This window comes from Streptomyces similanensis, assembly GCF_039543625.1.
In the GTDB taxonomy this organism is placed as follows: Bacteria; Actinomycetota; Actinomycetes; order Streptomycetales; family Streptomycetaceae; genus Streptomyces; species Streptomyces similanensis.
Map to the genome: position 1 here is coordinate 1 of NZ_BAABKC010000053.1, position 114,241 is coordinate 114,241.

93 protein-coding genes, 1 tRNA gene and 8 pseudogenes (1 of these 102 cut by a window edge) are annotated in these 114,241 nt (G+C 72.1%); 61 read left to right on the top strand and 41 right to left on the bottom strand.

All coding sequences use genetic code 11. The features are described from left to right. Positions 1 to 62 precede the first annotated feature (62 nt). The gene (ssgD, locus tag ABEB07_RS18655) at positions 63 to 479 is read right to left on the bottom strand and encodes a spore wall synthesis regulator SsgD (protein WP_176151239.1); all 417 of its coding nucleotides are present in this window, start codon (positions 477 to 479) and stop codon (positions 63 to 65) included. 306 nt (positions 480 to 785) lie between these two features. On the opposite strand from ssgD, the gene ABEB07_RS18660 reads away from it, so the two are divergent. Together ABEB07_RS18660 and ABEB07_RS18665 are read left to right on the top strand one after the other, a co-directional pair. Continuing rightward, a complete protein-coding gene (locus ABEB07_RS18660; RefSeq protein ID WP_176151240.1) occupies positions 786 to 1,109 on the top strand; it encodes a plasmid stabilization protein in 324 nt (107 codons plus the stop codon). A gap of 157 nt (positions 1,110 to 1,266) precedes the next feature. Continuing rightward, the gene (locus ABEB07_RS18665; RefSeq protein ID WP_345669373.1) at positions 1,267 to 2,004 is read left to right on the top strand and encodes an endonuclease V; all 738 of its coding nucleotides are present in this window, start codon (positions 1,267 to 1,269) and stop codon (positions 2,002 to 2,004) included. On the opposite strand, the gene ABEB07_RS18670 is transcribed toward ABEB07_RS18665, so the two are convergent. Further along, positions 2,001 to 3,179: a saccharopine dehydrogenase family protein gene (locus tag ABEB07_RS18670; RefSeq protein WP_345669374.1), complete on the bottom strand. Its 1,179-nt coding sequence runs from the start codon at positions 3,177 to 3,179 to the stop codon at positions 2,001 to 2,003. The genes ABEB07_RS18665 and ABEB07_RS18670 overlap by 4 nt on opposite strands. A gap of 276 nt (positions 3,180 to 3,455) precedes the next feature. Between ABEB07_RS18670 and ABEB07_RS18675 the strand changes: the two genes are divergently transcribed. The 3 genes from ABEB07_RS18675 to ABEB07_RS18685 all read left to right on the top strand — a co-directional run bounded on the left by ABEB07_RS18675 (position 3,456) and on the right by ABEB07_RS18685 (position 8,116). Then, positions 3,456 to 4,586, top strand: a complete 1,131-nt coding sequence (locus ABEB07_RS18675) for a CaiB/BaiF CoA transferase family protein (protein ID WP_345669375.1) — start codon at positions 3,456 to 3,458, stop codon at positions 4,584 to 4,586. 69 nt (positions 4,587 to 4,655) lie between these two features. Then, positions 4,656 to 5,870, top strand: a complete 1,215-nt coding sequence (locus tag ABEB07_RS18680) for an acetyl-CoA C-acetyltransferase (protein ID WP_345669376.1) — start codon at positions 4,656 to 4,658, stop codon at positions 5,868 to 5,870. A 56-nt stretch (positions 5,871 to 5,926) separates the two neighbouring features. Continuing rightward, positions 5,927 to 8,116, top strand: coding sequence for a 3-hydroxyacyl-CoA dehydrogenase NAD-binding domain-containing protein (locus ABEB07_RS18685; RefSeq protein WP_345669377.1), 2,190 nt, complete (start codon positions 5,927 to 5,929; stop codon positions 8,114 to 8,116). A 10-nt stretch (positions 8,117 to 8,126) separates the two neighbouring features. Here the strand turns inward: ABEB07_RS18685 and ABEB07_RS18690 are convergent, their stop codons facing one another. Next, positions 8,127 to 8,879 (bottom strand): MerR family transcriptional regulator, encoded by a 753-nt coding sequence (locus ABEB07_RS18690; protein WP_176151246.1) that lies wholly within the window; start codon positions 8,877 to 8,879, stop codon positions 8,127 to 8,129. A gap of 235 nt (positions 8,880 to 9,114) precedes the next feature. Here ABEB07_RS18690 and ABEB07_RS18695 point away from each other — a divergent pair, with 235 nt between their 5' ends. Beyond that, a complete protein-coding gene (locus tag ABEB07_RS18695; RefSeq protein ID WP_345669380.1) occupies positions 9,115 to 10,569 on the top strand; it encodes an amino acid permease in 1,455 nt (484 codons plus the stop codon). Between the two features lie 88 nt (positions 10,570 to 10,657). Here the strand turns inward: ABEB07_RS18695 and ABEB07_RS18700 are convergent, their stop codons facing one another. The 4 genes from ABEB07_RS18700 to ABEB07_RS18715 form a co-directional block, all read right to left on the bottom strand. Beyond that, positions 10,658 to 11,068: a DUF6415 family natural product biosynthesis protein gene (locus ABEB07_RS18700; protein WP_345669381.1), complete on the bottom strand. Its 411-nt coding sequence runs from the start codon at positions 11,066 to 11,068 to the stop codon at positions 10,658 to 10,660. Next, positions 11,065 to 11,262, bottom strand: a complete 198-nt coding sequence (locus tag ABEB07_RS18705; protein WP_345669383.1) for a hypothetical protein — start codon at positions 11,260 to 11,262, stop codon at positions 11,065 to 11,067. Before ABEB07_RS18705 ends, ABEB07_RS18700 begins: the two co-directional genes overlap by 4 nt. A gap of 119 nt (positions 11,263 to 11,381) precedes the next feature. Beyond that, the gene (locus ABEB07_RS18710) at positions 11,382 to 12,593 is read right to left on the bottom strand and encodes a helix-turn-helix domain-containing protein (protein ID WP_345669384.1); all 1,212 of its coding nucleotides are present in this window, start codon (positions 12,591 to 12,593) and stop codon (positions 11,382 to 11,384) included. Between the two features lie 133 nt (positions 12,594 to 12,726). After that, positions 12,727 to 13,368, bottom strand: coding sequence for an HAD family hydrolase (locus ABEB07_RS18715; RefSeq protein ID WP_345669385.1), 642 nt, complete (start codon positions 13,366 to 13,368; stop codon positions 12,727 to 12,729). Between the two features lie 168 nt (positions 13,369 to 13,536). Between ABEB07_RS18715 and ABEB07_RS18720 the strand changes: the two are divergent. Then, positions 13,537 to 14,710, top strand: a pseudogene (locus ABEB07_RS18720) (IS701 family transposase); the annotation flags it as partial. A gap of 115 nt (positions 14,711 to 14,825) precedes the next feature. Then, positions 14,826 to 15,002: a hypothetical protein gene (locus tag ABEB07_RS18725; RefSeq protein WP_345669467.1), complete on the top strand. Its 177-nt coding sequence runs from the start codon at positions 14,826 to 14,828 to the stop codon at positions 15,000 to 15,002. Positions 15,003 to 15,248: 246 nt separating this feature from the next. Here ABEB07_RS18725 and ABEB07_RS18730 read toward each other — a convergent pair whose 3' ends face one another. From ABEB07_RS18730 to ABEB07_RS18750, 5 genes and pseudogenes are all read right to left on the bottom strand, one after another. Continuing rightward, entirely contained in the window at positions 15,249 to 15,854 is a 606-nt protein-coding gene (locus tag ABEB07_RS18730) for a transposase (protein ID WP_345669386.1), read from the bottom strand. Positions 15,855 to 15,933: 79 nt separating this feature from the next. After that, positions 15,934 to 16,173, bottom strand: a pseudogene (locus ABEB07_RS18735) (transposase); the annotation flags it as partial. A 398-nt stretch (positions 16,174 to 16,571) separates the two neighbouring features. Then, positions 16,572 to 17,612: a hypothetical protein gene (locus ABEB07_RS18740; protein ID WP_345669387.1), complete on the bottom strand. Its 1,041-nt coding sequence runs from the start codon at positions 17,610 to 17,612 to the stop codon at positions 16,572 to 16,574. A gap of 31 nt (positions 17,613 to 17,643) precedes the next feature. Then, the gene (locus ABEB07_RS18745; protein ID WP_345669388.1) at positions 17,644 to 19,569 is read right to left on the bottom strand and encodes a DNA/RNA non-specific endonuclease; all 1,926 of its coding nucleotides are present in this window, start codon (positions 19,567 to 19,569) and stop codon (positions 17,644 to 17,646) included. 252 nt (positions 19,570 to 19,821) lie between these two features. Beyond that, positions 19,822 to 23,187, bottom strand: coding sequence for an ALF repeat-containing protein (locus ABEB07_RS18750; protein ID WP_345669389.1), 3,366 nt, complete (start codon positions 23,185 to 23,187; stop codon positions 19,822 to 19,824). A gap of 819 nt (positions 23,188 to 24,006) precedes the next feature. Here ABEB07_RS18750 and ABEB07_RS18755 point away from each other — a divergent pair. Continuing rightward, complete coding sequence (locus ABEB07_RS18755) at positions 24,007 to 24,558, top strand: hypothetical protein (protein ID WP_345669390.1); 552 nt, start codon at positions 24,007 to 24,009, stop codon at positions 24,556 to 24,558. A 93-nt stretch (positions 24,559 to 24,651) separates the two neighbouring features. Here the strand turns inward: ABEB07_RS18755 and ABEB07_RS18760 are convergent. The 3 genes and pseudogenes from ABEB07_RS18760 to ABEB07_RS18770 all read right to left on the bottom strand — a co-directional run. Next, positions 24,652 to 25,200: pseudogene (locus tag ABEB07_RS18760) on the bottom strand (transposase); the annotation flags it as partial. A 113-nt stretch (positions 25,201 to 25,313) separates the two neighbouring features. Continuing rightward, a complete protein-coding gene (gene ltrA, locus ABEB07_RS18765; RefSeq protein WP_345669391.1) occupies positions 25,314 to 26,783 on the bottom strand; it encodes a group II intron reverse transcriptase/maturase in 1,470 nt (489 codons plus the stop codon). A 596-nt stretch (positions 26,784 to 27,379) separates the two neighbouring features. Beyond that, a pseudogene (locus ABEB07_RS18770) lies at positions 27,380 to 27,828 on the bottom strand (helix-turn-helix domain-containing protein); the annotation flags it as partial. A gap of 256 nt (positions 27,829 to 28,084) precedes the next feature. Between ABEB07_RS18770 and ABEB07_RS18775 the strand changes: the two are divergent. Both ABEB07_RS18775 and ABEB07_RS18780 read left to right on the top strand, forming a co-directional pair. Further along, positions 28,085 to 28,676, top strand: a pseudogene (locus ABEB07_RS18775) (transposase family protein). A gap of 46 nt (positions 28,677 to 28,722) precedes the next feature. Then, entirely contained in the window at positions 28,723 to 29,214 is a 492-nt protein-coding gene (locus tag ABEB07_RS18780) for a hypothetical protein (RefSeq protein ID WP_345669394.1), read from the top strand. A 64-nt stretch (positions 29,215 to 29,278) separates the two neighbouring features. Here the strand turns inward: ABEB07_RS18780 and ABEB07_RS18785 are convergent, their stop codons facing one another. Next, positions 29,279 to 30,775, bottom strand: coding sequence for a M1 family metallopeptidase (locus ABEB07_RS18785; protein ID WP_345669395.1), 1,497 nt, complete (start codon positions 30,773 to 30,775; stop codon positions 29,279 to 29,281). A gap of 205 nt (positions 30,776 to 30,980) precedes the next feature. Here ABEB07_RS18785 and ABEB07_RS18790 point away from each other — a divergent pair, with 205 nt between their 5' ends. Further along, positions 30,981 to 32,987 (top strand): Xaa-Pro dipeptidyl-peptidase, encoded by a 2,007-nt coding sequence (locus ABEB07_RS18790; RefSeq protein WP_345669396.1) that lies wholly within the window; start codon positions 30,981 to 30,983, stop codon positions 32,985 to 32,987. Positions 32,988 to 33,076: 89 nt separating this feature from the next. On the opposite strand, the gene ABEB07_RS18795 is transcribed toward ABEB07_RS18790, so the two are convergent. Continuing rightward, positions 33,077 to 34,033 carry an FAD-dependent oxidoreductase gene (locus ABEB07_RS18795; RefSeq protein ID WP_176151253.1) on the bottom strand — a complete coding sequence of 319 codons (957 nt, stop codon included), beginning with the start codon at positions 34,031 to 34,033 and terminating at the stop codon, positions 33,077 to 33,079. A 163-nt stretch (positions 34,034 to 34,196) separates the two neighbouring features. Here ABEB07_RS18795 and ABEB07_RS18800 point away from each other — a divergent pair, with 163 nt between their 5' ends. Further along, positions 34,197 to 34,943: a dienelactone hydrolase family protein gene (locus tag ABEB07_RS18800; RefSeq protein WP_345669397.1), complete on the top strand. Its 747-nt coding sequence runs from the start codon at positions 34,197 to 34,199 to the stop codon at positions 34,941 to 34,943. 117 nt (positions 34,944 to 35,060) lie between these two features. Then, complete coding sequence (gene abc-f, locus ABEB07_RS18805) at positions 35,061 to 36,707, top strand: ribosomal protection-like ABC-F family protein (RefSeq protein WP_176151255.1); 1,647 nt, start codon at positions 35,061 to 35,063, stop codon at positions 36,705 to 36,707. 598 nt (positions 36,708 to 37,305) lie between these two features. On the opposite strand, the gene ABEB07_RS18815 is transcribed toward abc-f, so the two are convergent. Beyond that, entirely contained in the window at positions 37,306 to 39,711 is a 2,406-nt protein-coding gene (locus ABEB07_RS18815; RefSeq protein WP_345669399.1) for a Tex family protein, read from the bottom strand. A 227-nt stretch (positions 39,712 to 39,938) separates the two neighbouring features. On the opposite strand from ABEB07_RS18815, the gene ABEB07_RS18820 reads away from it, so the two are divergent. Together ABEB07_RS18820 and ABEB07_RS18825 are read left to right on the top strand one after the other, a co-directional pair. After that, the gene (locus ABEB07_RS18820; RefSeq protein WP_345669400.1) at positions 39,939 to 40,898 is read left to right on the top strand and encodes a GlxA family transcriptional regulator; all 960 of its coding nucleotides are present in this window, start codon (positions 39,939 to 39,941) and stop codon (positions 40,896 to 40,898) included. 10 nt (positions 40,899 to 40,908) lie between these two features. Continuing rightward, positions 40,909 to 41,544, top strand: a complete 636-nt coding sequence (locus tag ABEB07_RS18825) for a DJ-1/PfpI family protein (protein ID WP_345669401.1) — start codon at positions 40,909 to 40,911, stop codon at positions 41,542 to 41,544. On the opposite strand, the gene ABEB07_RS18830 is transcribed toward ABEB07_RS18825, so the two are convergent. Beyond that, positions 41,531 to 42,310, bottom strand: coding sequence for an enoyl-CoA hydratase/isomerase family protein (locus tag ABEB07_RS18830; RefSeq protein WP_345669402.1), 780 nt, complete (start codon positions 42,308 to 42,310; stop codon positions 41,531 to 41,533). The genes ABEB07_RS18825 and ABEB07_RS18830 overlap by 14 nt on opposite strands. A gap of 242 nt (positions 42,311 to 42,552) precedes the next feature. On the opposite strand from ABEB07_RS18830, the gene ABEB07_RS18835 reads away from it, so the two are divergent. After that, positions 42,553 to 43,062 (top strand): ATP-binding protein, encoded by a 510-nt coding sequence (locus tag ABEB07_RS18835; RefSeq protein ID WP_176152205.1) that lies wholly within the window; start codon positions 42,553 to 42,555, stop codon positions 43,060 to 43,062. Positions 43,063 to 43,072: 10 nt separating this feature from the next. On the opposite strand, the gene idi is transcribed toward ABEB07_RS18835, so the two are convergent. After that, complete coding sequence (gene idi, locus ABEB07_RS18840) at positions 43,073 to 43,663, bottom strand: isopentenyl-diphosphate Delta-isomerase (RefSeq protein ID WP_345669403.1); 591 nt, start codon at positions 43,661 to 43,663, stop codon at positions 43,073 to 43,075. A gap of 294 nt (positions 43,664 to 43,957) precedes the next feature. Further along, positions 43,958 to 44,896, bottom strand: coding sequence for a cation diffusion facilitator family transporter (locus ABEB07_RS18845; protein ID WP_164583875.1), 939 nt, complete (start codon positions 44,894 to 44,896; stop codon positions 43,958 to 43,960). 508 nt (positions 44,897 to 45,404) lie between these two features. Here ABEB07_RS18845 and ABEB07_RS18850 point away from each other — a divergent pair. From ABEB07_RS18850 to ABEB07_RS18940, 19 genes are all read left to right on the top strand, one after another. Then, complete coding sequence (locus ABEB07_RS18850) at positions 45,405 to 47,210, top strand: DUF5941 domain-containing protein (RefSeq protein WP_345669405.1); 1,806 nt, start codon at positions 45,405 to 45,407, stop codon at positions 47,208 to 47,210. Then, on the top strand, positions 47,207 to 47,959 hold the full coding sequence (locus ABEB07_RS18855) for a phosphocholine cytidylyltransferase family protein (RefSeq protein WP_345669407.1): 753 nt from the start codon (positions 47,207 to 47,209) through the stop codon (positions 47,957 to 47,959). Before ABEB07_RS18850 ends, ABEB07_RS18855 begins: the two co-directional genes overlap by 4 nt. Further along, positions 47,947 to 49,011: an iron-containing alcohol dehydrogenase family protein gene (locus ABEB07_RS18860; protein ID WP_345669408.1), complete on the top strand. Its 1,065-nt coding sequence runs from the start codon at positions 47,947 to 47,949 to the stop codon at positions 49,009 to 49,011. The genes ABEB07_RS18855 and ABEB07_RS18860 overlap by 13 nt, the downstream gene beginning before the upstream one ends. Next, positions 48,989 to 49,768, top strand: coding sequence for a CDP-alcohol phosphatidyltransferase family protein (locus tag ABEB07_RS18865; RefSeq protein ID WP_164583871.1), 780 nt, complete (start codon positions 48,989 to 48,991; stop codon positions 49,766 to 49,768). Before ABEB07_RS18860 ends, ABEB07_RS18865 begins: the two co-directional genes overlap by 23 nt. A gap of 8 nt (positions 49,769 to 49,776) precedes the next feature. Then, the gene (locus ABEB07_RS18870; RefSeq protein ID WP_164583870.1) at positions 49,777 to 50,661 is read left to right on the top strand and encodes a glycosyltransferase family 2 protein; all 885 of its coding nucleotides are present in this window, start codon (positions 49,777 to 49,779) and stop codon (positions 50,659 to 50,661) included. 93 nt (positions 50,662 to 50,754) lie between these two features. Beyond that, positions 50,755 to 51,684 carry an ABC transporter permease gene (locus tag ABEB07_RS18875; protein ID WP_345669409.1) on the top strand — a complete coding sequence of 310 codons (930 nt, stop codon included), beginning with the start codon at positions 50,755 to 50,757 and terminating at the stop codon, positions 51,682 to 51,684. Beyond that, entirely contained in the window at positions 51,677 to 52,489 is an 813-nt protein-coding gene (locus ABEB07_RS18880) for an ABC transporter ATP-binding protein (protein ID WP_345669410.1), read from the top strand. Before ABEB07_RS18875 ends, ABEB07_RS18880 begins: the two co-directional genes overlap by 8 nt. 359 nt (positions 52,490 to 52,848) lie before the next feature. Next, a complete protein-coding gene (hpnC, locus tag ABEB07_RS18885; protein ID WP_345669411.1) occupies positions 52,849 to 53,745 on the top strand; it encodes a squalene synthase HpnC in 897 nt (298 codons plus the stop codon). Further along, entirely contained in the window at positions 53,742 to 54,692 is a 951-nt protein-coding gene (gene hpnD / locus ABEB07_RS18890) for a presqualene diphosphate synthase HpnD (RefSeq protein ID WP_176151268.1), read from the top strand. Before hpnC ends, hpnD begins: the two co-directional genes overlap by 4 nt. 136 nt (positions 54,693 to 54,828) lie before the next feature. Next, positions 54,829 to 56,259, top strand: a complete 1,431-nt coding sequence (hpnE, locus tag ABEB07_RS18895) for a hydroxysqualene dehydroxylase HpnE (protein ID WP_345669413.1) — start codon at positions 54,829 to 54,831, stop codon at positions 56,257 to 56,259. Positions 56,260 to 56,327: 68 nt separating this feature from the next. After that, positions 56,328 to 57,392, top strand: coding sequence for a polyprenyl synthetase family protein (locus ABEB07_RS18900; protein WP_164582367.1), 1,065 nt, complete (start codon positions 56,328 to 56,330; stop codon positions 57,390 to 57,392). Positions 57,393 to 57,508: 116 nt separating this feature from the next. Next, the gene (gene shc / locus ABEB07_RS18905) at positions 57,509 to 59,533 is read left to right on the top strand and encodes a squalene--hopene cyclase (RefSeq protein ID WP_345669414.1); all 2,025 of its coding nucleotides are present in this window, start codon (positions 57,509 to 57,511) and stop codon (positions 59,531 to 59,533) included. Next, the gene (locus ABEB07_RS18910) at positions 59,533 to 60,222 is read left to right on the top strand and encodes a phosphorylase family protein (RefSeq protein WP_345669415.1); all 690 of its coding nucleotides are present in this window, start codon (positions 59,533 to 59,535) and stop codon (positions 60,220 to 60,222) included. The genes shc and ABEB07_RS18910 overlap by 1 nt, the downstream gene beginning before the upstream one ends. 5 nt (positions 60,223 to 60,227) lie before the next feature. After that, positions 60,228 to 61,250: an adenosyl-hopene transferase HpnH gene (gene hpnH / locus ABEB07_RS18915; protein ID WP_164587922.1), complete on the top strand. Its 1,023-nt coding sequence runs from the start codon at positions 60,228 to 60,230 to the stop codon at positions 61,248 to 61,250. A gap of 4 nt (positions 61,251 to 61,254) precedes the next feature. Continuing rightward, positions 61,255 to 62,427 carry a flavodoxin-dependent (E)-4-hydroxy-3-methylbut-2-enyl-diphosphate synthase gene (gene ispG / locus ABEB07_RS18920; protein ID WP_176151272.1) on the top strand — a complete coding sequence of 391 codons (1,173 nt, stop codon included), beginning with the start codon at positions 61,255 to 61,257 and terminating at the stop codon, positions 62,425 to 62,427. A 30-nt stretch (positions 62,428 to 62,457) separates the two neighbouring features. After that, positions 62,458 to 64,404 (top strand): 1-deoxy-D-xylulose-5-phosphate synthase, encoded by a 1,947-nt coding sequence (dxs, locus tag ABEB07_RS18925; RefSeq protein ID WP_345669416.1) that lies wholly within the window; start codon positions 62,458 to 62,460, stop codon positions 64,402 to 64,404. Next, complete coding sequence (locus tag ABEB07_RS18930) at positions 64,401 to 65,783, top strand: aspartate aminotransferase family protein (RefSeq protein ID WP_345669417.1); 1,383 nt, start codon at positions 64,401 to 64,403, stop codon at positions 65,781 to 65,783. Before dxs ends, ABEB07_RS18930 begins: the two co-directional genes overlap by 4 nt. Positions 65,784 to 65,857: 74 nt before the next feature. Beyond that, on the top strand, positions 65,858 to 66,481 hold the full coding sequence (locus tag ABEB07_RS18935; RefSeq protein ID WP_176151275.1) for a helix-turn-helix domain-containing protein: 624 nt from the start codon (positions 65,858 to 65,860) through the stop codon (positions 66,479 to 66,481). Continuing rightward, entirely contained in the window at positions 66,478 to 66,600 is a 123-nt protein-coding gene (locus ABEB07_RS18940) for a DUF6126 family protein (RefSeq protein WP_164587927.1), read from the top strand. The genes ABEB07_RS18935 and ABEB07_RS18940 overlap by 4 nt, the downstream gene beginning before the upstream one ends. Positions 66,601 to 66,608: 8 nt before the next feature. Here ABEB07_RS18940 and ABEB07_RS18945 read toward each other — a convergent pair whose 3' ends face one another. Continuing rightward, positions 66,609 to 67,406 carry a tyrosine-protein phosphatase gene (locus ABEB07_RS18945; protein ID WP_345669418.1) on the bottom strand — a complete coding sequence of 266 codons (798 nt, stop codon included), beginning with the start codon at positions 67,404 to 67,406 and terminating at the stop codon, positions 66,609 to 66,611. Positions 67,407 to 67,676: 270 nt separating this feature from the next. Here ABEB07_RS18945 and ABEB07_RS18950 point away from each other — a divergent pair, with 270 nt between their 5' ends. After that, complete coding sequence (locus tag ABEB07_RS18950) at positions 67,677 to 68,462, top strand: SGNH/GDSL hydrolase family protein (RefSeq protein WP_176152206.1); 786 nt, start codon at positions 67,677 to 67,679, stop codon at positions 68,460 to 68,462. Between the two features lie 74 nt (positions 68,463 to 68,536). On the opposite strand, the gene ABEB07_RS18955 is transcribed toward ABEB07_RS18950, so the two are convergent. Then, on the bottom strand, positions 68,537 to 69,154 hold the full coding sequence (locus tag ABEB07_RS18955; protein ID WP_345669420.1) for a TetR family transcriptional regulator C-terminal domain-containing protein: 618 nt from the start codon (positions 69,152 to 69,154) through the stop codon (positions 68,537 to 68,539). Between the two features lie 172 nt (positions 69,155 to 69,326). Here ABEB07_RS18955 and ABEB07_RS18960 point away from each other — a divergent pair, with 172 nt between their 5' ends. Continuing rightward, positions 69,327 to 70,523, top strand: a complete 1,197-nt coding sequence (locus tag ABEB07_RS18960) for an MBL fold metallo-hydrolase (protein ID WP_345669422.1) — start codon at positions 69,327 to 69,329, stop codon at positions 70,521 to 70,523. A 305-nt stretch (positions 70,524 to 70,828) separates the two neighbouring features. Here the strand turns inward: ABEB07_RS18960 and ABEB07_RS18965 are convergent, their stop codons facing one another. Next, the gene (locus tag ABEB07_RS18965) at positions 70,829 to 71,974 is read right to left on the bottom strand and encodes a hypothetical protein (protein ID WP_345669423.1); all 1,146 of its coding nucleotides are present in this window, start codon (positions 71,972 to 71,974) and stop codon (positions 70,829 to 70,831) included. Positions 71,975 to 72,814: 840 nt separating this feature from the next. On the opposite strand from ABEB07_RS18965, the pseudogene ABEB07_RS18970 reads away from it, so the two are divergent. From ABEB07_RS18970 to ABEB07_RS18980, 3 genes and pseudogenes are all read left to right on the top strand, one after another. Further along, positions 72,815 to 75,737 (top strand): annotated as a pseudogene (locus ABEB07_RS18970) (DEAD/DEAH box helicase). 186 nt (positions 75,738 to 75,923) lie between these two features. Beyond that, positions 75,924 to 77,072, top strand: coding sequence for an SWIM zinc finger family protein (locus tag ABEB07_RS18975; RefSeq protein ID WP_345669425.1), 1,149 nt, complete (start codon positions 75,924 to 75,926; stop codon positions 77,070 to 77,072). Between the two features lie 445 nt (positions 77,073 to 77,517). Continuing rightward, positions 77,518 to 77,730 (top strand): annotated as a pseudogene (locus tag ABEB07_RS18980) (MBL fold metallo-hydrolase); the annotation flags it as partial. A gap of 34 nt (positions 77,731 to 77,764) precedes the next feature. Here the strand turns inward: ABEB07_RS18980 and ABEB07_RS18985 are convergent. Continuing rightward, positions 77,765 to 78,079: pseudogene (locus ABEB07_RS18985) on the bottom strand (NAD(P)-dependent oxidoreductase); the annotation flags it as partial. Between the two features lie 416 nt (positions 78,080 to 78,495). Here ABEB07_RS18985 and ABEB07_RS18990 point away from each other — a divergent pair. Genes ABEB07_RS18990 through ABEB07_RS19000 form a run of 3 tightly spaced genes read left to right on the top strand, consistent with a single transcriptional unit; the run spans position 78,496 to position 81,342 of the window. Continuing rightward, entirely contained in the window at positions 78,496 to 78,936 is a 441-nt protein-coding gene (locus ABEB07_RS18990) for a hypothetical protein (RefSeq protein WP_345669426.1), read from the top strand. 9 nt (positions 78,937 to 78,945) lie between these two features. Beyond that, positions 78,946 to 80,751 carry an alpha/beta hydrolase gene (locus ABEB07_RS18995; RefSeq protein WP_345669427.1) on the top strand — a complete coding sequence of 602 codons (1,806 nt, stop codon included), beginning with the start codon at positions 78,946 to 78,948 and terminating at the stop codon, positions 80,749 to 80,751. Between the two features lie 57 nt (positions 80,752 to 80,808). After that, positions 80,809 to 81,342 (top strand): hypothetical protein, encoded by a 534-nt coding sequence (locus ABEB07_RS19000; protein ID WP_345669428.1) that lies wholly within the window; start codon positions 80,809 to 80,811, stop codon positions 81,340 to 81,342. Between the two features lie 37 nt (positions 81,343 to 81,379). On the opposite strand, the gene ABEB07_RS19005 is transcribed toward ABEB07_RS19000, so the two are convergent. Both ABEB07_RS19005 and ABEB07_RS19010 read right to left on the bottom strand, forming a co-directional pair. Further along, the gene (locus ABEB07_RS19005; protein WP_345669429.1) at positions 81,380 to 82,060 is read right to left on the bottom strand and encodes an NAD(P)-dependent oxidoreductase; all 681 of its coding nucleotides are present in this window, start codon (positions 82,058 to 82,060) and stop codon (positions 81,380 to 81,382) included. Beyond that, positions 82,057 to 83,097: an EamA family transporter gene (locus ABEB07_RS19010; RefSeq protein ID WP_345669430.1), complete on the bottom strand. Its 1,041-nt coding sequence runs from the start codon at positions 83,095 to 83,097 to the stop codon at positions 82,057 to 82,059. The genes ABEB07_RS19005 and ABEB07_RS19010 overlap by 4 nt, the downstream gene beginning before the upstream one ends. Before the next feature lie 79 nt (positions 83,098 to 83,176). Here ABEB07_RS19010 and ABEB07_RS19015 point away from each other — a divergent pair, with 79 nt between their 5' ends. Continuing rightward, the gene (locus ABEB07_RS19015) at positions 83,177 to 84,067 is read left to right on the top strand and encodes a LysR family transcriptional regulator (protein WP_345669465.1); all 891 of its coding nucleotides are present in this window, start codon (positions 83,177 to 83,179) and stop codon (positions 84,065 to 84,067) included. A 105-nt stretch (positions 84,068 to 84,172) separates the two neighbouring features. Here ABEB07_RS19015 and ABEB07_RS19020 read toward each other — a convergent pair whose 3' ends face one another. The 3 genes from ABEB07_RS19020 to ABEB07_RS19030 all read right to left on the bottom strand — a co-directional run bounded on the left by ABEB07_RS19020 (position 84,173) and on the right by ABEB07_RS19030 (position 88,463). Beyond that, positions 84,173 to 85,699 carry a chitinase gene (locus tag ABEB07_RS19020; RefSeq protein ID WP_345669431.1) on the bottom strand — a complete coding sequence of 509 codons (1,527 nt, stop codon included), beginning with the start codon at positions 85,697 to 85,699 and terminating at the stop codon, positions 84,173 to 84,175. A gap of 210 nt (positions 85,700 to 85,909) precedes the next feature. Beyond that, positions 85,910 to 86,932 (bottom strand): acetamidase/formamidase family protein, encoded by a 1,023-nt coding sequence (locus tag ABEB07_RS19025; protein ID WP_345669432.1) that lies wholly within the window; start codon positions 86,930 to 86,932, stop codon positions 85,910 to 85,912. A gap of 109 nt (positions 86,933 to 87,041) precedes the next feature. Further along, positions 87,042 to 88,463 carry an APC family permease gene (locus ABEB07_RS19030; protein ID WP_345669433.1) on the bottom strand — a complete coding sequence of 474 codons (1,422 nt, stop codon included), beginning with the start codon at positions 88,461 to 88,463 and terminating at the stop codon, positions 87,042 to 87,044. A 424-nt stretch (positions 88,464 to 88,887) separates the two neighbouring features. Between ABEB07_RS19030 and ABEB07_RS19035 the strand changes: the two genes are divergently transcribed. The 10 genes from ABEB07_RS19035 to ABEB07_RS19080 all read left to right on the top strand — a co-directional run bounded on the left by ABEB07_RS19035 (position 88,888) and on the right by ABEB07_RS19080 (position 98,995). After that, entirely contained in the window at positions 88,888 to 91,248 is a 2,361-nt protein-coding gene (locus ABEB07_RS19035; protein WP_345669434.1) for a sensor histidine kinase, read from the top strand. 101 nt (positions 91,249 to 91,349) lie between these two features. Beyond that, complete coding sequence (locus ABEB07_RS19040; RefSeq protein ID WP_164588014.1) at positions 91,350 to 91,784, top strand: roadblock/LC7 domain-containing protein; 435 nt, start codon at positions 91,350 to 91,352, stop codon at positions 91,782 to 91,784. Further along, positions 91,781 to 92,158, top strand: a complete 378-nt coding sequence (locus ABEB07_RS19045) for a DUF742 domain-containing protein (RefSeq protein ID WP_164588013.1) — start codon at positions 91,781 to 91,783, stop codon at positions 92,156 to 92,158. Before ABEB07_RS19040 ends, ABEB07_RS19045 begins: the two co-directional genes overlap by 4 nt. Next, on the top strand, positions 92,136 to 92,807 hold the full coding sequence (locus tag ABEB07_RS19050; protein ID WP_345669435.1) for a GTP-binding protein: 672 nt from the start codon (positions 92,136 to 92,138) through the stop codon (positions 92,805 to 92,807). Before ABEB07_RS19045 ends, ABEB07_RS19050 begins: the two co-directional genes overlap by 23 nt. 28 nt (positions 92,808 to 92,835) lie before the next feature. Next, the gene (locus ABEB07_RS19055; RefSeq protein ID WP_345669436.1) at positions 92,836 to 93,441 is read left to right on the top strand and encodes a GAF domain-containing protein; all 606 of its coding nucleotides are present in this window, start codon (positions 92,836 to 92,838) and stop codon (positions 93,439 to 93,441) included. Between the two features lie 176 nt (positions 93,442 to 93,617). Continuing rightward, a complete protein-coding gene (gene tdh, locus ABEB07_RS19060; RefSeq protein ID WP_164588011.1) occupies positions 93,618 to 94,646 on the top strand; it encodes an L-threonine 3-dehydrogenase in 1,029 nt (342 codons plus the stop codon). 35 nt (positions 94,647 to 94,681) lie between these two features. Continuing rightward, positions 94,682 to 95,881, top strand: coding sequence for a glycine C-acetyltransferase (locus ABEB07_RS19065; RefSeq protein ID WP_345669437.1), 1,200 nt, complete (start codon positions 94,682 to 94,684; stop codon positions 95,879 to 95,881). A gap of 43 nt (positions 95,882 to 95,924) precedes the next feature. Further along, positions 95,925 to 96,836, top strand: coding sequence for a LysR family transcriptional regulator (locus ABEB07_RS19070; protein WP_176151286.1), 912 nt, complete (start codon positions 95,925 to 95,927; stop codon positions 96,834 to 96,836). A gap of 80 nt (positions 96,837 to 96,916) precedes the next feature. Next, the gene (locus ABEB07_RS19075) at positions 96,917 to 97,276 is read left to right on the top strand and encodes an MmcQ/YjbR family DNA-binding protein (RefSeq protein ID WP_176151287.1); all 360 of its coding nucleotides are present in this window, start codon (positions 96,917 to 96,919) and stop codon (positions 97,274 to 97,276) included. Between the two features lie 261 nt (positions 97,277 to 97,537). Beyond that, the gene (locus ABEB07_RS19080; RefSeq protein ID WP_345669466.1) at positions 97,538 to 98,995 is read left to right on the top strand and encodes an MFS transporter; all 1,458 of its coding nucleotides are present in this window, start codon (positions 97,538 to 97,540) and stop codon (positions 98,993 to 98,995) included. On the opposite strand, the gene ABEB07_RS19085 is transcribed toward ABEB07_RS19080, so the two are convergent. Together ABEB07_RS19085 and ABEB07_RS19090 are read right to left on the bottom strand one after the other, a co-directional pair. Beyond that, a complete protein-coding gene (locus tag ABEB07_RS19085; protein ID WP_345669438.1) occupies positions 98,948 to 99,859 on the bottom strand; it encodes a transketolase family protein in 912 nt (303 codons plus the stop codon). The two genes, ABEB07_RS19080 and ABEB07_RS19085, sit on opposite strands and share 48 nt — an antisense overlap. A 30-nt stretch (positions 99,860 to 99,889) precedes the next feature. Continuing rightward, positions 99,890 to 100,597 (bottom strand): transketolase, encoded by a 708-nt coding sequence (locus tag ABEB07_RS19090; protein WP_345669439.1) that lies wholly within the window; start codon positions 100,595 to 100,597, stop codon positions 99,890 to 99,892. Between the two features lie 169 nt (positions 100,598 to 100,766). Between ABEB07_RS19090 and ABEB07_RS19095 the strand changes: the two genes are divergently transcribed. Then, a tRNA-Pro gene (locus ABEB07_RS19095) sits at positions 100,767 to 100,840 on the top strand. Between the two features lie 99 nt (positions 100,841 to 100,939). Here the strand turns inward: ABEB07_RS19095 and ABEB07_RS19100 are convergent. The 7 genes from ABEB07_RS19100 to ABEB07_RS19130 form a co-directional block, all read right to left on the bottom strand. Then, positions 100,940 to 101,503 (bottom strand): hypothetical protein, encoded by a 564-nt coding sequence (locus ABEB07_RS19100; RefSeq protein WP_345669440.1) that lies wholly within the window; start codon positions 101,501 to 101,503, stop codon positions 100,940 to 100,942. Beyond that, positions 101,503 to 102,669, bottom strand: a complete 1,167-nt coding sequence (locus ABEB07_RS19105) for an aldo/keto reductase (protein ID WP_345669441.1) — start codon at positions 102,667 to 102,669, stop codon at positions 101,503 to 101,505. The genes ABEB07_RS19100 and ABEB07_RS19105 overlap by 1 nt, the downstream gene beginning before the upstream one ends. After that, on the bottom strand, positions 102,666 to 103,268 hold the full coding sequence (locus ABEB07_RS19110) for a 3'-5' exonuclease (protein WP_345669442.1): 603 nt from the start codon (positions 103,266 to 103,268) through the stop codon (positions 102,666 to 102,668). Before ABEB07_RS19110 ends, ABEB07_RS19105 begins: the two co-directional genes overlap by 4 nt. Next, positions 103,265 to 104,455: a radical SAM protein gene (locus ABEB07_RS19115; protein ID WP_345669443.1), complete on the bottom strand. Its 1,191-nt coding sequence runs from the start codon at positions 104,453 to 104,455 to the stop codon at positions 103,265 to 103,267. The genes ABEB07_RS19110 and ABEB07_RS19115 overlap by 4 nt, the downstream gene beginning before the upstream one ends. A gap of 25 nt (positions 104,456 to 104,480) precedes the next feature. Next, positions 104,481 to 105,020 (bottom strand): nucleoside-diphosphate kinase, encoded by a 540-nt coding sequence (locus ABEB07_RS19120; RefSeq protein ID WP_345669444.1) that lies wholly within the window; start codon positions 105,018 to 105,020, stop codon positions 104,481 to 104,483. Further along, positions 105,017 to 106,036 carry a thymidylate synthase gene (locus ABEB07_RS19125; RefSeq protein WP_345669446.1) on the bottom strand — a complete coding sequence of 340 codons (1,020 nt, stop codon included), beginning with the start codon at positions 106,034 to 106,036 and terminating at the stop codon, positions 105,017 to 105,019. The genes ABEB07_RS19120 and ABEB07_RS19125 overlap by 4 nt, the downstream gene beginning before the upstream one ends. Positions 106,037 to 106,992: 956 nt before the next feature. Next, entirely contained in the window at positions 106,993 to 107,427 is a 435-nt protein-coding gene (locus tag ABEB07_RS19130; RefSeq protein WP_345669448.1) for an ATP-binding protein, read from the bottom strand. Between the two features lie 330 nt (positions 107,428 to 107,757). Here ABEB07_RS19130 and ABEB07_RS19135 point away from each other — a divergent pair, with 330 nt between their 5' ends. Further along, positions 107,758 to 109,146 carry a tetratricopeptide repeat protein gene (locus ABEB07_RS19135; protein WP_176152211.1) on the top strand — a complete coding sequence of 463 codons (1,389 nt, stop codon included), beginning with the start codon at positions 107,758 to 107,760 and terminating at the stop codon, positions 109,144 to 109,146. A 63-nt stretch (positions 109,147 to 109,209) separates the two neighbouring features. Beyond that, positions 109,210 to 109,698: an SAM-dependent methyltransferase gene (locus ABEB07_RS19140; RefSeq protein ID WP_176151297.1), complete on the top strand. Its 489-nt coding sequence runs from the start codon at positions 109,210 to 109,212 to the stop codon at positions 109,696 to 109,698. A gap of 185 nt (positions 109,699 to 109,883) precedes the next feature. Here the strand turns inward: ABEB07_RS19140 and ABEB07_RS19145 are convergent, their stop codons facing one another. After that, complete coding sequence (locus tag ABEB07_RS19145) at positions 109,884 to 110,636, bottom strand: GNAT family N-acetyltransferase (RefSeq protein WP_345669449.1); 753 nt, start codon at positions 110,634 to 110,636, stop codon at positions 109,884 to 109,886. Between the two features lie 125 nt (positions 110,637 to 110,761). On the opposite strand from ABEB07_RS19145, the gene ABEB07_RS19150 reads away from it, so the two are divergent. Then, complete coding sequence (locus tag ABEB07_RS19150; RefSeq protein ID WP_345669450.1) at positions 110,762 to 111,475, top strand: hypothetical protein; 714 nt, start codon at positions 110,762 to 110,764, stop codon at positions 111,473 to 111,475. A gap of 189 nt (positions 111,476 to 111,664) precedes the next feature. Beyond that, positions 111,665 to 112,018 (top strand): beta/gamma crystallin domain-containing protein, encoded by a 354-nt coding sequence (locus ABEB07_RS19155; protein ID WP_164585749.1) that lies wholly within the window; start codon positions 111,665 to 111,667, stop codon positions 112,016 to 112,018. Positions 112,019 to 112,149: 131 nt separating this feature from the next. On the opposite strand, the gene ABEB07_RS19160 is transcribed toward ABEB07_RS19155, so the two are convergent. Next, positions 112,150 to 112,722 carry a GlcG/HbpS family heme-binding protein gene (locus ABEB07_RS19160; RefSeq protein ID WP_176151300.1) on the bottom strand — a complete coding sequence of 191 codons (573 nt, stop codon included), beginning with the start codon at positions 112,720 to 112,722 and terminating at the stop codon, positions 112,150 to 112,152. A 470-nt stretch (positions 112,723 to 113,192) separates the two neighbouring features. Here ABEB07_RS19160 and ABEB07_RS19165 point away from each other — a divergent pair, with 470 nt between their 5' ends. Further along, positions 113,193 to 114,241, top strand: partial view of a sensor histidine kinase gene (locus tag ABEB07_RS19165; protein ID WP_345669451.1) — the 5' portion only. The gene runs 295 nt beyond the window's last position; 1,049 of the gene's 1,344 nt are visible here — the first part of the coding sequence; it begins with the start codon at positions 113,193 to 113,195; its stop codon lies off the right edge, out of view.

Here is a 114,241-nt window from a genome sequence, read left to right on the forward strand (position 1 = left end):
GTGACGGGCGGCCCGCACCACGGCGGCCTTGACGCGCCGCCGGCCGGCGCGGGGCCCGGCCGCTAGCAGGCGTCGCGCATCAACTCCGCGAGGCCGTGGTCGAGATCGAGCTGGAGGTGTTCGCGGCCGACCGGCACCAGCTTGCTCGCGGCCTGGAGGAACCGGCGTATCTCACCGCTGCGCACGTGCACCACGGCCGTGCCCTCGGGGGCGTGGAACTCCAGGACGGTCCGGTCGTACCCGTACGGCCGCACCCGTACGTCGCCGTCGCCCTCGGGCTCCTCCAGACCGGCCGTCAGCAGGTCGCGGGCGAAGGTCCAGCAGACCTCGACGCCCTCCAGGGTGGCCGGGGCGGGGAAGGACATCCGGACGGCGAACGGGTCCCGGCGGTCGTAGTGCAACGTGGCGGGGATGCTGGGCATCCGGGGCGCGGCGGCGACCAGACGCGCCTCGACGGGCTGCTCGATGACGGTGGACAACGCCTTGCTCCCTTGTGACGTATGACGTACGACGGCTGGACGGACGCTTGGGTGGACGAGGCCGGCACTGGAGGAGACGACGGAACCGGCCGCCCCGTGCACATGGGGAGCTAGTGACCTCTGTCACCGCCTTTCATGCGCGGACGTGACCGGTCTTACGCGGCCGGAGCGCGCGTGGGAGCGCAGGTCGCCGGGCATCCGGCGACAAGGGGCGCTTCGCTCGACCGGGCGATTGAATATCGCCTGAAATGACGAACTGTCCCAGGATGCGGGTAGGCGGTCCTTGACTGAGAGGAAGTGAACGGCATGCCACGCGGATCCAGTGCCAAGCGGGAGCGTCAGTACGAGCACATCAAGGAGAGCGCGCGGGACCGGGGCGAGAGCGCCGGCCGCGCCGAGGAGATCGCCGCCCGCACGGTGAACAAGGAGCGCGCCCGCTCGGGCGAGTCGAAGACGGCCGGCCGCACCTCGACGCAGGACATGTCCTCCGGCAAGCGGGGCGGCCAGCGTTCGGGCCACGGCTCCCAGGGCCCCACGTACGACCAGCTCTACGAGGAGGCCAAGCGGCGCAACATCCACGGCCGCTCGGACATGAACAAGCAGCAGCTGCGGCAGGCGCTGGACAAGTGACCCAGGGACCCGCGGGCGGCGCCCCGGCGCACGCCCCGGCCGCGGCCGGGGGCCGGGGCGCGGCGACCTGACCGCCCCCGGCCCCCGAAGGCCGCGCGCCCCGGGGCGCCGCCCGTCGTGCCCGCGCCGCGCGGCGGCCCCGTAGGCTCCTGTCACCATGACGACGACCATAGGGATACCCGCGGGCTGGCCCGCGAGCACGGAGCGGGCGCGGGCCGTGCAGGACGAGTTGCGCGCGCGGATCGTGCTGGACGAGGCGGGTCCGGCGCCCGGGACGGGCCACGTCACCGGCGTGGACGTCGCCTACGACGACGAGCGGGACGTCGTCGCCGCGGCAGCCGTCGTCCTGGACGCGGCCACGCTGCGGGTGGTCGCCGAGGCCACCGCCATCGGCCGGATCTCCTTCCCGTACGTCCCCGGACTGCTCGCCTTCCGTGAGATCCCCACCGTGCTCGCCGCCCTCGACGCCCTGGACCGCCCGCCCGGCCTGGTCGTCTGCGACGGCTACGGACTCGCCCATCCGCGCCGGTTCGGCCTCGCCAGCCACCTCGGCGTCCTGACCGGCCTGCCGACGATCGGCGTCGCCAAGAACCCCTTCACCTTCGCCCACGCCGGCCCGGACACCCCGCGCGGCAGCGCCGCCCCGCTGCTGGCCGGAACCGAGGAGGTCGGCCGCGCGCTGCGCACCCGCGACGGAGTGAAGCCGGTCTTCGTCTCCGTGGGCCACCGCACCGGTCTCGACAACGCCTGCGCGCACACCCTCGCGCTGACCCCGGCCTACCGCCTGCCGGAGACCACCCGCCGGGCCGACGCCCTGTGCCACCGGGCCCTCAGGGAGGCGACGGGGCAGCCGGAGCCGGGCACGCACCAGTCGTTCGGTCGACCAGTCGACTAAACGACCGCCGCCGTGCGGAAGGTCAGCCCGGAGGCGCACAGCCGGCCGAGCAGCGCGTCGCCCATCGCGACCGCCGTCGTCACCTGCCCGGCCGTCTCGGGCAGCTCGTCCAGGGCCAGGCACAGGGCGGACTCGGCGAACATCCGCGCCGTCTCGTCGTAGCCGGGGTCGCCGCCCGCGACCTCGGTCAACACCCGCCGGCCGCCGCCCTCGCCGACGAACCGCACCGAGAACCAGCTCCTGGCCCGCTTCTCGGCGCTCGGTCCGTCGCCCGGCTCGAGCCGGCCGGACAGCCAGCGCCGCACCGGCGGCACCTGGGCCGCGGCGGCCAGGGCGCCCACGGCGGCCACCGAGCCGGCGGCCACCGGCAGCCGCCGTACGGCGGCGTAGTGGCGGTAGCGGAAGTCGGGGCCGTAGCGCTCCAGCGCCCGCGCCGAGCGGACCACGATCCGCGGGTCGATGGTCGGCAGCGGCAGCGCCCAGGCGCCGACCTCCCCGGCGAACCGCGGCGCCGCCGCCGGCGCCGAGGCCCGCCGCCCCACCAGCCGGGGTTCGTGCCACGCGCGCTCCCGCGCCGCGGCCCGCATCGACAGCGGCCGGGACAGCTGCCCGAGCGCCGAGGCGAGGGTGCCGCCGGAGAACGCCGCGTCCGCGCGCACGAACCCGTCCACGCTCAGCGGCACGCCCTCGGGCAGCTGCCCCACCGTGAAGTACACGCCCAGGTCGTGCGGCACCGAGTCGAACCCGCACGCGTGCACCAGCCGCGCCCCGGTCTCCCGCGCCCGGGCGTCGTGCCGGACGTACACCAGGTCGACGAACTCGGGTTCGCCGGTGAGGTCCACGCAGTCCGTGCCGCTGTCCGCGCAGGCGGCGACCAGTTCCTCGCCGTACGTCACGTACGGGCCCACGGTGGTGGCCACCACGCGGGTCCGCCGGGCCAGCTCCCGCAGCGAGTCCGGATCGGCCACGTCGGCCGTGACCACCCCGACGGACGCGCCGCCGGGCAGTGCCTCGCGCAGTTCCTCCAGCTTGCGTTCGCTGCGGCCCGCGACGGCCCAGCGCAGCCCGTCCGGCGCGTGCGCGGCCAGGTACTCGGCGGTCAGCCGCCCCACGAAACCGGTGGCCCCGAAGAGCACGATGTCGTACGGGCGCTCCGCCCCATTCAGCCTGCTCATGACACCCCTTGCCTCGCGGTCGCGCCGTCTGTGCCGCCGTCGGTGGCCGAGGCTAGCGTGCCCGCGCCGATCACCGCGAGGGGGTGCGGCGAGGGCGGCGGGGGAGTGGCGCGGGGGCGGCGCGCGGTACGGCCGGCGGCGCACCGGGTACGTCTCCCGACGCCGGCTTGGCTAAGCGCTTGCTCGTGTGGGGCTTGTGCCGGGTGGAACGTGTTCTTAACATCGTCGGTGTTACATCAGTTGTGTCACAGTGGTCGCGACGAAGGGGCCCACCACATGGCAACGGCACAGACGCCGGGGCGGTACGGCCCGCTGACCGGCGTGCGCGTCGTGGAACTGGCCGGCATCGGCCCCGGCCCGTTCGCCGCGATGCTGCTGGCCGACCTGGGCGCCGACGTGGTCCGGGTGGACCGCCCCGGCGGCGCCGGCCTCGGCATCGACCCGGCCCAGGACCTCACCAACCGCAACAAGCGCTCCGTCCTGTGCGACCTGAAGTCGCCCGAGGGCCGCACCCGCGTCCTCGACCTCGCCGCCCGCGCCGACGTCCTCATCGAGGGCTACCGCCCCGGCGTCGCCGAACGCCTCGGCGTCGGCCCCGACGCCTGCCACGCCCGCAACCCCCGGCTCGTCTACGGCCGGATGACCGGCTGGGGCCAGGACGGACCGCTCGCCCCGCGCGCCGGACACGACATCGCCTACATCGCCGTCACCGGCGCACTCGGCATGATCGGCGCGCCCGACGCGCCCCCGGCCGTCCCCGCCAACCTCCTCGGCGACTACGCGGGCGGCTCCCTCTACCTCGTCGTCGGCGTCCTGGCCGCCCTGCACCACGCCCGGGCGACCGGTGCCGGCCAGGTCGTGGACGCCGCCATCGTGGACGGCGCCGCCCACCTGGCCACGATGATCCACGGCATGCTCGCCGCCGGCGCCTGGCAGGACCGGCGCGGCGCCAACCTCCTGGACGGCGGCTGCCCGTACTACGGCGCCTACGAGACCGCCGACGGCGCGCACATGGCGGTCGGCGCCCTGGAGCGGCGCTTCTACGACGAGTTCGCCGCCCGCCTCGGCCTGCCGTCCGACCTCGCCGACGCGCACGCCGACCTCGCCCGCTGGGGCGAGCTGCGCGAGGCCGTCGCCGCCCGCTTCAAGTCCCGTACCCGTGAGGAGTGGACCGCGCTCTTCGCGGACTCCGACGCGTGCGTGGCCCCCGTACTGTCGCTGCGCGAGGCGCCGCACCACCCGCACCTGGCCGCCCGCGGCACCTTCACCGACCACGACGGCCGCACCCAGCCCGCCCCCGCGCCCCGCTTCTCGGCCACCCCCGCCACCGTCCGCACCGGCCCGGCCCTGCCCGGCGCCCACGCGGCCGAGGTGGCCCGCGACTGGGACCTGCCGGCGGACGCCTGAACCGGGCGGCGGCCCGCCGGGCCGCCACGCACCGCACAGCCACCGAACCCCTCATCGAAAGGCCTGTCAGTGAGCACCGAAGCGTACGTGTACGACGCGATCCGCACCCCGCGCGGGCGCGGCAAGGCAAGCGGCGCCCTCCACGGCACCAAGCCCATCGACCTGGTCGTCGGCCTCATCCACGAGATCCGCCGCCGCTTCCCCGACCTGGACCCGGCGGCCGTGGACGACGTCGTGCTCGGCGTCGTCGGCCCGGTCGGCGACCAGGGCTCCGACATCGCCCGCGTCGCCGCGCTGGCGGCCGGCCTGCCCGACACGGTGGCCGGCGTCCAGGAGAACCGCTTCTGCGCCTCGGGTCTGGAAGCCGTCAACCTGGCCGCCGCGAAGGTCCGTTCGGGCTGGGAGGACCTGATCCTGGCGGGCGGCGTCGAGTCGATGTCCCGGGTCCCGATGGCCTCCGACGGCGGCGCCTGGTTCAACGACCCGATGACCAACCTCTCCGTCAACTTCGTGCCGCAGGGCATCGGCGCCGACCTGATCGCCACCATCGAGGGCTTCACCCGGCGCGACGTGGACGAGTACGCGGCGCTGTCCCAGGAGCGCGCGGCGGCGGCCTGGAAGGACGGCCGCTTCGAGCGCTCCGTCGTCCCGGTCACCGACCGCAACGGCCTCGTCGTCCTCGACCACGACGAGCACCCGCGCCCCGGCACCACCGCCGACTCCCTCGCCGGGCTCAAGCCGTCCTTCGCGGACATCGGCGAGCTGGGCGGCTTCGACGCCGTCGCCCTCCAGCAGTACCACTGGGTGGAGAAGATCGACCACGTCCACCACGCCGGCAACTCCTCCGGCATCGTGGACGGCGCCTCGCTCGTCGCCATCGGCTCCAAGGAGGTCGGCGAGCGCTACGGCCTCACCCCGCGCGCCCGGATCGTCTCCGCCGCCGTCTCCGGCTCCGAGCCCACCATCATGCTCACCGGCCCCGCCCCGGCCACCCGCAAGGCGCTCGCCAAGGCCGGACTCACCATCGACGACATCGACCTGGTCGAGATCAACGAGGCGTTCGCCGCCGTCGTGCTCCGCTTCGTCAAGGACATGGGCCTGTCCCTGGACAAGGTCAACGTCAACGGCGGCGCGATCGCACTCGGCCACCCGCTCGGCGCGACCGGCGCGATGATCCTCGGCACCCTGGTGGACGAGCTGGAGCGCCAGGACAAGCGCTACGGCCTCGCCACGCTCTGCGTCGGCGGCGGCATGGGCGTCGCCACCGTTGTCGAGCGCCTCTGAATCCCAGCGCAGTCCTCAGCACCGGACCTCAACGGCCTCAACGGAAGACCTCTGACATGACCGAGAGCACCACCATCCGCTGGGAACAGGACGACACCGGCGTCGTCACCCTCGTCCTGGACGACCCGAACCAGTCCGCGAACACCATGAACCAGGCGTTCCGCGACTCCTTCGCCGCCGTCGCCGACCGCCTCGAAGCCGAGCTCAAGGCCGACCCCGACGCCATCCGCGGCATCATCCTCACCTCCGCGAAGAAGACCTTCTTCGCCGGCGGCGACCTGCGCGACCTGATCCGCGTCACCCCCGGGACCGCGCGGGACCTGCTCGACGGCGGCCTCGCCATCAAGCGGAACATGCGCCGCATCGAGACCCTCGGCAAGCCGGTCGTCGCCGCCATCAACGGCGCGGCCCTCGGCGGCGGCTTCGAACTCGCCCTCGCCTGCCACCACCGCGTCGCCCTCGACGCCTCCGGCACCAAGATCGGCTGCCCGGAGGTCACCCTCGGCCTGCTCCCCGGCGGCGGCGGCGTGGTGCGCACCGTACGGCTGCTCGGCATCACCGACGCGCTGCTGAAGGTGCTGCTCCAGGGCACCCAGTACAACGCGCGCCGCGCCCAGGAGAACGGCCTCGTCCACGAGGTGGCCGCCACCCCGGAGGAGCTGATCGCCAAGGCGCGCGCCTTCATCGACGCCAACCCCGAGTCGGCCCAGCCCTGGGACCGGCCCGGCTACCGCATCCCCGGCGGCACCCCGTCGAACCCGAAGTTCGCCGCCAATCTGCCCGCCTTCCCGGCCAACCTGCGCAAGCAGACGGCCGGCGCGCCCTACCCGGCGCCGCGCAACATCCTGGCCGCCGCCGTCGAGGGCGCCCAGGTCGACTTCGAGACCGCGCAGGTCATCGAGGCCCGCTACTTCGTGGAGCTGGCCGCCGGGCAGACCTCGAAGAACATGATCCAGGCGTTCTTCTTCGACCTCCAGGCCGTCAACTCCGGCGCCAACCGCCCCCAGGGCATCGAGCCCCGCACGGTCCGGAAGGTCGCCGTCCTCGGCGCCGGCATGATGGGCGCCGGCATCGCCTACAGCTGCGCCCGCGCCGGCATCGAGGTCGTCCTCAAGGACGTCGCGCTGGAGTCCGCCGTCAAGGGCAAGGGCTACTCCGAGAAGCTGTGCGCCAAGGCCGTCTCCCGGGGCCGTACCAGCCAGGAGAAGGCGGACGCGCTGCTCGCCCGCATCACGCCCACCGCCGACGCGGCCGATCTCGCCGGCTGCGACGCGGTGATCGAGGCCGTCTTCGAGGACCCCTCGCTCAAGCACAAGGTGTTCCAGGAGATCGAGCACATCGTCGCGCCGGACGCGCTGCTGTGCTCCAACACCTCCACGCTGCCCATCACCGTCCTGGCCGAGGGCGTCGAGCGGCAGGGCGACTTCATCGGCCTGCACTTCTTCTCGCCGGTCGACAAGATGCCGCTGGTGGAGATCATCAAGGGCGAGCGCACCGGCGACGAGGCCCTGGCCCGCGCCTTCGACCTGGTCCGCCAGATCAACAAGACGCCCATCGTCGTCAACGACTCGCGCGGCTTCTTCACCTCCCGCGTCATCGGCCACTTCATCAACGAGGGCGTGGCGATGGTCGGCGAGGGCATCGAGCCCGCCTCCGTCGAGCAGGCCGCCGCCCAGGCCGGCTACCCGGCCAAGGTGCTGTCCCTGATGGACGAGCTGACCCTCACCCTGCCCCGCAAGATCCGCAACGAGTCGAAGCGGGCCGTCGAGGAGGCCGGCGGCACCTGGCCGACCCACCCCGCCGAGGCCGTCATCGACCGCATGGTGGACGAGTTCGGCCGCACCGGCCGCAGCGGCGGCGCCGGCTTCTACGAGTACGGCGAGGACGGCAAGCGGGCGGGCCTGTGGCCGGGCCTGCGCGAGCACTTCACGAAGCCGGGGCACGAGATCCCGTTCAAGGACATGCAGGAGCGGATGCTCTTCGCGGAGGCCCTGGACACGGTCAAGCTGCTGGAGGAAGGCGTCCTGACCTCGGTCGCCGACGCCAACATCGGCTCCATCTTCGGCATCGGCTTCCCCGGCTGGACCGGCGGCGTGCTCCAGTACGTCAACGGCTACGACGGCGGCCTGCCCGGCTTCGTCGCCCGCGCGCGGGAACTGGCCGAGCGCTACGGCGAGCGGTTCACCCCGCCCGCCCTGCTGGTGGCCAAGGCGGAGCGCGGGGAGACCTTCACCGACGGCCGCTGACCTGCCGCGCTCAGGCGGAGGAGGCGTCCTCGTCCTCGAAGGACCCCTCCTCCGTCCGGGCCGTGTCGACCCACTCCCGCAGCTCCTCCTTCAGCGACCGCTGGAAGGTGGTCAGCAGCGCCTGCACCACCAGCGGGTGCATGTGGGCCGACAGCGACTTCACGTCCTGGGCGTCCCGCTCGGCGACCGCGTCGCGCAGCAGCCCCGAAAGCTCGCGGGCGGCGGCGCGGGCGTGCTCGATCAGCGCGGTGCGGGCCGCGAGGATCGTCTCCTCGGACAGCGGCACGTCCAGCAGCCGCACCCCCAGCCGGAACAGCCCGGCGTCGACGCGGTACGCGGCACCGTCGCCGTTCTCAGGTGCCAGCACGTTCATCGCCGCCAGCCGCTCCACGTCCTCGTCGGTCAGCGGCCGCCCGGCCCGCCGCTCCAGCTCGCGCCGGGACAGCGTCTCCACGCTCTCCGGCGCCCAGGAGGCGACGACCGCCCGGTGCACGGCCAGGTCGTGCGGCGACAGGTCCGGCGGGAGCTGGCGCAGATGCCGCTCGATCGCGGCCAGCGTCATGCCCTGGTGCTGCATCTCCTCGATCAGCGCGAGGCGGGCCAGGTGGTCGCGGCCGTAGCGGCCCACCCGGCGCGGGCCGATCTCGGGCGGCGGCAGCAGACCGCGGCCGCTGTAGAAGCGGACGGTGCGCACCGTGACGCCGGCCCGCGCGGCCAGCTCGTCGATCGTGAGGGCCGGCTCCCCGGTGTCGGTCGTCGTCATGTGAAGCAGTATCGCTGTATCAGTGCCGCTGTTACACCGACCACTGTGAAACCCGATGACCGATCTGCGCAGGTCGTGTGAGAAGTTCCGCTCTGTGACGTGTGCCATCGCATGAAAGTGATCTCGCTGGGAAGCTGGTTTCCTGGTCTGTACCGCGCCCATGGGCAGGGCGGGCCGGAAACGTACGGACACCCGGGCCCACCCCGCCCGGGGCACCAGAGAGTGGATCTTCCCCTTGACCAAGGACGTGCACACGGCACCCGTCGTCGGCCATCCCCAGGCGACCGGTGCTCCCGCCGACGCGGGCGACGCCGGTTACAGCAAGGACCTCAAGCACCGCCACGTCAACATGATCGCCATCGGCGGCGCGATCGGCACCGGCCTCTTCCTGGGCGCCGGCGGCCGCCTGCACAACGCCGGACCGGCGCTGGCGCTGGCCTACCTGGTCTGCGGCGTCTTCGCGTTCTTCGTGGTCCGCGCCCTGGGCGAGCTGGTCCTGTACCGGCCCTCCTCCGGCTCCTTCGTGTCGTACGCGCGCGAGTTCCTCGGCGAGAAGGGCGCCTACGTCGCCGGCTGGATGTACTTCCTGAACTGGTCGACCACCGGCATCGCCGACATCACCGCGATCGCGCTCTACACGCACTACTGGAGCTTCTTCACGCCCGTCCCGCAGTGGGTGCTGGCGCTGATCGCCCTCGCTGTCGTCCTCACCGTCAACCTGATCTCGGTGAAGATCTTCGGCGAGATGGAGTTCTGGTTCGCGATCGTCAAGGTGGCCACCCTGGTCGCCTTCATGCTGATCGGCATCTTCCTGCTCACCACCCAGCACCAGGTGGACGGCACCACGCCCGGCTGGAGCGTGATCAGCGACCACGGCGGACTGCTGCCGCACGGCGCGATGCCGGTCGTCCTCGTCATGCAGGGCGTGATCTTCGCCTACGCCGCGCTGGAGCTGGTCGGCGTCGCCGCGGGCGAGACCGCCGAGCCGGAGAAGGTCGTCCCGCGCGCGGTGAACTCCATCATGTGGCGCGTCGCCCTCTTCTACGTCGGCTCGGTCGTCCTGCTCGCGCTGCTGCTGCCGGGCTCGGTCTACTCCGGCGACGAGAGCCCCTTCGTCACGGTCCTGTCGAAGATCGGCGTGCCCGCGGCCGGCGACGTCATGAACCTGGTGGTCCTGACCGCCGCCATGTCCTCCCTGAACTCCGGCCTGTACTCCACCGGCCGCATCCTGCGCTCCATGGCGATGGCGGGCTCGGCGCCGAAGTTCACCCGCGTGATGAGCCGCAGCCAGGTGCCCTACGGCGGCATTCTGCTGACCTGCGCGGTGTGCGTGCTCGGCGTCGTCCTGAACTACCTGATGCCCAGCCAGGCCTTCGAGATCGTGCTGAACGTCGCCTCGCTCGGCATCGTCAGCACCTGGGTGATCATCATGGTCTGCCACCTGGTCTTCGTCCGCCGCGCCAAGGCGGGCCTGCTGACCCGCCCGCACTTCCGCCTCCCCGGCAGCCCGGTCACCGAGATCACCACGATCGCCTTCCTGCTGGCCTGCCTGGGCCTGATGTGGAAGGACCCGGAGGTGGGCCGCAAGACCCTCTACCTCATCCCGGTCCTCGCGGTCCTGCTGGTCGCGGGCTGGTACGGGGTGCGCCGCAGGGTCACCGAGGAGTCCGCTGCTTCGCTGACGAAGTAGCGGGGGCTCCGGGGCAGGGGTCGGCGGGAGCCGTCGGGCAGACGCCAGGCACTGGCACCCACCGTCAGGCTCCCGCACGTACTCACTGTTACGGCGCGTCCTCTCCTACTGCGCTCGGACGGCGGCCCGCACCTTCGTACGTCCGGAGGCTGGTCAAGACGTCGTGGTGCCCGCACAGGGCGAGGACCGACTTGGCGATCCGCCGCACTCGCTCGACCTCGCCGCGCAGACCCGCCGCCTCCTCCTCGTCGAGCCGTCGGCGGGCTTCCGCGAGTGCGGCCAGGGCGACCTGCGCGGGGACGTCGTCGGCCGGCAGAGCGGCAGCGAGCTGCTCGACGCGGGGGATCAGCTCACCGAGGGTTCGGCGGAAGCCGTCCTCGAAGGCCCGTACGGTGCCGTGCCGCGGCAGCGTCCTCTGGTCCAGGAACCAGGCAGCGGCGGCCCGCACCGTGACGGAGGCGAGCGCGGCGCCGTCCGCCTTCGCGTCGACACCGCTCACCGTCCGGACTCCGCCGCACGGTGGACCGGGCAGGCACAGGGGAACGCCTCGCTCACCGGCCAGGGCGGGGGTCCGTCGCCGTACGGCACGCTCACGGCGGTCTGCGGCTCGGTACGCGAGCCGTCGCGGCGGACGGTGTAGACCCGGATGGCGCCCCCTGGGCGCTGCGGTTCTCGGACGGTACGGTTCGTCACGTCGACGCTCCTTCGCAGCGTTGGCCACGCCCCGGGAGGTCTCACCACCTCGCCGGGGTCTGTGTAGTCATGCTGCTACTGAGCGTGTGGTCACGAGTTTCACGGCCCGTGAAACTTCGTCACGACAGACCGATCCACGAGGCGAACCCCGCGAGGGAATCCTTGCCGTACCTCTCCATGTGGATCAGTGTTTGTACGGTCTCGCGCACCTGCGGATGGTTCCGCGTCTGCTCCGGCGCGACGCGGCGCGCCGCTTGCAGGGCGGCGAACGCCTTCTCCCGGTTGCCGTAGTCCAGCCACCCCTTCGCGGCGTCCATGTACCAGCGGCCCGCCCGCACCGGTGCCACGTCCGCGGGCAGCCGTGTCTGCCGCGTGCTGCGTACGACCTCGGGCCCGTCGTACATCTCCACGGCCACCCCGAGCCGGTGCATGGCGACGTTGGTGGGCCCGAACTCCAGGCCGTAATGGTTCGCGTCGTCGTGTCCGAGGAGACGGGCGGTCTCCGCTGCCGCGTCCAGATGCGCGCGGGCGGTGGGGCCGTTGCCGGCACGGGCCGCGAAGATGGCGGACCGCAGGTGAGCCGCACCGTGCACGCTGAGCGAGGGCTCGTCCATGTGCGCGATGTCCTCGCCCACGTGACGGCGGACGCGCTCCAGCAGACGCATGCCGCGCTCGTAGGACGCGGCTTGCAGGAACAGCGTCGAGCGCTGCCACTGTGTACGGGCCACTCGAAGCGGGTCGCCCGATGCGGCGGCGGCCCACTGCACGCGGTCCATGGCCAGTGACCGCAGGTCGAACAACCCCAGCGCATAGGCGATTCCGGTCACGCCGGAGTACGCCTCGGCAAGCAGCCCGAACAGCCGCTCGCGCTCCGCTCCCTCGGCGGCGTGGCAGGCCGTCGACAGTTCGTCCAGCAAGGAGGGCAATGCCAGGCCCAACTTGGCGTAACTGGCCTTACGGCCCAGCGCGGAGACCTTCGCGACGTCCGCCGCCAGGTCGGCATAGGGCCGTGCTCGCACCGAGTCGTCGGGCAGGTCCCAGGAGAGCATCGCCGCCTGGATGCCCGGAATCGTCTCGTATACCCGGCCTCGGTACGGGTCCTCGTACGGCTGCCCGGTCAGCTGCTCCAACCGAACTCCCAGAGCGCGCGCCGCACCGGCGGTCAGGGACGGCGTGGCCGGTTTGTGCCCTCGCTCGACTTGTGCGACGAGGCTCTTGGAGCAGGGGATGCGCTGGGCGAGCTGAAGCTGCGTCAAGCCGCGCGCCTTTCGAGCCTCGGCGATCCGCCGCCCGATCCGCTCTCCCGCCGCGTCATTCGCGTAAGACATCATGGAGTCCTTCGAGTCTCGACCCTTCGAAGGTACCCCTGATCAAGAGGAGGCAGTGGGCGATCGGTCCGCCCGTCACACAGACCAGACCTCAGCGCTACGAGCCGGCATCCCCCTGCGGCCGGGGCCGCCTTCCTCACCTGCCGGTGATCCGGCCGAGTGCGGTGAGGCCGTCGATTCGCCAGTCGGCCGCCGCCCTCACCTCCGGGTCGTCCGCCCACAGATGCCCCCACGGGCCGCGCCGCAGGTGCGCGGTCCGCAGGCCCGCGGCCCTCGCCGGGAAGATGTCGTTCACCGGGTGGTCGCCGACGTACACCGTCCGTTCGGGCGCCGCCTGCGCCGCCTCCAGCACCCGCCGGAAGAAGGCCGCCTCCGGCTTGGCCACTCCCCACTCGCCCGACGTGGCGATCAGGTCCGCGGGCAGATCCAGGGCGCGCAGCAGCTCCCCGGCCCGCGCGGTCTGGTTGCCGGCGATGACGACCCGCACCCCCTGCGCACGCAGTGCCGCCAGCGCGGGCCGCACATCCTCGTACAGATCCTCCTCGGCCAGCCGTTCACCCTGTCCGGCTGCCTCCCGGGCGCGGTACTCCGCGGCGACGTCGATCCCGGGGCGTACGAGCCGGAGCGCGTCCGCGTTGTCCTGCCCCCGGGCGACGACGGCCCCGACGAGGGCGGAGAGCGTGTGTCTCGGAACCTGGAGCCAGTCGGCCCAGGAAGCCCAGTAGCGGTCGTCCCGGGTGATCGTCTCGCCGACGTCGAACACGATGGTGTCAATCACGCCCCGAGCCTACGGGGAGCCGGGACGCCGCCCGAGAGACGTACAGGTCGGCCACCGCCGATGCGGGACCACGACCACGAGCCGCCAGTCCATTGACGTCTGTCCGCCGCCTTAGTACTGCAATGGTCTTTGCCGTGACGGGTGGCCGGCTTCGTCGTTGTTGTGGCTATGGGTGGGGACCTTGCTGATGTGAGGTTGTGGGCGCGTGAGTTGGATGCGGTGCATGAGCGGTTCGTGCACCGTTTCAGCAGGTCGGAGCCGCGTGAGTCGGCACTGGCCTGTATGCGTGGTCTGATCGCTCCGCTGCAGCGGAAGAACGGCTGGACCCTGGCGGAGGAGGCCGGCCATGCGGGCCCGGACCGTATCCAGCGGATGCTGAACCGGATCGACTGGGACGCCGATGAGGTGCTCGGCGACGTGCGCCGGTACGTGGTCGACAACCTCGGCGACCCGGACGCCGTCCTGGTCGTGGACGACACCGGCTTCCTGAAGAAGGGGACGCGGTCGGCCGGGGTGCGGCGGCAGTACTCCGGCACCGCCGGGCGGACGGAGAACAGCCAGGTCGGCGTCTTCCTCGCCTATGCAACCGACCGCGGGCGGACACTGATCGACCGGCGCCTGTACCTGCCCACCTTCTGGACCGACGACCGCGACAGGTGCCGCCGGGCCGGCATCGACGACGACGTCGCCTTCGAGACCAAGGTGGCCATGGCCAAGGCGATGGTCCGCCGCGCCATCACGGACAAGATCCCCTTCCGGTGGATGACCGCGGACGCCGCCTACGGGTTCTCCAAGAACCGGCGGTCCGAGCTGGAACGGGCGGACGTCTTCCACGTCATGGCCACCACCCGACACGACACCGTGGTCACCCGCTGGGCGATCGACCACTCCGTCCACGACCTGTTCAACGGGCTCGCCCGGCAGAAACGGAAGCGCCGTTCCTGCGGCAGCGGGGCTCACAGCCTTGCAGATCTACGACTGGGCACGCGTCGAGGTGCGGCCCTGGCACCGACCCGACCGCCGCCACTGGGTGATCGCCCGCCGCAGCATCAGCCGGCCCGGGGAGGTCTCCTCCTACATCGCCTACTGCCCTGCCGAGACCACCCTGGACGAGCTGATCCGCATCGCGGGCAGCCGATGGGCCATCGAGGAATGCTTCCATAGCGCGAAGCAGGAATGCGGCCTGGACGACTACCAGGTCCGCCGCTACCCCGGACGGCACCGCCACATCACTCTCGCCATGGCCGCCCACGCCTGCCTGACCGTCCTGCGAGCCCGCGAACTGGACAGGGACAAAGCAGAAACGAATCCTCCCAGCTCATCCACCTCAGCCTCCCTGAGACGTCATCCGCTTTCCGAACGTGATCGTTCGGTTCGGCCTGGGTGGGATTGGGTGGTGCCTCGCGGCGGAAGAGATGGGTGTGTTCGTCCGCTCTTCTCGGTCGTGGAGGTGGCTGATGCCATCGGTGATCGGTCTGTTGGAGGCTCGGAGGAAGGGGATCCGGGAGGAGGTGGCGCGGTTGCGTGCCGCGCTCGATGAGGCGGAACGTGCGCTTCAGCGTCTGGTGGATACCCGGGTCATGGTGACGGAGGTACTGACCGTGGTGCCGGCCCCGGCGCCGGGTGTTCGCTGAAGGCGGCGGTTGCAGGATCGGCGGTGCCGTATCGGACCGGGGGCATGGCGGTATCCGTGCGGGCAGTTGATTACCAGCACATCGTGGAACTGCTGGAGTCGGACGTCGGGCGGAAGGGTATGCGCTGTCAGCAGTTGGCTGCGGCGCTGGGGCTCCGGGTGGTGCCGGCGAAGGTCGAGGGGGTGCGGTCGAAGGCGAAACGGCTGGCGGAGCGAGGCTGGATCCGGCAGGTGCGGCCGGGAGTGTTCACTGCTTTGCCGCAGAGCGGGCGGACCCTGCCGGGTGCCGGCCGGGGAGGCGGCCGCTCATGAGCATCGTCATCGACCACAGCACCATGGCCTCGTGCATGACGGGCAGCGTCTCGTAGTCCCGGACGAGACGACGTGAACGCATGAGCCGGCTGAGCGTCCTTTCCGCCACCCACCTGCGCGGCAGCGCCACGAACCCACTCGTGTCGTCGGTACGTCGGACGATCTCCAGGGTGAGATGGAGGTTCTCGGCCGCCCAGTCGACCAGCCGTCCCGCGTATCCGCCGTCCGCCCACACCCGGCGGATCGGGAAGTACTTCGTGCTCAGCCCATCGAGCAGTCCGACAGCGGCATCGCGGTCCTGGACACTCGCCGCGGTCGCCGTGACGGCCAGGACGAGGCCGAGGCAGTCGACCACCAGGTGCCGCTTACGGCCGCCCACCTTCTTCCCGCCGTCCCAGCCGGACGTCGAGCGCGGGATGTTCGCAGCCGCCCGCACGGCCTGCGAGTCCACGATCGCGGCCGTCGGGTCCACCGCGCGGCCTTCCTTCTCCCGCACGCGGTCGCGCAGCCGGTCGTGGAGTTCGCCGAGCAGACCCGCCACCTGCCGGCGTCGGGCGAAATGCGTGCACCCGCCGGTACGGCGGGAAATCCGCCGAAAGACCGGCCCACTTGACGCCGTTGTCGACCACGTAGCGCACCGCGTCCAACATCACGCGGTGGCCATAGCTCTCCGGTCGGCCTCCCCGGCCCTGGATCCATGCCGGAACCGGCAGCAAGGGCCGGACGACCTGCCACTCCACGTCCGTCAGATCCGAGCCGTAACACCGCACACGTTCCAGCCCGTCAGCCGCATTGTCGAACCTGTGCGCGAGACAGTCACACGATGGAGACAGCGAGTTGGACTCCGCGGACGCAACCACGAAAGACTGCCGGCACGGATACCGCCATGCCCTCGGTCCGGTGCGGCACCGTCGATCCCGCAACCGCCGCCTTCAGCGAAGACCCCGGCGCCGGGGCCGCCCCACGGTCAGTACCTCCGTCACCATGACCCGGGTATCCACCAGACGCTGAAGCGCACGTTCCGCCTCATCGAGCGCGGCACGCAACCGCGCCACCTCCTCCCGGATCCCCTTCCTCCGAGCCTCCAACAGACCGATCACCGACGGCATCAGCCACCTCCACGACCGAGAAGAGCGGACGAACACACCCATCTCTCCCGCCGCGAGGCACCACCCAATCCCACCCAGGCCGAACCGAACGATCACGTTCGGAAAGCGGATGACGTCTCACGGCCGGATCCAGATCTTGCGGCTGGTTCTCACTGGATCAGTTCGAGTTGCGGGTGGTCCGTGGATATCGGGCAGATGTAAAGTTGCAGGCTGTAGCCGCTGGCGATGACGATCCGAGTGTAGTTCGCTGGAGGGACGCCGGGGGGAAGCGGGTCGCGAGCCTGGGCTCCTTCGGGTGCCCAGCTTTTGGTGCCGCTGTTCCATTCGGTCGAGGCAATGGTCAGCAGCGGGTCCATTTGCGTGCCGCAGACGGAGCAGACGCGGGGCATGGGATCGGTGAGCCCCCAACGGGACCAGCCACCGGCCTTCCAGCCGGGAGAGACGGACAGCGAGTTCATGTAGAACTCCTCCGGGGCCACAGCATACGAGCTGTCCACCGCGGTGCTGGCCGTTTGCCATCTGCTCCAGTCTGCCAACTGCTGCTGCAGTTGCTTGCTCAGCTCCATGAAGTGGGGATACTCGGTGACTTCCTCAGGCGAGAGCAGGCACGGCTGGGGCAGGTATCCGAACTCGACCGTGGGCGGCTCGGGGGGCACGTCGAGGACGTCGGTGACGGCGGCGGCGGACCGCCACCGCAGCGCGGTCCTGAGGTGTCCGGGGTAGTCGAAGGGGCACCACAGCACTTGAAGCAGATCGGCGTCCGTCTGCCCGGGCGGGCGCAGCAGGGGGACGTCACGCGCGTACAGCTGGGCCAGGGGCAGCATGGCGATCGGCCCTCCCGGCCACGGCTGGTCGCCCTCGGGCCTGTCGTCGACCATCCGGTCCTCGGCCTCGCATGGGGATGTGTCGGGGGTGCGCGGCGACCCGCTCGCCTCTTGCGCCGGGATGCCCCGGTCCGCCCGTTCCCCCTCCAGCGAGGGGGCGGCGTTCACCTGGTCACATGTGTGCGGGCCTTCGCAGTGCGGCCATGGTTCCTCGGCCGGCCACAGCAACGGCCCGCCGACGGAGCTGTTGTGCCGCGACGGCGACCCGGGCCGTGGGTGCAGCCGGGTCGCCGTGCGGGCCAGCGGGGCCAGTTGAGGGAAGAGCGCGGTCACGTCAAGCGGCCGCGAGGGGGTCGTACGGCTCATTCTGGCTCCCGGTGGTGCGATGCAGTTGGGGTCAGTTTCCGAGGTTGAGCAGCCCGGTGTCGCCCTTGGTGTTGGGGATGTAGACATCGGGGAACAAGGGCTGCGAGGTTCCGTCAGCCCGCTCGACTGTAGCGCTCATGGTGATCCCTTGGGGGATCGTGCTGGTGTCGTCCCGGTAGTCGGGGATGGCCTGGTAGAAGATCGCGTCGTTCGGTCCGAAGGCCGCGTTCGCCACCGCCCGTTGGGCCGCCCACTCGTAGGTTCGCATGCTGGGTGTGCCGGTGTTCATCCCGACCTGCCAGCAGGGGACGAGGTTGTTCTGTCCGCCGTCTCCTCTTTGACCTTTTCCTCCGAGTATGTTAGCGATCAGGTGACACCGGGCGAGTCCGGTTCCGGGCGAAAACGTGTCGCGGAACAGTTGCGCATCCTGCCAGCCGGTGATGTCTCCAACTGCGTCGCTGCCGTCGCCGAGGTTCTTGCCGAGACAAGCCTGAGCCGTGGCCGCCCGGGTACCTCCCGATCCGGGTGGGGTGGTGGTTTTATTGGTGTGCGCAATCGGTTCGGTGGTGTTCCTGATCCACCCGTCCCGGGAAGGAAGTGCCTCGCTCGGCGCGTTGCTCAGGCAAGCGCCCTGCGGCTGGGGGGTCGAGCTGGTGATCTCCACCTTGAACTGCTCGCCCTCCACCACGCGCTGACTCGCGAAGCCTTCGGAGAGCTGTGACTCGGCGGACTGGACGTCCGCAAGCGGGGCGTGAACGCGTGCGCAGGGCCTGTTGCTGTTCTCGCCGTTCAGTTTGTAGACGTCCCACCCTCCGCTGCTGTAGTTGGGGACGATCTCGGCGCACTGTGCGCCGTCGGTGCCTCCTTCATGGGTGGCCGCGAAGGGGAATTGGCCGCAGCTGTCGCCCGCGACGAGGTCCGTCCGAGGTTGGAAGGGCTCTGAGCTCCCGCTTCCACAGGTTTGGCTCGCGCGGTCGGCTATGCCGCTCTTTGCCCGAGTCAGCGGCTTGTCTCGGCCCCAGCCGTCGGCGAGGTTCTGCTGGGCCCAGAGGTAGCCGGCCGCCGCAGAGTCCGAGCTGGAGGTCGCGCTCAGCTTGACGACCGGCGTTTCGGAGGGCACGACGCAGCCGCTGGCCGGCGTGCTGGTGGTGCTGGTCGTGTCCCGGACGTCGTCGTCACAGCGGATCTCCCTCGGATTGCTCCAGGAAGCGTTCGGGTCGGTGATCTGAGCTCCGGGTGTGGTGACGTACAGCTTGTACGACGTCGTGAACCGGACCTTTGCTCCGGCGGCCGGGGAGGAGGAGTAGCTGACGTAGCCGTTGACGGATTGGCCGCTGACCAGGTCGCCCCCGTACCACGCGGCGGTCTTGGTGACCTTGCACCCGGTGGTGCATTCGGCGCGGAACTTGGCGGTCAGCGACGTGACGGCCCCGGTCGCACCGGTCATGGTCACCGTGACGTACTCGTTCCACTTCGGGCTTTTGATGTCGGCGGGCAGGAGGGCGCTGGACGCGACGTCCAGCGTGCCGGTGCCGATCTCTTTGCCGTTGCCGTCCTTGAGCACGTACAGCACGGTCAGGCCGCTCACGCAGTAGCCGAAGCGGCTGAATGACCACGTCCCGGGGTTTGTGATCACGCAGCTCGCCGTGTCGGCGGCGGCCAGAGCCGTCGGCGGCACGGCGGTGGGGGTCCGCCGCCGCTGGGTCTGCGCTACCGGCGCGGCGTTCACGGTGACGCAGGCCTCCACCGCTCCCGCTCTGCGCTCGCGGGAGCCGGTGGGAGTGGGCTCGCAGTGCTCCCCGGAAACCGCCGGGAGAGTCTGGGTCTCGTCGGAAGTTGCTGTTCTGCCCGGATCGGCCGGGCCGATGCGCTCCGCCTTGTGAGGGACCGCGTCCCGGGCCTGGGTCGTCGGCGCCATGGCGGTGGTGGTGGCACCGAGGGCGAGGACGGCCAGCAATGGGACGGCTGTGCGTCTGAACCGCACAAATAGAGCGGATGGTCGCATTGTCATATGTGCCTTTCGGGTGTGATGTGCTGCGTGATGAGCGGGAGTGGGGGACACATCCAGGAGGTGTGCGGCGCGAGGAACGGGCGCGGCCTGCCGGTAACAGCGCACGCGTCGACGTGGCGGCGGGACGTCGTCACTCGCCGCTCAGCCGGTGACCGGCTGGGCGGAGGCGACCTCGAGACGACAGATGAAGGAGGCCTGTCACCAGAGCTTTGACAGACCGCTGGTGATCGAAGACACCAGCTCCTTGCCCTCTTTGGCGACCTTGTTGGCCACGGGGGCCACCTTCTGCACGACCGGCTTGGCCAGCTTGTTCCGGCCGAACGTGGCCAGGTTGAGGGCGGTATCTCCGACAGATTCGATGAACTGCCCGCTGGTGAAGCCATATTCGATACCGGTGAAGAGTGCGCCCAGCGCGCCGGCAGCCAGCGATACGTAGCCGAAGAACGCCGCGCCGGCCGCCAGTGGCGGGAAGACGAGGCTGGCCGCACCGAGGCCGGCGGCGATGAGGCCGGAGGCGACGCTGACCTTGTTCGCGGCGTCGGCCCACCAGCCGGCGTCCGACCACCAGTCCTCGTCGTCCTCTCCGGAGCCGGTGCCTTCGGGGTGGACGTCGTCGTGGGTGTCGCTGTCGGCCGGGTTCTGGCCCTGCCCTCGTTCCTGGCTCGCCTTCTCGGCGGCCTTGCGGGCGGCCTCAACGATCTCGGCCTGGCGCTTTTGAGCGACGATTTGGTGCGCCTGGCTCGCCGCTGCGGCGGCCGCGGCCTTGTCTCGGCCCGCGTTGATCTCAGACTGGCGGGCCGCGGCGGCGGACGCCTGGGCGCTGTAGGAGGACTGGAGCGCCGAGCGGGCCGCGTCGATGGCCGTGTTCGCGGAGTAGTTCGCCGCCCGGGACGCCTGGCGCGCGGTCGAGGCCGCCGTCTTGGCCTGGTTCGCCGAGGCCTGGGCAGCCGCCGCGGAGCGATCGGCGGCGGCGGCGTTGTCCTTGGCCTGCTGGGAGAAGGTGCTCGCCTTGCTCGCCGCGTCGATCGCCTTGTCGGCCCACTTCTGCGCGTCGGCCGCAGCGTTGCGGGCGTTGGCGGCCGCCTTCGACGCGTCCGCCGCGTCCTTCTGCGCCTGGTAAGCGATCTTGGCCGCGGCCGCGATCGACCCGCGGATGGCGGCGACGTGGGTAGCGGAGTCGTGGTCGAGCTGCGCCGCCGTGTACTGCACTTGCTGGACGAAGTGCCGGCGCATCCAGGTGGGGCCCTCCAATGCCACCTCCGCATACGCCTTGACGTACTCGCCGCCGGTGTTCGTAGCCGTCGCGGTGGCCACGGCGTCGTCCTCGCGCACCGCGGCCGGGTAGGTGCGGTCGAAGAAGTCCCGGTAGGCCTCCGGGGTGTTCTCGTCGAGCGCGTCGTTGGCGGCCTTGGTGACGGCCTTGCCCGGGTCGCCGTTGAGGATGCGGCCGACCTGGACCTTGTTGTCGTCCTGGGATGCCCGGATGACCCCGGAGGTGAGGAAGTCACCCACCGCCGTCGAACTGGAGCTCTGAAGGGCGGCGTGGGCGGCCTCCGCGATGGCGGGGCTGGATATCTGCGCGAGGTAGAGGACGGTCTCCCGGTCGTCCTGATTCGCGGCGAGGGACCGGTCGAGGTCCACCCACGAGAGCATGTCCTCGTCACTTCCCGCCAAGGCGAACTGCGCCGCCTGCCGCGTCCAGGCACCCTTCGCCTCAAGCAGGCCGGTGGCGGCCTTACGGCCCAGCGTCACGGCGAGCGCCAGGTCGCCGGTCTCCCACAGGGCCTTCTCCGCTGTGGCGATGACGTCCTTGAGAGCCTGCTCGGTCTGGGCATCCTGAGTGCGCTTGTTCTCGTTCTCGGCCTCTTCGTCGGCCTCGATCCCAGCCAGCAGGCGGGCCTCGTCGATGCCCTGCAGCTTGTCCTGTTCCAGGCGGGCCAGTTCCGCGTCCCGGGCCGCCTGCTCCACCGCCATGGCGTCCGTCACCGCCTTGGTGGCAACGTCGGCGGCCTTCACGGCCTCGGCGGCGTGCGCGGTGGACGTGTTCGCGTAGTCGATGGCCTTGCCCGCGTTCTTCACCGCCTCGTCGGCGGCGTCGGCCGACTTCAGGGCGTGTGCGGCGGCGGAGTTGGCGGCGTCGCGTGCCGCACGTGCCGCGGAGGCGGCTGTGTTGGCCAGGGCCTGGGCGAGGGAGGCGGAGTTGGTGGCCCGGTTCGCGGCAGCCGTCGCCACGGCCGCCTGGCGCTTAGCCTCGGCCGCCTCCGACTGAGCCGCACCGGAGGCCGCGGCTGCCTGTGCGGCGGCCTGGGCAGCGGCGGCGGAGTCGCGTGCGGCGCCCGCGGCCGCGATGCCGGCCTGGACGGACTGGGCGGTGGCGGCCGCGGCGTAGTCGGCCGCCTTGGCCGCGGACTGGGCCTTCGCGGCCGCATCACGGGCGGCTACGGCGGCGTTCTTGGCCGCCGCCGTCTTGGAGGCGTCCTTGGAGGCGGCAATGGCCGCGTTGTAGGCACGCGCGGCGGCGTTGCCGGCCGTCGCGGCGGCGTGGGAGGCCGCCGTCGCCGCATAGGAGGCGCGGCGCGAGGCGTTCACCGCCGCGTTGGAGGCGCTGATGGCGTCGCGGGCGGCATTCGCCGCGCCCTCCGCAGCATTCGCGGCCTTGCGGGCGGCCGCGGCGGACTTCTGCACGTCCTGCTGCGCCGCCGCGGCATCGGCGGCGGCCTTCTCGGCCGCTTCCTTGGCCTTCTGGGCGGCGGCCTGGGCGCGCGCGGAGGCCTCGGTGGCCAGGTCGGTCTCTGCCTGGGCGCGTTTGCCCTCCCGCTCGACCACCGCGACGAGTTCTGCGATGGTCGCCGACTCCTGGTCCCGGGCCCGGGCGATGTGCTGGCCGGTGTCGAGGAACCACTGGATGTCCGCAGCCGTGCCGCTCAGCGCACGGTCCGCGTACTTGCGGACCTCGGGCCCCGCGCTGATCATCATGGCCGACACCTGCACTCGCGCGTCCTCCAGCGCGGCGTCGTACTGACCGTCGGTGAGGAACGTCTCCAGGGCCTGCCGGGTGCCGGCGTCCAGAGCCGCCGAGGCCTCCCGCCGCACGCCTTTGCCGCCGGTGGACGACACGATGGCGGTCGCCACGCTCAGATCCTCCAGTAGAGCGGGCCGGTACCCCTGGGCGAGGAACTCGGCGATGGCGTCGTCGCCGTCGTCGAGGGCGGCCACGGCCTCCCGGCGCGTGCCCTTGCCGGCCCGGACCAGGGACCTGGCGATAGCGACGCGGTTGTCCTCCGCCGTCACTCTCGAGAGCGTCTCGGTCAGAAACGTCTGGACCTCGGCATCGGTGCCGTACAGGGCGTAGGCGGCTGCGGCCTTGGTGGCCTGACCGCCCGTCATGAAGGCCTTGACGACCTTAGCGCGGTCGGTGTCCGGCATGGTCAGCGAGTCGGCCGGCGCGCCGTCCGCAGCCGAGGCTCGTTTCGGCACGGCGAGCGAGAGGGGAACGGTGGACACCGCGGTCACGGCGGCGACCGCGCCGAGGAGCCGTCTGCGGCTCCAGTACATCGTCTGCATAAGGGTGTTGTCCTCGTTGTCTGTGACGACTGACAGGAATTCAGGCTCGGGCTGAACCATTTCAGCGTGCAGCGAGTCGGAAATCAAATGCCCCTTACCAGGAATGAGAGGCAGTCAGACAATGAGGCCATAAAAGAGACCCTTTGTCCTCTGCGAAATCTTCACAGGCGGACGCACAACCTTCGCAACAAGTGACGCACATCACACAGCATCTTCAAAAGTTGACCGATATGTGCCACTTGAGCCGGTGGACAAGATCAGTAAGTGACGATGACATGAATAGGCTTGGCGAAGCCCGAGATGTCGAAGGGCGGTATTGCCAGACGAATTCGATAAGTCTGGGCGAGTGAGAACTGGCGGTCAACGTGGGATGAGAACTGTTGAAATGTATGGCAATTCACAGGAACTCACTCTCGGTGGACCACTGAAACGGCCGGCTCCTGGACGGCGCTCACCGAACGGGCACACGACACCCGCGACATCCCAGGCGCCGGCCTGCCCCCGGCACGGGCCCCCCGACGACACCCTGCCCCCCGCCACCCGTGCACTCCCGTACCACGCCGAGAACAACCGCACGGGCGCACCGCGGAAGGACTCGCAGGCCCGGGACCACACCGCGATGCGCGACGCGCACCCGGGGCGCCACCCCACAGGGCACCAGTCGCCCCCGCCCGAACGGCGAACCCGCAGCCGCCCGCGTGGGCGGCCACCGCACACACGCCCCGCGAATCCCAGCCGGGCACCCCGCTTGCGCCGTGCGCTCAGCCCAGCCGCACCGGACAGACCCACCCGCACCCCACGGACCCACGAAGGAAGAACATGAAGACGCACACCAACACTGCGGCCACGCCGCACCGCACACATCTCGTCACACGCACCCTGCTCGCCGCCCTGGCCGTCGGCACCACCGTATGGGCCCTCTTCCCCACCCCCCCGGCCGGGACGCAGAACGCAAGCGCAGAAGGCCAGACGGTGACCGTGGCCGGCGAGGCACCCGGCTACGCAATCGAAGACTTCAACTACCCAGGAGCCGACCGCATCCTCCGGGAACAGGGCATCACCCTCAAACGCGGCGACGGCCACATCACCCTCACCGACTGCACCACCGGCACCGGACTCATCCAGATCATGGCACGACGCCAGACAAACCCCATCTGCTTCCGAACCACCGGCACCACCGGCTGGCTCACCCTGGAAATTCCTGCCGTCTACATCGTCAAAGGCAACGACTACACCACCCAAGTGGACATGACGGTCGGAGGCCAGGAAAAAACTTTCGACATCGAAAAAAACACCTGGACCGCCGTTGGCGAAAGCGCCGACGACCAAGGCCGCGAATACATGCTCATGGAAATAAAAACCACTCGATAACTCGCCCCTGCCCCCACCACCAGCATGACAGATACGCATTCGTTGCCGAACAGACAAAGTACTGAGACTGAACTCGTGATGTCGCATGGTGGCTCAGGTGGGCTGGATGGTCAGTCCGGTCTCGGCGAGGCAGCCGTCTATGAGGTCGCTGCTGTACTGGATGTGCCGTAGGCCGCGTCGGATGCGCTGGACGAGGTGTTCAGGGGTGCTGAAGGCAACGTTGGAGAGCCAGCCGCGCCGCAGCAGTGACCAGATCCCTTCGACGGGGTTGAGGTCGGGTGCGTAGGGCGGCAGGTAGTAGATCGTCAGCCAGTCCCGGGAGGCGGCGAACTCCCGCAGGCCGGCGGCTTTGTGGACGTTGAGGTTGTCCCAGACGAGTATGATCGGGCCGCCGAGCTGCTGGTGGGCGGCGATCAGCAGGTCCCGGTAGTCGCGCCAGGAGAAGCTCTTGCGCCCGTCGCGGCGGCCGTCGTCCCGGCGAGGCCAGTAGATCAGCCGGGACCGGTAGCCGGGTTTGTAGCAGGTCAGCGCGGCGATGGACACCCGTCTGCGGGAACGGCCGCGGACCCGCAGCACCGGGGTCCGGCCGCGCTGTGACCAGGTCTTCGTGTGCGGCGGCGTCATGGAGAATCCGGCCTCGTCGCTGAGTAGGCCCGGGGCGCGGTGCCGGGATTGCTCCCGGCCCGTTTCCCCGGACCTCTCGCCGAACCCGCCGTGCGCCTCTCGACGCAACGGGCTCTCCACGGTCTCTGCCGTCAGGTGATTGCAGGTGTCCAGGGGGTGGGGATCTTGTTGCCGCGGTAGCGATACCGGGTGACCGGGATCGCGCTGATCTTCCGCAACTCGATCTCGCCCGCGCTGATCGGCCGCCATCGCCCGGTGGGGGTGGTGAGCCGTCTGCGGACGTCCGTCCAGTTCCAGTGATGCCGCTCTTGCAGCAGCCGGATGACTCGCCACCAGACGAGGTTGTCCAGATTGCTGAAGGTGCGCTTCGCGACGGCATGTCTGAAGTAGTTGGCCCATCCGTGGGTGACCTGGTTGAGATTCACCAGCACCACGGCCAGGTCCTGCTGTGACGTTCTGTGGGTGAGGGTACGGATCTTCGCTTTCACCGACCGGACGGGCCGGTCGGCGATGAAGGTATAGACGTACCACTTGTCCGTTCCGCGTTTGCGGCGCCACTGGATGTGGAACCCCAGGAAGTCGAACCCCTCGCTCAGGTGCACCAGTTGGGTCTTGGCTTCCGAGAGCCGTAACCCCATCGGTGCGAGGACCTGGGCGATCTCCTCGCGCAGCGCCTCGGTGTCCTGTCTGGTCCCTTTGACCAGGACGACGAAGTCGTCCGCGTAGCGGACCAGCCGCCACGAGGGCAGGCCCTTGGCGCTCCGCCGTTCGCGCCGACCGCTGGTGGACAGTTCCCCGTCCGGTTCCCATGCCCGGTGCAGGTGCTCATCGAGCACCGACAGGGCGATGTTCGCCAGGAGAGGGGAGATGATGCCCCCTTGCGGCGTGCCGGTGAAGGTCTCCTGATGTTCACCGAGTTCCGTGAGGAGGCCGGATTTCAGGAACGCCTTCACCAGTGCCAGAACCCGCTTGTCCTTGACCCGCATCCGGACACGGTCCATCAGCGCGACGTGGTCGATCTCGTCGAAGCACGCCGCGATGTCCGCGTCCAGCACCCACCGGTAGCCGTGGGTGCCGTAGAAGTGGATCTCGGCAATCGCATCCTGAGCCCGCCGCTTGGGCCGGAACCCGTAGGAGACCGGCTTGAAGTCGGCCTCGAAGATCGGCTCCAGCACCAGTTTCAGCGCGGCCTGGACGACTCGATCAGCGATCACTGGGATGCCCAGCCGCCGAACCTTCCCCGACCCACCCGGTTTGGGAATCTTGCGCTCCCGCACCGGTAGCGGCCGGAACGAGCCCCGCTTGAGCTGGGCCCGTAGGCCGTCCAGGAAACCGGGAACCCCGAATCGCTCCTCGACGTCGGCGGCCGTCAAGCCGTCCATTCCAGGAGTGCGGGCTCCCCGGTTGCGGGCGACCCGGTCGAACGCCACGATCAGCGTCGCCGGGTCGTGCACGAGGTTGAACAGATCATCGAACCGACGGCCGGGATCGGCCGCCGCCCAACGGTGAAGCTTGGCCTGCATCTCCGATACCCGCTGGCGTGGACCCACCGGGTCCATCTCCAGCAGAGCGCCGCTGTTCAGCGGTGCGTCTTTCGGCATTGCAGTCTCCTTCCCTTCTCGATACCGCTGCCGCCCTTCCCCATGTGCGCGGGTTCTCCCCGGCTCGGAGTACTACGGTGGCGGCTCCGCCCCACCCGGACCGTTCGGCTGTCGATGCGCCTATCCCGATCCGGGCACTGGCTGTGCACGACTGGGGAGCTGAGAACGGGTGGTTCCCGTGTTCACTGCGATTCGCTCGTTGGAGTAGGAGCCCGACTGTGTCCCTGCGGCATCGCCACGAGTACGCCGTAGACCTTCCTCGTGGCCTCCCGAACGGCTTCGAAATACCGGCCAAGGAGTTCCCCGCCGCCACCAAGCAGCGAGTGTGCACCGCCTCCGGCCCAGATCCACCAGGTTTCGAGCCGGTGTAGTCGTTAAGAGACGTAAAGACGCCGGTTCCTCGCGTACTCCTCTCCATCCCGCTCGCCGGACCCGCACCATCTGGCAGTACTGGCACGTCCCGGCTTTGTCAGGGCCGCTCCCGCCCTCCCCGTCATCACCCGGATCAAGCTGCCCTCAGCTCCACCCCTCTGCTACGACAGAACGGCGGTGAAGGTCTCTCACCTCCACACGAATCACAGCGCCTCACGGCGCAACTCGAAGACGAGCCAGGCTCCACGGGCCACCGCGAGCCTTCCGCGCACGGCCGCACCTCCTTCACCCAGCCGGCCACCGCCCGCACGCCCTGGATGGTGTACGTCAGATGGAAGCGCCGGCCGATCACCGTCGTGATCCGCGCGAGCGTCCACCGCTGGTCCTCCCAGCAGTGCGCGGCAGGCCCCTTGGCAAGCTCCGCCTCCAGCTGCGCGAACTGCTTCTCGCTCAGCCTCGGCAGCGACGCCGACCCCTGTGACTGCAGAGCCCGCAGACTGCCCTCGTCCCACATCCGCCGCCACCGCTGCACGGAACGGACGCTGACCCGCAGGTCCTTGGCGATCAACGAGTTCGCCTCGCCCTGGGCGAACCTCTCTGCCGCCTTCAGTCGTAACTCCTCGCGGAAGTGCTGCCGTTCGGCGACCAGCCCGCCCCCTTGTGGATACCGCATGCTCCGGTGATACCGCAGGGGCGAGGCACCGTTAGCCCCTACGACTCCACGAGTTCAATCTCAGTAGGCGAAACTGCCCAGCTGTATCCACACAAGGTCGGCTAGAACGCGTCTCAGCCGCTTACCGAAAGCAAGACACCGAGCCTTTTCAGCGTGGCCACCGATCGGGTGATGACCGTGGCGTCCGCAACGGACAGGGCTCCTGTGCCGTTGGGTGAGGTGTTCGAAGTCTCAACCTGTCGGTTCGGGAGCCCTGTTGGTTCCCTATCCTGCCGCACTCGACCTGCCTCATGCGCTGGTCGAGTGGGTCACCATGCTCATCGTCACCCGTGAGGGTGACGCGCCGGGCCTGCTCAAGACTCTACGCGAGCACGCCACGGACTACGTACTGCTGGACGGCACGCTCAGCGAGTGCGACAGCCTGGGTGACGGACGCGCCGACTACTCCCACAAGCACCGACGCCACGGCGTGAACGTGCAGGTCGTCACCGATCCCGAGGGCCGGCTTCTGTGGATCTCGCCGGCTTTGCCGGCCGCGCCCACGATCTGACCACCGCACGCACCCACCGCATCATCCGGATCTGCGAACGTCAGGGCGTCCCGATCGTCGCCGACCGCGACTACATCGGCGCCGGCTCCTGGACCACCACCGCCGTCCGCCGGCCGCCCAACGGTGAACTCACGCCGACCGAAGGACGCTGAACCGCGCACTTGCCCAGACCCGCGCTCCCGTCGAACGAGGCGTCACCCACCTGAAGTCCTGGCGGATCTCCCGCCGGAGCCGCTGCAGCCCGAACCGTATGACAGCCATCGCCGCCGCGGTCCTCACCTTGGAGAGGCAACGCTGAAAAGGCTCAATGATCCGCGACCTGCTGTCCACATAAGAGGATCGACGTGACCACGATCGCCGTCACCGGGCACATGGACCTGACCGAGGCCAGCGTGCCCCTCGTGCGGGAGGCGCTGCGTCGGGCGCTGGAGGCGTACGGTGCGGATCTGGACGGGATCTCGTGCCTCGCCGCCGGGGCCGACAGCGTCTTCGCCGACGTCGTGCTGGAGCTGGGCGGCCGATTGTTCGCCGTCATCCCCTCGAAGGACTACCGGGCGGTCAAGGTGAAGCCGGACCATGCCGACACCTTCGACCGCCTCGTGCGGGCCGCGACCGAAGTGACGGTGCTGGACCACGAGACCGCGAACCGGGCCGCGTACGAGGACGCCAACGCCGTGCTCCTGCGGCGGGCGGACCGTCTCGTCGCCGTGTGGAACGGCGAGCCGCCGTCCGGCAAGGGCGGCGGCACCGCGGACACCGTCCTCGATGCTCGTGCCGCCGGGCTGCCGGTGGACGTGGTGTGGCCGGACGGGGCCGTTCGTCGGGCCGGGTGCTGATCGGTTCGGGCGTGGGGAAGGGCGGAGGCCGGGCCGGCCCGGGGGTGGGCGGCCCGGCCGAAGGTCAGCCCCTGTGCGCCTCGTGGGCGGACTCGATCTTCTTCCACGACTTCGGCCGCGCGAGCGCCGCACCCGACTTCGCCGCCGCGAGCGGCCGCGAGGCCGCCGCGGCCGCCGGCTTCGTCGGCTGGAAGAGCCAGGTGTCGAACAGGGCCGCCAGCGGCTTGCCGGAGATCTGCTCGGCGTACTTCTGGAAGTCGGCCACCGACGCGTTGCCGTACGCGTGCGCCGTCGGCCAGCCCTTGAGGATGCGGAAGAACGCGGTGTCGCCGACCTCGTCGCGCAGCGCCTGGATGGCGGCCGCGCCCCGGTCGTAGACGGCGTCGTCGAACTGGTTGTCCGCACCGGGATCACCCGGCTTGACCGTCCAGAACGGGTCGTCGGCCGGGTGCGAGGCGTACACGTAGTCGGCGAGCTGCTGCGCCGTGCCCTCGCCCTCGTGCTCCGACCACAGCCACTGCGCGTACGTCGCGAAGCCCTCGTTGAGCCAGATGTCCTTCCAGCCCTTCACCGACACGTCGTCGCCGTACCACTGGTGGCCCAGCTCGTGCACGATCAGCGAGACGTTGGCGCCCTTCGCGAACTGCTTGGGGCTGTAGAAGACGCGGCCCTGCGTCTCCAGCGCGTACCCGGTGGTCGTGTTCGGGACGTAACCGCCGGCCGCGCTGAAGGGGTACGGCCCGAAGTAGCCGCTCAGCCAGTCGACGATCTCCCCGGTGCGCTCCACGCTCGCCCGCGCCGCCCCGTCGTTGTCGCCGAGGTCCTTGCTGTAGGCGTTGATCACCGGGACGCCGCCCTCGGAGACGCCGGTGGTGACGTCGAACTTCCCGAGCGCCAGCGTGGCCAGGTAGGTGGCCTGCGGCTTGTTCTGCCGCCAGCTGTAGCGGGTCCAGCCCAGCTGTGAGGCGGTCGCCTGGAGGGTGCCGTTGGAGATCGCCTGGTTGCCGTCCGGCACCGCCACCGACACGTCGTAGGTCGCCTTGTCACTGGGGTGGTCGTTGCTCGGGAACCACCACCACGCCGCCTCGGGCTCGTCCGCCGCGACCGCGCCGTCCGGGGTGCGGTGCCAGGCGGTGAAGCCGTACGCGCTCTTCGTGGACGGCACCCCGCTGTAGCGGACGACCACGGTGACCGCCGTGCCCTTGGCCAGCGGCGTCTTCGGCGTGACCACCAGCTCGTGCTGCCCGGAGGCGCTGAACGCGGCCTCCGTGCCGTTGACCCGCACCTCGCTCACGTCCAGCAGGAAGTCCAGGTCGAAGCTGGACAGGTCCTGCGTGGTCCGCGCGGAGAGCGTCGCGGTGCCCTCCAGCTCGTCCGTCGCCGGCTGGTACTTCAGCCTCAGGTCGTAGTGGGAGACGTCATAGCCGCCGTTGCCGTAGTCGGGGTAGTAGGGGTCGCCGATGCCCGGCGCGCCGGGGGAGTAGCTCGCGGCCGATGCCGGGATCGCCAGCAGGAGGGAGGCCGCCGCCAGTACGCCCGGGGCGAGGATTCTGCGGTGCACGTCAGCTCCAAGTCGTGAGAACGTGAAGTCTGTTCGGAGCCTATTCAGTCGCTGTGGGCACAGGCATGTCCATGGCCACCCCTGTCACACGATCGCCATTCGGCCGACATGCGTCGCGCACGCGGATCCCCCTCTTCCCGGCGAATCCGGCGACACGTCAGTTGCTCTCTTCTGCACGGGAGTTGTCGGCTGTACCGTCCCGCTCATGCCGAACAGCATGCGCATGACGATCTGGAGACGGCTGGTCCTGGCGGTCACCGCCGTCCTGGCGGCCGCCCTCCTCACCCCCGCGGCGGCGCACGGCGCCCCGCGCGACGGCCGGGCCCCGCGCGAGAGCCAACCCGTCTACTCGTACGCGGACGCGATCCGCGAGTCGGTGTGGGTCGACACCGGACTCGACGGCGACGGCGACGGACGCACCGACCGCGTCGCCGCCGACATCGTCCGCCCCCGCGAACCCGCCCTACAGGGCCGGAAAGTGCCCGTCATCATGGACGCCAGCCCGTACTACTCCTGCTGCGGGCGCGGCAACGAGAGCCAGACCAAGACCTACGACGCGGCCGGCCACGTCGTCCAGATGCCCCTGTTCTACGACAACTACTTCGTGCCCCGCGGCTACGCCTTCGTCGGCGTCGACCTCGCCGGCACCGACCGCTCCGACGGCTGCGTCGACGTCGGCGGCCGCTCCGACGTCCAGTCCGCCAAGGCGGTGGTGGACTGGCTCAACGGCCGCGCCCGCGCCTACACCACCCGCACCGGCTCCACCCCGGCCAGGGCGACCTGGACCAACGGCAGGACCGGCATGATCGGCAAGAGCTGGGACGGCACCATCGCCAACGGCGTGGCCGCCACCGGCGTCAAGGGCCTGAAGACCATCGTGCCGATCAGCGCCATCTCCTCCTGGTACGACTACTACTTCGCCCAGGGCGCCCCGCTCTACGACTCCGGCCCCGACTGGCTGTCCGACTACGTCGAGAGCGACACCGCCCGCGCCCACTGCGCCGCCGAACAGCGGAAGATCGTCGCCGGCGCCCCGCGCACCGGTGACTGGACCCCGTTCTGGACCGAGCGCGACTACGTCAAGGACGCGAGCAAGGTCCGGGCCAGCGTCTTCGTCGTCCACGGCATGCAGGACCTCAACGTCCGCACCAAGAACTTCGGCCAGTGGTGGGACGCCCTCGCCGCCAACGGCGTGCAGCGCAAGATCTGGCTCTCCCAGACCGGCCACGTCGATCCGTTCGACTACCGCCGCGGCGCCTGGGTGGACACCCTGCACCGCTGGTTCGACCACGAACTCCTCGGCTACGACAACGGCATCGACCGCGAGCCCGTGGCCGACGTCGAACGCCACCCCGACCAGTGGACGACCTCCGCCGCCTGGCCGCCGCGCGGCACCGCCGCCACCACGCTGCGTCCCGCGCCCGGCGCGCAGTCCGGCGTCGGCGTCCTCGGGCTGCGTCCGGCCCGCGGCAGCGAGACCTTCACCGACGATCCGTCGCTGAGCGAGACCGACTGGGCCGCGCGGATCGACCGGCCGACCCCGGAGAAGGCCGGCTTCGTCACCGGATCGCTCAGCCGCGACCTGCGGCTCGCCGGCTCCTCCAAGGTGACCGTCACCGCGACCCCGACCACCGCCACGGCGCACCTCTCGGCCGTCCTGGTCGACCTCGGCCCGGACACCATCCGCGACTACGGCGACGCGGACGAGGGCATCACCACCCTCGCCGACCGCACCTGCTGGGGCGCGAGCACCGCGGGCGACAGCTCCTGCTACAAGGAGACCGCGGCGAAGACCACGGCCGTCGACTACAACGTCGTCAGCCGCGGCTGGGCCGACCTCGGGAACTGGGCGGGCGACGGCAAGGGCCGCCCGCTCACCCCGGGCCGGGCGTACACGATCACCCTCGACCTGGCGGCGACCGACCACGTGGTGCCCAAGGGCCACCGCCTGGCGCTGATCGTGGCGGGCACCGACAAGGACCTCATCGACCCGCCGTCGAGCACGCCCACCCTGACCGTGGACCTGTCCCGTACGTCGGCGAAGCTGCCGCTGGTCGGCGGCGCGGCGGCGTTCGCGCGGGCGACGACGGGCGACGGGCGGGCGTCGGCGGGCGACACGGCCGCGCCGACCGGGTCCGCGGCGGCCTCCGGCGGCCGGAGCCCGCACGGTGTCCGGCACCCGAGCACCGCGCACCGGATCCCGGGTCAGTGACGCGCTGACGGCCCGACGGCCCCCTGCCACGACAGCGAGGTCATGACAGCGAGGTCACGACGGCGGGCCGTCGGTCCATCGGTCGGCGCTCAGGCGGCCGGGCGCACCAGCCCGGCCGCCTGACGCGCGCACCCCCACGCCACGGTGACGCCCGCGCCGCCGTGCCCGTAGTTGTGCACCAGGACCCGCCCGTCCGGCAGTGCCTCCCGCTCCAGCCGCACCGCGTGCCGGGCCGGACGCAGCCCGACCCGGTGCTCCAGCACCCGCGCCCCGGCGATCTCCGGCCGTACGGCCGCACAGCGCGCGACGATCGCCTCGGCCACCGCCGGGTCGGGCGTCAGCGACCAGTCGTCCTCCTCGGCGGTCCCGCCGAGGATCAGTCCGCCGGGCTGCGGGAAGTAGTAGACGGAGGCCGCCGAGGCGTGGTCCACGCAGGTCAGCCAGGTGGTGATGCCGGGGTTCTCCACGACGACGAGCTGTCCGCGCACCGGCCGGACCGCCGGGTCCGGCACCAGGTCGCGGGCGCCGAGCCCCGTGCAGTTCACGACCACCGGGGCGTCCACGGCGGCCAGCTCCGTGACCGTACGCTCCTCGATCCCGCCGCCCGCCGCCAGCAGCCGCTGCCGCAGCCAGGCCAGGTGCGCCGGCATGTCGATCAGCGGCAGCCGCGCCCACAGCGCCGGACCGGGATGCTCGTCGGCGGTCGCCACGCGCAGTTCCGGCACCCGCGCCGCCCACGGCCCGAGCGAGTCGAACCCGGTGTCGGCGTGTACTCCCGCCACCATCCGCACACCCGTCTGTCCGGGGCGTGCGGCCAGCTCCTCGTACACCGCCAGGGACTCCAGCGACCAGTCCCCGACCAGCGACTCCGGCTCGATCCGGTACGGCCACCACAGGGCGCCCGCGACGGCGGACGTCGTCCGCTCGGCCGGCTCGCTCGTCCACACCCGCACCCGCGCGCCGCGCTCGGCCAGCACGAGCGCGGTCGTCAGCCCGATGACCCCGCCACCGACCACCACGACTTCGCCGCTCACTCCCACGTCCACGCCAGGACCGTAACGGAAGGCCCCCCACCACGCTCCCCCCGGGCCCCGCACCGCCGCCCGCCCACCGGCAGAACGCCCGGCAACGGGATGCTCTCGAAGCACTGCTCTGCCGACGGCAGAACACCGGCCGGACCGGACTCGACGATCACTACAGTCCGGTCTCATGACGGCGATGACGACGCGTACGGTCGAGTACCCGGCCGACGGTTTGACGATGATCGGGCACCTCGCGCTCCCGGCCGGCGCCGACCGCCGGCCCGCCGTGCTGCTCGGACCGGAGGGCATGGGGCTCGGCGACGTCGAGCGCCGCCGGGCCGACGCACTCGCCGAGCTGGGATACGTGGCGCTGGCCTTCGACCTCCACGGCGGGCGCTATCTGGGCGACCCCGAGGAGATGCTGGCCCGGTGCATGCCGCTGCTCGCCGATCCCGACCGGATGCGGGGCATCGGCCGTGCGGCGCTCGACGTGTTGCGCGCCGAACCGCGGACCGACCCCGACCGGATCGCCGCCGTCGGTTACGGCACCGGGGGCGCCATCGGCCTGGAACTCGGGCGGGCCGGCGTGAGCCTGCGCGCGATCGGGACCGTCAACGCGCTGACCACGGGCCGACCGGGCGAGGCGGCGCGCATCCGCTGCCCGGTGTGGGCCGGGGTCGGGTCGGAGGACCCGATCATGCCGGCCGCGCAACGCGACGCGTTCGCCGCCGAGCTGCAGGCCGCGGGCGTCGACTGGCGCCTCACGGTCTACGGCGGCGCCCTGCACGCCTTCCACCACCCGCCGGTCGACCACCCCGCGGTCCCCGGCGTCGGCCACCACCCACGGCACGCGCGACGCGCCTGGCGCGACGTCGTCGCCCTGCTCACCGAGTGCTTGCCCGTGGGGGAGGATCCGGGGGCACGACCCTGGTGAGCATGCCGGCGCAGGGCCCGGCCGACGTCGGACACATCCGCCCGATCCCTGGAGCGGTACGCCCGCCCCCGCACCCCGCGCCCGCCCCGGCCGGCGGGCACTAGGATCGGCCCCCTGATGACTGCCACCCTCGTCGCCAAGAATCTCGCCGCCGGACACGGCGACCGCGCGCTGTTCTCCGGACTCGACCTCGTCGTCGCGCCCGGGGACGTCATCGGGCTGGTCGGCGCCAACGGCGCGGGCAAGTCCACGCTGCTGCGGATGCTCGCCGGGCTCAGCACACCCGAACAGGGCGAACTGACCCTCTCCCCGCCCACCGCCGCCGTCGGCCACCTGCCGCAGGAACCCGACCGCCGCCCCGGCGAGACCGTACGGGAGTTCCTGGCCCGCCGTACCGGCGTCGCCGCCGCCCAGCGGGCGATGGACGAGGCGACCCAGGCACTCGTGGACTCCGCGCCCGGCGCGGACGACGCCTACGCCGGCGCACTGGAGCGCTGGCTCGACCTCGGCGGCGCCGACCTCGACGAGCGGGCCGAGGAGACCGCCGACTCCCTCGGCCTGGCCGTCGACCTCGACCAGCCGATGACCTCCCTGTCCGGCGGCCAGGCGGCCCGCGCCCAACTCGCCTCGCTGCTGCTCTCCCGCTACGACGTCTTCCTGCTGGACGAGCCCACCAACGACCTCGACCTGGACGGCCTCGAACGCCTCGAACGCTTCGTGACCGGGCTGCGGGCCGGGACGGTCGTCGTCAGCCACGACCGCGAGTTCCTCACCCGCACCGTCACCAAGGTCCTCGAACTCGACCTCGCCCAGGGGCAGATCAACCTCTACGGCGGCGGCTACGCGGCCTATCTGGAGGAGCGCGACGTGGCCCGCCGGCACGCCCGCGACGATTACGAGGAGTACGCCGACAAGCGGGCCTCCCTCCAGGACCGGGCGCAGACGCAGCGGTCCTGGATGGACAAGGGCGTCAAGAACGCCCGGCGCAAGGCGGGCAACGACAACGACAAGATCGGCCGCAAGTTCCGCAGCGAGGCCAGCGAGAAGCAGGCCGCCAAGGCGCGGCAGACCCAGCGGATGATCGAACGCCTGGAGGTCGTGGAGGAACCGCGCAAGGAGTGGGAACTGCGCATGGAGATCGCGGCGGCGCCGCGTTCCGGCGCGGTCGTCGCCACGCTGCGCGACGCGGAGGTGCGGCGCGACGGCTTCGTGCTCGGGCCGGTCTCGCTCCAGATCGACTGGGCGGACCGGGTCGCGGTCACCGGTGCGAACGGCGCCGGGAAGTCGACGCTGCTGGCCGCCCTGCTGGGCCGGCTGCCGCTGGACGCGGGGCACGCGGCCCTGGGCTCCGGTGTCCTGGTCGGCGAGGTCGACCAGGCCCGCCGGCTCTTCCACGGCGACGAGACGCTGCTGGACGCCTTCCGCGCGGCGGTCCCGGACACCGAACCGGTCGAAGTCCGCACGCTGCTGGCCAAGTTCGGGCTGAAGAGCGAGCACGTGCTGCGGCCCGCCGCGACGCTGTCGCCCGGGGAGCGCACCCGGGCGGCGCTCGCCCTGCTCCAGGGGCGGGGGGTCAACCTGCTGGTCCTGGACGAGCCGACCAACCACCTCGACCTGCCGGCGATCGAACAGCTGGAGTCGGCGCTGGACGCCTACGAGGGGACGCTGCTGCTGGTCACCCACGACCGCCGGATGCTGTCCGCGGTCCGGACGAACCGTCACCTGGAGGTGGCGGACGGCAAGGTGACGGAGCATCAGGTGTAGGCGTGCGGTGAACGGCCGCCGACGGGCTCGGGGTGTACCGGCCATGAGCGGCGTCGGGGCGGGGGCCTACACTCGGCAACCGTTGCCCAGCTCAGAGAGACCGCGGACCGAAAGGCATGGTTGCCCATGTTTCAAGACGCCCCCATCTACCACCAACTCGTCGCCGAGCGGGGCGACGTTCCCGCGCGCGTGCGGGACGCGGCGACGAGCATACTTCGGGAACTGGAGGAAGTGATGCGGGCGGGACGGCCGTCGGGTGCGTTCCTGCCCGGCCCGGCGCCGCGGAGCGCGGCGGCGCCACGGGCCCACTCGGCCCTACCGCCGGGACAGCATCCCCGCTGACGGTGCGCGGGCGTGAGGGGCGCGCCCCTGGCAGGCTCGCCCCCGCCGCCTTCGGCGGACCCGCCCCCGCCGCCTTCGGCGGACCCGCCCCCGCCGCCTTCGGCGGACCCGCCCCCGCCGCTCCCGGCGAGCCTGCCCCCGCCGCCCTCTGAGGAGCCGGCCGACTCCGCGCGGAGCCGGCCGGTCCGGGCGCGGCAGGTGCCGGGCTTAGTGGGACGGCTACGGCGCCGGCCGGGTCAGCTACGGCGCCAGCGGGTCAGCCGCGGCCGTTCTTCGTGTTGAGCAGGCCCGCGCGGCGCAGCGCGTCGGCCATGGCGCTGTTGGCGGGCGGCGGCGCCTGACGGGAACCGCCGCCCCCGCCGCCCCTGCCCCCGCCGTCCCCGGCGCCTCCGCCGGTCCGGGGCTGGCGCTGCTGCGGCGGGCGCCCGCCGCGCTGGCGGCGCTCGCCACCGCCGCCGGACTGCTTCTCCTGCGCCGCCGCCGCCTCGTCGTCCAGCCGCAGCGTCAGCGAGATCCGCTTGCGCGGGATGTCGACGTCCAGCACCTTCACCTTGACGATGTCACCCGGCTTGACCACGTCCCGCGGGTCCTTCACGAACGTCCGCGACATCGCCGAGACGTGCACCAGACCGTCCTGGTGGACGCCGACGTCCACGAACGCGCCGAAGGCCGCCACGTTCGTCACCACGCCCTCCAGGACCATCCCGGAGGACAGGTCGGAGATCTTCTCCACGCCCTCCTTGAAGGTGGCCGTCCTGAAAGCGGGCCGCGGGTCGCGCCCCGGCTTCTCCAGCTCCTTGAGGATGTCGGTGATTGTCGGCAGACCGAACGTGTCGTCCACGAAGTCCGCCGGCCGCAGCGAGCGCAGCGCCCCGGTGTCGCCGACCAGCGACGCCACCTCCTGACCGGTGGTCTTCACCATCCGCCGCACCACTGGATACGCCTCCGGGTGCACGCTGGAGGCGTCCAGCGGATCGTCGCCGCCGCGGATCCGCAGGAAGCCCGCGCACTGCTCGTACGCCTTGGGGCCCAGCCGGGAGACCTTCTTCAGCTGGGCGCGCGAGGTGAACGGCCCGTTGGCGTCCCGGTGCGCGACGATGTTCTCCGCGAGCGAGCCGGTGACTCCGGAGACCCGCGAAAGCAGCGGCACCGACGCCGTGTTGACGTCCACGCCGACGCCGTTCACACAGTCCTCGACCACCGCGTCCAGCGAGCGGGACAGCTTCACCTCGGACAGGTCGTGCTGGTACTGCCCGACCCCGATGGACTTCGGGTCGATCTTCACCAGCTCGGCCAGCGGGTCCTGGAGCCGGCGCGCGATGGACACCGCGCCGCGCAGCGACACGTCCATGCCAGGCAGTTCCTGGGAGGCGTACGCGGAGGCCGAGTACACCGACGCGCCCGCCTCCGACACCATCACCTTGGTGAGCTTCAACTCCGGGTGCCTGTCGATGAGTTCGCCGGCGAGCTTGTCGGTCTCGCGGGACGCGGTGCCGTTGCCGATGGCGACCAGCTCGACCGCGTGCTCCTTCGCCAGCCGGGCCAGCTTCGCGATCGCCTCGTCCCACTTGTTGGCCGGGACGTGCGGATGGATGACGTCCGTGGCCACGACCTTGCCCGTCGCGTCCACCACGGCCACCTTCACCCCCGTGCGGAAGCCCGGGTCCAGGCCCAGCGTGGCGCGGGTGCCGGCCGGGGCGGCCAGCAGCAGGTCGCGAAGGTTGGCCGCGAACACGTTCACCGCCTCGTCCTCGGCGGCCGTGCGCAGCCGCAGCCGCAGGTCGATGCCGAGGTGCACGAGGATACGGGTGCGCCAGGCCCAGCGGACCGTGTCCTTCAGCCACTTGTCACCGGGCCGGCCGCGGTCGGCGATGCCGAACCGGTGCGCCACGATGCCCTCGTAGGAGGACGGTCCCTCGGTCGGCTCCTCGGGCTCCAGGACGAGGTCGAGGACCTCCTCCTTCTCGCCGCGCAGCATCGCCAGGATCCGGTGCGAGGGCAGCTGCGTGAACGGCTCGGTGAAGTCGAAGTAGTCGGCGAACTTCGCGCCCGCCTCCTCCTTGCCCTCGCGCACCTTCGCCGCCAGCCGGCCGCGCGTCCACATGCGCTCGCGCACCTCGCCGATCAGGTCGGCGTCCTCCGAGAACCGCTCGGTGAGGATCGCGCGCGCCCCGTCGAGCGCGGCCTGCGGATCGGCCACTCCCTTGTCCGCGGCCACGAAGGCCGCCGCCGCGGCGAGCGGGTCCACGGACGGGTCGCCGAGCAGGCCGTCGGCCAGCGGCTCCAGACCCGCCTCGCGCGCGATCTGCGCCTTGGTGCGCCGCTTCGGCTTGTACGGCAGGTAGATGTCCTCCAGCCGCGCCTTGGTCTCGGCGCCCCGGATCCGCGCCTCCAGCTCGTCGGTGAGCTTGCCCTGCTCGCGCACCGACTCCAGGACGGCGGCGCGCCGCTCCTCCAGCTCCCGCAGATAGCGCAGCCGCTCCTCGAGCGTGCGCAGCTGCGCGTCGTCGAGCATCTCGGTCGCTTCCTTGCGGTAGCGGGCGATGAAGGGCACCGTCGAACCGCCGTCGAGCAGCTCCACGGCGGCCTTGACCTGCCGCTCCCGTACGCCGAGCTCCTCGGCGATCCTGCCTTCGATGGACCCTGTGAGGGGTGTCGTCACGTTCCCGTACCGCCTTCTCCACTTCGGGTTGCGCCGCAATTGTGGCAGGTGGCGCCGTCAACCGGGGATCAGGGCGGCGCCCGGCGGGGCGGCGCCCGGGGAGGCGCCCGAAGGGAGGAGCGGACCCCGGCCGGCGGCGCCCGAGCGCCCGGCCGTCCCCGCGGGTGGCAGGAAAGGTGGGAAACCCGTCATTGCCGCCACCGGCTTGCGCGCGAAGAATCGTCCGCATGGCGCAGCGAACCGTTCTCGTCGTCCTGTTCGACGACGTCCAGAGCCTCGACGTCACCGGCCCCATGGAGGTCTTCGCCGGTGCCGAGAAGCACACCCCGGGCGCCTACCGGGTCCGCACCGCCTCCCTGACCGGCCGGCCCCTACGCACCAGCAGCGGTCTGACCGTCGTACCGGACGGGACGCTCGCCGACGCCCCGGCCCCGCACACCCTGCTCGTCCCCGGCGGCCAGGGCACCCGCCGGCCCGCCCCGCACCTGGTCGACTGGGTGCGCGCGCACGGACCGGGGGCCGAGCGCCTGGTCTCGGTGTGCACCGGCGCGATCCTGCTGGCCGAGGCGGGCCTGCTGGACGGCCGCCGGGCCACCACCCACTGGGCGTACTGCGAGTCCTTCGCCCGCGACCACCCCGCCGTACGGGTCGAGGCCGACCCGATCTACGTGCGCGACGGCCACGTGGCCACGTCGGCCGGCGTCACCTGCGGCATCGATCTGGCCCTCGCGCTGGTCGAGGACGACCTCGGCCGCGACGCCGCGCTCGCCGTCGCCCGTCATCTGGTCGTCTTCCTGCGCCGGCCCGGCAACCAGGCCCAGTTCAGCGCCCAGCTCGCCGCCCAGACGGCCCGGCGCGAACCGCTGCGGGACGTACAGCAGTGGATCACCGAGCACCCCGGCGCCGACCTGTCCGTGGACGCGCTCGCCGCCCGCGCCCGGCTCTCACCGCGCCACTTCGCCCGCGCCTTCCGCGCCGAGACCGGCGCCACCCCCGGCCGCTACGTCGACCGGGTCCGCCTCGAACACGCCCGCCGGCTGCTGGAGGACACCCCCGACGGCGTCGAGGAGATATCCCGCGCCAGCGGCTACGGCACGCCCGAGGCCATGCGCCGCGCGTTCGTCAAGGCGCTCGGCACGTCCCCGGCGGAGTACCGCCGCCGCTTCCGCACCGCCCCCGCCCGCTGAAGGAGCAGACATGCAGATCGCGATCGTCCTCTACGACCGTTTCACCGCCCTCGACGCGGTCGGCCCCTACGAGGTCCTCACCCGCGTCCCGGACGCGCGCACCGTCTTCGTCGCCGAACAGGCCGGCCCCGTGCGCACCGACACCGGCGCCCTCGCCCTCGTCGCCGACCAGACCTTCGCCGAGGTGACCGCGCCGGACGTGGTGGTCGTTCCCGGCGGCCCGGGACAGAGCGCCCTGATGGACCACGCACCGCTGCTGGACTGGCTGCGCGCGGCCGACGCCACCAGCACCTGGACCACCTCGGTGTGCACCGGCTCCCTGCTGCTGGGCGCCGCCGGACTGCTCAAGGGCCGGCACGCGACCTCGCACTGGCTGGCACTGGAACAGCTGACGGCCCTCGGCGCCGAACCCACGGCCGAACGCGTCGTCCTCGACGGCAAGTACGTCACCGGGGCAGGCGTCTCCGCCGGGATCGACATGGCCCTCACCCTGGCCGGCCGGATCGGCGGCGACGAGGTCGCCCAGTCCATCCAGCTGGCCACGGAGTACGACCCGCGGCCGCCCTACGACGCCGGCTCCCCGGACAAGGCGCCCGCACACCTGGCCGAGGCCCTGCGCGAACGCAGCCGGTTCATTCTCCGCTAGCCGGTCCACCCTCCGCCCCGCCGGACGGGCGCCGGCCGAAGCGCGGCGCCCTGCGCTCCAGGAACGCGGCGACCCCCTCGGCGGTGTCGCCGCTGCCGCGCGCCTGCTCGGCCCAGTGGGCGTCACGGTCCGTGCGGCCGTTCGCGAACTCCTTGGCCGCGGCCTGCGTCAGCGGGGAGCGGACGGTCAGCGTCCGGGTGAACTCGGCGACGCGCTTGTCGAGTTCGCCCTCCGGCAGCACCTCGTCCACCAGACCCGTGCGCAACGCGCGCTCCGTGTCGATCAACTCGCCGGAGAACAGCAGGAACTTGGCGGTGGCCGGTCCCACCAGGGAGACCAGCCGCCGGGTGGCGGAGGCGGGGTAGACGATGCCCAGCTTCGCCGGGGTCACCCCGAACAGCGCGCCCGCCTCGGCGAACCGCAGATCGCAGGCGGCCGCGAGCTGGGCGCCGCCGCCCACGCAGTGGCCGCGCACCGCCGCCAGCGTCGGCTTCGGGAACGCCGCCAGCGCCTCCTCGGCCAGCACCGCCAGCCGCTGCGCCTCGTCCGGCGAGTCGCGCAGCGTGGAGATGTCGGCGCCGGCGCAGAAGGTGCCGCCCTCGCCGGTCAGCACCAGCGCCCGGACCCGGGGATCGGCCGCCAGGGCGTCCAGGAGCGGCGGCAGCGACCGCCACATCGCGGCCGTCATGGCGTTGCGCTTGGCCGGGTGGTGGACGACGACGGTGGCGACCGCGTCGGTGACCTCGTGCAGCAGCTGCGGCTCCATGCGCCGGATGCTATCCGCCCGGCCCGCGGCCCGGTCGGCGGGGGCGGGCGGCGCAACCCGTACAACACGAAGAGTTCACGAACCCGGCGCGGACCGGACGTACCCGGTCGGGTCCGGTGCGGAGTCGGACGCGAACGGTCGGAAGGCGGCGTGAAGCCGCTGACTTGTGTTCAGTGCTTGGGGCGGGCCGCCGGGGCGCCAACACTCGTCGTGTGGCGAGAACCGAGGGCGGCGACCGGACGATGGACGACCACGGGCACGGGCAGGGCCCGCGCCCGGCAGGCGGCACGGAGGCGCTCGCCGCCCGCGGCGCCGAGCCGCCGGACCCGCTGCCCCACGAAGGGGTGTGGCGGTTCACCGCGCCGGCCGCCGACGCCTCCGTCCCGCAGGCCCGGCACGCGGTGCGCGACCTGCTGCGCCGCCAGGGCGTCCCGGCCTCGGCCGACCTCGTCCACGGGCTGCTGCTGATCGTCTCCGAGCTGGTCACCAACGCCGTACGGCACGCGGCGGTGCTGTCCCCGACGCTCGCAGTGGAGGTCGCCGTCGGCGCCGGGTGGGTGCGGGTCGCCGTGGAGGACCAGCACCCCTACCGGCCGACCGCGCTGGAGACCGACCACGGCCGCACCGGCGGTCGCGGGCTGCTGCTGGTGCGCGAGATCGCCCGGGAGGCGGGCGGGGTCTGCGACGTGGCGCACACGGCGAGCGGGGGCAAGGTGATCTGGGCCGCCCTGCCGCTCACGCCGCCCCTTTGACCCGCGGGGCTCACCAGCCCGCGGGGCCGGTCAGCTCCCTGATCGCCGGACGGGCCGCGTCCAGCACGGTCATGAACCAGGAGGAGAAGGGGGCCCGGGCGTGCCGCTCGGCCAGCTCCTCGGGCGTCACGAACGCCGTGTCGCCGACCTCGTCCGCGTCCGGCCGCGGCCGGGACTGCACCAGGCCGACGAAGAGGTGGTTGTACTCCTGCTCCACCAGGCCGGAGGCCGGGTCCGGGTGGTTGTAGCGGACGGTGCCCGCCGCGGCGAGCAGCGACGGCGAGACCCCCAGCTCCTCGTACGTCCGCCGGGCCGCCGCCGCGAAGGGCGCCTCGCCCGGGTAGGGGTGGCCGCAGCAGGTGTTCGACCACACGCCGGGGGAGTGGTACTTGCCGAGCGCCCGCTGCTGGATCAGCAGCCGGCCCTGCTCGTCGAAGAGGAACACGGAGAAGGCGCGGTGCAGCTGCCCCGGCGGCTGATGCGCGGCGAGCTTCTCCGCGGTGCCGATCGTCACACCGTCCTCGTCGACGAGTTCCAGCAAGATCGCGTCCGCGGTGCCGTTCGACGAGCTGTGCGCGGCGGTGGCAGGTGTGATCGGCATACCCATCCTTCACATCGGTCCTCGAGCCCCAAGTCTGCCGCACGAATCCGGCACTCCCGGCACTTCCCGGCCGCCCGCATGTCCCGCGCGGGGCGGGGCGGCGGCCGCCGCCGGGGGCGCCGGAAGAGGGGCCCGGTAGATCATCGTGCCCGGCGCGGCGCGCGCGGAACCGCCCGTCAGCACCGCGCCCCGGCGGGCGCGGGGGCGCTCGGGGGGCACAGACGCGCTCACCGGTCATCAGCGCGCACCAGCGCGCTCAGTGGGTACCAGCGCGCCCGGTGGGCGCCGGTGCGCTCAGTGGCACAGGCCCGCTTCGTGCTCGGCGTGACCGCCCGGCTCCAGCTGGAAGGTGCAGTGCTCCACGTCGAAGTGGTCCCCGAGGCAGCCCTGCAACTCGTGCAGCAGCTTCTCGTGGCCGATCGCGCCCAGCAGCTCGGAGCTGACCACGACGTGCGCGGAGAGCACCGGCAGGCCGGAGGTGATCGTCCAGGCGTGCAGGTCGTGCACGTCCTCGACCCCGTCCAGGGCCAGGATGTGCGCCCGCACCTCCTCCATGTCGACGTTCTTCGGCGCGGCCTCCAGCAGTACGTCGAGGGTCTCGCGCAGCAGCTTGACGGTGCGCGGCACGATCAGCAGACCGATGGCCAGGGAGGCGATCGGGTCGGCGGAGCGCCAGCCGGTGAGCAGGATCACCGCCGCCGAGATCATCACCGCCAGCGAGCCGAGCGCGTCGGCGGCGACCTCCAGGAACGCGCCGCGCACGTTCAGGCTCTCCTTCTGGCCGCGCATCAGCAGCGACAGCGAGACGGAGTTCGCCACCAGGCCGATCAGACCGAACACGATCATCAGCCCGCCGTGCGTCTCGGCCGGCGTGACGAACCGCTGGATCGCCTCGAACAGGACGTAGCCGCCGACGCCGAGCAGCAGCAGGCAGTTGGCGAGCGCGGCGAGGATCTCGGCGCGGGCCAGGCCGAAGGTGCGGTTGCGGCTCGGCGGGCGGTTAGCGATGCGGATGGCGAACAGCGCCATGCCGAGGCCCAGGGCGTCGGTGGCCATGTGGGCGGCGTCCGCCACCAGCGCCAGCGAGTCGGCCAGGATGCCGCCGACGATCTCCACCACCGTCACGGCGAGCGTGATCGACAGAGCGATGCGCAGGGTACCGACGTGCGCGGCCGCCGCTGTGCCGGAGGCGCCGTGCGTGTGTCCGTGCCCGTGGTCGTGACCGGCCCCCATGAGCTGTCCGCCCTCCTGTGTTCCGTCCGGGACCACAGTGAACTACGGCCCGGGGGTATCGGGCAACGCGGCACTGAACACCGTTGTCATGTGCCCTGACCTGCGCAAACGAACTGCAGGTCAGACCGTACGGCCGCCTGGCCCCCGCCCCTGCGGCCGCGCCGGGCGCACCCCCGCGCGTCCCGGGCCCCGCGCCGCACCGCGCGCAGGACTCCGCGCCACTCCCCGGCGAGGCTCCCGCCCGCCGCCGCCCCACCCCTATGCCTCGAATGCCCGTTCTACCCCGCCCTCCGCCCCCCGGAGTTTGTGGCCCGGCCCTCCGATCGCCCATGATGATCGCGGCGCAGGCTGGAGCAGACGACGTGGAGCGGCCCGTGAACGGGCGGTGAACACGGCCCTTCGGGCATCCGATAGCCTCTGCCGACATGCCGCCCGGGCGCCTCAGGCAGGCGGCGCCCCACCATGCACATGACCGGCGCGGACGCGTCGGCACAGGGAGTGAGTTCGGTTGTCGACCGCCATCCTCACCGGTCAGCCGGTCCCCGGATCGTCGATCGAGGGCGATCTGCGGTCCCTCGGTTTCGAGGTCCGGATCGCCGCCGACACCCCGGAGGCCGAGACCCTCCTCGCCCAGGTGCCCGCCGACCGGCGCGTCGCCGTCGTGGACGCCGCCTTCGTCGGCCACCTGCACGCACTGCGCCTGGGACTGACCGACCCGCGCTTCCCGCTGGCCGCCGTCCCCGGCGCCGTCACCGCCCAGCCCGCGGGCCGGCAGGCCCTCACCCGCGCGATGGCCCGGGAGAACACCGACGGCGGCGGAGGCACGTCCCTGGCCGTCGACAGCCTCGCCGACCGGATCGCCGCCGCCCTGGACGCCGACGGCGCCGAGCCGCACCGCCCCGAGCTGGGCGCCCTGGTGGCCGCCGTCCCCGCCGACCCCCAGGCCCGCAACGAGGCACGGCAGGCCGTCGCCGCCGTGGACGACGAGGCCGTACGCCTCAAGTCGGCCGTCAAGGCCCGCGACGGCTTCTTCACCACCTTCTGCATCAGCCCGTACTCGCGCTACCTCGCCCGCTGGTGCGCACGCCGCGGCCTGACCCCCAACCAGGTCACCACCGCCTCCCTGCTCACCGCGCTGATAGCGGCCGGCTGCGCCGCCACCGGCACCCGCGGCGGCTTCGTCGCCGCCGGCGTGCTGCTGATCGCCTCGTTCGTCCTGGACTGCACCGACGGACAGCTGGCCCGCTACTCCCTCCAGTACTCCACCCTCGGCGCCTGGCTGGACGCCACCTTCGACCGGGCCAAGGAGTACGCCTACTACGCCGGCCTCGCCCTCGGCGCGGCCCGCGGCGGCGACGACGTATGGGCCCTCGCGCTCGGCGCCATGGTCCTCCAGACCTGCCGGCACGTGGTCGACTTCTCCTTCACCGAGGCCAACCACGACGCCACCGCCAACACCAGCCCCACCGCCGCCCTCTCCGACCGGCTCGACAGCGTCGGCTGGACGGTCTGGCTGCGCCGGATGATCGTCCTGCCGATCGGCGAACGCTGGGCGATGATCGCCGTCCTCACCGCGGCCACCACTCCCCGCGTGACCCTCTACGTGCTGCTCGCCGGCTGCGCCCTCGCCGCGTGCTACACCACCGCGGGCCGCCTGCTGCGCTCCGTGACCCGCCGGGCCACCCGCACCGACCGCGCCGCCCAGGCGCTCGCGGACCTCGCCGACACCGGGCCGCTGGTCGCGCTGTGCGCCCGCTTCGCCCGCGGGGTGCCGCGCCACTCGGCGGCCTACCTGGCCCTGAGCGGCGGCGCCCTGGTCGCCGCCTCCGCCGTGCTGTGGGGCGGCGGCTGGCAGACCGTGGTGTGCGCCGTCGCGTACGTCCTGCTCTCCGCGGCCGCCGTCGCCCGCCCCCTCAAGGGCCCCCTGGACTGGCTGGTGCCGCCCTTCTTCCGCGCCGCCGAGTACGGCACGGTCCTGGCCCTGGCCGCCCGGGCCGATGTGAACGGAGCCTTGCCGGCGGCTTTCGGGCTGGTGGCGGCCGTCGCCTACCATCACTACGACACGGTGTACCGCATTCGCGGCGGCGCCGGAGCGCCACCGGCCTACCTGGTGCGCGCCATCGGGGGGCAGGAGGGGCGGACACTGCTCGTCGCCGTGCTCGCCGCGCTGCTCACCGCCGTCCAGTTCAAGGTCGCGCTCACGGTGCTCGCCGTGCTCGTGGCCGCGCTGGTGCTCACCGAGAGCATCCGCTTCTGGGTGCGCGCCCACCAGGGCGGCGCGCCCGCCCTACACGACGAAGGAGAACCCGCATGATCGGCCTCGTGCTGGCGGCCGGCGCCGGACGGCGCCTGCGCCCCTACACCGACACCCTGCCCAAGGCACTGGTGCCGGTGGGGCCGGAGGGTGCGGAGGACAGCATCACCGTGCTCGACATAGCGCTCGGCAACTTCGCCGAGGTGGGCCTGACCGAGGTCGGGATCATCGTCGGCTACCGCAAGGAGGCCGTCTACGAGCGCAGGGCCGCCCTGGAGCAGAAGTACGGTCTGAAGATCACCCTGATCGACAACGACAAGGCCGAGGAGTGGAACAACGCCTACTCCCTGTGGTGCGGCCGTGACGCGCTGAAGGACGGCGTCATCCTCGCCAACGGCGACACCGTCCACCCGGTCTCGGTGGAGAAGACCCTGCTGGCCGCCCGCGGCGACGGCAAGAAGATCATCCTCGCGCTGGACACCGTGAAGTCCCTCGCCGAGGAGGAGATGAAGGTCGTCGTCGACCCCGACAAGGGCGTCCAGCGGATCACCAAGCTGATGGACCCGGCGGAGGCCACCGGCGAGTACATCGGCGTCACCCTGATCGAGGGCGAGGCGGCCGAGGAGCTGGCCGACGCCCTGAAGGCCACCTTCGAGCGCGACCCGCAGCTGTACTACGAGGACGGCTACCAGGAGCTGGTCAACCGCGGCTTCCAGGTCGACGTGGCTCCGATCGGCGAGGTCGACTGGGTGGAGATCGACAACCACGACGACCTCGCCAAGGGCCGGGAGATCGCGTGCCGGTACTGACGAGGCTCATCCCCTCGCCGATCGTCGTCGACATCCGGCCGGGGGCGCTCGACGACCTGGCCGCGATCCTCTCCGACGAGCGGATCTCGCCCTCGGGGCGGCTGGCCTTCGCCATCAGTAACGGCTCAGGCCGGGTGCTGCGGGAGCGGTTCGGCCCGGCCTTCCCGGGCGCCGACTGGTTCGCGGACGCCGACGGCACCATCGACGGCGCCGTGCGGCTGGCCGACTCCATCAAGCGGGCCGGCCGCTACGACGCGGTGGTCGGCGTCGGCGGCGGCAAGGTCATCGACTGCGCCAAGTACGCGGCGGCCCGGGTGGGCCTGCCGCTGGTCGCGGTGGCCACCAACCTGGCCAACGACGGACTGTGCTCGCCGGTCGCCACTCTCGACAACGACGCGGGCCGCGGCTCCTACGGCGTGCCCAACCCGATCGGCATCGTCATCGACCTCGACGTGATCCGCGAGGCCCCGGTGCGCTATGTCCGGGCCGGCATCGGCGACGTGATCTGCAAGATCTCCGCCGTGGCCGACTGGGAGCTGTCGCACCGCGAGACCGGCGAGAAGGTCGACGGGCTGGCCGCCGCGATGGCCCGCCAGGCGGCCGAGGCGGTGCTGCGCCATCCCGGCGGCATCGGCGACGCCCCGTTCCTCACGACGCTCTCCGAGGCCCTGGTGCTGTGCGGCATCTCCATGTCGGTGGCCGGGGACAGCCGTCCCGCCTCGGGCGCCTGCCACGAGATCAGCCACGCGTTCGACCTGCGGTTCCCCAAGCGCAGCGCGCTCCACGGCGAGCAGTGCGGCCTGGGCGGCGCCTTCGCCACGTTCCTGCGCGGCGACACGGAGACGGCCGGGCGGATGGCCGACGTACTGCGCCACCACGGGCTGCCCGTGCTGCCCGGCGACATCGGCTTCGACCTGGACGAGTTCGTGCAGGCCGTCGAGTACGCCCCGCAGACCCGGCCCGGCCGCTACACCATCCTCGAACACCTCGACCTCTCCACCGACCAGATCAGGGACGCATACGCCGACTATGCAAAAGCCATCGGTAGCTGAGCTCCGCCCGGTCGTCCACCCCGCGGGGGTGAAGGACCGGCGCAGCGGTGAGCACTGGGCCGGCCGGCTCTACATGCGCGAGCTGTCGCTGCGCATCGACCGGCACCTGGTGAACACCCGGGTCACGCCCAACCAACTGACCTACCTGATGACCGTGTTCGGAGTCCTGGCGGCCCCGGCCCTGCTGGTGCCGGGGATCTGGGGCGCCGTGCTCGGCGTGGTCATGGTGCAGCTGTACCTGCTGCTGGACTGCGTCGACGGCGAGGTCGCGCGCTGGAAGCAGCAGTTCTCCCTCGGCGGGGTCTACCTGGACCGCGTCGGGGCGTACCTCACCGACGCCGCGGTCCTGGTCGGGCTCGGGCTGCGCGCCGCCGACCTGTTCGGCAGCGGCCGCATCGACTGGCTGTGGGCCTTCCTGGGCACCCTGGCCGCGCTCGGCGCCATCCTGATCAAGGCGGAGACCGACCTCGTCGGAGTCGCCCGGCACCAGGGCGGCCTGCCACCGGTCAAGGAGTCGGCCTCCGAGCCGCGCTCCTCCGGCATGGCGCTGGCCCGCCGGGCCGCCGGCGCGCTCAAGTTCCACCGGCTGATCCTCGGCATCGAGGCGTCGCTGCTGATCCTGGTCCTGGCGATCGTGGACCAGGTGCGGGGCGACCTGTTCTTCACCCGGCTCGGCACCGCCGTCCTCGCCGGCATCGCGCTGCTGCAGACCCTGCTGCACCTGGTGTCCATCCTCGCCTCCAGCAGGCTGAAGTGAGCGCCGGCATGGACAGGTCCCTCAAGGTCGGCGCGGTGGTCATCACCATGGGCAACCGCCCCGAGGAGCTGCGCGCGCTGCTCGACTCGGTCGCCAAGCAGGACGGCGACCGCGTCGAGGTCGTCGTCGTCGGCAACGGCTCGCCCGTCCCGGACGTCCCCGAGGGCGTACGGACGATCGAACTGCCGGAGAACCTCGGCATCCCCGGCGGCCGCAACGTCGGCATCGAGGCCTTCGGCCCAGGCGGCCGGGACGTCGACGTCCTGCTCTTCCTGGACGACGACGGACTGCTGGCCCGCACCGACACCGCCGAGCTGTGCCGGCGGGCCTTCACGGCCGACGCGAAGCTGGGCATCGTCAGCTTCCGCATCGCCGACCCGGACACCGGCCTCACCCAGCGCCGCCACGTGCCCCGGCTGCGGGCCTCCGACCCGATGCGCTCCTCCCGGGTCACCACCTTCCTCGGCGGCGCGAACGCCGTGCGCACCCAGGTCTTCGCCGAGGTCGGCGGCCTGCCCGACGCGTTCTTCTACGCCCACGAGGAGACCGACCTGGCCTGGCGCGCGCTGGACGCGGGCTGGCTGATCGACTACCGGTCCGACATGGTGCTGTACCACCCGACCACCGCGCCGTCCCGGCACGCGGTCTACCACCGCATGGTGGCCCGCAACCGGGTGTGGCTGGCCCGCCGCAACCTGCCCGCCCCGCTGGTCCCCGTCTACCTGGGGGTGTGGCTGCTGCTCACCCTGGCCCGCCGCCCCTCGGGCCCGGCCCTGAAGGCGTGGTTCGGCGGCTTCAAGGAGGGCTGGAGCACCCCGTGCGGACCGCGCCGGCCCATGAAGTGGCGTACGGTGTGGCGGCTCACCCGGCTGGGCCGGCCGCCGGTCATCTGACAGTCCCGTTCCCGGCGGTACCCGGTCCGCCCGGTCCGTGCCCTGCCCGCGCAGCCGCACCCGCTGCGCATGAGAAGACGAAAGTAAATCCTTGTGAGTGAGACAACGCACGACGGCGGCGTCGCCCTCGGCGCGGCGGCGCCGCCCGACGAAGGCCTCCCGGCGGCGCAGCTCGCCGCCAAGTACGGGCTGTCCGTCAGCGGCGCCCGGCCCCCGCTCAGGGAGTACGTGCGCCAGCTGTGGGGCCGGCGCCACTTCATCCTCGCCTTCTCCCAGGCCAAGCTGACCGCCCAGTACAGCCAGGCCAAGCTCGGCCAGGTGTGGCAGGTGGCGACCCCGCTGCTGAACGCGGCCGTCTACTACTTCATCTTCGGCCTCCTCCTCAAGGCCAACCGGGGCCTGGGCCACGACACGTACATCCCGTTCCTGGTCACCGGGGTGTTCGTGTTCACCTTCACCCAGAGCTCGGTGATGGCGGGCGTGCGCGCCATCTCCGGCAACCTGGGCCTGGTGCGCGCGCTGCACTTCCCGCGCGCCTCGCTGCCCATCTCCTTCGCGCTCCAGCAGCTCCAGCAATTGCTGTTCTCGATGGCCGTGGTGTTCGTCGTCACGGTGGCCTTCGGCAGCTATCCAGGTCTGTCCTGGCTGCTGATCGTCCCGGCGCTGGCGCTCCAGTTCCTGTTCAACTCCGGCCTGGCGCTGATCCTGGCCCGGCTCGGCGCCAAGACCCCCGACCTCGCCCAGCTCATGCCGTTCGTCCTGCGCACCTGGATGTACGCCTCGGGCGTGATGTTCTCCATCAGCGGCATGCTGGCCGGCAAGCCCGAGTGGGTCACCCGGCTGATGCAGGCCAACCCCGCCGCGATCTACATGGACCTCATCCGGTTCGCGCTGATCGACGGCTACGGCGCCGCGAACCTCCCGCCGCACGTCTGGGCCCTCGCGGTGGCCTGGGCCGTGGTCGTGTTCGCCGGCGGTTTCGTGTTCTTCTGGAAGGCGGAGGAGAGGTACGGCCGTGGCTGAGCACCATCCCGCCCAAGGCGACGCCCGAGGCGCCGGGGACCGCGTCCCCACCGTCATCGCCGACGAGCTGCACATCGTCTACCGCGTCAACGGCGCCAAGTCCGGCAAGGGCAGCGCGACCGCCGCCCTCAGCCGCATCGTCAAGCGCGGCTCCGGCGACAGCGCCCGCGGCGTGCGCAAGGTGCACGCCGTGCGCGGCGTCTCCTTCGTCGCCCACAAGGGCGAGGCCATCGGTCTGATCGGCTCCAACGGCTCCGGCAAGTCCACGCTGCTGCGCGCCATCGCCGGCCTGCTGCCGGCCGAGCGGGGCAAGGTCTACACCGACGGCCAGCCCTCGCTGCTGGGCGTGAACGCGGCCCTGATGAACGACCTGACCGGCGAGCGCAACGTCATCCTCGGCGGCCTGGCCATGGGCATGTCGCGCGAGGAGATCAAGGAGCGCTACCAGGACATCGTCGACTTCTCCGGCATCAACGAGAAGGGCGACTTCATCACGCTGCCGATGCGGACGTACTCCTCCGGCATGGCGGCCCGGCTCCGGTTCTCCATCGCCGCCGCCAAGGACCACGACGTCCTCATGATCGACGAGGCGCTGGCCACCGGCGACCGCAAGTTCCAGACCCGCTCGGAGGAGCGGATCAGGGAGCTGCGCAAGGAGGCCGGCACCGTCTTCCTGGTGAGTCACAACAACAAGTCGATCCGCGACACCTGCGACCGGGTGCTGTGGCTGGAGCGCGGGGAACTGCGCATGGACGGCCCCACCGACGAGGTGCTCAAGGAGTACGAGAAGTTCACGGGCAAGTGATCCCGTCCGCCCAGGGCCCCGCCGGAAGCGTCCGGCGGGGCCCCGCGTGTGCAAAGGAAGCGTCAACTCCCGCGTCGGCAAGGAATCTTGATAACGATCGGTGTGTTGTTGTGATGTGCGGGACACCCCCATGCGGTTCGCTGCGTTGTACAACGTAAGCTGTACCGGTCCCGGAAAGCGGCAAGTGGGGAGATAATGCGCGACACCCTGCGCCGGGGCCGCCGCCCGGACGGCAAGCGGGCGTGTCCGAAATAGTGTGTGTCGGGTCGGCAGTGTAGAACGGGAGATGTGACGGCAATGGCTACGGAAACTCCCCAGCTCAACGCAGCGTGCGCCGTCCCCGCGCCGGGCTGCGGACGATGACGGCGACGATCGCGGCGCACGACCCGGAACGCGCCACCCTCGACAAGGCCGCGGACGAGAACTTCCCCGTGGCGCCGTTCTTCCTGCCCCGTGCCTGGCGCACCGACCTCATGGCCGTCTACGGCTTCGCCCGGCTCGTCGACGACATCGGCGACGGCGATCTGGCCCCCGGCGGCGCCGACGCCCGACTGCTCGGCGTGTCGGCCACCGACGCGCAGGACCGCCTCGTCCTCCTCGACGCCTTCGAGGCCGACCTGCGCCGGGTCTTCGACGGCACGCCCCGCCACCCCCTGCTGCGCCGGCTCCAGCCCACCGTCCGCCGCCGCGCGCTGCCCGTCGAGCCGTTCCTCGGCCTGATCGCCGCCAACCGCCAGGACCAGCTCGTCACCCGCTACGAGACCTACGACGACCTCCTGGCCTACTGCGAGCTGTCCGCCAACCCCGTGGGCCGTCTGGTCCTCGGCGTCACCGGCACCTCCACCCCCGAACGGATCCGCCGCTCCGACGCGATCTGCACCGCCCTCCAGATCGTCGAGCACCTCCAGGACGTCAAGGAGGACCTCGGCCGCGACCGCGTCTACCTGCCCGCCGAGGACCTGAAGCGCTTCCACGTCCAGGAGGCGGACCTCGCCGCACCCAGTGCCGGCGCGTCGGTGCGCGCCCTGGTCGCGTACGAAGCGGAACGCGCCCGCGATCTGCTGAATGAAGGCGCCCCCCTGGTGGGTAGCGTCCACGGCAGGCTGAAGCTGCTGCTCGCGGGGTTCGTGGCAGGGGGGAGGGCGGCCGTCGACGCGATCGCCGCCGCCGCGTTCGACGTACTTCCCGGCCCGCCCAAGCCCGGCAAGGTCCAGTTGCTGCGCGAGGTGGGCGTGATTCTGCGAGGAGAGGGGTGATCCGGGCCGTGGAGCCGGAACAGCAGGCGTCCGCGCCGGTACTCGCCGCCTACAGCTACTGCGAGGCCGTCACCGGGCAGCAGGCCCGCAACTTCGCCTACGGCATCCGGTTGCTGCCGACGCCCAAGCGGCGCGCGATGTCGGCGCTGTACGCGTTCTCCCGGCGGGTGGACGACATCGGCGACGGCGCGCTGCCCGACGACGTCAAGGCCGCCCGGCTGAAGGACACCCGGACGCTGCTCGACCGCGTCCGGGACGGCGCCGTCGAGGACGACGACACCGATCCCGTCGCCGTCGCCCTCGCCCACGCGGCTCGCGCCTTCCCGATCCCGCTCGACGGCCTCGACGAGCTGATCGACGGCGTCCTGGCCGACGTGCACGGCGAGACCTACGAGACCTGGGACGACCTCAAGGTCTACTGCCGCTGCGTGGCCGGCGCCATCGGACGGCTCTCGCTCGGCGTGTTCGGCACCGAACCCGGCGCGCGCGGCGCCGAGCGCGCCCCCGAGTACGCCGACACGCTGGGCCTCGCCCTCCAGCTGACCAACATCCTGCGCGACGTCCGCGAGGACGCCGAGGGCGGCCGCACGTACCTGCCCGCCGACGACCTCGCCAAGTTCGGCTGCTCGGCCGGCTTCCACGGGCCGACCCCGCCGGAGGGCTCCGACTTCGCCGGCCTGGTCCAGTTCGAAGTGCGGCGCGCCCGCGCCCTGTTCGCCGAGGGCTACCAGCTGCTGCCCATGCTCGACCGGCGCAGCGGCGCGTGCGTGGCCGCCATGGCCGGCATCTACCGGCGCCTGCTCGACCGCATCGCCCGCGACCCCGAGGCCGTGCTGCGCGGCCGGGTCTCCCTGCCCGGACGGGAGAAGGCGTACGTCGCCGTGCGCGGCCTGTCCGGGCTCGACACCCGGCATGTGAGCAGGCAGGCCGTCAGGAGGCGGGCCTGATGGGCACACCGGTCACCGGCGCGGCGCCGGGCGGCCCCCGCCGGGCAACCCCCGGGCGCCGCACGGCGTCACTGACGGCGACGACCGGCCGCGGAGCACCCGCGTACCGCCGCGGACGAACAGGGGAGGGCGCGCGATGAGCGACGGCACGCTACCGCAGCAGCCGCTCGGCGGCACGGCACGCGCCGGCGGCCGGCACGCGGTCGTGATCGGCGGCGGTCTCGCCGGACTCACCTCCGCGCTGGCGCTCGCCGACGCCGGCGTCCGCGTCACGCTGCTGGAGAGCCGGCCGCGCCTGGGCGGCCTCGCCTTCTCCTTCCGGCGCGGCGACCTCACCGTCGACAACGGCCAGCACGTCTACCTGCGCTGCTGCACCGCCTACCGCTGGTTCCTCGACCGCGTCGGCGGCGCCGCCCTCGCCCCGCTGCAGAGCCGCCTCGACGTGCCCGTCATCGACCTGGCCAGACCCGAGGGACGGCGCCTGGGCCGACTCCGCCGCGACCCGCTGCCCGTCCCGCTGCACCTGGGTCGCAGCCTCGCCGCCTACCCGCACCTCTCGCTCGCCGAGCGCGCCCGGGTCGGACGCGCCGCACTGGCGCTGCGCTCCCTCGACCTCGCCGACCCGGCCCTGGACGAGACCGACTTCGGCAGCTGGCTGGCCGCGCACGGTCAGTCCGCGCGGGCCGTCGAGGCACTGTGGGACCTCGTCGGGGTCGCCACCCTCAACGCGCGAGCCGCCGACGCCTCACTGGGGCTCGCCGCGATGGTGTTCAAGACCGGTCTGCTGTCCGACCCGGGCGCCGCCGACATCGGCTGGGCCCGTGTCCCGCTGGGCGAACTGCACGACCGGCTGGCCCGCAGGGCGCTCGACTCCGCGGGCGTGCGTACCGAGGTCCGGACACGCGTCACCTCCGTCCTCCTCAACGAGAACGGGGGCTGGAGCGTTCAGGTTCCCGGCGAGCGGTTCGACGCCGACGCCGTCGTGCTCGCCGTACCGCAGCGCGAGGCCCACGACCTGCTGCCCGCCGGCGCCCTGGACGCCCCCGACCGACTGCTCGACATCGGCACCGCCCCCATCCTCAACGTCCACGTCCGCTACGACCGCAAGGTGCTCGACGCCCCCTTCGTGGCCGCCCTCGGCACCCCCGTGCAGTGGGTCTTCGACCGCACCGAGGCCGCCGGGGTCGAGCACGGCCAGTACCTGGCCCTGTCCCAGTCGGTGGCGCAGGACGAGATCGACACGCCCGTCGCCGACCTGCGCGAGCGCTACCTGCCGGAGCTGCGCCGGCTGCTGCCCCGCACGCGCGACGCCGGGGTCGTCGACTTCTTCGTGACCCGGGAGCGCACCGCGACGTTCGCCCCGACCCCCGGCGTCGGCCGGCTGCGGCCCGGCGCCCGCACCAAGGCACCCGGCCTCTACCTGGCCGGAGCGTGGACCGCCACCGGGTGGCCCGCGACCATGGAGAGCGCGGTCCGCAGCGGCGTGAGCGCGGCGGACGCCGCCCTCGACGCCCTGGGGCGGCCCCGCCCGACCCGTCTCTTCGTCCCCGAGGAGGCGGCCGCGTGACGCTGAGACGGCAGCCGGCGGAGCCCCGCACCACCGGCACCGCGACAAGAGGAGAGACTGTGCCCACTGTGCCCCCGGCCCCGACGGCCGACCGGAGGACCGCGGTGGACGTGACCGCGCTGCTGGACCGCGGCCGGACCCTGGCCACCCCGGTCCTCAAGGCGGCCGTCGACCGCCTGGCCCCGCCGATGGACACCGTCGCCGCCTACCACTTCGGCTGGATCGACGCCGCGGGCAATCCGGCGCACGGGGACGGCGGCAAGGCCGTGCGCCCCGCCCTGGCCGTGCTCTCCGCCCAGGCCGCCGGCGCCGCGCCCGAGGCCGGCGTGCCCGGCGCGGTCGCCGTGGAACTCGTGCACAACTTCTCCCTGCTGCACGACGACCTGATGGACGGCGACGAGCAGCGCCGGCACCGCGACACCGTCTGGAAGGTGCACGGCCCGGCCCAGGCCATCCTGGTCGGCGACGCCCTGTTCGCGCTGGCCAACGAAGTCCTGCTGGAAATCGGCACGGTCGAGGCCGGCCGCGCCGCCCGCCGCCTCACCACCGCCACCCGCGCCCTGATCGACGGCCAGGCGCAGGACATCTCCTACGAGCACCGCGACCGGGTCAGCGTCGAGGAGTGCCTGGAGATGGAGGGCAACAAGACCGGCGCCCTGCTCGCCTGCGCCTGCTCCATCGGCGCCGTGCTCGGCGGCGCCGACGACCGCACCGCCGACACCCTGGAGAAGTACGGCTACCACCTCGGCCTGGCCTTCCAGGCCGTCGACGACCTCCTCGGCATCTGGGGCGACCCGGACGCCACCGGCAAGCAGACCTGGAGCGACCTGCGCCAGCGCAAGAAGTCCCTGCCGGTCGTGGCCGCGCTCGCGGCGGGCGGCGACGCCTCCGAACGGCTCGGCGAGATCCTCGCCGCCGACGCCAAGAGCAGCGACTTCGAGAACTTCTCCGAGGAGGAGTTCGCGGCCCGCGCCGCCCTCATCGAGGAGGCCGGCGGCCGCGAGTGGACGGCCCGGGAGGCGCGCCGTCAGCACACCATCGCCATCGAAGCCCTCGACGCCGTGGACATGCCCGACCAGGTGCGGTCCGCCTTCGCGGCGCTCGCCGACTTCGTCGTCGTACGAAAGAGATGATCACTATCGGTCGAACCACCCTCGCTTAGTCGCCGGCCGGTGCGGCAAGTTCTCGAGCACCGGCCGACGGCGGACCCACAGCAGCACGACTCGCACGACTGCACGAAGGGGAAGCCATGACAGCGACGACCGACGGAAGCACCGGGGCGACACTGCCGACCCGCGCTGCCGCGGCCAGCGAACCCGTACTCACCACCCCCGTCGCGGCCGGGGTACACCAAGCCGCGGAACACGCCGCCAGGCGTGCCACCGACTTCCTGCTGAGCAAACAGGACGCCGAGGGCTGGTGGAAGGGCGACCTCGAGACCAACGTCACGATGGACGCCGAAGACCTGCTCCTGCGCCAGTTCCTGGGCATCCAGGACGAGGCGACCACCCGCGCCGCCGCGCTCTTCATCCGCGGCGAGCAGCGCGAGGACGGCACCTGGGCCACCTTCTACGGCGGCCCCGGCGACCTGTCCGCCACCATCGAGGCCTACGTGGCGCTCCGGCTGGCCGGCGACGCGCCCGACGCCCCGCACATGGCGAAGGCCGCCGCCTGGGTCCGCGCGCGGGGCGGCATCGCCGCGGCCCGCGTCTTCACCCGGATCTGGCTCGCCCTGTTCGGCTGGTGGAAGTGGGAGGACCTGCCCGAACTCCCGCCCGAGCTGATCTACTTCCCCACCTGGTTCCCGCTCAACATCTATGACTTCGGCTGCTGGGCGCGGCAGACCATCGTGCCGCTCACCATCGTCTCCGCCAAGCGCCCGGTGCGCCCGGCGCCGTTTCCGCTGGACGAGCTGCACACCGACCCGGCCCGGCCCAACCCGGTCAAGCCGACGGCCCGGGCGGCCAGTTGGGACGGCGCCTTCCAGCGCCTGGACAAGGCCCTGCACGCGTTCCGCAAGGTGGCGCCCAGGCGGCTGCGCCGCTCGGCGATGAACACCGCCGCCCGCTGGATCATCGAACGGCAGGAGAACGACGGCTGCTGGGGCGGCATCCAGCCGCCTGCCGTGTACTCGATCATCGCGCTGCACCTGATGGGCTACGACCTCCAGCACCCGGTGATGCGCGCGGGCCTGAAGTCACTGGACCGGTTCGCCGTGTGGCGCGAGGACGGCGCCCGGATGATCGAGGCGTGCCAGTCGCCCGTCTGGGACACCTGCCTGGCCACCATCGCCCTCGCCGACGCCGGACTGCCCGCCGACCACCCGCAGTTGGTGAAGGCCGCCGACTGGATGCTGGGCGAGGAGATCGTGCGGCCCGGCGACTGGTCGGTGCGCCGGCCCGGACTGCCGCCGGGCGGCTGGGCGTTCGAGTTCCACAACGACAACTACCCCGACATCGACGACACCGCCGAGGTGGCGCTCGCGCTGCGCCGGGTCCGCCACCACGACCCGGAGCGGCTGGACAAGGCGATCGGGCGCGGGGTGCGCTGGAACCTCGGCATGCAGTCGAAGAACGGCGCCTGGGGCGCCTTCGACGTCGACAACACCAGCCCCTTCCCCAACCGGCTGCCGTTCTGCGACTTCGGCGAGGTCATCGACCCGCCGTCCGCCGACGTTACCGCGCACGTCGTGGAGATGCTGGCCGTCGAGGGCCTGGCCCACGACCCGCGCACCCGGCGCGGCATCCAGTGGCTGCTGGCGGAACAGGAGCCGGACGGCTCGTGGTTCGGCCGCTGGGGCGTCAACTACATCTACGGCACCGGCTCCGTCGTCCCCGCGCTGACCGCCGCGGGCCTGCCCGCCTCGCACCCGGCGATCCGCCGCGCGGTGGCCTGGCTGGAGCGGGTGCAGAACGACGACGGCGGCTGGGGCGAGGACCTGCGCTCCTACCGGGACACCAAGAAGTGGAGCGGCAAGGGCGCCTCCACCGCCTCGCAGACGGCGTGGGCGCTGATGGCGCTGCTGGCGGCCGGCGAGAAGGACTCCGGGGCCGTCGAGCGCGGCGTGCGGTGGCTGGCGGACACCCAGCGGGAGGACGGCTCCTGGGACGAGCCGTACTTCACCGGCACCGGTTTCCCCTGGGACTTCTCCATCAACTACCACCTGTACCGGCAGGTGTTCCCGCTGACCGCGCTCGGCCGGTACCTCCACGGCGACCCGTTCGCCGCCGAGGCGCCCGCCGGCCGGCCCCTCGCCGAGGCCAAGGGCAGCTGATGGCGACCCGGCCCGCCCCGCCCCCGCTGCTGGTCGCCTGCGCGCTCGGCATCGAGCACTTCGCCCTGCGCCTGGGCGAGCGGGGCGCGCGGCGCCCGCGCGGCGCGCCCCGCCCCGGCGCCGGAGCGGACCAGTGGGGCGGCGGGCCCGTCACCGTCCTGCGCACCGGCATGGGACCCCGGGCGGCGGAGCGCTCCGTCACCCGGGCCCTGGCCGGCCCGGAGCTGGCCGGGGCGGCGGTGCTGGCCACCGGCTTCTGCGCCGGACTCGCCCCCGGCATGCACCCCGGCGACCTGGTCGTCGCCGAGGAGACCCGCGACGCCCGCGGCACCGTCGCCTGCGTGGGCGCCGAACTGCTCGTCAAGGAACTCACCCGCGCGCTGCCCGGCCGAACCGTCCACACCGGCCCGCTCACCGGCTCCGACCACGTCGTCCGCGGCCCGGAGCGGTCCGACCTGCGCGCCACCGGCGCGATCGCGGTCGACATGGAGTCGGCCGCCACCCTGCTGAGCGCCGTGGCCGCGGGCGTGCGCCCGGTTGCGGCCGTCCGGGTGGTCGTGGACGCCCCGGAACACGAACTCGTCCGGATCGGCACCGTGCGCGGTGGAATATCAGCCTTCCGTGTTCTGCGATCCGTACTGCCGACTTTTTTCGAATGGCACCGCAATGTGCTACTCCCCAGGAGGTGAGCCAGATGGCCATGCCACTGCGCCAGTCCATCAAGGTCGCTACATATCTGGCCGAACAGAAGCTCCGCAAGCGGGACAAGTTCCCGCTCATCGTGGAGCTGGAGCCGCTGTTCGCCTGCAACCTGAAGTGCGAGGGGTGCGGAAAGATCCAGCACCCGGCCGGGGTGCTCAAGCAGCGCATGCCGGTCGCCCAGGCGGTGGGCGCGGTGCTGGAGTCGGGCGCGCCGATGGTGTCCATCGCCGGCGGTGAGCCGCTGATGCACCCTCAGATCGACGAGATCGTGCGCCAGTTGGTGGCCAAGCGGAAATACGTCTTCCTGTGCACCAACGCGATGCTGCTGCGCAAGAAGATGGACAAGTTCACCCCCTCGCCGTACTTCGCCTTCGCCGTGCACATCGACGGGCTGCGCGAGCGGCACGACGAGTCGGTGGCCAAGGAAGGCGTGTTCGACGAGGCCGTGGCGGCCATCAAGGAGGCCAAGCGGCGCGGCTTCCGGGTGACCACCAACTCCACCTTCTTCAACACCGACACCCCGCAGACCATCGTCGAGGTCCTCAACTTCCTCAACGACGACCTCCAGGTGGACGAGATGATGATCTCGCCCGCCTACGCCTACGAGAAGGCGCCCGACCAGGAGCACTTCCTCGGCGTGGAGCAGACCCGCGAGCTGTTCAAGAAGGCGTTCTCGGGCGGCAACCGGCGCAAGTGGCGGCTCAACCACTCCCCGCTCTTCCTGGACTTCCTGGAGGGCAAGGTCGACTTCCCGTGCACCGCGTGGGCGATCCCGAACTACTCCCTCTTCGGCTGGCAGCGCCCCTGCTACCTGATGAGCGACGGCTACGTGCCCACCTACCGCGAGCTCATCGAGAAGACCGACTGGGACAAGTACGGCCGCGGCAAGGACCCGCGCTGCGCCAACTGCATGGCGCACTGCGGCTACGAGCCCACCGCCGTGCTGGCCACCATGGGGTCGCTCAAGGAGTCCCTGCGCGCCATGCGCGAGACCGTCTCGGGGAACAGGGACTGAGGCCGTGACCGCCGTTTCCCTGGGTGTCCCCGAGGTACCGGCCCGGCCGATCGCCGCGCGGCGCGTGTCGCGGCAGATCCACGTCGGGCCGGTGGCGGTCGGGGGCGGGGCGCCGGTGTCGGTGCAGTCGATGACGACGACGCGTACGTCGGACATCGGTGCGACGTTGCAGCAGATCGCGGAGCTGACCGCGTCGGGCTGCCAGATCGTGCGGGTGGCGTGTCCGACGCAGGACGACGCGGACGCGCTGGCGACGATCGCGCGCAAGTCGCAGATCCCGGTGATCGCGGACATCCACTTCCAGCCGAAGTACGTGTTCGCCGCGATCGAGGCGGGGTGTGCGGCGGTGCGGGTGAATCCGGGCAACATCAAGAAGTTCGACGACCAGGTCCGGGAGATCGCGAAGGCGGCCAAGGACCACGGCACGCCGATCCGGATCGGGGTGAACGCGGGCTCGCTGGACCGCAGGCTGCTCCAGAAGTACGGCAGGGCGACGCCGGAGGCGCTGGTGGAGTCGGCGCTGTGGGAGGCGTCTCTGTTCGAGGAGCACGGCTTCCGGGACATCAAGATCTCGGTGAAGCACAATGACCCGGTCGTGATGATCGAGGCGTACCGGCAGCTGGCCGAGCAGTCCGATTACCCGCTCCACCTGGGTGTGACGGAGGCGGGTCCGGCCTTCCAGGGGACGATCAAGTCGGCGGTGGCGTTCGGCGCGCTGCTCTCGCAGGGCATCGGCGACACCATCCGGGTGTCGCTGTCGGCGCCGCCGGCCGAGGAGGTCAAGGTCGGCATCCAGATCCTGGAGTCGCTGAACCTGCGTCAGCGGGGCCTGGAGATCGTGTCGTGTCCGTCGTGCGGGCGCGCGCAGGTGGATGTGTACAAGCTGGCCGAGGAGGTCACGGCGGGTCTGACGGGCATGGAGGTGCCGCTGCGGGTCGCGGTGATGGGCTGTGTCGTCAACGGTCCCGGCGAGGCGCGCGAGGCGGACCTGGGTGTGGCGTCCGGCAACGGCAAGGGGCAGATCTTCGTCAAGGGCGAGGTCATCAAGACCGTGCCGGAGTCGAAGATCGTGGAGACCCTGATCGAGGAGGCCATGAAGCTGGCCGAGCGACTGGAGGAAGACGGCGTCACGGCGGACGCCTCCGCCACCGGAACACCGACGGTGACGGTGAGTTGACGTACGGCACGGACCGAGAGGGGGCCCAGTGTGACCATTCTGGAAAGCATCCGGGGACCACGCGACCTGAAGGCGCTGTCCGAGGCGGAACTCGGCGAACTGTCCGAGGAGATACGTGACTTCCTGGTGCGGGCGGTCGCCAGGACCGGCGGTCACCTGGGGCCCAACCTGGGGGTGGTGGAACTCACCGTCGCACTGCACCGGGTCTTCGATTCGCCCACCGACCGGATCCTGTGGGACACCGGCCACCAGAGCTACGTGCACAAGCTCTTGACGGGCCGTCAGGACTTCTCGAAGCTGCGCGGCAAGGGCGGCCTGTCCGGCTACCCCTCGCGCGAGGAGTCCGAGCACGACGTCATCGAGAACAGCCACGCCTCCACCGCGCTGGGCTGGGCCGACGGCCTCGCCAAGGCACGCGACGTACGCGGCGGGAGCGGACACGTGGTCGCCGTCATCGGCGACGGCGCGCTGACCGGCGGCATGGCCTGGGAGGCCCTGAACAACATCGCGGCCGCCCGCGACCGCCCCCTGATCATCGTCGTCAACGACAACGAGCGCTCCTACGCGCCCACCATCGGCGGCCTCGCCAACCACCTGGCCACCCTGCGCACCACCGACGGCTACGAAAAGTTCCTCGCCTGTGGCAAGGAGGTGCTGCGGCGCACCCCCGTCGTCGGCGGCACCCTCTACGAGTCGCTGCACGGAGCGAAGAAGGGCTTCAAGGACGCCTTCGCCCCCCAGGGCATGTTCGAGGACCTGGGACTGAAGTACCTCGGCCCGATCGACGGGCACGACCCGCGCGCCCTGGAGTCGGCGCTGCGCCGCGCCCAACGCTTCCACGGCCCGGTCCTCGTGCACTGCCTCACCGAGAAGGGCCGCGGCTACGAACCGGCCCTCGCGAACGAGGAGGACCACTTCCACACCGTCGGCGCGATGGACCCGCTCACCTGCGCCCCGCTCGCCCCCTCCGGCGGCCCGTCGTGGACCTCCGTGTTCGGCGAGGAGATGGCGCGCATCGGCGAGGAGCGCGAGGACGTGGTGGCGATCACCGCGGCCATGCTGCGTCCGGTGGGCCTCGGGGAGTTCGCCGAGCGCTTCCCGGACCGGGTGTGGGACGTCGGCATCGCCGAGCAGCACGCGGCCGTCTCCGCGGCCGGCCTCGCCACCGGCGGACTGCACCCCGTCGTCGCCGTCTACGCCACCTTCCTCAACCGCGCCTTCGACCAACTGCTCATGGACGTGGCCCTGCACCGGTGCGGCGTCACCTTCGTGCTGGACCGGGCGGGGGTGACCGGCGTCGACGGCGCCTCCCACAACGGCATGTGGGACCTGTCCGTCCTCCAGGTCGTCCCCGGCCTCAGGATCGCCGCGCCGCGCGACGCCGCCCAACTGCGCGCCCAGCTGCGCGAGGCCGTCGCCGTGGACGACGCGCCCACCCTGATCCGCTTCCCCAAGGAGTCCGTCGGGCCGGAGATCGAGGCCGTCGACCGGGTGGGCGGCATGGACGTCCTGCACCGGGCGCGGCGGCCCGAGGTGCTGTTCGTCGCCGTCGGCGTGATGGCGCCGGTGTGCCTCCGGGCCGCCGAACTGCTGGAGGCGCGCGGCATCGGCTGCACGGTCGTCGACCCGCGCTGGGTCAAACCCGTCGACCCCGCCCTGCCGGACCTGGCCGCCGCGCACCGGCTGGTGGCCGTGGTGGAGGACAACAGCCGGGCGGCCGGCGTCGGCTCCGCCGTCTCCCTGGCCCTGGAAGACGCCGAAGTGGACGTCCCGGTACGGCGGTTCGGCGTCCCGGAGCAGTTCCTCGCGCACGCCAAGCGCGCCGAGGTGCTCGCCGACATCGGTCTGACGCCGGTCGAGATCGCCGGCCGCGTCGGCGCGAGCCTCGCCGCCCGGGAGCGCACCGCGGACGTACCGGCCCAGCGGCCCGCCGGCGCGGCCGGGACCCCCATGCCAGTCAAGGAGACGACTGAATGACCACGGAGTTCGACCTCGGCGCCCTGCTGGCCGAGCGCGGAGCCGAGCGCTACGAGCTGCACACCCGGCACCTCAACCACCAACTGCCGCGCATGCTGCACACCATCGGCTTCGACAAGGTCTACGAGCGGGCCGAGGGCGCGTACTTCTGGGACGCCGAGGGCGACGACTACCTGGACATGCTCGCCGGGTTCGGGGTGATGGGCCTGGGCCGCCACCACCCGGTCGTCCGCAAGGCGCTGCACGACGTCCTGGACGCCCAGCTCGCCGACCTGACCCGGTTCGACTGCCAGCCGCTGCCCGGCCTGCTGGCGGAGCGGCTGCTCGCGCACAGCCCGCACCTGGACCGGGTGTTCTTCGGCAACAGCGGCACCGAGGCGGTGGAGACCGCGCTGAAGTTCGCCCGCCGCGCCACCGGCCGGCGGCGCGTCCTGTACTGCGAGCACTCCTTCCACGGCCTGACCGCCGGCTCGCTCTCCGTCAACGGCGAGGAGGGCTTCCGGGACGGCTTCGGCCCGCTGCTGCCCGACACCGCCGTGCCGCTCGGCGACCTCGACGCGCTCGCCCGCGAGCTGAAGAAGGGCGACGTGGCCGCCCTGATCGTCGAGCCGATCCAGGGCAAGGGCGTGCACGAGAGCCCGCCCGGCTATCTGCGCGCCGCCCAGGAGCTGCTGCACCGGCACAAGGCGCTGCTCATCGCCGATGAGGTGCAGACCGGACTCGGCCGCACCGGCGACTTCTACGCCTACCAGCACGAGGCCGGCGTCGAACCGGACCTGGTGTGCGTCGCCAAGGCCCTGTCCGGCGGCTATGTGCCGGTCGGCGCCACCCTCGGCAAGGACTGGATCTTCAAGAAGGTCTACTCCTCCCTCGACCGGGTGCTGGTGCACTCGGCGAGCTTCGGGGCCAACGCCCAGGCGATGGCCGCGGGCCTGGCCGTGCTCTCGGTCATGGAGAACGAGCAGATCGTCGCCAACGCCCGCGCCACCGGCGACCTGCTGAAGTCCCGGCTGGCCCGGCTGACGGACAAGTACGAACTGCTCGCCGACGTGCGCGGCCGGGGCCTGATGATCGGCATCGAGTTCGGCCGGCCCACGTCGCTGAAGCTGCGCGGCCGGTGGACCATGCTCCAGGCGGCCCGCAAGGGCCTGTTCGCGCAGATGGTGGTCGTCCCGCTGCTCCAGCGCCACCGCATCCTCACCCAGGTCTCCGGCGACCACCTGGAGGTGATCAAGCTGATCCCGCCGCTGGTCGTCGGCGAGCGCGAGGTGGACCGGTTCGTGGACGCCTTCACCGCCGTGATGGACGACGCGCACAACGGCGGACTGATGTGGGACTTCGGGAAGACCCTGGTCAAGCAGGCGGTCGCCAACCGCTGAGCGGACCCCTCCGGCGCTTTTGCCTCTGAGGCAAGAAAATTGCCGCAGAGGCAAAGATGCGGCTGAATGGAGGCATGAGCTCCTCCGAGTCCGAGCCCCCGGCGCGGCCGGCCGACACCCTGCCCGCCGTCGCGCCCCAGCTGCGCGCGCTGCGCCGTCGCGCCTCCCTCACCCTGGAGGCCGCGGCCCGCGCCGCGGGGCTCTCGCCCGCCCACCTCTCCCGGCTGGAGACCGGGCAGCGCCAGCCCTCGCTGCCGATGCTGCTCGCGCTCGCCCGCATCTACGGTACGACGGTCTCCGAACTGCTCGGCGAGACGGTCGCCGACCGGGACGCGATCGTGCGCGCCGGGGACATGGAACCCACCCGGGCCGGCGGCTGGACGTACTGGCAGGCCGGCGCTTCCGGCCGCGGGATGCAGTCCCTGCGGGTCCGCGTCCCGTACGGCTCCCAGGGCGACATCGTCCGCGTCCACCCCGGCGAGGAGTGGCTGTACGTCCTCAGGGGGCGGCTGCGGCTGCGCCTGGGGGACACCGCCTACCTGCTCGCGCCCGGGGACAGCGCGCACTTCGACTCGCTGACCCCGCACCGGATCGCCGCCGAGGACCCGGACGGGCTCGAACTGCTTTTCGTCCACACCCTGTTGCAGAGTCCCACGGCCGCGCTGTGCCTGGGCCCCCTCACCGGAGACATGCCATGACCGACATGGAAGAGAAGTTCCCGCGCGCGCTGTGGGTCCGGCTGATCATCTACATCGCCGTCGGACACGTCTTCGCCGCGTTCATCTGGCTGTTGTTCGAGGTCGGCGCGAAGCAGTAGCCGGCCGGTCAGTCCAGCAGGCGTGCGCGCAGCCGCTCGCGGGTCGCCGGGGCGAGCCCGAGACCTTGCTCCAGATAGGCGTCCACACCGCCCCAGGTCTCCTCCACGGTCTCCAGGGCGGCCGTCAGGTACTCGGCGCGCGCGTCGAACAGCGGGCTGAGCAGCTCCATGACCTCGGGGGAGTACGCCGAGGCCGAGGCGCCGCTGCGGCGCACCTTGTAGCGGCGGTGCTTGGCGTTGGACTCCAGGTAGTCCGCGACGATCGCGTCCCGCTCCACGCCGAGCGCGAGCAGGGTCACCGCGATCGACAGCCCCGCGCGGTCCTTGCCCGCGGCGCAGTGCATCAGCGCTGGGACGCTGTCCTCGGCGAGGGCGTGCAGCACCCGCGCGTGCTCGCCGGTGCGCTCCTTGACGATGGTGCGGTACGAGGCGATCATCCGGTCCGCGCCCTTGCCGTCGGCCAGGATCGCCCGCAACTGGTCCAGGTCGCCGTCGCGGACCATCTTCCAGAACTCCGCGCCGTCCGCCGGGTCGCTCAGCGGCAGGTTGACGTTGCGCACACCGGGCAGCTCGACGTCCGGGCCCTCCAGCCTGCGGTCGGCCGCGTTGCGGAAGTCGAAGATGGTGTGCAGTCCCAGCGAGGCGAGGAAGACCGCGTCCTCGGCGGTGGCGTGCGCGAGGTGGCCGCTGCGGAACAGCACTCCGTGCCGCACCCGCCGTCCGTCCACGGTGGGCAGCCCGCCCACATCGCGGAAGTTGCGCACTCCGGCCAGCTCCGGCTCGGTCGACGGGACCTGCTGCGTCACGGGGACTCCTCGCTTTCGGCCCCGCTCCACGGCTCGTCGGCGGGCGCGTTACGACGATACGACATGGATTCCTGGGGCAACGAGGCGTCCGCGACCAGCGGCCCCACCTGCACAGTCGCCACCGGGAGAGGGGCGTATTCCCGGATGATCCAGGAAATCGGAGTGGCTTATCTCACCGAGCGTCAACCCCTGCCTACGGTCGCGTAAGTCACACTCGAAGGTGAATCATGGTCCGACGTGGCAGACGATTCGAAGAGTGACAGCAGCGCAGTGATCGGGTCGTACGTGGCGGTGGGGGACAGCTTCACCGAGGGCGTCGGCGACCCCGGCCCCGACGGGGCCTTCGTCGGCTGGGCCGACCGGTTCGCCGTACTGCTCGCGGACCGGCGCCCCGAGGGCGACTTCCGGTACACCAACCTGGCCGTACGGGGGAAACTGCTCGACCAGATCGTGGCGGACCAGGTGCCGCGGGCCGTGGAGCTCGCCCCCGACCTGGTCACCTTCTGCGCGGGCGGCAACGACATCATCCGGCCCGGCACCGACCCGGACGACGTGGCCGAGCGGTTCGAGCGGGCGGTGGCCCAGCTCACCGCGGTGTCCGGCACCGTCATGGTGACCACCGGCTTCGACACCCGCGGGGTGCCCCTGCTCAAGCACCTGCGCGGCAAGATCGCGACCTACAACGGACATGTGCGGGCCGTCGCCGACCGCTACGGCTGCCCGGTGCTCGACCTGTGGTCGCTGCGCGCCGTCCAGGACCGGCGCGCCTGGGACCACGACCGCCTGCACCTGTCGCCCGAAGGGCACACCCGGGTCGCGCTGCGCGCCGGACAGGCCCTCGGGCTGGAGATACCGGCCGACCCGGAGCAGTCCTGGCCGCCGCTGCCGCCCCGCGGCACCCTGGAGGTGCGCCGCGACGACGTCCACTGGGCGCGCGAGTTCCTGGTGCCGTGGATCGGGCGCCGGCTGCGCGGCGAGTCCTCGGGCGACCATGTGACGGCGAAGGGCGCGCTGTCGCCGGACGACATCAAGTCACGTATCCGAGCGGTTGCCTGACGCGGTGTCAGCTACGGCGGGCCGGGGGGCGCGGGACCGGGACGGCCGGTCCCGCGCCCCCCGGCCCGCCGTCGTCACCGCGCCGCGGTCAACGCCTCGCGTCCCAGGTGCAGTTCGCGCAGCAGTGCGTCGTCCACCCACTCCTGGGCGCGGGCCCGGGCGACCGTGCCGCCGTACGAGGTCAGCTGGACGGCGAGCCCGTCCAGCAGGGCGGTCAGCCGCAGGGCGGCGCCGGCCGGGTCCGGGCAGCGGAACTCGCCCGCCGCCACCCCCTCGGCCAGGACCTCGGTGAGGGCCGCCTTCCACTCCCGGTCGAGATCCCGGGCGACCTCGCGCAGCGCGGGCTCGCGCAGCGCCGCCGCCCAGCCCTCGATCCACAGCCGCCAGCCCTTGGCGGTGCCGGTGGGCGCGTACCAGCGCACGGCGGCCCGCAGCCGGCGCAGCGCCGTCGTCCGCCGGGCGAGCAGCTTGCGCAGCCGCGCGAGGTCGTCCTCGGCCGCGTGCGCGAACGCGGCGGCGACCAGCTTCTCCTTGGTGGAGAAGTGGTAGAGGACCAGCGCGTTGCTCACCCCGAGCACCGAGGCCACGTCGGCGATCCGCAGCGCCGCCACACCGCGGGCCTCGATCTGCCCGATGGCGGCCCGCAGCAACTCCTCGCGCCGCTCCGCCACGCTCAACCGCAATCTCGCCACGCCGTCACCCTAACGGGTGTTACCCGTGAGGCAATCTGAATTGCCGCCCCGTGCGGAAGACCCCGTACGGGGGGCGCCGGAGCCGGGTGCGGCGGACCGAACCGGAGGGGCCGTCCGGTTGCCGGAGGCTCCCTTCATAATGGAAAACCTGACCGATCCCACTGGAGGTACCGTGTCCGGCTTCCGTCTCCCCGGCTCCGGGCCGCGCGCACTGCGGCCCGAGGCCTTCGGCGCGGACCCCGACGGAGCGCGCATGGCGCGCATCCGCCGCTCGCCCCACTTCAAGGACGGCGTCTTCCAGAACCCTGGAGGACCCACGCGCATGCGGCCCTCCGGTTCGATGCTCGACTTCGCCAAGCTCTACTTCGACAAGGAGCAGCGCCCCCGCCGCTCTCCCGCGGGCACCGTCCCGGTGCACCCCACCACCTACGCCGACCTGGCCCGGCCGGCGGCCACCGGCCTGCGGCTGACCTGGCTCGGCCACTCCAGCGTGCTCGCGGAGATCGACGGCCGGCGGGTGCTGTTCGACCCGGTGTGGGGCGCGCGCTGCTCCCCGTTCCCGTTCGCCGGCCCGGCCCGCCTGCACCCGGTGCCGCTGCCCCTGGCCGCGCTCGGCCCGGTCGACGTGGTCGTCGTCTCGCACGACCACTACGACCACCTGGACATGCCCACGATCAAGGCGCTGGCCGGCACCGACACCCTCTTCGCCGTACCGCTGGGCGTCGGCGCCCACCTCGAACGCTGGGGCGTCGGCGCCGACCGGCTGCGCGAGCTGGACTGGCACGAGGACACCGAGGTCGGCGGCCTCACCCTGACCGCCACCCCGGCCCGCCACTTCTGCGGCCGCGGCCTGCGCAACACCCAGCACACCCTGTGGGCGTCCTGGGTCGTCGCGGGCGAGGAGCACCGCGTCTACCACAGCGGGGACACCGGCTACTTCGACGGTTTCACCGACATAGGCGCCGCGCACGGCCCGTTCGACGCCACGATGATCCAGATCGGCGCGTACTCCGAGTTCTGGCCCGACATCCACATGACGCCCGAGGAAGGCATGCGCGCCCATCTCGACCTCCAGGGCGGCACACCGCACGGCGTCCTGCTGCCGATCCACTGGGGCACCTTCAACCTGGCCCCGCACCCGTGGGCGGAGCCGGGGGAGTGGACGAAGTACGAGGCCGAGGAGGCCGGCCAGGCGGTGGCGTTCCCGCGGCCGGGCGAGCCGTTCGAACCGGCGCGGAAGCTGCCGGTGGAGCCGTGGTGGCGGGCGGTGTCCGGCCCGATCACGCGCCCCTGGCGGCGCCCCCGGATCACTGAGGGTGTGGCGGCCGGGACGGGCAAGAAGGATCTCGACCTCGCTGGTGAGCGGTGACGCCGGTCGGTGTTCCTCTGGGAAACCGACACCACTCGCGGTGCCCTCGGTGCAACTGGGGAGGCTCGATCGTTGACCCCGGGCAGGGCACGCCACCATCGTCGACATCCGCATCGACCTGGTGAAACCACAACGTTGGGTTGCCCGGCGAAACTCGTTTCGCCGGACCGAGGACCGACGGGGATAAGCCGATCTACACAGCGCGTGGACCGCGACAGCGTCCGACAGGCCCTCAGCGTCGTCCACACCACGGTGGTGAATCTGCAGCGGCCGCAGGGTGCCAGACGGCCGTCCGCATCTCAGCCCTAGAGAAGATCACCTTGGGGGAAGATTCCCGGCATGTAGCCCCTTGCAGGGGACAGATCCCGCCAGTGGAGGTCTCCCTCCTCCACGGGCGCTACTCGCCAGTCGTCCTGCTCGGTCAAGCTGTGGAACGCCTCGTGCAGGAAGTCGGGTAGCACCTCGCTGTCCCGACGGCCCGGGCGACGCCGGTCCTCAGGAACCGTCCAGTCCGCCGCGAAAAGAGTGCCGTCGATGTAGAGCATGCGCTCCTGGTGAGGCCGGTGGCGGGCGAGCAGGCCCAGGATCTCGTCGCGAAGGCCCGCGGTCTCGTTACGTCGAGCCGCCCGTTCCACACGCTGCAGCACCGGCGCCAAGACCCCGAGTGTCACGCCGAGCGCCGGGAAGCCAGCCACGACGTAGTCGCCCAGAATGAGTGGTTCCTGATGGGCGAAGACGTCCAGGAACGGCGCGTAGTAGGCCAGCACATGTCGGTCCGGGTCGACGGGAAGGTCTACGGCGCAAGGGGCGGCCGTGTCTGGGTCGATCGCCGTCAGACGCATGGGGCCATGGGGGGAGGAGAAGTGCACCGCGCTCGCGTACGCGATCTTCGGCACTTGGCCCTTAATGGTCTTGACTGTCCTCTTCTGCTCCTCCATGGCTTCGCGCAGCTTGTTCGTCAGCGGACCGGAGCGGCCCTTGGCTTCCGCGACGACATAACCGCCGACGGTCCGCTCTCCGAAGAAGTCCGCCCGGCTCCGGCCGGAGACGTAGGCGAGATTGTATGCAGAGGCGTAGCGGGCGACATGCATGAAGAACCGGACGGACAACTGCCTCTCGGCAAAAATCTGGCACATGGCCTGCCCCAGGGTGTAGGACAGCACGCCCTTCTCGGAGGGGTCGAGTTCGCGGGCAAGGTCGGTACGTGTGATGCGACGGACCGGATCATCGCTCCAGCTGAGATAGGCGGGCAGGACCGCCACCCTGTGGCACCACTCGTACGCCGACGACCTCCCGTGCTTGGCCTGGTCGTACGGGGCTCTGCCCGTGATGAACAACGCGCGCGCCAAGTCCTGCGGCGAGACTGGCAGATCCTGCTCGACGGGGACGCCGATGCGGACCGGGAAGTGCGTGGCGTTGGTTCGCACGTGCGCAGGGCCATTGAAGAACATCGTCGCCGCTTTCCGGGTTCAGGGCCGTCAGACTCAGTCCGTGAGGATCGTCGTACCGGCATCTCTCTATCACCCCGGTCGGCAGTCGGCCCCCAGCGTTAGCGGAGACGGAAGCGGGAACTCTGGCTCGCGACAAGGCTCCGGCCGCGCTGGGCGACTGTGTCCGCGTGCCGCCTTGAAGGCGACGGGCGAGTCGGGCCGCGTCGGCGGGGGCGGGGGAGCGGTGAGCCCGGCGGGGGGCGATCTGGCTGTCCTGGTCCAGGTGTTCTCGGACATGGCACCCGGGAAACGCGCACGCGTCCTGGATGCGGTCGACGGCCGCCACCGTGAGCGGAAGGCGCCCGTGGGACAGCACCTTGTGCCGTTGCCGACGCGAGGATCCGCGTCAGCGGTCTTGGACATGCACGTCCGGCAGACGCCTGAGGAGGGCGCTGTCTCCTCATGTTCCTCGCAACGCCGATCGAGTCCCAACCGGTAGGCCGCGCCACGAGACGGAACGTCCACCGATCGCGGAGAGCTCCACTACGAGGTTGTCCGCTCCGGTAGCGTTGAGGCAATCCGGCCGGTGGACGCGCGGCTTGGACAATCAGCAGAAGAACCGGCGGCAGGCGCGGCTGGGGAACATCGGCAGAGGAACCAGACGATGGCCACGGTCTACCGCGTGGTTACCAGGAACGACGAAGGCCAGGAGCAGAGCGCTCGGTACTTTGATGTGGACGGTCGGGAGATCGATGATCCCCACCTGTCCAGGGGGCGTATCCCTGCCCCCCGCAACGGCGGCCTGTGGATCCGCCCGTCACTCCGGAGCCGGAGCGGCTATCACTCGTTCCCGGAACCGCCTTGTTCGACCCGGTGTGGTGGGAGGATCTGAGGGGGTGCACGGCTGTGTTCCTGCCGGGCGATTCCTCGCGCTCCGGACGGATCGCTTTCCACGCCCAGGGCGGACGGCTGCCGGCCGGTGCTCCCACCGAAGAGCTCCTGGTGGCCCTGCCGCACGGTCGCGGCGGGCGGCGACGGATCGTTCCCGCGATGGTGTGTCCGCTCGCCGACGTTCTGCCGTTGCTGCTCGACGAGCCGCCGGAGCGGCTTACCTCGACAGGTGCCGCATGGCGCCACGCGGCCCTCTACGCGCTGCACATGGCTGGCCGAGGGCTGTTGCTGCCCGGGCTGAGTGCCGCCGGCTACGACGCCTGGAGGGTGGGACCGTTCTCGCAGGAGGACGCCCGCTGGGTACGGGCATTGGCCGGATCCCTTGATCCCGCAGCGTACGCGACTCCGTTGGAGCAGGCTGGGCGTGGACGTACCCCGCTGCTTCTGCCGCATCCGTACGATCGGCTGCGTCTGTTCCTGGACGCGGTGGCCGACTTGCTACCGCGCACGCCCGCCGCTGCCGCCGCTGCCGGGCAGGCGGCTTTCGCCGGTCGGGACCCCAGGCGTCTGCCGGGGCTGCGGGGCTGGGCCGCCAAGGTCGCCGACGGCCGGGACGCCGGTGTCCAGCTCTCCCTCCGGCTTGAACTGCTGGATACGAAGGAGGGGGACTGCGACAGCGCCGACGACGGCACGGGCGGGGGCGCTGCGGACCGCCTCGGAGCGACGGTGCGGTGTGTGCCCCAGGTGCGCTCGCTGGCGGATCCGTTGCTGCTCGCAGACCTGGCCGAGGTGCGTTGTGGGACCGTGGACGGACTAGGTCCTCACGACCCTGTACGGGTCGATGCGATGCTGCGTGCGGCCGCCGAGGTCTGGCCCGTACTCGCCGGACTGCTGGAACCGGCCGGGCCGGACGCACTGGACATGGACGACGACGCCTTTCTCGCCCTGCTGGACGACGGCATCGATGCTCTGGCACGGGTGGGTGTGGCCGTGCACCTGCCGAAGGACCTGATCCGGGACCTCGTCGTACAGGCAGTCGTCGAGCCCGGCAGCGGTTCGCCGGACGAAGAACCGGAGGGATCGGGCTTCTTCACATCCGACGGGCTGCTCTCCTTCCGCTGGGAGCTGGCGGTGGGCGACCGCACTCTCACCCCTGCGGAGCTCGACCGGCTGGCACAGGCCGGGCGCTCGCTGGTGCGGCTGCGGGACCAGTGGGTCGTCGTCGACGAGGCGCTGGTACGCAAGGCCCGGCTTCGGTCACGCGAACTGGGCGCCCTGGAGGCACTGACGGCCGTCCTCACGGGTGAGGTGGCGGGCGACGACGGAACCGTCGCCCCGGTGCGGCCCAACGGATGGCTTGCCTCCCTTCACGACAAGCTGACCGCACCGGAGCACGCCGCAGATGCCGAGCTGCTGCCTTCCGCCGGACTGGAGGCCACCCTGCGCGGGTACCAGCTGCGTGGCCTGGCCTGGCTGGACCGGCTCACCCGTCTCGGCCTGGGTGCTTGCCTCGCGGACGACATGGGGCTCGGCAAGACCGTCACCGCCATCGCCCTCCACCTGCGCCGACAGGAGGATCCGAGGACAGCCTGCGGCCCCACCCTGGTGGTATGCCCCGCCTCGCTGCTCGGCAATTGGGGGCGGGAGATCGAGAGGTTCGCGTCCGGTACGCCCTGGCGCCGCCATCACGGACCCGCACGGGACCTTGGTGACTTTCCGGCCCGGGGAGATCGTCCTCACCACCTACGGCACACTCCGCCGTGACCTGCCCGACCTCTGCGAGGCCGGACCGTGGGGACTCGTGGTCGCCGACGAGGCGCAGCACGCCAAGAATCCCGCCTCGGTCACCGCCAAGGCCATGCGCACCCTCCCTGCCCAGGCCCGGGTGGCGCTCTCCGGCACACCGGTGGAGAACAACCTCACCGAACTCTGGTCGCTCCTGGACTGGACCACGCCCGGTCTGCTCGGCCCGCTCACCGCCTTCCGGGACCGCTACGGCCGGGCCGCCGAACGCGCCGCCCGCGGCAGCGAGGCTGAGGCTGACGCGGCGGCCGCCGGACGGCTCGGCCGCCTCATCCGCCCCTTCGTCCTGCGCCGCCGCAAGTCCGACCCGGGCATCGCCCCCGAGCTGCCGCCCGAGACCGAGACCGACCACCCAGTCCGGCTTACCCGGGAACAGACGGTGCTGTACGAGGCACAGGTACGGGAGTCGATGGACGAGATCCGCAACGCACAGGGCATCACCCGGCACGCCCTGGTCCTCAAACTCCTCACTGCCCTCAAGCAGATCTGCAACCATCCGGGCCACTATCTGAAGGAGGACACGGCGGCCCGCCTCACCGGACGCAGCGGCAAACTCGAACTCCTCGACGAACTGATCGACGTCCTCCCGGCCGAGAACGCGTCCGTGCTGCTCTTCACCCAGTACACGCGGATGGCGCGGATACTGGAGGCGCATCTGGCCCGGCGCGGTGCGCGGACGCTCATGCTGCACGGCGGGACACCGGTGCACCGCCGCGAGGAGATGGTCGACGCCTTCCAGAGGGGCGAGGTCCCGGTGTTCCTGCTTTCCCTGAAGGTAGCCGGCACCGGCCTCAACCTCACCCGGGCGTCCCATGTCGTCCACTACGACCGCTGGTGGAACCCCGCCGTCGAGGACCAGGCCACCGACCGCGCCTACCGTATCGGCCAGACCCAGCCGGTACAGGTCCACCGGCTGATCACCGAAGGCACCGTCGAGGAACGCATCGCACAGCTCATCTCGTCCAAGCGCGACCTGGCGGACTCGGTCCTCGGGGGAAACCGGGGAGAGGCCGCGATCAGCGACCTGACCGACGACGAACTCGCCGACCTGGTCGCCCTGCACACCACCACCGACCGGAGCAGCCGATGAGCCGCAACGGCACAGGAAAGGGCCCCGTTGATCTGGTCCTTCCGAAGCCTCCGCCGGTACCGGGACAGCGGAAGCTGACGCGGGCCGTGGGGCATCCTGTGGATCGCCGCCCTGGAAAGTCCCCGCAGACGGGACTCCGGGCACGCGGTCAGGCTCGACCGTGCCCGCACCTATGCCCGGCGTGGGGTGGTCGGAGACATCACCGTACGCGCGGGCGAGCTGTCCGCCCGGGTCATCGGTAGTGGCCGCCGCCCGTACAGAGTCACGCTGCGCGTTCCCGAACTGCCCGAGGCGGAGGCGGACCGGCTGCTCGAGGCATGGGCGGACGACGTCGACGCCGCCGCAGAGCTGTCCGGCGGGGAGCTCGGCGAGGCAACCGCACGCATCGCCGTCACCGAAGACATCGCCTTGGTGCCCGGACCCGGCCTCACCGACTACGCCTGCACGTGCCCCGACTGGGGCTTTCCCTGTAAACACGCGGCTGCGGTCTCCTACCAGTACGCCCGGGCCATCGACGCCCGCCCTGACGCCCTCCTGCTGCTCCGTGGCCACCACTTGGACTTCGTGCGTGCGGAAGCAGCGCTCCGGCGCGCCGAACGCGAGGCCGCCGCTGCCGAACAGGCCGCTGAAGAAGCGGAACTGACCAGGGCGGGCGCGGCTCGCGGAGTCCCGGCCGGCGAGGCGTTCGCGCGGGCTGGGCATGAAGGCGGACTGCCTCCCCTGCCGGAGCTTCCCGCCCCGGCGACCGGGCCCGTCACCGTCGGACCGTTCCCGGATCCGGGCCACGAGGACAGCCTTGTCGCTCCCGACCGGCTGCGCACGCTGGCCGACGACGCCGCCCACCGTGCCGCCGACGCCTACAGCCACGCGGTCGCCACCGGAGGCGTCCCCGCCGCCCGGCTGTGGCTCGACACCGACCCCTGGCTGGACACCGTCCGGCGCGCGGCACGAGCGGACGGCGATCCCCGCGTCGTCGGCCGCCTGCTGAACAGTTCGGACCAGGCGCGTGCCCGGCTCGAGAGGGCAAGCGCGGCGTGGAAGCACGGGGGCCGACCCGCACTGGCCGTCCTGGACGGAGGCCAGGTGCCACCGCGTGCCGCGGAGCGCGTGGCACGCGAACAACTCCTGACCCGGCCGCTTCCCGGACTGCCCGGCCCCCCTCTGCTGCGCCACACCGGTGGCCGCCTTCAACTGGTCGGTCACGATGCCGAATTGCGGTACGGACCGGACGGTCACTGGTACCCGTTCCGCAAACAGTCCGGCCAGTGGTGGCCGGCCGGACCTCCCTCCCAGGACGCCGTCGAGGCTGTACGGTCAGCCCTGCCGGGGAACTGACGGTACTTCTGCTACGGTCCCGGGCCGAAGCTCGGCGTACCTGGCCGTCATGGTGTCGGGACGTAGAACCAGGACCCGGCATGGTCGCTCACCTGTCGGACAAGGCCGTCCCTCTTCATGGCCGCGAGCGTGCCTCGCCTACCAGGTGCCGGAGGAGCCCGGCAGTCCGTGTGGCCGCACGTTCGAGGACGCCTTCGCGCTGGCCAACCGGGCCCTGTTCGGTATCCCCACAGGTTCCGCTCCGGCCGAGGAACTGGAGCAACAGGCCCGTAGCAGCGTGGAGGAAGACGTCACGCGCACGGTCCTGACGGCTCTCCGGGAAGGCCGTCACTTCAAGGTGGAGGCCGGTGCCGGTGCGGGCAAGACCAGCTCACTGATCGAGACGTTCCAGAGCATCCTGGCCGACCGCCCCCGCTACCTCCCCCGGCCCCACCAGCGCATCTTGTGGCCCCACGCCCATATGACGTCCGAGCAGGGCGTGCGCGCCCATCTCGATCCTCAGGGCGGCGCACCGCACGGCGTGCTGCTGCCGATCCACTGGGGCGCCTCCGACCTGGCCCGCACCCGTGAGGGCGCGCAGACGCTCAGCCGCGAGTGGCCGGTGCCGGAGCTGGCGTTGCGGACGGCGAGGGGTCTCGACCTGGTCGCCAAGGACTGAGCACGGCGGCCGGCGGGCGTGCGCCCGGTGGGCGTCAGCCGTCGTGGACGACCGTGATCAGGCGTTCGGGGCGCGGGTTCTCCAGTTCCTCCAGGACGGCGGTGGCCAGGTCCTCGGCGCTGATCCACGAGCGGCCGTCGGCCGTGGTGAGCAGGGTGTCGGCGCCGCGCCGGTAGCGGCCGGTGCGCTTGCCGGGTGCGAGCAGGGCCGGCGGGCACAGGTAGACCCAGTCGGCGTACGGGTGGTCTCGGCAGGTCTGCAGCTGGGCGATACCGGCGAGCGCGAAGGGCCGTACCGCGGCGGGCACGTACGCGGGGTCGTCGGCGACCAGCCGTCCGGGTACGCGCGGGCGGCTGGGGATTCTGAAGGAGACCGATCCTGATCACGTCCCTGCCCGCTGGCACACTCACCGAGTGCGACCGGGCCGCCGACAGCCGGGCCGACCTCTCCCGGAAGCACTCGGCTCGCGCTCGTGCCGGGACGGGACCACGCTTCGTCCCGTACGTGTCGGTCGGCTCCGCGTCGTGACGCTTTTCGCGAGAAGCGAGCGGTCCCGGGAAGCGCATGAGTAGCAGTACTCAACTCCTCTGGCCGCCTGGGTGGGTGGGCGCGCACATGTCTGGTCACGTGGGCGGGTGGGGGCGCGTGCGGTGGGGTCGCTAGGGTACGTGCCGAGCGACGTGAACAGGGTGATTCCCATCGCCAGCGTCGTCGCGTCCGCGTCTGCTCGACGAGGACTCACTGAATACGGGGAGACGATCACGCGTGGCGTGGGATGAGTGGGAGCAACTCAAGAGCGCGGCGACGGACCGGCATGCCGCCCGGATGCAACTGAACCACATACCGTCCGACCCGGGCGGTAGTGGCACGCTCGTGTCGAACAAGCCGGCCTGGTCCGAGGCGGGGCAGAGCGTCGGTTCGCTCCGCGAGGACCTGACCAAGGCGCTGGGGAAGCTGGCGGACGGTCAGCGGGGCCTCGGAGAGCAAGCCGATTGTCTGACCGCCGGGGCGCAAAGAGATGTCCACGACTCGTGGGAGCGGTACGTCAAGAGCGTGAGCGGGCGCTGCGGCAAGCTGTCCGATCTCCTGGAGAAGGCGGGCAGCGACCAGCTGAAGACCGATGAGGCGGTCAAGGCCGAGATCGGCAACCTCAAGGTGGAGTACTCGGACACTCCGGCCCTCGGCGGCCAGGACAAGGGGCGGTAACCAGAAGTCATGGACCTTGCGACCCTCAAAGCACTCAAGCCGGCCGAGTTCCTGGAGGCGGCCGACGGCTACCGCAGCACCGGCGACGTGGCCGGCGCGGCCAGGGACCGCATCGAGAACCAGATCGCTGTGGCCATGCGGAACTCCCTCCAGGGCGAGGCCGCGACCGCGGCGATCGGTCAGCTGTCGGAGCTGGGCAAGAACTTCCACTACGTCCAGGTCGAGTGCGGCCTCGTCACCGCGGCCCTGGAAGCTTTCTCGTACGAGGTCGGAGCGGCGAAGAGGAAGCTCGAAGCGGCCCTCGACGGTGCGCGGGCCACGAAGCTGACCGTGAACGCCGACGGCTCGATCACCTATCCGCCGAGTGGTGAGAAGGGCGAGGACGGCAAGGTTCCCGAGGGCGGCACGGTGAGCGGCCTGACTGATGGCACTGCCGCCGCAGTGGGCCGTCAGGCGGCCAACGTCGACCCGAACCCCAATCACCGCCTCGCGCAGGATTACGCGGACCAGATCGCGGGAGCCCTCAGGGAGGCGACCGAGGCCGACGAGAAGTGGGCGCCGAAGCTGCGGGCGTTGAAGGCGGACGACGACCTGACCGTCTCCGACAAGGACTGGGCCGACGCCGACTCGGACTCGAGGGGCGTGAGCGAAGCGGGCAAGAAGTACCTCGACTCGCTGCCGCAGCCTCCCAAGGACGGCAGCCCGAAGGCCAACGCGGAGTGGTGGCAGGGGCTCACCGCGGAGGAACGGGCCGCTTGGACTTCGATGCGGCCGGACGCCGTGGGCGCGCTCGACGGGCTGCCCGCCACGGTTCGGGACGAGGCGAACCGGACGGTCCTCGCCGAGGCACACGGTGTCGCACAAGGTCAGTACGACGCCTGGCTGAAGAAGCACCCGGAGCCCGAGCGGTTCCAGACCTACATCGACCCCTACACCGGGACGGTGATGAAGGGCGTCAACGTCGAAACCCAGGCGTGGAAGGACTGGGAGAAGGCGCGGGAAAGCGCTCACACATCACTCGACGGCATGAACGCGATCCAGACCCGCTTCGATGAGACCGGTACCAATGGCCTGCCCGAGGCGTACTTGCTCGGTTTCAGCACCGAAGGGGACGGTCGTGCCATCATCGCCAACGGGAATCCGGACACGGCGGACCACCAAGCCGTCTACGTTCCCGGAACGACGTCGGAGCTGGGAAACATCGACGGGAACATCAACCGGATGGTCAAGGTCTGGCACACGGCCCATGACGAAGCCGACGGGAAATCCGTCTCCACCATCACCTGGCTCGGCTATGACGCACCGGACAGCGTCGTCAAGGATGCGCCGTTCGCGCACTACGCGTACGACGGCGCGCCGGCGTTCAACCGGTTCCTCGATGGGCTGGACGCATCGCATTCCGGCGCTTCGGAACCGCACCGCACGGTGATCGCTCACTCGTACGGATCAACCCTCGTCGGCGCCGCAGCCGAGACGGGAAACGTCAACGCGGACGATATCGTCTTCGCGGGCAGCCCCGGCGTCAGGGTGTCCGGTGCCGACGAGCTGGACGTCCCGGAAGGGCACGTGTGGAACGAGGAGGCCGATGGAGACCCGGTTCCGGACATCGGCCGCTGGGGGCACGGAGGGGACGGCTTCATCATTCCCAGCGATCCGGAGTTCGGGGCCAACCAGATGACCACGGACACGGAAGGGCACAGCGGCTACTGGGACGAGCACTCCAAGAGCCTGCGGAATCAGGCCCTGGTCGTAGTCGGGAAGGGCGATGACGTGGCGCTGAAGCCGCCGCCCGACCCGTGGGCGCACGTGAAGTAGGAGCGATGTCCGGGGCACTGCCGTGATGACCGGCCCGAAGAAGTAAGGCTTGCCGACGTGAAGACCAAGCTGAGCGCCTCCGCGCTCGCCGTACCCCTCGCACTGATCACACTCTCGGGATGCAGCATGACTGACGACTCGGGCGCCGACGAAACCTCCTCGGTCGGTACGAGCACTTCGAAGGACGCCTCCGACGCGATGCAGAAGGTGTCCAGCGGCATCTACGACCTGATCGGGATCAAGGGCAAGGCGTCCGACAGCCGTCCGGGAGTCATGGACTGCCCGGGCAAGGACACGAAGACGTACTTTCGCATCTTCCACCCGTGGAGCTTTTACCCGGCCTCGGCAAGCGACCTCGACGAGGCGATGACGCGCCTCAAGACGGAGTTGCCGAAGCACGGCTGGAAGATCACCGAATACGGGCCCGACACCAGCAAGAACAAGAACATCAATCTGACCGCGGACAACGACGGGAAGAAGGTCGGCGTCAATATCGTCCAGATGGCGAAGAACGACCCGCCGAAGCTGAGTCTCACCGTGGTGTCGGGCTGCTACAAGGTCCCGGACGGCGAGACGGTCGAGCGCTTCTGAGCCGAGTGCTTCTGAGAGGTCCCGGGCCGGGCGGGCGTCAGCCGTCGTGGACGACCGTGATGAGGCGTTCGGGGCCCGGGTCCTCCAGTTCGTCCAGGACGGCCGTGGCCAGGTCCTCGGCGCTGATCCACGAGCGGCCGTCGGGCGCGGTGAGCAGGGTGTCGGCGCCGCGCCGGTAGCGGCCGGTGCGCTCACCGGGGGCGAGCAGGGCCGGCGGGCAGAGGTAGACCCAGTCTGTGTACGGGTGGTCCTGGCAGGCCCGCAGCTGGGCGATCCCGGCGAGCGCGACAGGGCGTATCGCGGCGGGCACGTAGGCGGGGTCGTCGGCGACCAGCCGTCCGGGTGCGCCAGGGCTGCGCAGCGCCCCGGCCCCGCCGACCACCAGGACGCGCACCCCGAGCCGTGCGGCGGCGTCCAGCACCGTACGGGTCGCCCCGACCAGGAAGTCCTGGTCGACCGGCTCCGTCCGGACGGTCAGCACCACGGCGTCCGCCGGGCCGTGCGCGGCCGGGCCCGCCAGCGCCCGGCGCACGGCCGGCGGGTCGGTCGCGTCGACCGCGAGCGGCGTCACGGCCGGGCGGCCGTCCGCCGGCCTGCGGGACAGGGCGAGCACTCGATGCCCGCGCGCCGCGGCCTCCGTGATCACCCGGCTGCCGACCATGCCGGTGGCGCCGAGCACGGCGAGGGTCAGGGGCCGGCGGGTCATGTCCGTCGTCATCGCGGGTGTCCTTCGTGCAGTGCTTCTCGGGATGTCCCGCCGGGTGTCGCGCGGGGTGTCGCGGGGGGTGCTTCTCGGGGTGTCGCGCGGGGTGCCGCGGCCGTCCGCGGGTGCGGCGCCGGGGGCCGGCGGCCGGGCCGGGCGGGGGGTGTCAGCTGCGCGGCGAGCAGCGCGGCCAGGGCGAGGACGAAGCCGAAGGTCTGCGTCAGGCTCAGCGACTCGCCCAGCGCGACGCCCACGACCGCCGCGACCAGCGGGGACAGCAGCACCAGCGGGGCGGACGCGCCGACCGGCAGCTTCCCGATCCCGCGGAACCACACCGTGTACGCGATCAGGCCGCCCATGCTGCCGAGCCACAGGTAGCCGCCCGCCGCCGCGCCGTCGATCCGCTGCGGCACCCCCTCGACCGTGAGGGTGAGCGGGAGCAACATCAGTCCGCCCGACGTCAGTTGCCAGCCGGCCAGGGCCATCGGACCGACGCCCTCGGGACGGCCCCAGCGTTTGGTGAGGACGACCCCGGCGGCCATGGTGGCCGTTCCGCCGAGTCCGGCGAGCACGCCGGTGACGTCCAGCCGGGCGCCCGGCCCGAGCACGACGAGAGCGACGCCCGCCATGCCCAGCACGCCCCAGGCCAGGCGCCAGAGCGTCGGCCGGTCGTGCAGCACCGCCACGGCCAGCGCGGCGACCAGCAGCGGCTGGGCCGCGCCGAGCGTGGCCGCGACACCGCCGGGGAGCCGTTCGGCCGCGAGGAACAGCAGCGGGAAGAAGGCGCCGATGTTGAGCGCGCCGAGGACGGCGGCCTTCCACCACCACTGGCCGCGCGGCAGCACCCGGGTGATCGCCAGCGCGACCAGCCCGGCGGGCAGGGACCGCGTCAGCGAGGCGAACAGCGGATGGCCGGGCGGCAGCAGCTGGGTGGTCACCGCGTAGGTGGTGCCCCAGGAGGCGGGGGCGAGGGCGGTCAGGGCGACGGTCGCCGCCCGCGACGCGGAGGAGGTCCGCGGCGGACCCGGCGACCGCCGGTTCGAGGTGTGCATGCTCCGCAGTCTCAGCCCGGCCCGGCCATGAATCCAAAGCATGCTTTTCATGACAGCGATGAACCCGCACGATGGCCGGATGGACCTCCAGCAGATGCGTTACGTCGTCGCCGTCGCCGAGACCCGCAACTTCACCCGCGCCGCCGAGCGCTGCTCCGTGGTGCAGTCCTCGCTCAGTCACCGGATCGCCGGTCTCGAACGGGAGCTGGGCGTCCGGCTGTTCGCCCGCACCAGCCGCCGGGTCGAGCTGACCGGCGCCGGAGCGGCGTTCCTCGCCGGCGCGCGGGAGTGCCTGGCCGCCGCCGACCGCGCCGCCGCCGACGCGGCCGCCGCAGCGGGCGTGGTGCGCGGCCGGCTCGCGGTCGGCGTGATCGTGACGACGGCCGCCGTCGACGTGCCCGAACTGCTGCGGCGCTACCGCGCCCGGTACCCGGACGTCCGGGTCGTCCTGCGCTCCGACCGCAGCGACCGCCTGGTCGCGGCGATCCGCGACGGCGACCTCGACATCGCCTTCCTCGGGCTGCCCGAGGACGAACCCCCGTCCGGCGTGCGCACGCTCGTGCTCGACCGCGACCAGCACGTCCTGGTGGTGCCGGCCGGGCACCGGCTCGCTGGCGCCGGTCCGCTCGCGCTGCGGGACATCGCCGGGGAGACGTTCGTGGACTTCGTGGGCGGCACGCCCGCCCGCGCCCAGTCCGACCGGGCGTTCGCCGCCGCGGGTCTGGCGCGGGACGTCGCCTACGAGGCGGGCATCGTCGAGCTGATGACCGGGCTGGTGGCGCGCGGGCTCGGCGTCGCGCTGCTGCCGTCGGCGTTCGTCCGGCCGCTGGCCGAGGCCGCTCCGGCACTGGCGCTGGTCCCGGTGGTCGACGGGCCGCGGCGGATCGAGTACCTGGCCTGGAGCCGCTTCAACCCGAGCCCGGCCACCCGGGCGCTGCTCGACGTCCTCGGGGTGCGGGAGGAGGCGTAGCGGCCGCGCACGGCCGAGCGGCCCGGAGGCCGCGCCGGGCGGGGCGCGGTCCGGGCCGCTCGGGGGCCGGGTGGGGGGCCGGGCCCCAGGGAGCGGGCCGGTGGATCAGCAGGCGCCGAGGTCCTGCCAGACACCCCACTCACCGGTGGTGCCGGGCTCCTCGCCCGTCGTCCACCACTTGGCCTTCCAGTTGTGGCCCTTGTACGACACCGTCTGACCGCCGGTGTAGACCGCGCTCTTGCTCCACGCGGCGCCGGTGCACTGGTTGCCGGAGCCGCCGGTGATGGTCAGGGCGTACGTCGCCGAGTGGCTGCCGGAGGCGCTGGTGCCGGTGACCGTGACGGTGTAGGTGCCCGAGGCGGCGGCCGAGGTGGTGGCGAGGGTCAGCGTCGCGGAGCCGCCCGCCGTGACCGAGGACGGGCTGACGGAGGCGGTCACACCCGCCGGGGCGCCGCTCACGCTGAGGTTCACCGTCTGCGCCGAACCGGACGTCACGGCGGTCTTCACCGCGGCCGTCGCGGACTGGCCGGCCGTCACCGTGCCGGAGGCCGAGCCGAGCGAGAGCGAGAAGTCGTTGCCCGGCTGGGTGCTGCCGCCGCCGGTGAAGGGCTCGAAGGTGTGGGAGAAGTCCCAGGTGTTCTGCTGGATGCCCGAGCAGTTGTCCGCCGCCGCGCCGCCCGGGCAACCGCCGTTGTCGCGCTGGAGCGCCCAGAAGGACAGGGTGTTGATGCCCTTGGAGACGGCCCAGTTGTAGACCGTGGCGGCGTTGGCCAGGGTGAAGGTCTCGGCCGGTCCGAAGTCGTCGACGCCGGGCATCTCGGTGACGCCGACCATGTTCCACAGCTGCGCCGAGGTCTTGCTCGGGTAGAGCTGGGTGAGGGTGTTGACCAGGCCCTGGGCGGCGGTCTGGGTGTCCTTCGCCATGTCGTGGGACTGGTTGTCGTAGTAGTCGAACGTCATCAGGTTCACGACGTCGAACCGGGTGCCGTTGCTGACGGCGTTGCGCAGCAGCGCCTTGCCGTTGTCGGCCAGGCCCTGCGTGGTCGTCGGCAGGGTGTACGAGAACTGCACCGTGCGTCCGTTGGCCGCCGCCCAGTCCTGGACCAGCTTGATGGCCTTGTTGCGGCGGTCGATGCCCGCGGTGTTGTCCAGCGAGTCGACCTCGATGTCCATGTCGAGCCGCGAGATGTCGTAGGTCGTGATGACCTTCTCGTACGCGGCGGCGATCTGCTGGACGTCGGTGCAGCTGTCGGCGATCTCGGTGCCGGTGGTGTCGGCCGTGTAGCCGCCGAACGACGGGATCACGTCGCCGCCGCCCGCCTGGATCGTCTTGATGTCGCTGCCGAAGGTCGACGCGGCGATCGGCATGCCGGTGTCGCCGTTCCAGTACGGGGTGCAGGAGCCCTTCGAGGCGGTCTGGAGGAACGCCATCGTCAGGTGCTTGGCCCCGGACTGGGCGGCCAGCGCGGCCGGGCTCTCGCCCGTCCAGGCCTCGAAGTAGGGGGCGAAGACGTGGGCGGGCAGCGGCGTCGCCGCCTGGGCGCTGCCGGTGGCCGAGAGCGCGAGGCCCACCGAGGCGGCCGTGGTGACGGCCGCGGTGAGCGCCGCGCGCAAGGAACGCATGAGTCTCATGTCTGTCCCGGTGTGAGAGGTGGGGGAACGTCGATTGCCGTGCACAGGGCGGGCGTTGAGCCGTATGGGATAGTGCGCTCGCACACCGGGCGGGTCAATGGTCTGGACCAAGAAGGGACTAGACCAATTTTCGCCTCGTGGGGGACATCGGCCTGCGCAGGGCCCTGGAATTGGACTGGACCACGCGCCAGGAATTTCGGCGCGGCGCGCTCAGCGCCCCGCGAGGAACGCGGCGCCCAGCGCCCGCAGCCGCTCGTGCACGCCGTCGTACGCCCGCGCCGCGCCGAGCAGACGCTTGGGGAGCTTGGCGACCATCGTGTACTGGGTGTCGCACACGTTGGCCGCCGGAGCCAGACCGGCCTGGCTCACCAACTGGTAGGCGTCCAGCCGGTCGAGGTCGAGCAGGTCCGCCGTCCAGCCCACCAGATCGTGCTGGCTGATCCGGAACGCGTCCTCCAGCGGGCGCGCGTGGCCGGTGCTCAGCAGGAAGTCGTCGTTCTCCAGGCGCGGCACGGCGGGCGCGCCGCCCTTGACGAGATCGACCGCCACCACCGTGTTCATCGCGGTCTCCACGGCCGTCCCGCACACCTCGCCCTCGCCCTGCCGGGCGTGCCCGTCCCCGATCGCGAGCATCGCGCCCGCCACGTTGACCGGGAAGTACACGGTGGTCCCGGCCCGAAGCTCGGGGGTGTCCATGTTGCCGCCGTGCACCCCCGGGGAGATCGACATCAGCCGCTCGCCCGCGGCCGGGGCCACTCCCACCGTGCCGTGCATCGGGTCGAGCGGCAGATCCACCGCGAAGTCGCCGCGGGTGGCCTCGAACCGGCAGGTGCCCGCCTCGGCGTCGAGGGCGTAGACCCACACCCGCTCCTCCAGCGCGGGATGCAGCATCGCCGTGGTGTGCGTGGCCGTCAACGCCCCGAAGTGCGGGAACGTGCTGGACACACCCCAGTCGCGGGCCGGCGCGATGTCCACGAAGTGCACCGCGAGCACGTCACCGGGCTCGGCCCCGGCCACCGCGATCGGACCGGTGACCGGGTTCAGGTACGGGAACGCGCACACCTGACTCGGCAGATCGGCCGGCCCGCGCACCCGGCCGCCGAAGCAGTCCTCCGTGAACAACTCCACGACGCTGCCGGGCCGCACCGTCACCACCGGCGTGCCGCCGCCGAAGGCATAGGCGTAACGGGCGGGATCGGCGGGGACGTTGATCACCTGGACGGGCGCGGTCATGGAGGGCTCCTGTTCGGCGGGACGACTGCGGGACGGCTGGAGTACGACGGCGGGACGACTGGGGGACGGCTGTGGTGCGGGGAAGGTGTGGACGAGGGGGCGCGGCGGGTCAGCCGTCGGCCGGCCGGGCGGGCGACGGCTCGTCCGTGGCCTCCACCGCGGCCAGGTGCGGACGGCGGCCGGTCAGCAGCAGCCCCGCGAGCACCACGAGCCCGACGCCGAGCCAGACGAACCCCAGCCGCTGCGCGGCGATGTCGGCGTTGACGACGACGTACGCCAGGATCGCGAAGCCGATGGCCGGAGCGATCAGATGCCGCCAGTAGTCCCTGCTGCGCCGACGGATCAGATAGTGCACGACCACGGACACGTGCAGCACCAGAAAGGTCGTCAGCGCACCGAAGTTGACGAGACTGCTCAGCAACGTCACCCCGTCAGAACGGGAGTTCATGTACAGCCCCAGCCCGAGCGAGACGGCGGCGGTGAGCAGCGTGGCGTTGACCGGCACCCGGTGCCTTGGGTGAACCCGCGCCAAAAAGCTCGGCAGTTGACGGTCTCGGGCCATCGCGTACAGCAGCCGGGACGTCGCGGCCTGCGCCACCAGCGAGTTGGCGAACCCCCACGCCACCGCGGTGGCCGCCGCGGTCAGGGTGGCCAGCCACTCGCCCGAGGCCGCCCGGGCGGCGTCGTAGAAGGCCGTGCCGCCGGGGTCGCCCTCCCGGACGAGCCGGTCCGGGTCGGGCACCAGCAGCGAGGCCAGCCAGGTCTGGACGACGAACAGCGCGCCGGCCAGCAGCAGCGCGGCCACCATCGAACGGCCGATGGCGCGCGCGGAGTCCCGGTTCTCCTCCGCCAGCGTCGAGATGCCGTCGAACCCGAGGAAGCTCAGCACGGCGACCGAGACGGCGCCGAAGACCAGCGACCAGGAGAAGGTGGCGCCGTCGTAGACCGGCGTGAAGTCGAAGCCGCGGCCCTTTCCCTGCGCCAGCGCGATCACGCCGACCACCAGGAAGACGGCCAGCACGGCGAGTTCGGCGAGCAGCATCACCTTGTTGACCCGCGCGGTCATCCGGATCCCGGAGTAGTTCACCGCCGTGTTGAGCACCACGAAACCGGCCAGCCACAGCCACACGGGCACCGCCGGCACCAGCGCGTTCATCGCGATCCCGGCGATCAGGTACAACAGGCCCGGCACCAGCACGTAATCGAGCAGGATCATCCAGCCGGCCAGGAACCCGACCGGAGCGGCGATGCCCCGGCCGGCGTACGCGTAGACCGAGCCGGACATCGGGAACGCCCGCGCCATCTGCGCGTACGACAGCGCCGTGAACATCATGGCCACCATGCCCACCGCGTAGGTCAGCGCGACCATGCCGCCGGAACTCTGGTAGACGCTGCCGAAGATGCCGAACGGCGCGATCGGCACCATGAAGACCAGGCCGTAGACCAGCAGGTCCCGGAAGGTCAGCGAGCGGCGCAGTTCCTGCCGGTAGCCGTAGCCCTGGAGCGCGCCGGAAGCCGGTTCGTCGGTCATCACGTTCTCCTCACTGGAGTCACCCGCACCGCGCAGGAGAGCGTACGGCCCGGGACCGGGGTCCGGCAGTGGCGCGCGAGGACGACCGAGGAGGACGGAAGAGGGCCGAGGACGACGGAGGAGGACGGAAGAGGACCGAGGGGGACAGCGCACGGACGGGCCGATCCGCGCCACGCCCGTAACCCCGGCGGGGCCCGGCACGTTATCGGTCTGTCGTACGGCGTCTCATACCAGAGCGGGACGCTTCCCGGGGGATTTCGTCAACTGCCCGCCGCCCGCGTCGGGTCGCTGACTACCGTGAGTGTCCGTCGGACGACGTAGCGCCGCATCGCCTGCGGCCGGTCGGCCCGGCACCAGCGATGGCGCACGCCCGCCCGCGCCCCCGCGCGAGCACCCAGGCCCGACGGACCCGTACGAGGAACAGATGTCTCACCTCCGCCCACCGGCCGCCCGCGCAGACCGCCGTGAGGGCGGACGGCACGGACGGCCGGTGGCCCGCACCGCCCCCTCGCTGCCCGAACCCCGCCTCCGCCCCCAACTGCTGCGCCTGGCCGTGCTGCCGCCCACCGCGGTCGCCCTCTGCGCCGTCGCCGCCGTGCTGTTCACCGTGCGGACCACCGGCGCGCGCACCGGACCCGCCCTGTACGCGGTCCTCGCCGGGGCCGCGTCGGTGGCGTTCGCGGGCATCGTCATCGCCGCGGTCGCCGCCGGCCGCGCCGCCCGGTCCGTGCACGTACGGCTCGACGCGCTGCGCGACGCCACCACGCGCCGCGAGGCCGCACTGCACGCCCTCGTCGACGCGCTGCGGCACGGCGGGGGAGTGCCGCCGCGCACGTCGCGCGGCGGCCCGCCGGACGACGCCGACGAGTTCGAACTCCTCGCCGCCGACCTCTCCCGCGCCCATGACGGGGCCGTCGCCGCCGTCGTCCAGGCCGCCCAGCTCTCCAGCCAGGCCGGCAGCGAACAGAAACTCGAGGTCTTCCTCAACCTCGCCCGGCGGCTCCAGTCCCTGGTGCACCGGGAGATCTCCACCCTGGACGAGCTGGAGAACGAGATCGAGGACCCCGACCTGCTCAAGGGCCTCTTCCACGTCGACCACCTCGCCACCCGGATCCGCCGCCACGCCGAGAACCTCGCCGTCCTCGGCGGCGCCGTCTCCCGCCGCCAGTGGAGCAATCCGGTCCCCATGACCGAGGTGCTGCGCTCCGCCATCGCCGAGGTCGAGCAGTACTCGCGGGTCAAACTCGTCCCGCCCGTCGACGGACGGCTGCGCGGGCACGCCGTCGCCGACGTCATCCACCTGCTCGCCGAACTCGTTGAGAACGCCACGGTGTTCTCCGCCCCGCACACCCAAGTCCTGCTGCGCGCCGGCCTCGTCACCTCCGGGCTCGCCGTCGAGGTCGAGGACCGGGGCCTGGGCATGCCGGTCGGCGAGCAGGTCAGGATGAACGCCCTGCTCGCCGACCCGGACCAGGTCAACGTCGCCAGCCTGCTCGCCGACGGCCGGATCGGGCTGTTCGTGGTCTCCCAGCTCGCCCGCCGGCACGGCATCACCGTTCGCCTCCAGACGAACATCTACGGCGGTGTGCAGGCCGTCCTGGTGGTGCCGCAGGCACTGCTGGGCGCCGAGCCGGTGGCGTTCCCGGAGAGCGCCCCGGGCACGGCGCCGGCCCGCCGCCCCGCGCAGGCGCTCCCGCCGGCCCACGAACCGCACACCCCCACGCAAGCGGCTCCCCGCCCGCCCGAGTCGCCGGCCCCGACCCGCCTACCCGAGCCGCCCGTCCCGACCCGCGTACCCGAGCCGCCCCAGCCGCCCTACGCGACCGAATGGCCGAGCCCGGCCCGAGCGACCGACCTGTCCGGAGGGTCCTACGCGGCCCAGCCGCCGGGGACGTCCTACGCCTCCGGGACACCGGCCGCGACCCACGCCTCCGAGCCGTCCGGGACACCCCACGCGACCGAGCCGCCGGATCCGGCCCAGGTGACCGAGCCGTCCGGATCGGCCTACGCGACCGCGCCGTCAGGGCCGGTCCACGGGACCGAGCCGTCCGAGCCGCTCGGAGTGTCGTCCTCCGCGCCCGAGGCGCCGTACCCCGCCCAGTTCCCCGGCCCCTCCGGCCCCGCCGCCGCGCCGGAGCCGTCACGTCCGTCGGGTCTCTCCGGCGCGGCCGCCTCCCCCGGGAACTTCGCCCCCGCACCCCCGTCCGGGCCGACCGGTACGTCCGGTCTCCCGGCGGACGGTGCGGCGGGGACGGACGTACACCCGGCAAACGGTGCGGCCGGGACGGACGTACACCCGGCGGACGGTGCGGCCGGGACCGACGTACGACCGCCGGACGGCGCACGTGCCGGTGCCGCGCCCGCGCCGCTGCCCCGGCGCGGGGACCGGGAGGGCCGGGCGAACCCGGCGGAGGCGCTGCCCGGGATCCGGCCGGGCGACCGGGCCGCCGTCGCCGCGCACGAGGGCGTCGTGCCCGCCCCCCGCGCCGCCGTCGTACGCGGCACCATGGAGCGGCCCCTGCTGCCCCGCCGCCGCGCCCAGGAGCACATCGCCCCGCAACTGCGCGGCGGCCCCGCACCCCGCCAGGACAGCGAGCACACCGCCGGCCACGACCCCGGTCTGATGGCCGCCTTCCAGCGCGGGATCGGGCTCGCCGAGGCCGCCGAGCGCCGCCGCGACCCCGACCGGCCCGAGCCGTTCCCGCCGAGCGCCCCCGACACCCCGCACGCGGCGCCCGCACCCGACCCCGCGCCCCGGCCCGACGGGAGCGCGTCCGCCGGATGACCAGCCCGCCCCCCGCCCCTACCCGAACACCCGCCCCCACCCCCGACCTCACCCCCACCCGCGCTCCCGCAGAGCCTCGTACCCCAAGGAGTCGATCCACCATGGCGAGCGACGCGCCGACCGGCCATGTTTCCGACCTCGACTGGCTGATGAGCGGCCTCGTGCAGCGCGTACCGCACACCACCAGCGCCGTCCTGCTGTCCTGCGACGGACTGGTGAAGTCCGTGCACGGCCTGGACGCCGACAGCGCCGACCACATGGCGGCGCTGGCCTCCGGCCTGTACTCCCTCGGCCGCAGCGCCGGCGTCCGCTTCGGCGACGGCGGCGACGTACGGCAGGTCGTCGTCGAACTCGACTCGACCCTGCTGTTCGTCACCACCGCGGGCTCCGGCACCTGTCTGGCCGTGCTCGCCGGCCGTGAGGCCGACGCCGCGGTGCTCGGCTACGAGATGGCGATGCTGGTCAAGAGCGTCCGCCCCTACCTCGTGACCGCCCCCCGCCAGCACACCGCCGACCACCCGGCGCTGCGGCCTTGAGCGCGTCGTCGGCCGGCGACGGGCCCTGGCTCGACGACGCGGCCGGACGGCTGGTGCGCCCCTTCACGGTCAGCAACGGCCGCACCCGGCCCACCGTCGCGCTCGACCTCATGACGCAGGTGATGGCCACCGGCGTGACGCCCCTCGGATACCTCGGCCCCGAGCACGTCCAGGCGCTCGACCTGTGCCTCGGGCCGGTCTCGGTGGCCGAGGTCGCCGCCCAGCTGAAACTGCCCGCGGCGGTGGCCAAGGTGCTGCTGTCCGACCTCGTCGACTGCGGCGCGCTGACCGCCAAGCCCCCCGAGTTCCACCACCACCCCACCGACCGGGCCCTTCTGGAGGCAGTGCTCGATGGACTACGACGACAGCTCTGACTACGCCGCCGGCCCCGACCACCCAGGCCGCTCCGACCACCCAGGCCGCTCCGACCACCAGGGCCGCTCCGACCCCTTCCCGACCGCGCTGAAGATCCTGGTGGCGGGCGGGTTCGGCGTGGGCAAGACCACCTTCGTCGGCGCCGTGAGCGAGATCGCGCCGCTCAGCACCGAGGAACTGCTCACCACGGCCGGCGCGGACACGGACAACCTCGACGGCGTCGAGAACAAGGTCGAGACGACCGTCGCCATGGACTTCGGCCGCATCACCCTCGACCCGCGCCATGTGCTCTACCTGTTCGGCACGCCCGGCCAAGAGCGGTTCTGGTTCATGTGGGACGAACTGTCCGAGGGCGCCCTCGGCGCGGTGATCCTCGCCGACACCCGCCGCCTGACGGAGTGCTTCGCCGCCGTCGACTTCTTCGAACAGCGCGGGCTCTCCTTCATCATCGCCGTCAACGAGTTCGACGGCGCCCACCGCTACGACCCCGAGGAGGTCCGCGCCGCCCTCGACCTCGCCCCGGACACCCCGGTCGTGCGCTGCGACGCCCGCATCTCCAGCTCAGGCGTCCAGACCCTGCTGACCCTGGTACGGCACCTCCTCGCCCAGGCCCCCGCCCCCGCACCCACCCACGGAGCCCGTACATGACACACCCGCACAGCGTCGGAGTCCGGCCATGAGCTACGACCCGCCGCGCCCGGCCGGTCGCCTGCTGCTCACCCCCGAGGACGACGAGGCGCCCGCCCGCACCGCACGCCTGCGGGAGCTGGGCCTCGGGGAGCGCCCCGAACCGGCCCTCGACGCCTTCGCGGACCACCTCGCCGAGCTGACCGGAGCGCCGTACGCGATGGTCAACTTCCTGGACGAGAACCGGCAGTTCTTCGCCGGTCTGCACCGGCCCGAGCGCGACGTCCTGAACGTCGACACCGCCGCCCCGGTCGCCGCCGGCGCGGGCGAGCGGGTCAAACGCGAGGTGGGCCGCTGCCTGGAGCGCGGTCACGGCTTCTGCCCGTACGTCCTGGCGCGGCGCAAGGCCCTGGTGCTGGAGGACGTCCGCGACTACCCCCGGTTCGCGGGCAACCCGGTCGTGGACGAGTACGGCATCCGCTCCTACCTCGGCGCGCCCCTCGTCGACAGCACGCACATGGTGCTGGGCACGGTGTGCGTGGTGGCCATGGAGCCGCGGCCGTGGGGCCGCGCGGGCCTGGACGCCATCAAGACGGCCGCGGCGGACCTCGCCCCGCGGCTGGAGCTGCGCGGACCGGGGGGCCTGCGCCGCTGAACCCGCCGTGACTCCAGTCGGGTGGCGTGAAGCAAAGCTGTGGCCGCGCTTAAGAAAGTCTCGATGGACCAGCGCGCCGGTGTACGGCAGATTGCAGATCGAATCCACCCCCCACCCCGGATGCGGGTCTGTTCGGCATGCCTGGACCCGGGGCCCGAACCACAGGAGCCGTAGCGTTGAAGGCGCTGGTCAAGGAGAAGGCGGAACCCGGGCTGTGGCTCGCGGACGTGCCCGAGCCCGCCGTCGGACCCGGTGACGTACTGATCAAGGTCCTGCGGACCGGCATCTGCGGCACCGACCTGCACATCCGGGCCTGGGACGGCTGGGCGCGGCAGGCCATCGAGACGCCGCTCGTGATCGGCCACGAGTTCGTCGGCGAGGTCGTCGCCACCGGCCGCGACGTCACCGAGATCAAGGCCGGCGACCGGGTCAGCGGCGAAGGCCACCTGGTGTGCGGCAAGTGCCGCAACTGCCTGGCCGGCCGCCGCCACCTGTGCCGCTCCACCGTGGGCCTCGGCGTGGGCCGCGACGGCGCGTTCGCCGAGTACGTCGCCCTGCCCGCCGCCAACGTGTGGGTGCACCGCGTCCCGGTCGACCTCGACATCGCCGCGATCTTCGACCCGTTCGGCAACGCGGTGCACACCGCGCTGTCCTTCCCGCTGGTCGGCGAGGACGTGCTGATCACCGGCGCCGGCCCGATCGGGCTGATGGCCGCCGCGGTGGCCCGGCACGCGGGCGCGCGCAACGTCGTGATCACCGACGTGAGCGAGGAGCGCCTGGAGCTCGCCCGCAAGATCGGCGTCAGCCTGGCCCTGAACGTCGCCGGCACCACCATCGCCGAGGGCCAGCGGGTGCTCGGCCTGCGCGAGGGCTTCGACGTCGGCCTGGAGATGTCCGGCCGCCCCGAGGCCATGCGCGACATGATCGCCAACATGACGCACGGCGGCCGCATCGCCGTACTCGGCCTGCCCGCCGAGGAGTTCGCCGTCGACTGGGCCCGTGTCGTCACCTCGATGATCACCATCAAGGGCATCTACGGCCGGGAGATGTTCGAGACCTGGTACGCCATGTCGGTGCTGCTGGAGGGCGGCCTCGACCTGGCGCCGGTCATCACCGGCCGGTACGGCTACGCCGACTTCGAGGCGGCCTTCGACGACGCCGCCAGCGGCAAGGGCGGCAAGGTCATCCTCGACTGGACCGCGTGACCCACCCCAGCGCAAGCATCCCAGGAGCTATTCACATGTTCGACTCCGTGCGCGACGACCTGCGCGCCACCCTCGACGAGATCCGCGCCGCCGGCCTGCACAAGCCCGAGCGCGTCATCGGCACCCCGCAGTCCGCGACCGTCGCCGTCACCGCCGGCGGCCGCCCCGGCGAGGTCCTCAACTTCTGCGCCAACAACTACCTGGGCCTGGCCGACCACCCCGAGGTCGTCGCCGCCGCCCACGCGGCCCTCGACCGCTGGGGCTACGGCATGGCCTCCGTGCGCTTCATCTGCGGCACCCAGGAGGTGCACAAGGAGCTGGAGGCGCGCCTGTCGGCCTTCCTCGGCCAGGAGGACACGATCCTCTACTCCTCCTGCTTCGACGCCAACGGCGGCGTCTTCGAGACCCTGCTCGGCCCCGAGGACGCGGTGATCTCCGACGCCCTCAACCACGCCTCCATCATCGACGGCATCCGCCTGTCCAAGGCCCGCCGCTTCCGCTACGCCAACCGCGACATGGCCGACCTGGAGCGGCAGCTGAAGGAGGCGGACGAGGCCGGCGCGCGCCGCAAGCTGGTCGTCACCGACGGCGTCTTCTCCATGGACGGCTACGTGGCCCCGCTGGACGAGATCTGCGACCTGGCCGACCGCTACGACGCGATGGTCATGGTCGACGACTCGCACGCCGTCGGCTTCGTCGGCCCCGGCGGCCGCGGCACCCCCGAGCTGCACGGCGTCATGGACCGCGTCGACATCATCACCGGCACCCTGGGCAAGGCGCTCGGCGGCGCCTCCGGCGGCTACGTCGCCGCCCGCGCCGAGATCGTCGCCCTGCTGCGCCAGCGCTCCCGGCCGTACCTGTTCTCCAACACCCTCGCCCCGGTGATCGCGGCCGCCTCCCTGAAGGTGATCGACCTGCTGGAGTCGGCCGACGACCTGCGGGTGCGGCTCGCCGAGAACACCGCGCTGTTCCGGTCCCGGATGACCGAGGCCGGCTTCGACGTCCTCCCCGGCGACCACGCCATCGCGCCGGTGATGATCGGCGACGCCGCCGAGGCCGGCCGGATGGCCGAACTCCTGCTGGAGCGCGGCGTGTACGTGATCGGCTTCTCCTACCCGGTCGTCCCGCAGGGCCAGGCCCGCATCCGCGTCCAGCTCTCCGCGGCCCACTCGGCGGACGACGTGAACCGCGCGGTGGACGCCTTCGTCGCGGCCCGCGCCGAGCTGGAGCGGTGATCGCGGGCCCGACCAGGGCCGATGTCTTGCGATAATCGCTGACATGATCGAAGCGCGGCGGCTGCACATCCTCCGGGCGGTGGCCGACCACCGCACGGTGACCGCTGCCGCCGCCGCGCTGTACCTGACGCCCTCGGCGGTCTCCCAGCAGCTCACCGCGCTGGAGCAGGAGACCGGGCACCGGCTGGTGGAGCGCGGCGCCAAGGGCGTACGGCTCACCCCGGCCGGCGAGATCCTGCTCGGCCACACCCACGCGGTCCTCGCCCAGCTGGAGCGGGCCGAGGCGGAACTCGCGGCCTACGGGTCGGGGGAGGCCGGCACGGTCACCGTCGCCGCCTTCGCCACCGGCATCGCCGAGGTCGTCGCGCCCGCGGTCGCCCGGCTGGCCCGCACGGCGCCCGGCATCCGCATCCGCGTCCAGGACGCCGAGGGCGACGCGAGCCTGCCGATGGTGCTGGACCGGCAGGTCGACGTCGCGGTCGCCGTCGAGTACCGGGGCGCGCCGGCCGCCGACGACCCGCGCCTGACCCACGTCCCGCTGTACGCCGAGCCCTTCGACGCCGTCGTCCCGGTGGCCCACCGCACGGCCGGCGCCGCCGAGGTGCCGCTCGCCGAGCTGGCCAAGGACCCGTGGATCGGCCCGTACCCCGGCAACCCGTGCCACGACGTGGTCGTGCTGGCCTGCGAGAGCGCCGGTTTCCAGCCCCGGCTCGAACACTCCTCCGACGACTTCCGGGCGGTGGTGGCGCTCGCCGCCGCCGAGGTGGGCGTGGCCCTCGTCCCGCGCTCGGCGCTGCGCGGGATGGACCTCACGGGTGTGGTGGTGCGCCCCGTGGACGGCGTCGCGCCCACGCGCCGGGTGTTCGCGGCGGTGCGCCGGGGCGCGGAGGAGCATCCGCTGATCCGCCCGGTGCTGGACGCGCTGGACGAGGTGGCGCGGGGCGGGGCGGCGTAGCGCGCCCGCCGTGGCCGCCGCCGTCGGGGGCGTGCGGTCCGGGGAGGCCGTTGTCAGTGGCAGGGGTTAGCGTGCGGGGCATGCCGGACGCAGAAGACGTACGCCGTGTCGCCCTGTCCCTGCCGGACACGACGGAGAAGACCGCCTGGAACATGCCCACGTTCCGGGTCGCGGGGAAGATGTTCGCCACCGTGCCCGACGACGAGACCTCCATCGCCGTGCGCTGTCCGAAGGAGGAGCGCGAGGAACTGGTCCTGGCGGAGCCGGAGAAGTTCTGGGTCGCCGCCCACGAGGCGCAGTTCGCCTGGGTGCGGGTCCGCCTCGCCGCGCTGGAGGACGAGGGCGAGCTGCGCGACATACTCGCCGACTCCTGGCGCCAGGCGGCCCCGGGCCGGCTGCTGGAGACGTACCCGGAGCTGGGCCTGCCCACCGCGCTCTGACGAACCTCTCGGACGCGGCCGGCGGGCCGTGGCACGATCCGCGGGAATGCGCCGGGCCCGAGGCGGGGTTCGGATGGTTCGGACCTGAGCCCGCGGCCGCGGTCGCGGGGTCGTGGAGTCACAGACGCGCCGGGCGGGGACGGGAGTGAGGCAGGGGTGGGCAGCGAAGGCGGAGCGGGGGACGGGACGGGGACCGGCGACGGGAGGGGAGCGGGGGACGGGTCAGGGGTGGGGGCGGGGATCGGGAGCCGAGTCGATGCCCTGCCCGGAGCAGGGACGGGGGCGGAGGATCTGGAGGACGGCGGGCGGCGGCGGCCGGTCTGGTCGCGGGACTTCGGACTGTTCTTCGTCGCACGGGCCGTCGCCAGGCTCGGCGACACCATGCTGCCCGTCGCGCTCGCGGCGGGCCTGTTGCAGCACGGGTACGGCGCGGGCGCGGTCGGCCTCGCCATGGCCTCCACGGCCGCGGCCTTCGCCGGCCTCGTGGTCTTCGGCGGGGTGATCGCCGACCGGTTCAGCACCCGCAAGCTGATGATCGGCGCCGACCTGGTGCGGCTCGGCACCCAGACCGTGGCCGCCGTGCTCTTCTTCTCCGGCCATGTGGTGCTGTGGGAGATCTGCGTCATCGGCTTCGCCAACGGCGTGGCCGGCGCGGTGTTCCAGCCCGGCGTGGCCAGCACGGTGCCCCGGCTCGCCGCCGACATCCAGGGCGCCAACGGGGCGATACGGATCGCCGAGTCGGCCGCCCAGCTCGCGGGCCCCGCCGTCGCCGGCGTCCTCGTCGGCCTCGCCTCGCCCGGCGGCGTCTTCGCCGCCCACGCCGCGACGTACGCGGTCAGCGCGCTGTGCCTGCTGGTGCTCAGGCTGCCGCCGGCGGCGCGAGGCGGCGGCGCGAGGGCTCACGGCGCCGCCGGTCACGGTGCGCCCGGTCATGGTGCGTCCGCCGCGGGCGCCTTCCGGGCCGATCTGGCCGAGGGCTGGCGGGAGTTCCGGGCCAGGACGTGGCTGTGGGCCGTGATCGCCGTCTGGTGCCTCTACATGATCGCCGTGTGGGGCCCGACCGTCCCGCTGGTGGCCACGGAGGTGGTCCAGCAGCACGGCCCGGGCGCCTACGGCCTGGTCAACTCCGCGCTCGGCGCGGGCACCGTCGTCGGCGGCTTCCTCGCGCTGCGGCTGCGACCCCGACGGATGCTGCGGGCGGGCGCGTTCGCGCTGTTCGCCTTCTTCTGCCTCCCGGCGGCGGTCGGGGCGGGCCTCGGTGTGGGCGCGATGGCGGCGGGCGCGGCCGTGGCCGGAGCCGGGATGTCGTTCTGGGGAGTGATGTGGGCGACCAGCGTCCAGACCCAGGTCCCGCCCGACGTGCTCAACCGCCTGCACGCCTATGACGTGGCGGGCTCCCTCGCCATGATGCCCGTCGGCCAGGCCCTGTCCGGCCCGGCCGCTTCCGCCCTGGGCGCGGAGCACGTCCTGCTGGTGTCCGCGGCGGTCAGCCTCGTCGTACCGGTCGCGCTGCTCGCGGTGCCGGCGATACGGGGGCTGGCGCGGGCGGATGGCGCGGGAGCGCGCGGGGCGGGGATGCGCGGCGCGGGCTCGCGCGGGGCGGGGGCAGCCGCTCCGGACGCCCGGCGCCGGTCGCCTTCGGTCCCCCTCACCGCCCCCGCCCCCGCCCGCTCAGGCCGTCGTTCCGCCGCCGAGGAACCCGGAGATCCGCTCCCGTAGCGTGCGGGCGTCCAGGCCGTGGGCGGCGGTGTGCTCGGCCGCCTGCCCGTAGCGGCGCAGCTCGGCACGGCCCACACCGAGACCGAGGACCCGGTGGGGCACGTCGGCGAGCGCGTCGTTTGCCGCCGCGGTCGACGTACCCGCCAGATACGGTTCGACCAGGACGACGTCCGCTCCCGCCTCCGCCGTGGCCCGGCGCAGCGCGGCCGCGTCGAAGGGCCGTACCGTCGTCGCGTACAGCACGGTGACGTCCAGGCCCTCCGTCGCGGTGAGCACCGTGTCGAGCAGCGGCCCGACGGCGACCACCACTCCCGAACGGCCCTCGCGCACCGGCAGGAAGCGCCCGCCGTCGACCGGGCGCCCCTGCGCGTTGGACTGGAGGGACAGCCGTACGTAGACCTTGTCGTCGCCGGCGGCGACGGCGTGCCGCAGCAGTGTCCCGGCCTCGTCCGGGTGGCCGGGGACGTGCACCGTCCAGCCGTCGAGGGTGTCCAGGAGCGCCACGTCGCCGGGGGCCATGTGGGTGTAGCCGCCGGCGGGCCAGTCGTAGGAGGCGGCGGCGCTGACCAGCACCGCCCCCACGCCCTGGTGCCCGAGATCGAGCTTGACCTGCTCGAACGGCCGCTCGACGAGGAAACTCGCGAAGGTGTGCAGCACCGGCCGCATCCCGGTCAGGGCGAGTCCCGCGCCGGCGCCCACGAGGAGCTGCTCGCGGATGCCGACGTTGATCACCCGGTCGGGATGGCGGCGCAGGGCCTCGGTGAAGCCGTCCTTGCCGATCTCGGCGAGGACGACCGCGACCCGTGGGTCCTCGTCGAGCAGCCGGGAGAGGACGGGAGCGAGACGGTCGCGCATGGTGTCCATGAGGAGGTCCTTTTCCTGGGGCGGGGGAGATCAGGAGTTCTTGGGTTCGACCCGGGCGACGACCACGTGCGGCCGGCCCGGGTGCGGTGCGGTGAACGCGGCGTACAGCGCCGTGTGGTCGCGGCCGTCGACGGTCGCCGCCGACCAGCCGGCGGCCTCGAACCGGGCCGCGATGCCGCCGGGCCGGGCGTGGCTGGCGGAGGAGTTGTCGACGACGACGGCGTGCAGGTTCTCCAGCCCCGTGGGCCCGGCGTAGGCGATGGCCTCGTGGTTGCTGCCCTCGTCCAGCTCGGCGTCCCCGACCAGCGTCCACACCCGGGGCCGGCGCAGCCCCTGGGCGCGCAGTCCCAGGGCGGTGCCGACGGCGATCGGCAGCCCGTGCCCGAGCGACCCGCTGCCGATCTCCACGCCCGGCACCAGGGTGCGGTCCGGGTGGTGACCAAGCGGCGAGTCGTACGCGCCGAAGCGCGCCAGCCACTCCACCGGCACGAAGCCCTTCGCGGCGAGGACCGCGTAGTAGGCCATCGGCCCGTGCCCCTTCGACAGCAGGAAACGGTCCCGCTCGGGGTCCTCCGGCCGCTCGGGGCGGACCCTGAGCACCCGGTCGTAGAGCACCCAGAGCACGTCGAGCGTGGACGTGGCGGCGGGCCCGTGCTTCTCGTCGCCCGTCATGCGGCCCATGAGACGGGACAGGTCGGCGTATCCATGGACGCGTCCGGATTCCTCGGTGATCGTCATGGGACGATCGTGCAACCTCAATCAAACTTGAGGTCAAGGGCGTGCGGTACGCCGCTCCGGCCCGTCCCGGCCTCCGTCCGGGCCGGAAAGGGGTGCGCGACCACCGACCCGAGTGCGGTATTGTTTCCCTGCGCGTTCGGCCAGGGGAAACCCCAGGTCAGACGGGCAACGGGACGTGGCGCAGCTTGGTAGCGCACTTGACTGGGGGTCAAGGGGTCGCAGGTTCAAATCCTGTCGTCCCGACTGGAGACAGTCGCAGATCAGGGCCGGTTTCGGAGCAATCCGAAACCGGCCCTGATCGTTTCCGGGGACCAGTTGGGTACCGGCCTCCTTTGACCCGGATCAGCGGGTGAGGACCGTCGAGCCGGGAAGGGAACGCGGGGCGCGAGGGTCTGACAGTGCGGTGGCACACACCTTGCCGTCTTCGATGTGCGCTGTCTCGCCGATGGCGAGGGCTTGGAGGCTGGTGAGGACCCGTAGCTGTCCCGCCGGCGTCAGTTCGCCGAGGACTCGCATGGTGGGCAGCACGCGTAGGTCGGCCCGTGGGTCGCGGTAGACGAGCTGGGCGACTGCTTCGCGGGTCATCGGTTTGGTGGCCAGCACGTGGGTGATGATCTTCCGGCGGCGCAGCTGCTTGCGGGCGCAGGCCACGCGCTGCAAGGCGGGGAGGCCGTCTGGGGCGCCGAGCAGGACGTCCCGTGCGGCCTGCTCCGGAGTCTGGCCGTCGGACACGGTTCCGGTGGGCAGCATGATGAGGCCGCGGAGATCGGCGACGACGAGCGTGTCCGCGCCCACCGGGATGAGCAGGGAAACACCATGGATCGGGGGCCGCCAGTCCTCGTAGGGGGCCTGCGCGGGCGCAGGGGCGTGCACGGCGTGGGGAAGGAGTGCTGTGATCGTCGGCATCAGGCGCGGCCTGCCGCGGCGGCGGTGATCTGGGCAAGGTGCTCGGGCCGGCTGGTGCCCGGGATCGCTGCGACGTGCTCGCCGCGGGAGAAGAGCCAGTCCAGCGGGGCTTGTACGCCCCTGCGCGCCAGGAGGCCGGCGTCGAAGGGCCGGTAGGCGACGTAGGGAACCTGGGGGTCGATGCGGTGGAGGTAGCACAGCTCCAGCCGGTCCACACCGAGGCGGCGCAGGCTCGCCTCGACGCAGGACCGCAGGTAGACGGGGTGGCCGTGGGGGGCCCACAGACCGGGTGCCGGGCGGGCCATGCCGACCTTCGTGGCGATCAGTACGTGCTCGGGGTAGGGGTGCAGCGCCTCGCGGATCAGGTGTTCCAGGGTGTGGGGGCCGTAGGCGTCCGCGGTGTCGATGTGCGAGATGCCGTGCGTGTCCACGGCTTCGCGGAGCACGGTGAGCGCGGTGTCGTAGTCGGCCGGGTAGCCCCAGACGCCGGGGCCGGTCAGGCGCATGGTGCCGAACCCGAGCCGGGAGACGGACTTGCCCGCGATGGTGATGGTGCCGGCCGGCGGCGCGATGCTCATACGGCGGCCTCCCGCAGGCAGAGGCGGAGCGCCTGCTCGATGGCGTTGGCCTGGCCGGCGGGGTCGCTGGTGACGCGGGGTGTGGGGAACCGCGTCGTCGGCCAGGAGTTCGTGGACGTGCCGGTCCACCAGCTTGCGGTAGCGCGGGTCGTAGTCGTGGCCCTCATCGACCGGGATGTCCGGGTCGAGCACGGTGGCCAGGAGCAGGTGGTACTTGGGCAGCTGCGTCGAGACCAGGAGCCGCAGGCGCTCTTTCTCCCGCCGGTGGAGGTGATCTGCGCGGTACTCGACGGCGGCGTGCAGGTAGGCGAGGGCGTCGAGAGGGGCGCGGTCGGCGAGGACAACCTCGGCGCCCTGCGCGGCGGCGGCGATCTCGTCGGCGATGCCCTGAGCGATGATCCACTCCGTGGACGCGGCGGTGTGCTGGTGCGTCTTCGGCAGGCCGATCCCGGCGGCGCGCCTGGCCAGCCGGCCGATCCGGGCCACGGGGACGCCGTGGCCGCGCAGTTCCCTCTCCCTCCGCTTCAGCAGCGTGGTCTTGCCGGTGGAGTGGGGGCCGAGCACCCCGATCCGGACGGGCGTGGTCACCACAGTGTCGGGTCCTCTTCGGGTTCGGGGGCGCCAGGCAGGCCGGGCGGCACGGCCGCGGCGACGAGCTGGTCCCAGGATGCGTAGCGGGAGGCCATGGCGAGCAGGAGCTGCGCTGTGGCGAAGGCGTCGAACGTGGCGCGGTGCCGCTGCGCGGGCGCCGCGCTCAAGTCCGGCGCGATGTGGCCGATCAGGGCGTCCAGGCTGTACTTCGGCAGGCCGGGGTAGGTGGCCCGGGCCAGGCGGAGCGTGTCGAGCACTCCGGCCGGCCGCCACTGCGGCAGGTGCGCGGACAGCACCCTGTGGTCGACATGCGCGTTGTGCGCGCAGATCCATGACGTGCCCAGCAGTTGGCGGACCTGGCCGGCGATCTCCTCCCAGCCCGGCTCGCCTTCGAGGACCGCGTTGGTCAGGCCGTGGACGCGAGCGGCGAACGGTGTGACGGGGTGACGCGGCCGGGTCAGCCACGCTCCCGCCGTGCTCGTGTCCGGCCGGCCCGCGCGGACGGGCAGGGCGGCGACCTCGACCAGGTCGGGCGGGTTGGCCCCGTTGCCTTCGACGTCGACGACGAGCAGCTCGGGCCAGGAGGAGAAGTTCATGCGCGGGTGGTTCCGTTCTCCGCCTGCCAGCCGATGGGGGCCCGGCCGTGCCGGCGGTGGTGGTGGGGCTTGGCGCGGTCGTGGCACTGGTAGCCGAAGCCGTGCTGGAGGAAGTAGCGCGGCGGCTCGTCCAGTCCCTCGACGATGATGGCGCGCTCGTCGACCTCGACGGGCCCCGTCGCGCCGATAGCCCTGGCCTGCTTCGAGACCTCGGCCGGCTCCGGCCTGGCCCACGCCGACCTGCACCGGGCGATCTGCCCGGGCGGGCAGATGTCACACAGCTCGCGGATGCCGTAGTGGCCGTTGTAGTCGGCCTCGCCGTGGGCGTAGGCCACGCCGCAGGACGTCTTGCGGAACAGCTTCCCCCACTCCTGCACCCCGGTGGCGCCCAGTTCATAGGCGTCCAGGATTCGCTGTTCCGCCTGTTCGGGCATGATCTTGCGTCGGGCCGTGTCCTCGTACGGCGTCGGCAGACCGTGGCTCTCGTAGTACGCCTTGATCTCGTCGCGGAAGAACAGGCCCGTGAAAACGGTGGCGTGCGCGTGCAGGGACAGCTCGCGGGCCCGCTCCACGTGCTCGTCGGAGTCGTTGAGGCCGGGCACGATCGGCCGCCAGTACAGGACGGTGCGGTACCGCTCGGCATGCTCGAACAGGGTGCGCAGGCTGGCCGCGGCGATGGCCGAGTCGACCGGCTCGATCTTCTCGTTGTCGATGCCGGAGTGGGTGACCAGGACGGTCAGCCGCAGGTTCTGGAAGGTGTTGAGGACGCCGCAGTCCTCGGGGGTGACGCGCCAGCGCGTGATGATCAGCACGTGGTTGGTCAGCCCCTGTCCGTCCAGGCGCCGCAGCACGTCGAACAGGTGCGGCTTGACGACGGGCAGCATGGGGTCCGTCGCCCGGTTGAGCAGCTGGATCGGCGTGCGGTGGGCGCGGAAGTAGGGGTGGTCGACGAGCGCGGTCACCGCTTCCTCGTCGCTCATCAGGCGCCTGGGGACCTTCATCTCGAAGTTGTCGAAGAGGTGCCGGACGCAGTAGCCGCACTCCAGCGGGCAGCCGACGATCCAGTTCAGTGACAGGCCCGACTTGCGGTACTCGATCACATCGGCGAGCGCCGGCGTCAGAGCGCTGATCTTGTCGGGCGACAGGATCGGCAGAGCCCGGCCGGGCGGAGCTATGGGGATGGTCATGTGGTCCTCCAGGGCAGGGAAGGGGTCATGCCGAGCGGGGCGGGGTCAGCAGGACGCGGCGGGCGGCGCCGTACCAGGTGCCGAAGTCCCGGCGCGCGGCGTCGGCGTCGTCGGAGGTGTGCACCAGGTTCCGCACCAGCCGCCGTTCCCGGAGAGCGGCCCGGAGGTCGTCGTTTCCCAGGTCGCCGCGGATCGTGCCGGCCGCCGCCCGGCTCGGATCGAAGTCGCCCAGGAGCTCCCGCAGCCGGCGGTGGAGTCCGCCCTCGCCGAAGGCGAGGGCGACCGTGACGGGCTGTCCGGCGTACATCGCGTCCAGGCAGGCCGGGATGTCCCTGCCGGGGAACCAGTCGCGGTCCACCAGCAGATCCCAGTAGTGGACGTGCGCCTGCCACGCCTGCGCAGTCAGGTCCCGCCGGCCGGTGATGGTGACGCCGGCCTCGGCGATGCGGGCGAGCACCGGGTCCACCAGGGAGCGTTCGACGGCGTCCGGCTTGCACAGCACGACCGACCAGCGGGAGAAGTCGATCCCCTCCACCACCTGACCGCTCGGCGGTTTCCGGCTCACTGTTCGCCTCCGGCGTCGGCGCAGGCCGACCAGCGGTGCGAGCAGAGCCAGCGCAGACCCGGATGGAGCGCCTCGAGTACGTCCCGGCTCACCGCGTCCGTCTCCTCGTGCCGGATCTGCCGGTAGATCTCGAACAGGAGAACGGCCTGCTGCCAGTACGCGTCCACGTCCAGGCGCGCGACATCGTCGGCGCGGTACCGGGCCTTGTTCGTACGCAGCAGCTCCTCGTGTTCCAGGACGCGCGTGATGGTGTCGGGGGTGGTCTCCTCCGACATGGCCGGGAACGGGAAGTTGTGCGGGTGGGGCCGCGTGTCCGCCTCGGCCAGCACCTGCTTGACGCGTTCGCTGTTCCTGTCGTTGACGTGCGCCGACCCGATCAGGTGGGTGTACGTCCCCAGTTCCAGGCCGAGCTGCACGGCCGCGTACTCCTGGATCATCGTGAAGCTGAACACGTCGGAGAGCAGGCCGCAGTCCAGGTCGTTGGCCCGCATGGAGCACACCATGTGGAGGCGGCCCTTGCGCGGCAGCAGGTGGAGTCCGGCCAGGCACGCCATGTCGGGGTTGTCGCTGACGGCCAGCTCGGCGGGGGAGAACACGGGGAGGTAGCCCCGCTTGCTGTCCGCCTCGCCGCGCAGCAGTTCCAGGACCCGGTCGAACGGCGAGACCGTGTCGCCGGCGGCCGGCGTGAAGAGGGTGTGGCCGTAGGCGGAGCCGCCGAGGGTGAGGCCGTCGGCGGAGCCGGCTCGCATGGACGGCGCGTAGTAGCCGATCATTTCCAGATCGCGGCGCCCGGCCAAGTACCAGAGAGCCTCAGCGAATTGGAAGACCGGGTTGGCCTTGCGCGCCGCCAGGTAGGGGAGCCTCTGGCGGGGGTCGGGCAGCCGGAAGCCTGCGCCGATCACCTCGCGGGCGTCGTTCCCGCGAGCCGTGATGCGGTGTTCGAAGTCGCCGGCGACCTGCTGGAGCAGAGCCAGGTAGGCGCCTTCGACGCTGCGGAAGGTACGGGGTGTGAGCATGCACGCTCCAGGGGAGGGCGAGTTGTTGGGGAACGATCGGCGTGGGGAGAAGCCAGCGGCAGGCCCTCCCCACCTGCTTGGTCCGGCACCGAGCCGTTGGTTCCGGGTTCGGCTGCCGGGATGTGTGCTCGCCCGCCGCCCGACTGTCGTGTGCGATCCGGCGAACGAGGGAAGCTTCGTGAGCCGTCGGCGCCGTTCCCAGGAGATTGCGACCGGGGCGCGGTGCGGGCTTCGGATCAGACGCCTACGGGGTCGGTCTCCGGGCGGGCCACGAAGGAGGCGTGGATGACCTCGTTGAACCTCTGCTGGATCCGTGCGGGCGAACGCGCTGAGGACGGCCAGACCGATACGGAAGGGACTCCGCCCGGCGCCGTGGCGCTTCGGCTTTCCGGAGAAGCGGGGGAAAGCCGCGCTCTCCCGGCGCCGGGCGGAGGGTCGGGCCGCGGGGGGACACGGCCCGACGCTGGTGACGGGAGGCGTCATTCGTCGTCTCCCATCAGGTCGAGTACGGCGAGGATCGCCAAGGCGTACCGGCGCAGGTAGGAGAGCGCCTCGGCGGCCGCAGTTCGCTCGTCGCAAGGCGAGCAGGTGCCGGAGTTCTCCGGTGGGGCAGACCGACACCTGGTGCGGCACGACCTGCGGGAGCTGGCGGGTGGTCCGGCGGAACAGGTCTGCGGTTCGTGCCGCATCACCCACCGGCAGGGGTAGAGGCGAGCCGAGTTGCGGCTGGGGAAGGGCGAGACCGAGGCGAGCCAGGAGGGCATTCCGCTTCCTGCGTGTGGGGACCAGCGTGGGGCGGTTCAATACCTCGTTGAGGGAGTCGATCAGCTCATCGCCGATCCCCTCGGCAGCCAGAGAACGGGACAGCGGGTAGGCCGGCCTGCGCTTCACCTCGTCCTCGTCAGTGACCGGCCAGCTCAGTAACTCAGCCGCGGCCGGTGCGTTGACGCCGTTCATCAGGGCCTCCCAGCGGCGACGCGGAAGGTGGCCCAGGTGGTGCGGCCGTCGTCACTGACGCCCCATGCACTGGCGAGGACCGAGACCAGGAGCAGGCCGCGTCCGTGCTCGTCCTCGGGGGATGCGGCGCGGAGCCGGGCCGGGGCGGGGCTGCCGTCGGTGACCTCGACGCGGGCCTCCTCCAGGGTGTGTCGCAGCCTCAGGCCGACGGTGCCCTGTCCGTGCTCGACGGCGTTGGCGACCAGCTCTGACACGACGAGCACCACGTCATCCGCCAGGGACTCGGGAACAGAGCAGTACCGCAGGTAAGCCGCAGCGATGCACCGTACCTGCGCGAGGCGCGACCGGTCCGGTGCGATGGCCACCTCGAAGTCGCGCGGCAGCGGCGACCGCTGCCGCGCAGCGGTGGCAACGGCGTTCGGGGTAGGACTCATTGACGGCTTCCGCAGCGTTACTGTCTCCACGGCGTCCACCACGTCGTTCTCTTCCGGATGCATATGGGCGGTGACGTGATGCCGCCCGCCCGGCCAGAGGCGCTGGCAGGTTTCCTGATCGGGGGCAGGCGAGGGACGCATGACACAACTCCTGTTCGGATCGAGCCAGGTGGAGAGAACGGCGCTGCACGGAGCCGACGACTGGCGTGCGAACTGAGTGACGCAGCCGCTACGTTGAGCGAACCGTGATTCCCCGCCGGGGGAAATGCCTACGCGGCCGCCAAGGCCGTCAAAGGCGTCAAAGATCATCTCGGATCCGAGGGGCAGCCCATGGCCCGTGCGCGAAATACCGCCCTCGCCGCACTTCTGCGTGAAGCAGGCTGGTCCCAGCCGCAAGCCGCCGCCGCAGTCGCCCGCGTAGCCGTGGAAAGCGGGGCGCGTGAGCTGGAGGCCATCTCCCGCTCGCACATCGCCATGTGGGTCCAAGGCACACGACCGAGCGGCAGGGCACCCCATATCCTGCGGGAGACGCTGTCCCGCAGACTCGGCCGACGCCTCACCCTGGCCGACCTCGGGCTGGAGGGAGAGCTGAGTGGCACGACCGACAGCGGTTCCGACTGGAGCGTCGACCCTCTGACCGTGCTGGCCGAGCTGGGAAGCGACGATCTGGACATGCACCGACGCAAGCTACTGGCGACCGCGGCATACTCGGCCGCCGGTCTGGCCCTGCCCGCAGCCTCGTGGTGGGCGGCCGCGCCCGCCGCTGCGGCCCGGCGTCCAGCGATTTCTGATCGTCTGGTCACACAGGCCGACATCAACGATGTCCGGGACTTGACGACCTTCTACTCCGCGCGCGATCAACAGCGTGGCGGAGCCTCCGGCCGATCGGCACTGGCAGGCCACCTGCGCGACGAAGCGGTGCCCCTGCTCGGCAGCGGATTCCGCACGGAGCAGGATCGCCGCGACACCTACTCGGCCGTAGCGGAGATGACGTACTTGGCCGGCTGGATGGCCTTCGACGCTTCCGAGCACCGCACCGCTCAGCGCTACCTCACCCTTGCCGCCCGCATTGCGGCCGAAGCGGGTGATGGCCCGCTCGGCGGTCACATCCTGCGCGCCCTGGCACACCAAGCAGTGGACCTCGGGCATCCCCGCCGGGCGCGCGCCCTTGCCGACGCCTCCATGTCCCGAGACCACTACGGCCGGGCCAGCCACCGGGAAAGGGCCCTGCTCGCCATCGTTCACGCCCGAGCTCTCGCAGCCGATGGCGACCGCACCGGTACGCTCGCCGCAGTCAACCGTGCCGAGCGCGACCTTGCGCGCGCCGAAAGCCAAGACGCCCCCAGCCGCGTGGAGTTCTTCCAGGAAGCCTCCCTGGCCCATGAAACCGCCTGCGCCCTGCGCGACATGGGCAGGCCGCAGGAGGCAGAGGCCCACTTCCAGCGCAGCGTCGCCACCCGTCGCCGACAGCAATACGCCCGGACTCACAGCGTGACCCTCGGCTACCTCGGAGCCGTCCAAGTGCAGCAGGGCCACCTCGATGAGGCGTGCGCGACCTGGAACCAGGCGCTCGACACCATGGCCGGTGTCCAGTCCGGCCGCGCACGCGACGTCATCGTCCGCATGCAGAGCGGCCTCTCGCCCGTGCGGCAGCGTGGTGGCCGCCACATCGCAGAACTGGATCGCCGGGCACGAGACATGCTGCGCACCATAGGCTGACCACGCAGCGGGCGGCACCGAGCCGACACCGCACCCGCAACGCCCGGAGAGGAACGAGCGCCGATGGAGACGTACGAGGTCGAGTCGATCGCAACAGTCGTCGGGGGTCACACCCGCGCGCAGGACGACTACCAGGGCGGCGTCGAATCGATCATCCGACTCCACGGCACGTATCCTCTCGAAGCACTCCAGGGAATCGAGGACTTCTCCCACCTGACGGTGACATGGCGCTTCCACTTGGCGCTGCCGGAAGACGTCCAGCTCCACGCACGCAGCCCTCGGGGGAATGCTCACTGGCCGGCGACCGGCACGTTCGTCCATCGCAACCACCGGCGCCCCAACCAACTGGCTGTCAGCTACCCGCGCTTGCTGAAGGTGGAAGGCCGAGACCTCGTGGTCACCGATCTCGACGCCGTGGAGGGGACGCCTGTGCTCGACCTGGCGCCCTACTTCGAGCAGATGGGTCCCCGAGGAGTTGTGCGTCAGCCTGCCTGGGTGGGCGAGATGCTTGATCCGTGCTACTGGTCCGACGCGGCCAGTCGATCTGCGTGAGACGTCGCTTCTTGTGGTGTGAAGGTCCTCGCCAGGTTCGCCACAATCGGTCGCTGTCTGGGTCTTGAGCGACACCGTGCTCGACGCGCTCGCGCTTCGCTCCTTCATCGATCTGCGGCACGTCCAAAGCGGTGAGGGCTTCGGTCGGCGTCATCAGCTACTGATCCCAGGCTTCGATCTCCGCGTCAGCTCGCTATCTCCGGCCACTCCGCGCCTCCGCCAGGCGTGACGGGTTCCGATGCGCGCAGGTGCGCGTCACGGACGCCGGTCGCCGCAGTGTCCGCGTCCCAGGAGCAGGTCAGCAGCATGCCGACGGCCGCGCCGCTGTCCGCGTCGCGCAGCAGAAAGCTGAGGTCCGGGCGGAAGGCGGACCAGCCGAGGAACGCCCGCCATTGCTCCGGCGGCATCGGCACCCCGCCCCAGCGGTCCAGCACGGTCTCGTTGCCGAGGGCGAGGAAGTCGGCGTCGTTGTCCGCCGAGTAGCCCTCCACGACGAGGCCGTCCGGCAGCGGAGCGTCGGCGACGGACGCTCCCAGCGGGTGCCGCAGGTGCGCGTACCAGCGGACGGGCGTCATACCGGCGGCTCGGTAGCAGGCGTGTGCGCCCTCGTTGAGCGCGTTGTTCTGGGCGTCGACGGCGAGCGGCAGCCCCGGGTGATGGAGCGCGTGCAGCGCCTTCGCGCTTGCGATCCCGGCGGCCAGCAGCTCGGCCCCGAGGCCCCGGCGCCGGTACCGCGGATGCACGCCGCCGATGACCGTCACCCGGTGCACGTCCTCGACGTGCTTCTTGTGCGCGGCGGAGGAGTAACCGACCATGCGGTCACCGTCGAGGACACCGACCGTACCGCGCGCGAGGTCGAGCGTGGGGGCGTTGATCTGGTCGGCGGCGTCCTCCGGGGCGATCGGACGGCGGACCAGCTCTGCGGCGTCGACGGTCATGGGCCGACCCCAGGGGCCTCCTCGGCGCACGGTGTTCTTCGGTTTTCGCCGCTGCCGGCGGGGTGCCGTGCGGGACCGGGACGAGGGCTTCGAGTCCGGGCTCCCGGTGGAGCATGATCTACCGGGTGAAGAGGGAAGCGGAGACGGGCGTGGGCGTCGACGGCGCCGAGCTGTGGCACGAGCGGCTGGGATGGGCGTTCGGTCTGCTGGCGAGCGATCCGGCGGAACGTGCCGCGGCGCTGGTCCGCCTGGCCGACGCCGAGAGGAACGCCCAGGGCGCCCTGGACCGGTACCACAGGACGTGGCGCCGGAGGTTCTGGCCGGGACGGCGGGCGGCGCTCCGCAACTACCAGGAGGCCGCGCTGCGTTCGCTTTCCGGTGGGGTGCGGGACCGGCCGGCCGGTGCGGACGTCGGCACGTGGCCGGGTCTTCCCTACGCGCTGCTCTACCTCGAGTGGGAGGCGAGATACCCGCAGGAGTGGACACGGCACGCCAAGGAGTGGGGCACGAAGGAGAGCCTCATCCGGGACATGGCCGTCGCTCACCACGACGAGACGGTCAGAACCAAGCTCGTGGAACTGGTCGAGACCGTCGTCCAGCGGCCGTACCGCTGCAAGGACCGCGCATACGTGCGCGTGGCCCGGGCCGTGGACGGTGACGACCTGCGCGGCAGGCTGGAGGCTGCCTCCCGTTCGGACGATCCGTGGGCGTGCCGCCATGCCGGATACGTCCTCCATCTCCTGGACCGTCCCGAGCTGCCGAATACACGTCACGTCTGGCGCAGCTGGCTGGCGGCGGCGTCGAGCGAGCGGGCACCGACTGGCCCTGCACGGGGGTGAGTTGACGGGCGGTGGCGAGCAGCTCGCCTCCCGGCTGAGCAATGTTCCTTCGGACCCACGCCAGATCGTCACTTGCCGTCATCACCCTTTTGATGCGTTTCCCACGATGTCGAACTGTATGGGTGTGTTGCGCGCCTAGCGTGGATTGCGCACCGTTCCGTCAGGGACGCGACACCGGAGGGGAAATCCGTGATCTCGAAAAGCAAGAGGGCCGTGCGGTCGGCGGCCGTGGCGCTGGCCGCGGCCAGCGCCTTCACACTCGGCATGCCGAGCGGCAACGCCTTCGCCATCGACCACGTCCAGTGCGTCGGCGGGGAGAACTTCCTGAAGATCTGGTCACACCTGGACGGCCGGGACAGCGTCGACTGCTACGCCAACGCCGGGAAGACCGACTTCGGCGGGTGGTGGGTCGACCGGATCTCCACGGGCAACAACGACCTCATCTACTACGACGTCAACGGCGACTCGGTGAAGATCGAGCGCTGGCACGACATCACCTTCCCGAACCGCCCGCCCCGGGTCCGCGCCATCCAGATCCTGTGACGAACGGGCCGGCCTCCGACTGCGGGGGGTGAGTGTGTCCCGGCCGCGCGCCTGCGGGTGCGGCGGCCGGGACACACTCGTGCGCGGGGTGCGGCGACCTCACGGGAGGAGGACGCCGCGTCGGCGCGAGGTCAGCGGCCGTCGCCGAGCGCCGCGACACCGGCCCGGGCGAACTTCTCGTCCAGGTCGCCTGAGGGCGCGCCCGCCACGCCGATGCCCGCGATCGGCGCGCTGCCGTACGCGACCGGCGCGCCGCCCGCCAGGAACAGCGTGCCCGGGATGTCCTTGAGGGTGGGCGCCGACGCCAGGCGCTCGACCAGCTGGGAGGTGGGCGCGTTCCAGGAGACGGCGGTGTACGCCTTCTTGATCGCGGACTCGTAGGACTGCGGACCGGCGCCGTCGCCGCGCAGGGTGACGACGGTGTTGCCGTCGCGGTCCACCACCGCGACGGTCACCCGCTGCCCCTCCTTGCGCGCGGCCTTCAGCGCCGCCTCCGCCGCGTCGGTGGCGGCGTCCACCGTCAGATGGGTGCTGGTGGTCGTGGCCTTGGCCTTCACCGAGGCCACCGCGGCCACGGGCGCGGCGGCCGGGGTGTCGGCGGAGGCGGAGACCGCGCCCGCCACTCCGGCGCCGACCGCCGTGAGCGCCGCCGCCGTGGCGACGACCTTGGATCGGGTGGCGAACTTCCTGGCCTTGTGCTGCATCGCGGGCGACTCCCCATTCGTGTCGCGTCCCCGCTCCCGCGGACCGGCCGGTGCGCCCGGCGGCCCCTGTGCGGGGCCGGTGCGACCGGCGGTCCCTGTGCGCCGGGCGCCGGGGACGCAGCGCTTCCTGCGCTGTGCCTCCAGCCTCGGCCCGGCCACGGCGCGCACCCGTCGTCGTACCGGCTGGTCCCGGCGGGCGGAACGGGTGAGGCCGGGGTCATCCGAACGGTTGACCCCCCGGCCCGCCGCCCGGGTGACAATGGCAGAGCACGCCCGGCCCGCACGGGTACAGCATGCCCGGCCCGTACGGGTAGGGCACGCCCGGCCCGTACGGGTAGGGCACGCCCGGCCCGTACGGGTAGGGCACGCCCGGCCCGTACGGCGCACACCGCAGCCGCTGAGCGCGCCGAGGGCCACCCCCGGGCGGCAGCCATGTCCGTACGCACGTCCCGGCCGGGGAGGAGCAGCCCATGCCGTCCACCAGCCGACCCGCCCCGGACCCCCCGAACGGGGCCGAGGAGGAAGCCCGCCGACCCGTCGGTCACCAGGTGTTCCCGTCGCCGCCCGGCGACGGAGCGGGCCCGCCCGCCCTCGTCATCCACCTCGCCTTCTTCCTGCTGCTCGGCTCCGCCCTGGCCCGCTACGTCCAGCGGCACGGCGACCAGCCGCGGGAGCCCGCCGTCCTGGCCCTGGCCGGCGCGCTCGCCGTGCTGTACGTCGTCGGCCGGCGCACCGCGGCGGGCACGCCCCGGACGACCGCGTCCGCGACCACGCGTGAGGCGGGTCCGGGACGGCCGCCCCTGCCCGCGCTGCTCTGGCTGGGCGCGATCGTGGCGGTCTGGGCGGTGCTGGTCGCCCTCGCGCCCAGCTTCGCCTGGTGCGCCGTACCGCTCTTCTACACCGCCCTGCGCACCCTGCCGACGCGCGCCGCCTACACCCTGGTGGCGTTGTTCACCGCCTTCGTGGTCGTGGCGCAACTGCGGCTGGCCGACCGGGTCGAGGTGGACCTGGTGGTCGGGCCGCCGGCGGTCGCCGTCCTGGCGACCGCGGTCTTCACCCACATGGACCGGCAGGCCGCCCGTCAGTCCGCCCTGATCGACGACCTGGTGCGCACCCGCCGTGAGCTGGCCGCCACCGAACGCCGCGAAGGCACCCTCGCCGAGCGTCAGCGGCTGGCCATGGAGATCCACGACACCCTCGCCCAGAGTCTGTCCAGCCAGCGCATGCTCCTCCAGGCCGCCGAGCGGGTGTGGGTCACCGACCCCGAACGGGCGCGGGCCCACGTCGGCACCGCCGCCGCCATCGCCGAGAGCAGCCTCGCCGAGGCCCGCCGCTTCGTGCACGACCTGGCGCCCGCCGACCTCGCCGAAGGCGGCGGCCTGGAAGCTGCGCTGCGCGGCCTGGCCTCCCGCGAGAGCACGGCCGAACGCACCGTGACCTGCCTGATCGACGGCGCCCCCGGCCCGCTCGGCCTGCCCGACCGGGTGCAGTCCGCGCTGCTGCGCATCGCGCAGGGCGC

Excerpts from the sequence above, each read along its gene's own strand:
- ABEB07_RS19085 (WP_345669438.1), bottom strand. The coding sequence starts at position 99,859 with ATGGACACCATGCGCGACCGTCTCGCTCCCGTCCTCTCCCGGCTGCTC.
- ABEB07_RS19040 (WP_164588014.1), top strand. The coding sequence starts at position 91,350 with ATGGCGAGCGACGCGCCGACCGGCCATGTTTCCGACCTCGACTGGCTG.
- ABEB07_RS19135 (WP_176152211.1), top strand. The coding sequence starts at position 107,758 with ATGGCCCGTGCGCGAAATACCGCCCTCGCCGCACTTCTGCGTGAAGCA.
- ABEB07_RS19050 (WP_345669435.1), top strand. The coding sequence starts at position 92,136 with ATGGACTACGACGACAGCTCTGACTACGCCGCCGGCCCCGACCACCCA.
- ABEB07_RS19015 (WP_345669465.1), top strand. The coding sequence starts at position 83,177 with ATGGACCTCCAGCAGATGCGTTACGTCGTCGCCGTCGCCGAGACCCGC.
- idi (WP_345669403.1), bottom strand. The coding sequence starts at position 43,663 with ATGCCGATCACACCTGCCACCGCCGCGCACAGCTCGTCGAACGGCACC.
- ABEB07_RS19110 (WP_345669442.1), bottom strand. The coding sequence starts at position 103,268 with ATGAACTTCTCCTCCTGGCCCGAGCTGCTCGTCGTCGACGTCGAAGGC.
- ABEB07_RS18830 (WP_345669402.1), bottom strand. The coding sequence starts at position 42,310 with ATGGAGCCGCAGCTGCTGCACGAGGTCACCGACGCGGTCGCCACCGTC.
- ABEB07_RS19145 (WP_345669449.1), bottom strand. The coding sequence starts at position 110,636 with ATGACCGTCGACGCCGCAGAGCTGGTCCGCCGTCCGATCGCCCCGGAG.
- ABEB07_RS19005 (WP_345669429.1), bottom strand. The coding sequence starts at position 82,060 with ATGACGACGGACATGACCCGCCGGCCCCTGACCCTCGCCGTGCTCGGC.
- ABEB07_RS19055 (WP_345669436.1), top strand. The coding sequence starts at position 92,836 with ATGAGCTACGACCCGCCGCGCCCGGCCGGTCGCCTGCTGCTCACCCCC.
- ABEB07_RS18670 (WP_345669374.1), bottom strand. The coding sequence starts at position 3,179 with ATGAGCAGGCTGAATGGGGCGGAGCGCCCGTACGACATCGTGCTCTTC.
- ABEB07_RS18790 (WP_345669396.1), top strand. The coding sequence starts at position 30,981 with ATGCCGAACAGCATGCGCATGACGATCTGGAGACGGCTGGTCCTGGCG.
- ABEB07_RS18935 (WP_176151275.1), top strand. The coding sequence starts at position 65,858 with ATGAGCTCCTCCGAGTCCGAGCCCCCGGCGCGGCCGGCCGACACCCTG.
- ABEB07_RS18675 (WP_345669375.1), top strand. The coding sequence starts at position 3,456 with ATGGCAACGGCACAGACGCCGGGGCGGTACGGCCCGCTGACCGGCGTG.
- ABEB07_RS18820 (WP_345669400.1), top strand. The coding sequence starts at position 39,939 with ATGGCGCAGCGAACCGTTCTCGTCGTCCTGTTCGACGACGTCCAGAGC.
- ABEB07_RS19130 (WP_345669448.1), bottom strand. The coding sequence starts at position 107,427 with ATGAGTCCTACCCCGAACGCCGTTGCCACCGCTGCGCGGCAGCGGTCG.
- abc-f (WP_176151255.1), top strand. The coding sequence starts at position 35,061 with ATGACTGCCACCCTCGTCGCCAAGAATCTCGCCGCCGGACACGGCGAC.
- ABEB07_RS19065 (WP_345669437.1), top strand. The coding sequence starts at position 94,682 with ATGTTCGACTCCGTGCGCGACGACCTGCGCGCCACCCTCGACGAGATC.
- ABEB07_RS18940 (WP_164587927.1), top strand. The coding sequence starts at position 66,478 with ATGACCGACATGGAAGAGAAGTTCCCGCGCGCGCTGTGGGTCCGGCTG.
- ABEB07_RS18855 (WP_345669407.1), top strand. The coding sequence starts at position 47,207 with ATGATCGGCCTCGTGCTGGCGGCCGGCGCCGGACGGCGCCTGCGCCCC.
- ABEB07_RS19070 (WP_176151286.1), top strand. The coding sequence starts at position 95,925 with ATGATCGAAGCGCGGCGGCTGCACATCCTCCGGGCGGTGGCCGACCAC.
- ABEB07_RS18685 (WP_345669377.1), top strand. The coding sequence starts at position 5,927 with ATGACCGAGAGCACCACCATCCGCTGGGAACAGGACGACACCGGCGTC.
- ABEB07_RS19140 (WP_176151297.1), top strand. The coding sequence starts at position 109,210 with ATGGAGACGTACGAGGTCGAGTCGATCGCAACAGTCGTCGGGGGTCAC.
- ABEB07_RS18930 (WP_345669417.1), top strand. The coding sequence starts at position 64,401 with ATGACCACGGAGTTCGACCTCGGCGCCCTGCTGGCCGAGCGCGGAGCC.
- ABEB07_RS19035 (WP_345669434.1), top strand. The coding sequence starts at position 88,888 with ATGTCTCACCTCCGCCCACCGGCCGCCCGCGCAGACCGCCGTGAGGGC.
- ABEB07_RS18995 (WP_345669427.1), top strand. The coding sequence starts at position 78,946 with ATGGACCTTGCGACCCTCAAAGCACTCAAGCCGGCCGAGTTCCTGGAG.
- ABEB07_RS19030 (WP_345669433.1), bottom strand. The coding sequence starts at position 88,463 with ATGACCGACGAACCGGCTTCCGGCGCGCTCCAGGGCTACGGCTACCGG.
- hpnH (WP_164587922.1), top strand. The coding sequence starts at position 60,228 with ATGGCCATGCCACTGCGCCAGTCCATCAAGGTCGCTACATATCTGGCC.
- ABEB07_RS18755 (WP_345669390.1), top strand. The coding sequence starts at position 24,007 with ATGAAGACGCACACCAACACTGCGGCCACGCCGCACCGCACACATCTC.
- ABEB07_RS18965 (WP_345669423.1), bottom strand. The coding sequence starts at position 71,974 with ATGTTCTTCAATGGCCCTGCGCACGTGCGAACCAACGCCACGCACTTC.
- shc (WP_345669414.1), top strand. The coding sequence starts at position 57,509 with ATGACAGCGACGACCGACGGAAGCACCGGGGCGACACTGCCGACCCGC.
- ABEB07_RS19115 (WP_345669443.1), bottom strand. The coding sequence starts at position 104,455 with ATGACCATCCCCATAGCTCCGCCCGGCCGGGCTCTGCCGATCCTGTCG.
- ABEB07_RS19020 (WP_345669431.1), bottom strand. The coding sequence starts at position 85,699 with ATGAGACTCATGCGTTCCTTGCGCGCGGCGCTCACCGCGGCCGTCACC.
- ABEB07_RS18800 (WP_345669397.1), top strand. The coding sequence starts at position 34,197 with ATGACGGCGATGACGACGCGTACGGTCGAGTACCCGGCCGACGGTTTG.
- ABEB07_RS18865 (WP_164583871.1), top strand. The coding sequence starts at position 48,989 with ATGCAAAAGCCATCGGTAGCTGAGCTCCGCCCGGTCGTCCACCCCGCG.
- hpnC (WP_345669411.1), top strand. The coding sequence starts at position 52,849 with ATGACGGCGACGATCGCGGCGCACGACCCGGAACGCGCCACCCTCGAC.
- ABEB07_RS19125 (WP_345669446.1), bottom strand. The coding sequence starts at position 106,036 with ATGCTCACACCCCGTACCTTCCGCAGCGTCGAAGGCGCCTACCTGGCT.
- ABEB07_RS18750 (WP_345669389.1), bottom strand. The coding sequence starts at position 23,187 with ATGCAGACGATGTACTGGAGCCGCAGACGGCTCCTCGGCGCGGTCGCC.
- ABEB07_RS19160 (WP_176151300.1), bottom strand. The coding sequence starts at position 112,722 with ATGCAGCACAAGGCCAGGAAGTTCGCCACCCGATCCAAGGTCGTCGCC.
- ABEB07_RS18870 (WP_164583870.1), top strand. The coding sequence starts at position 49,777 with ATGGACAGGTCCCTCAAGGTCGGCGCGGTGGTCATCACCATGGGCAAC.
- ABEB07_RS18910 (WP_345669415.1), top strand. The coding sequence starts at position 59,533 with ATGGCGACCCGGCCCGCCCCGCCCCCGCTGCTGGTCGCCTGCGCGCTC.
- hpnE (WP_345669413.1), top strand. The coding sequence starts at position 54,829 with ATGAGCGACGGCACGCTACCGCAGCAGCCGCTCGGCGGCACGGCACGC.
- ABEB07_RS19090 (WP_345669439.1), bottom strand. The coding sequence starts at position 100,597 with ATGACGATCACCGAGGAATCCGGACGCGTCCATGGATACGCCGACCTG.
- ABEB07_RS18665 (WP_345669373.1), top strand. The coding sequence starts at position 1,267 with ATGACGACGACCATAGGGATACCCGCGGGCTGGCCCGCGAGCACGGAG.
- ABEB07_RS18690 (WP_176151246.1), bottom strand. The coding sequence starts at position 8,879 with ATGACGACGACCGACACCGGGGAGCCGGCCCTCACGATCGACGAGCTG.
- ltrA (WP_345669391.1), bottom strand. The coding sequence starts at position 26,783 with ATGCCGAAAGACGCACCGCTGAACAGCGGCGCTCTGCTGGAGATGGAC.
- ABEB07_RS18660 (WP_176151240.1), top strand. The coding sequence starts at position 786 with ATGCCACGCGGATCCAGTGCCAAGCGGGAGCGTCAGTACGAGCACATC.
- ABEB07_RS18835 (WP_176152205.1), top strand. The coding sequence starts at position 42,553 with ATGGACGACCACGGGCACGGGCAGGGCCCGCGCCCGGCAGGCGGCACG.
- ABEB07_RS19010 (WP_345669430.1), bottom strand. The coding sequence starts at position 83,097 with ATGCACACCTCGAACCGGCGGTCGCCGGGTCCGCCGCGGACCTCCTCC.
- ABEB07_RS18710 (WP_345669384.1), bottom strand. The coding sequence starts at position 12,593 with ATGATGTCTTACGCGAATGACGCGGCGGGAGAGCGGATCGGGCGGCGG.
- ABEB07_RS19100 (WP_345669440.1), bottom strand. The coding sequence starts at position 101,503 with ATGCCGACGATCACAGCACTCCTTCCCCACGCCGTGCACGCCCCTGCG.
- ABEB07_RS18740 (WP_345669387.1), bottom strand. The coding sequence starts at position 17,612 with ATGAGCCGTACGACCCCCTCGCGGCCGCTTGACGTGACCGCGCTCTTC.
- ABEB07_RS18845 (WP_164583875.1), bottom strand. The coding sequence starts at position 44,896 with ATGGGGGCCGGTCACGACCACGGGCACGGACACACGCACGGCGCCTCC.
- ABEB07_RS18825 (WP_345669401.1), top strand. The coding sequence starts at position 40,909 with ATGCAGATCGCGATCGTCCTCTACGACCGTTTCACCGCCCTCGACGCG.
- ABEB07_RS19025 (WP_345669432.1), bottom strand. The coding sequence starts at position 86,932 with ATGACCGCGCCCGTCCAGGTGATCAACGTCCCCGCCGATCCCGCCCGT.
- ABEB07_RS19075 (WP_176151287.1), top strand. The coding sequence starts at position 96,917 with ATGCCGGACGCAGAAGACGTACGCCGTGTCGCCCTGTCCCTGCCGGAC.
- ABEB07_RS18725 (WP_345669467.1), top strand. The coding sequence starts at position 14,826 with ATGCCATCGGTGATCGGTCTGTTGGAGGCTCGGAGGAAGGGGATCCGG.